94 protein-coding genes, 1 tRNA gene and 21 pseudogenes (2 of these 116 running past the window's edge) are annotated in these 113,132 nt (G+C 68.7%); 66 read left to right on the top strand and 50 right to left on the bottom strand.

The genetic code is table 11. The annotated features are described in order from the left end of the window. Positions 1-605, top strand: the 3' portion of a protein-coding gene (locus H0I39_RS11415; protein WP_257645766.1) for a YheT family hydrolase. Its footprint begins 370 nt before the window's first position; the window shows 605 of its 975 coding nt (coding positions 371-975); the start codon falls outside the window, past its left edge; it ends in the stop codon at positions 603-605. Positions 606-799: 194 nt separating this feature from the next. Then, entirely contained in the window at positions 800-1,342 is a 543-nt protein-coding gene (locus tag H0I39_RS11420) for a DUF2946 family protein (RefSeq protein ID WP_180550555.1), read from the top strand. 277 nt (positions 1,343-1,619) lie between these two features. Here the strand turns inward: H0I39_RS11420 and H0I39_RS11425 are convergent, their stop codons facing one another. The 4 genes and pseudogenes from H0I39_RS11425 to H0I39_RS11440 form a co-directional block, all read right to left on the bottom strand. Continuing rightward, positions 1,620-2,540 carry a c-type cytochrome gene (locus H0I39_RS11425; RefSeq protein ID WP_180550556.1) on the bottom strand — a complete coding sequence of 307 codons (921 nt, stop codon included), beginning with the start codon at positions 2,538-2,540 and terminating at the stop codon, positions 1,620-1,622. Between the two features lie 153 nt (positions 2,541-2,693). Then, positions 2,694-4,214: an efflux transporter outer membrane subunit gene (locus H0I39_RS11430; protein ID WP_180550557.1), complete on the bottom strand. Its 1,521-nt coding sequence runs from the start codon at positions 4,212-4,214 to the stop codon at positions 2,694-2,696. Continuing rightward, positions 4,211-7,404: pseudogene (locus H0I39_RS11435) on the bottom strand (efflux RND transporter permease subunit). Before H0I39_RS11435 ends, H0I39_RS11430 begins: the two are co-directional and overlap by 4 nt. A gap of 18 nt (positions 7,405-7,422) precedes the next feature. Beyond that, positions 7,423-8,734, bottom strand: a pseudogene (locus tag H0I39_RS11440) (efflux RND transporter periplasmic adaptor subunit). A gap of 207 nt (positions 8,735-8,941) precedes the next feature. Between H0I39_RS11440 and H0I39_RS11445 the strand changes: the two are divergent. Together H0I39_RS11445 and H0I39_RS11450 are read left to right on the top strand one after the other, a co-directional pair. Next, positions 8,942-9,601 carry a TetR family transcriptional regulator gene (locus tag H0I39_RS11445; RefSeq protein WP_180550558.1) on the top strand — a complete coding sequence of 220 codons (660 nt, stop codon included), beginning with the start codon at positions 8,942-8,944 and terminating at the stop codon, positions 9,599-9,601. A 19-nt stretch (positions 9,602-9,620) separates the two neighbouring features. Continuing rightward, positions 9,621-9,696: transfer RNA gene (locus H0I39_RS11450), tRNA-Arg, on the top strand. A gap of 48 nt (positions 9,697-9,744) precedes the next feature. Here H0I39_RS11450 and H0I39_RS11455 read toward each other — a convergent pair. From H0I39_RS11455 to H0I39_RS11485, 8 genes and pseudogenes are all read right to left on the bottom strand, one after another. Further along, entirely contained in the window at positions 9,745-10,236 is a 492-nt protein-coding gene (locus H0I39_RS11455; RefSeq protein ID WP_180550559.1) for an HPF/RaiA family ribosome-associated protein, read from the bottom strand. Between the two features lie 131 nt (positions 10,237-10,367). Then, the gene (locus H0I39_RS23335) at positions 10,368-11,456 is read right to left on the bottom strand and encodes a baeRF3 domain-containing protein (protein ID WP_308645837.1); all 1,089 of its coding nucleotides are present in this window, start codon (positions 11,454-11,456) and stop codon (positions 10,368-10,370) included. A gap of 366 nt (positions 11,457-11,822) precedes the next feature. Continuing rightward, positions 11,823-13,361 (bottom strand): catalase, encoded by a 1,539-nt coding sequence (locus H0I39_RS11465; protein WP_180550560.1) that lies wholly within the window; start codon positions 13,359-13,361, stop codon positions 11,823-11,825. Positions 13,362-13,610: 249 nt separating this feature from the next. After that, a pseudogene (gene mrdA / locus H0I39_RS11470) lies at positions 13,611-15,562 on the bottom strand (penicillin-binding protein 2). 337 nt (positions 15,563-15,899) lie between these two features. After that, the gene (gene mreD, locus H0I39_RS11475) at positions 15,900-16,418 is read right to left on the bottom strand and encodes a rod shape-determining protein MreD (RefSeq protein ID WP_180550561.1); all 519 of its coding nucleotides are present in this window, start codon (positions 16,416-16,418) and stop codon (positions 15,900-15,902) included. After that, positions 16,415-16,594 carry a hypothetical protein gene (locus H0I39_RS23340; RefSeq protein WP_307776814.1) on the bottom strand — a complete coding sequence of 60 codons (180 nt, stop codon included), beginning with the start codon at positions 16,592-16,594 and terminating at the stop codon, positions 16,415-16,417. Before H0I39_RS23340 ends, mreD begins: the two co-directional genes overlap by 4 nt. Further along, positions 16,591-17,412, bottom strand: a complete 822-nt coding sequence (gene mreC, locus H0I39_RS11480; protein WP_307776815.1) for a rod shape-determining protein MreC — start codon at positions 17,410-17,412, stop codon at positions 16,591-16,593. Before mreC ends, H0I39_RS23340 begins: the two co-directional genes overlap by 4 nt. 255 nt (positions 17,413-17,667) lie before the next feature. After that, positions 17,668-18,711: a rod shape-determining protein gene (locus H0I39_RS11485; RefSeq protein ID WP_180550562.1), complete on the bottom strand. Its 1,044-nt coding sequence runs from the start codon at positions 18,709-18,711 to the stop codon at positions 17,668-17,670. A gap of 203 nt (positions 18,712-18,914) precedes the next feature. Between H0I39_RS11485 and gatC the strand changes: the two genes are divergently transcribed. From gatC to gatB, 3 genes are read left to right on the top strand one after another with little or no spacing between them, the layout of a single operon-like run. Beyond that, on the top strand, positions 18,915-19,214 hold the full coding sequence (gene gatC / locus H0I39_RS11490) for an Asp-tRNA(Asn)/Glu-tRNA(Gln) amidotransferase subunit GatC (RefSeq protein ID WP_180550563.1): 300 nt from the start codon (positions 18,915-18,917) through the stop codon (positions 19,212-19,214). Positions 19,215-19,216: 2 nt separating this feature from the next. Further along, positions 19,217-20,680: an Asp-tRNA(Asn)/Glu-tRNA(Gln) amidotransferase subunit GatA gene (gene gatA / locus H0I39_RS11495; protein ID WP_180550564.1), complete on the top strand. Its 1,464-nt coding sequence runs from the start codon at positions 19,217-19,219 to the stop codon at positions 20,678-20,680. Between the two features lie 17 nt (positions 20,681-20,697). Then, positions 20,698-22,155: an Asp-tRNA(Asn)/Glu-tRNA(Gln) amidotransferase subunit GatB gene (gatB, locus tag H0I39_RS11500; RefSeq protein ID WP_180550565.1), complete on the top strand. Its 1,458-nt coding sequence runs from the start codon at positions 20,698-20,700 to the stop codon at positions 22,153-22,155. 67 nt (positions 22,156-22,222) lie between these two features. Here gatB and H0I39_RS11505 read toward each other — a convergent pair whose 3' ends face one another. Both H0I39_RS11505 and pyrE read right to left on the bottom strand, forming a co-directional pair. Continuing rightward, positions 22,223-22,894 (bottom strand): DUF4124 domain-containing protein, encoded by a 672-nt coding sequence (locus H0I39_RS11505; RefSeq protein ID WP_308645838.1) that lies wholly within the window; start codon positions 22,892-22,894, stop codon positions 22,223-22,225. Positions 22,895-22,923: 29 nt separating this feature from the next. Then, positions 22,924-23,610, bottom strand: a complete 687-nt coding sequence (pyrE, locus tag H0I39_RS11510; protein ID WP_180550567.1) for an orotate phosphoribosyltransferase — start codon at positions 23,608-23,610, stop codon at positions 22,924-22,926. 13 nt (positions 23,611-23,623) lie between these two features. Here pyrE and H0I39_RS11515 point away from each other — a divergent pair, with 13 nt between their 5' ends. From H0I39_RS11515 to H0I39_RS11535, 5 genes are all read left to right on the top strand, one after another. Then, a complete protein-coding gene (locus H0I39_RS11515) occupies positions 23,624-24,421 on the top strand; it encodes an exodeoxyribonuclease III (RefSeq protein ID WP_180550568.1) in 798 nt (265 codons plus the stop codon). A gap of 265 nt (positions 24,422-24,686) precedes the next feature. After that, positions 24,687-25,163, top strand: coding sequence for a glycine zipper domain-containing protein (locus H0I39_RS11520; protein WP_180550569.1), 477 nt, complete (start codon positions 24,687-24,689; stop codon positions 25,161-25,163). A 286-nt stretch (positions 25,164-25,449) separates the two neighbouring features. Further along, positions 25,450-26,097: an MBL fold metallo-hydrolase gene (locus tag H0I39_RS11525; RefSeq protein WP_308645839.1), complete on the top strand. Its 648-nt coding sequence runs from the start codon at positions 25,450-25,452 to the stop codon at positions 26,095-26,097. 241 nt (positions 26,098-26,338) lie between these two features. Further along, positions 26,339-26,956: a helix-turn-helix transcriptional regulator gene (locus H0I39_RS11530; RefSeq protein WP_180550571.1), complete on the top strand. Its 618-nt coding sequence runs from the start codon at positions 26,339-26,341 to the stop codon at positions 26,954-26,956. A 6-nt stretch (positions 26,957-26,962) separates the two neighbouring features. Further along, positions 26,963-27,634, top strand: coding sequence for a Crp/Fnr family transcriptional regulator (locus tag H0I39_RS11535; RefSeq protein ID WP_180550572.1), 672 nt, complete (start codon positions 26,963-26,965; stop codon positions 27,632-27,634). Positions 27,635-28,254: 620 nt separating this feature from the next. Here H0I39_RS11535 and H0I39_RS11540 read toward each other — a convergent pair. From H0I39_RS11540 to H0I39_RS11565, 6 genes and pseudogenes are all read right to left on the bottom strand, one after another. After that, positions 28,255-29,181 (bottom strand): S8/S53 family peptidase, encoded by a 927-nt coding sequence (locus tag H0I39_RS11540; RefSeq protein ID WP_180550573.1) that lies wholly within the window; start codon positions 29,179-29,181, stop codon positions 28,255-28,257. After that, on the bottom strand, positions 29,154-29,663 hold the full coding sequence (locus H0I39_RS11545; protein WP_180550574.1) for a hypothetical protein: 510 nt from the start codon (positions 29,661-29,663) through the stop codon (positions 29,154-29,156). Before H0I39_RS11545 ends, H0I39_RS11540 begins: the two co-directional genes overlap by 28 nt. After that, positions 29,660-30,688, bottom strand: a complete 1,029-nt coding sequence (locus tag H0I39_RS11550; protein WP_180550575.1) for a phosphatase PAP2 family protein — start codon at positions 30,686-30,688, stop codon at positions 29,660-29,662. The genes H0I39_RS11545 and H0I39_RS11550 overlap by 4 nt, the downstream gene beginning before the upstream one ends. 146 nt (positions 30,689-30,834) lie before the next feature. Then, entirely contained in the window at positions 30,835-32,382 is a 1,548-nt protein-coding gene (locus H0I39_RS11555) for an adenylate/guanylate cyclase domain-containing protein (RefSeq protein WP_180550576.1), read from the bottom strand. Then, the gene (locus H0I39_RS11560; RefSeq protein WP_180550577.1) at positions 32,292-32,657 is read right to left on the bottom strand and encodes a hypothetical protein; all 366 of its coding nucleotides are present in this window, start codon (positions 32,655-32,657) and stop codon (positions 32,292-32,294) included. The genes H0I39_RS11555 and H0I39_RS11560 overlap by 91 nt, the downstream gene beginning before the upstream one ends. Before the next feature lie 126 nt (positions 32,658-32,783). After that, positions 32,784-33,685, bottom strand: a pseudogene (locus H0I39_RS11565) (M48 family metallopeptidase). A gap of 156 nt (positions 33,686-33,841) precedes the next feature. On the opposite strand from H0I39_RS11565, the gene H0I39_RS11570 reads away from it, so the two are divergent. The 4 genes from H0I39_RS11570 (at position 33,842) to H0I39_RS23735 (ending at position 38,977) form a co-directional block, all read left to right on the top strand. Continuing rightward, positions 33,842-35,194 carry an AmpG family muropeptide MFS transporter gene (locus H0I39_RS11570; RefSeq protein ID WP_180550578.1) on the top strand — a complete coding sequence of 451 codons (1,353 nt, stop codon included), beginning with the start codon at positions 33,842-33,844 and terminating at the stop codon, positions 35,192-35,194. Between the two features lie 165 nt (positions 35,195-35,359). Beyond that, positions 35,360-36,067 (top strand): response regulator, encoded by a 708-nt coding sequence (locus tag H0I39_RS11575; RefSeq protein ID WP_180550579.1) that lies wholly within the window; start codon positions 35,360-35,362, stop codon positions 36,065-36,067. A 179-nt stretch (positions 36,068-36,246) separates the two neighbouring features. Further along, positions 36,247-37,587 (top strand): sensor histidine kinase, encoded by a 1,341-nt coding sequence (locus H0I39_RS11580; protein ID WP_180550580.1) that lies wholly within the window; start codon positions 36,247-36,249, stop codon positions 37,585-37,587. 199 nt (positions 37,588-37,786) lie between these two features. Further along, entirely contained in the window at positions 37,787-38,977 is a 1,191-nt protein-coding gene (locus H0I39_RS23735) for an O-antigen ligase family protein (RefSeq protein ID WP_180550581.1), read from the top strand. Between the two features lie 14 nt (positions 38,978-38,991). On the opposite strand, the gene H0I39_RS11590 is transcribed toward H0I39_RS23735, so the two are convergent. The 6 genes and pseudogenes from H0I39_RS11590 to proV all read right to left on the bottom strand — a co-directional run bounded on the left by H0I39_RS11590 (position 38,992) and on the right by proV (position 44,627). Next, the gene (locus H0I39_RS11590; RefSeq protein ID WP_180550582.1) at positions 38,992-39,201 is read right to left on the bottom strand and encodes a zinc-finger domain-containing protein; all 210 of its coding nucleotides are present in this window, start codon (positions 39,199-39,201) and stop codon (positions 38,992-38,994) included. A gap of 11 nt (positions 39,202-39,212) precedes the next feature. Continuing rightward, positions 39,213-40,129: pseudogene (locus H0I39_RS11595) on the bottom strand (branched-chain amino acid transaminase). A 97-nt stretch (positions 40,130-40,226) separates the two neighbouring features. Further along, a complete protein-coding gene (locus H0I39_RS11600) occupies positions 40,227-40,670 on the bottom strand; it encodes a glycerate kinase (RefSeq protein WP_180550583.1) in 444 nt (147 codons plus the stop codon). A 102-nt stretch (positions 40,671-40,772) separates the two neighbouring features. Continuing rightward, positions 40,773-41,818 (bottom strand): annotated as a pseudogene (proX, locus tag H0I39_RS11605) (glycine betaine/L-proline ABC transporter substrate-binding protein ProX). A 173-nt stretch (positions 41,819-41,991) separates the two neighbouring features. Continuing rightward, the gene (gene proW, locus H0I39_RS11610; protein WP_180550584.1) at positions 41,992-43,224 is read right to left on the bottom strand and encodes a glycine betaine/L-proline ABC transporter permease ProW; all 1,233 of its coding nucleotides are present in this window, start codon (positions 43,222-43,224) and stop codon (positions 41,992-41,994) included. Between the two features lie 152 nt (positions 43,225-43,376). Next, positions 43,377-44,627: a glycine betaine/L-proline ABC transporter ATP-binding protein ProV gene (gene proV, locus H0I39_RS11615; protein ID WP_180550585.1), complete on the bottom strand. Its 1,251-nt coding sequence runs from the start codon at positions 44,625-44,627 to the stop codon at positions 43,377-43,379. A gap of 647 nt (positions 44,628-45,274) precedes the next feature. Between proV and H0I39_RS11620 the strand changes: the two are divergent. The 3 genes and pseudogenes from H0I39_RS11620 (at position 45,275) to H0I39_RS11630 (ending at position 48,019) form a co-directional block, all read left to right on the top strand. Further along, a pseudogene (locus H0I39_RS11620) lies at positions 45,275-46,251 on the top strand (ABC transporter substrate-binding protein). Positions 46,252-46,328: 77 nt separating this feature from the next. Further along, positions 46,329-47,176 (top strand): annotated as a pseudogene (locus H0I39_RS11625) (ABC transporter permease); the annotation flags it as partial. Positions 47,177-47,224: 48 nt separating this feature from the next. Further along, positions 47,225-48,019, top strand: coding sequence for an ABC transporter ATP-binding protein (locus tag H0I39_RS11630; protein ID WP_180551794.1), 795 nt, complete (start codon positions 47,225-47,227; stop codon positions 48,017-48,019). Between the two features lie 233 nt (positions 48,020-48,252). On the opposite strand, the pseudogene radA reads toward H0I39_RS11630, so the two are convergent. Beyond that, positions 48,253-49,640 (bottom strand): annotated as a pseudogene (gene radA / locus H0I39_RS11635) (DNA repair protein RadA). A 194-nt stretch (positions 49,641-49,834) separates the two neighbouring features. Between radA and H0I39_RS11640 the strand changes: the two are divergent. Both H0I39_RS11640 and H0I39_RS11645 read left to right on the top strand, forming a co-directional pair. Beyond that, complete coding sequence (locus H0I39_RS11640) at positions 49,835-51,067, top strand: MFS transporter (RefSeq protein WP_180550586.1); 1,233 nt, start codon at positions 49,835-49,837, stop codon at positions 51,065-51,067. 45 nt (positions 51,068-51,112) lie between these two features. Beyond that, positions 51,113-51,616 carry a BLUF domain-containing protein gene (locus H0I39_RS11645; RefSeq protein WP_180550587.1) on the top strand — a complete coding sequence of 168 codons (504 nt, stop codon included), beginning with the start codon at positions 51,113-51,115 and terminating at the stop codon, positions 51,614-51,616. Here H0I39_RS11645 and H0I39_RS11650 read toward each other — a convergent pair. Then, complete coding sequence (locus H0I39_RS11650) at positions 51,579-52,652, bottom strand: NAD(P)H-dependent flavin oxidoreductase (RefSeq protein ID WP_180550588.1); 1,074 nt, start codon at positions 52,650-52,652, stop codon at positions 51,579-51,581. The genes H0I39_RS11645 and H0I39_RS11650 overlap by 38 nt on opposite strands. Positions 52,653-52,717: 65 nt before the next feature. Here H0I39_RS11650 and hpaR point away from each other — a divergent pair, with 65 nt between their 5' ends. The 16 genes and pseudogenes from hpaR (at position 52,718) to H0I39_RS11730 (ending at position 66,516) form a co-directional block, all read left to right on the top strand. After that, positions 52,718-53,227 carry a homoprotocatechuate degradation operon regulator HpaR gene (hpaR, locus tag H0I39_RS11655; protein WP_180550589.1) on the top strand — a complete coding sequence of 170 codons (510 nt, stop codon included), beginning with the start codon at positions 52,718-52,720 and terminating at the stop codon, positions 53,225-53,227. Beyond that, complete coding sequence (locus tag H0I39_RS11660) at positions 53,224-53,913, top strand: fumarylacetoacetate hydrolase family protein (protein WP_180550590.1); 690 nt, start codon at positions 53,224-53,226, stop codon at positions 53,911-53,913. The genes hpaR and H0I39_RS11660 overlap by 4 nt, the downstream gene beginning before the upstream one ends. Continuing rightward, a complete protein-coding gene (locus tag H0I39_RS11665; RefSeq protein WP_180550591.1) occupies positions 53,910-54,686 on the top strand; it encodes a fumarylacetoacetate hydrolase family protein in 777 nt (258 codons plus the stop codon). Before H0I39_RS11660 ends, H0I39_RS11665 begins: the two co-directional genes overlap by 4 nt. A gap of 147 nt (positions 54,687-54,833) precedes the next feature. Continuing rightward, the gene (gene hpaE, locus H0I39_RS11670; protein ID WP_180550592.1) at positions 54,834-56,306 is read left to right on the top strand and encodes a 5-carboxymethyl-2-hydroxymuconate semialdehyde dehydrogenase; all 1,473 of its coding nucleotides are present in this window, start codon (positions 54,834-54,836) and stop codon (positions 56,304-56,306) included. Positions 56,307-56,360: 54 nt separating this feature from the next. Continuing rightward, complete coding sequence (locus H0I39_RS11675) at positions 56,361-56,603, top strand: hypothetical protein (protein ID WP_180550593.1); 243 nt, start codon at positions 56,361-56,363, stop codon at positions 56,601-56,603. Then, a complete protein-coding gene (locus tag H0I39_RS11680; RefSeq protein WP_180550594.1) occupies positions 56,600-56,995 on the top strand; it encodes a type II toxin-antitoxin system VapC family toxin in 396 nt (131 codons plus the stop codon). Before H0I39_RS11675 ends, H0I39_RS11680 begins: the two co-directional genes overlap by 4 nt. Positions 56,996-57,023: 28 nt before the next feature. Then, positions 57,024-57,947 (top strand): 3,4-dihydroxyphenylacetate 2,3-dioxygenase, encoded by a 924-nt coding sequence (gene hpaD, locus H0I39_RS11685; RefSeq protein WP_180550595.1) that lies wholly within the window; start codon positions 57,024-57,026, stop codon positions 57,945-57,947. Between the two features lie 129 nt (positions 57,948-58,076). Continuing rightward, a pseudogene (locus tag H0I39_RS11690) lies at positions 58,077-58,534 on the top strand (5-carboxymethyl-2-hydroxymuconate isomerase). A gap of 9 nt (positions 58,535-58,543) precedes the next feature. Next, complete coding sequence (gene hpaH, locus H0I39_RS11695; RefSeq protein WP_180550596.1) at positions 58,544-59,359, top strand: 2-oxo-hept-4-ene-1,7-dioate hydratase; 816 nt, start codon at positions 58,544-58,546, stop codon at positions 59,357-59,359. Positions 59,360-59,373: 14 nt separating this feature from the next. Further along, the gene (locus H0I39_RS11700) at positions 59,374-60,204 is read left to right on the top strand and encodes an aldolase/citrate lyase family protein (protein WP_180550597.1); all 831 of its coding nucleotides are present in this window, start codon (positions 59,374-59,376) and stop codon (positions 60,202-60,204) included. 76 nt (positions 60,205-60,280) lie between these two features. Continuing rightward, positions 60,281-61,060: a class II aldolase/adducin family protein gene (locus H0I39_RS11705; RefSeq protein ID WP_180550598.1), complete on the top strand. Its 780-nt coding sequence runs from the start codon at positions 60,281-60,283 to the stop codon at positions 61,058-61,060. Positions 61,061-61,098: 38 nt separating this feature from the next. Beyond that, the gene (locus H0I39_RS11710) at positions 61,099-62,091 is read left to right on the top strand and encodes a 2-dehydropantoate 2-reductase (protein WP_180550599.1); all 993 of its coding nucleotides are present in this window, start codon (positions 61,099-61,101) and stop codon (positions 62,089-62,091) included. Positions 62,092-62,298: 207 nt separating this feature from the next. Further along, the gene (locus H0I39_RS11715; protein WP_180550600.1) at positions 62,299-63,225 is read left to right on the top strand and encodes an EamA family transporter; all 927 of its coding nucleotides are present in this window, start codon (positions 62,299-62,301) and stop codon (positions 63,223-63,225) included. Positions 63,226-63,384: 159 nt separating this feature from the next. After that, a complete protein-coding gene (locus H0I39_RS11720) occupies positions 63,385-64,194 on the top strand; it encodes a YecA/YgfB family protein (protein WP_180550601.1) in 810 nt (269 codons plus the stop codon). Positions 64,195-64,277: 83 nt separating this feature from the next. Continuing rightward, on the top strand, positions 64,278-65,198 hold the full coding sequence (locus H0I39_RS11725) for a hypothetical protein (RefSeq protein ID WP_180550602.1): 921 nt from the start codon (positions 64,278-64,280) through the stop codon (positions 65,196-65,198). Positions 65,199-65,268: 70 nt separating this feature from the next. Next, positions 65,269-66,516, top strand: coding sequence for a spore maturation protein (locus H0I39_RS11730; protein ID WP_180550603.1), 1,248 nt, complete (start codon positions 65,269-65,271; stop codon positions 66,514-66,516). A gap of 383 nt (positions 66,517-66,899) precedes the next feature. Here the strand turns inward: H0I39_RS11730 and rsmI are convergent, their stop codons facing one another. Continuing rightward, positions 66,900-67,847 (bottom strand): 16S rRNA (cytidine(1402)-2'-O)-methyltransferase, encoded by a 948-nt coding sequence (gene rsmI / locus H0I39_RS11735; protein ID WP_308645840.1) that lies wholly within the window; start codon positions 67,845-67,847, stop codon positions 66,900-66,902. A gap of 4 nt (positions 67,848-67,851) precedes the next feature. Here rsmI and H0I39_RS11740 point away from each other — a divergent pair. The 3 genes and pseudogenes from H0I39_RS11740 (at position 67,852) to H0I39_RS11750 (ending at position 70,042) form a co-directional block, all read left to right on the top strand. Then, positions 67,852-68,243, top strand: a pseudogene (locus tag H0I39_RS11740) (YraN family protein). A gap of 426 nt (positions 68,244-68,669) precedes the next feature. Next, complete coding sequence (locus tag H0I39_RS23345; protein ID WP_180550604.1) at positions 68,670-69,872, top strand: SIS domain-containing protein; 1,203 nt, start codon at positions 68,670-68,672, stop codon at positions 69,870-69,872. Continuing rightward, positions 69,869-70,042 (top strand): hypothetical protein, encoded by a 174-nt coding sequence (locus tag H0I39_RS11750; RefSeq protein ID WP_180550605.1) that lies wholly within the window; start codon positions 69,869-69,871, stop codon positions 70,040-70,042. The genes H0I39_RS23345 and H0I39_RS11750 overlap by 4 nt, the downstream gene beginning before the upstream one ends. Before the next feature lie 156 nt (positions 70,043-70,198). Here H0I39_RS11750 and H0I39_RS11755 read toward each other — a convergent pair whose 3' ends face one another. The 3 genes from H0I39_RS11755 to H0I39_RS11765 all read right to left on the bottom strand — a co-directional run bounded on the left by H0I39_RS11755 (position 70,199) and on the right by H0I39_RS11765 (position 73,727). Beyond that, positions 70,199-71,116, bottom strand: a complete 918-nt coding sequence (locus H0I39_RS11755) for an NAD(P)-dependent oxidoreductase (protein WP_180550606.1) — start codon at positions 71,114-71,116, stop codon at positions 70,199-70,201. Between the two features lie 236 nt (positions 71,117-71,352). Next, positions 71,353-72,489, bottom strand: coding sequence for a PilT/PilU family type 4a pilus ATPase (locus H0I39_RS11760; protein ID WP_180550607.1), 1,137 nt, complete (start codon positions 72,487-72,489; stop codon positions 71,353-71,355). Positions 72,490-72,683: 194 nt separating this feature from the next. Then, complete coding sequence (locus H0I39_RS11765; protein WP_180550608.1) at positions 72,684-73,727, bottom strand: type IV pilus twitching motility protein PilT; 1,044 nt, start codon at positions 73,725-73,727, stop codon at positions 72,684-72,686. Between the two features lie 60 nt (positions 73,728-73,787). Between H0I39_RS11765 and H0I39_RS11770 the strand changes: the two are divergent. From H0I39_RS11770 to H0I39_RS11785, 4 genes and pseudogenes are all read left to right on the top strand, one after another. Beyond that, a pseudogene (locus tag H0I39_RS11770) lies at positions 73,788-74,477 on the top strand (YggS family pyridoxal phosphate-dependent enzyme). A gap of 179 nt (positions 74,478-74,656) precedes the next feature. Beyond that, complete coding sequence (locus tag H0I39_RS11775; protein ID WP_180550609.1) at positions 74,657-75,586, top strand: hypothetical protein; 930 nt, start codon at positions 74,657-74,659, stop codon at positions 75,584-75,586. Next, complete coding sequence (locus H0I39_RS11780) at positions 75,526-75,963, top strand: hypothetical protein (RefSeq protein WP_180550610.1); 438 nt, start codon at positions 75,526-75,528, stop codon at positions 75,961-75,963. The genes H0I39_RS11775 and H0I39_RS11780 overlap by 61 nt, the downstream gene beginning before the upstream one ends. Next, complete coding sequence (locus H0I39_RS11785) at positions 75,942-76,871, top strand: hypothetical protein (RefSeq protein ID WP_180550611.1); 930 nt, start codon at positions 75,942-75,944, stop codon at positions 76,869-76,871. Before H0I39_RS11780 ends, H0I39_RS11785 begins: the two co-directional genes overlap by 22 nt. A gap of 113 nt (positions 76,872-76,984) precedes the next feature. On the opposite strand, the gene purU is transcribed toward H0I39_RS11785, so the two are convergent. Further along, complete coding sequence (gene purU / locus H0I39_RS11790) at positions 76,985-77,839, bottom strand: formyltetrahydrofolate deformylase (protein WP_180550612.1); 855 nt, start codon at positions 77,837-77,839, stop codon at positions 76,985-76,987. Between the two features lie 127 nt (positions 77,840-77,966). Here purU and H0I39_RS11795 point away from each other — a divergent pair. The 3 genes and pseudogenes from H0I39_RS11795 (at position 77,967) to H0I39_RS11805 (ending at position 83,906) form a co-directional block, all read left to right on the top strand. Next, positions 77,967-79,579: pseudogene (locus tag H0I39_RS11795) on the top strand (AMP-binding protein). A gap of 427 nt (positions 79,580-80,006) precedes the next feature. Continuing rightward, positions 80,007-83,306, top strand: a pseudogene (locus H0I39_RS11800) (carboxyl transferase domain-containing protein). A gap of 105 nt (positions 83,307-83,411) precedes the next feature. Next, on the top strand, positions 83,412-83,906 hold the full coding sequence (locus H0I39_RS11805) for a hypothetical protein (protein WP_257645767.1): 495 nt from the start codon (positions 83,412-83,414) through the stop codon (positions 83,904-83,906). A 499-nt stretch (positions 83,907-84,405) separates the two neighbouring features. On the opposite strand, the gene H0I39_RS11810 is transcribed toward H0I39_RS11805, so the two are convergent. Continuing rightward, positions 84,406-85,242, bottom strand: coding sequence for a ChaN family lipoprotein (locus H0I39_RS11810; RefSeq protein WP_180550613.1), 837 nt, complete (start codon positions 85,240-85,242; stop codon positions 84,406-84,408). 45 nt (positions 85,243-85,287) lie between these two features. On the opposite strand from H0I39_RS11810, the gene H0I39_RS11815 reads away from it, so the two are divergent. Then, entirely contained in the window at positions 85,288-86,397 is a 1,110-nt protein-coding gene (locus H0I39_RS11815; protein WP_180550614.1) for an AbrB family transcriptional regulator, read from the top strand. A gap of 94 nt (positions 86,398-86,491) precedes the next feature. Here the strand turns inward: H0I39_RS11815 and H0I39_RS11820 are convergent, their stop codons facing one another. Together H0I39_RS11820 and H0I39_RS11825 are read right to left on the bottom strand one after the other, a co-directional pair. Beyond that, positions 86,492-86,773, bottom strand: coding sequence for a BTH_I0359 family protein (locus H0I39_RS11820; RefSeq protein ID WP_180550615.1), 282 nt, complete (start codon positions 86,771-86,773; stop codon positions 86,492-86,494). Between the two features lie 151 nt (positions 86,774-86,924). Continuing rightward, positions 86,925-88,013 carry a DUF3108 domain-containing protein gene (locus H0I39_RS11825; protein ID WP_180550616.1) on the bottom strand — a complete coding sequence of 363 codons (1,089 nt, stop codon included), beginning with the start codon at positions 88,011-88,013 and terminating at the stop codon, positions 86,925-86,927. Positions 88,014-88,094: 81 nt separating this feature from the next. Between H0I39_RS11825 and H0I39_RS11830 the strand changes: the two are divergent. Then, a pseudogene (locus H0I39_RS11830) lies at positions 88,095-89,104 on the top strand (fumarylacetoacetate hydrolase family protein). A 57-nt stretch (positions 89,105-89,161) separates the two neighbouring features. On the opposite strand, the gene H0I39_RS11835 reads toward H0I39_RS11830, so the two are convergent. Next, entirely contained in the window at positions 89,162-89,368 is a 207-nt protein-coding gene (locus H0I39_RS11835; protein WP_180550617.1) for a dodecin, read from the bottom strand. A gap of 272 nt (positions 89,369-89,640) precedes the next feature. Here H0I39_RS11835 and H0I39_RS11840 point away from each other — a divergent pair, with 272 nt between their 5' ends. Next, positions 89,641-90,480: a DMT family transporter gene (locus H0I39_RS11840; RefSeq protein WP_180550618.1), complete on the top strand. Its 840-nt coding sequence runs from the start codon at positions 89,641-89,643 to the stop codon at positions 90,478-90,480. Positions 90,481-90,484: 4 nt separating this feature from the next. Here H0I39_RS11840 and H0I39_RS11845 read toward each other — a convergent pair whose 3' ends face one another. The 4 genes from H0I39_RS11845 to H0I39_RS11860 all read right to left on the bottom strand — a co-directional run bounded on the left by H0I39_RS11845 (position 90,485) and on the right by H0I39_RS11860 (position 93,108). Next, positions 90,485-91,087, bottom strand: a complete 603-nt coding sequence (locus tag H0I39_RS11845) for a MarC family protein (protein WP_180550619.1) — start codon at positions 91,085-91,087, stop codon at positions 90,485-90,487. A gap of 142 nt (positions 91,088-91,229) precedes the next feature. Then, positions 91,230-91,643: a VOC family protein gene (locus H0I39_RS11850; RefSeq protein WP_180550620.1), complete on the bottom strand. Its 414-nt coding sequence runs from the start codon at positions 91,641-91,643 to the stop codon at positions 91,230-91,232. Positions 91,644-91,675: 32 nt separating this feature from the next. Next, positions 91,676-92,347, bottom strand: a complete 672-nt coding sequence (locus H0I39_RS11855) for a glutathione S-transferase family protein (RefSeq protein ID WP_180550621.1) — start codon at positions 92,345-92,347, stop codon at positions 91,676-91,678. Beyond that, the gene (locus H0I39_RS11860; RefSeq protein WP_180550622.1) at positions 92,344-93,108 is read right to left on the bottom strand and encodes an enoyl-CoA hydratase/isomerase family protein; all 765 of its coding nucleotides are present in this window, start codon (positions 93,106-93,108) and stop codon (positions 92,344-92,346) included. Before H0I39_RS11860 ends, H0I39_RS11855 begins: the two co-directional genes overlap by 4 nt. A gap of 56 nt (positions 93,109-93,164) precedes the next feature. On the opposite strand from H0I39_RS11860, the pseudogene H0I39_RS11865 reads away from it, so the two are divergent. Further along, a pseudogene (locus H0I39_RS11865) lies at positions 93,165-93,973 on the top strand (enoyl-CoA hydratase/isomerase family protein). Between the two features lie 92 nt (positions 93,974-94,065). Here H0I39_RS11865 and H0I39_RS11870 read toward each other — a convergent pair. Then, a complete protein-coding gene (locus H0I39_RS11870; RefSeq protein ID WP_180550623.1) occupies positions 94,066-94,710 on the bottom strand; it encodes a glutathione S-transferase in 645 nt (214 codons plus the stop codon). A 142-nt stretch (positions 94,711-94,852) separates the two neighbouring features. Between H0I39_RS11870 and H0I39_RS11875 the strand changes: the two genes are divergently transcribed. From H0I39_RS11875 to H0I39_RS11905, 7 genes and pseudogenes are all read left to right on the top strand, one after another. Further along, positions 94,853-95,209 (top strand): hypothetical protein, encoded by a 357-nt coding sequence (locus H0I39_RS11875; RefSeq protein WP_180550624.1) that lies wholly within the window; start codon positions 94,853-94,855, stop codon positions 95,207-95,209. Positions 95,210-95,290: 81 nt separating this feature from the next. Next, positions 95,291-95,935 carry an SCO family protein gene (locus H0I39_RS11880; RefSeq protein ID WP_180550625.1) on the top strand — a complete coding sequence of 215 codons (645 nt, stop codon included), beginning with the start codon at positions 95,291-95,293 and terminating at the stop codon, positions 95,933-95,935. 63 nt (positions 95,936-95,998) lie between these two features. Continuing rightward, positions 95,999-96,472: a copper chaperone PCu(A)C gene (locus H0I39_RS11885; protein WP_180550626.1), complete on the top strand. Its 474-nt coding sequence runs from the start codon at positions 95,999-96,001 to the stop codon at positions 96,470-96,472. A 146-nt stretch (positions 96,473-96,618) separates the two neighbouring features. After that, on the top strand, positions 96,619-97,110 hold the full coding sequence (locus tag H0I39_RS11890; RefSeq protein WP_180550627.1) for a Spy/CpxP family protein refolding chaperone: 492 nt from the start codon (positions 96,619-96,621) through the stop codon (positions 97,108-97,110). A gap of 164 nt (positions 97,111-97,274) precedes the next feature. Beyond that, a complete protein-coding gene (locus H0I39_RS22220; RefSeq protein ID WP_257645768.1) occupies positions 97,275-97,856 on the top strand; it encodes a PhaM family polyhydroxyalkanoate granule multifunctional regulatory protein in 582 nt (193 codons plus the stop codon). 711 nt (positions 97,857-98,567) lie between these two features. Next, a pseudogene (locus H0I39_RS11900) lies at positions 98,568-99,828 on the top strand (FIST signal transduction protein). Between the two features lie 261 nt (positions 99,829-100,089). Beyond that, positions 100,090-100,692 (top strand): CBS domain-containing protein, encoded by a 603-nt coding sequence (locus tag H0I39_RS11905; RefSeq protein ID WP_180550628.1) that lies wholly within the window; start codon positions 100,090-100,092, stop codon positions 100,690-100,692. Positions 100,693-100,999: 307 nt separating this feature from the next. On the opposite strand, the pseudogene H0I39_RS11910 reads toward H0I39_RS11905, so the two are convergent. Beyond that, positions 101,000-101,813, bottom strand: a pseudogene (locus H0I39_RS11910) (crotonase/enoyl-CoA hydratase family protein). Positions 101,814-102,068: 255 nt separating this feature from the next. Continuing rightward, positions 102,069-102,800, bottom strand: a complete 732-nt coding sequence (locus H0I39_RS11915; RefSeq protein WP_180550629.1) for a helix-turn-helix domain-containing protein — start codon at positions 102,798-102,800, stop codon at positions 102,069-102,071. A 138-nt stretch (positions 102,801-102,938) separates the two neighbouring features. On the opposite strand from H0I39_RS11915, the gene H0I39_RS11920 reads away from it, so the two are divergent. Together H0I39_RS11920 and H0I39_RS11925 are read left to right on the top strand one after the other, a co-directional pair. Next, positions 102,939-103,814, top strand: coding sequence for a hypothetical protein (locus tag H0I39_RS11920; protein ID WP_180550630.1), 876 nt, complete (start codon positions 102,939-102,941; stop codon positions 103,812-103,814). Beyond that, complete coding sequence (locus H0I39_RS11925) at positions 103,811-105,781, top strand: MFS transporter (RefSeq protein WP_180550631.1); 1,971 nt, start codon at positions 103,811-103,813, stop codon at positions 105,779-105,781. Before H0I39_RS11920 ends, H0I39_RS11925 begins: the two co-directional genes overlap by 4 nt. Before the next feature lie 21 nt (positions 105,782-105,802). Here H0I39_RS11925 and H0I39_RS24630 read toward each other — a convergent pair whose 3' ends face one another. The 4 genes and pseudogenes from H0I39_RS24630 to H0I39_RS11940 form a co-directional block, all read right to left on the bottom strand. Further along, positions 105,803-105,949, bottom strand: coding sequence for a type II toxin-antitoxin system YafQ family toxin (locus H0I39_RS24630; protein WP_307776904.1), 147 nt, complete (start codon positions 105,947-105,949; stop codon positions 105,803-105,805). Next, entirely contained in the window at positions 105,880-106,131 is a 252-nt protein-coding gene (locus H0I39_RS23350) for a type II toxin-antitoxin system RelE/ParE family toxin (RefSeq protein WP_307776816.1), read from the bottom strand. Before H0I39_RS23350 ends, H0I39_RS24630 begins: the two co-directional genes overlap by 70 nt. Continuing rightward, positions 106,115-106,381 carry a type II toxin-antitoxin system RelB/DinJ family antitoxin gene (locus H0I39_RS11935; protein WP_257645769.1) on the bottom strand — a complete coding sequence of 89 codons (267 nt, stop codon included), beginning with the start codon at positions 106,379-106,381 and terminating at the stop codon, positions 106,115-106,117. Before H0I39_RS11935 ends, H0I39_RS23350 begins: the two co-directional genes overlap by 17 nt. Before the next feature lie 136 nt (positions 106,382-106,517). After that, positions 106,518-106,895, bottom strand: a pseudogene (locus H0I39_RS11940) (PAS domain-containing protein); the annotation flags it as partial. Positions 106,896-107,181: 286 nt separating this feature from the next. Between H0I39_RS11940 and H0I39_RS11945 the strand changes: the two are divergent. The 6 genes and pseudogenes from H0I39_RS11945 to H0I39_RS22230 all read left to right on the top strand — a co-directional run. Further along, positions 107,182-107,933: pseudogene (locus H0I39_RS11945) on the top strand (DODA-type extradiol aromatic ring-opening family dioxygenase). Between the two features lie 68 nt (positions 107,934-108,001). Then, positions 108,002-108,976: an aldo/keto reductase gene (locus H0I39_RS11950; RefSeq protein WP_180550632.1), complete on the top strand. Its 975-nt coding sequence runs from the start codon at positions 108,002-108,004 to the stop codon at positions 108,974-108,976. After that, positions 108,973-109,275 carry a DUF2218 domain-containing protein gene (locus tag H0I39_RS11955; protein ID WP_180550633.1) on the top strand — a complete coding sequence of 101 codons (303 nt, stop codon included), beginning with the start codon at positions 108,973-108,975 and terminating at the stop codon, positions 109,273-109,275. Before H0I39_RS11950 ends, H0I39_RS11955 begins: the two co-directional genes overlap by 4 nt. A 315-nt stretch (positions 109,276-109,590) precedes the next feature. Next, a complete protein-coding gene (locus tag H0I39_RS11960; RefSeq protein ID WP_180550634.1) occupies positions 109,591-110,076 on the top strand; it encodes a YiaA/YiaB family inner membrane protein in 486 nt (161 codons plus the stop codon). A gap of 146 nt (positions 110,077-110,222) precedes the next feature. Then, a complete protein-coding gene (locus H0I39_RS11965) occupies positions 110,223-110,702 on the top strand; it encodes a hypothetical protein (RefSeq protein ID WP_373368341.1) in 480 nt (159 codons plus the stop codon). A gap of 10 nt (positions 110,703-110,712) precedes the next feature. Further along, positions 110,713-111,492 (top strand): annotated as a pseudogene (locus H0I39_RS22230) (DUF2145 domain-containing protein); the annotation flags it as partial. A 105-nt stretch (positions 111,493-111,597) separates the two neighbouring features. Here H0I39_RS22230 and H0I39_RS11970 read toward each other — a convergent pair. Together H0I39_RS11970 and dacB are read right to left on the bottom strand one after the other, a co-directional pair. Then, on the bottom strand, positions 111,598-113,040 hold the full coding sequence (locus H0I39_RS11970; RefSeq protein WP_180550635.1) for a mechanosensitive ion channel family protein: 1,443 nt from the start codon (positions 113,038-113,040) through the stop codon (positions 111,598-111,600). Positions 113,041-113,107: 67 nt separating this feature from the next. Continuing rightward, positions 113,108-113,132, bottom strand: partial view of a D-alanyl-D-alanine carboxypeptidase/D-alanyl-D-alanine endopeptidase gene (gene dacB / locus H0I39_RS11975; protein ID WP_180551799.1) — the 3' portion only. 743 nt of this gene lie beyond the right edge of the window; 25 of the gene's 768 nt are visible here — the last part of the coding sequence; its start codon lies off the right edge, out of view; the stop codon is at positions 113,108-113,110.

The following is a 113,132-nucleotide window of genomic DNA, read 5'->3' on the forward strand; positions in this document are numbered from 1 at the left end:
TGCTGGCCGTGGGCGTGTCGCTGGGCGGCAATGCGCTGCTGCGCTGGGCGGGCGAGGCGGGCGTCAGCGCGGGGACGCTGGTCGCGGCGGTGGCGGCGGTGTGTTCGCCGCTCGACCTGGCGGCGGGCGCGCAGGCCATCGGACGCGGCTTCAACCGGCAGGTCTACACCCGCCTGTTCCTGCGCAGCATGAAGACCAAGGCGCGCGCCAAGCTGGCGCAGCACCCCGGCCTGTTCGACGCCGGGCGCCTGCGCGCCGCACGCGACCTGATCGCCTTCGACGACCTGTTCACCGCGCCGCTGCACGGCTTTGCGGGGGCCGGCGATTACTACCGCCGCGCCTCGGCCAAGCCGGTGCTGGCCGACATCCGCGTGCCCGCGCTGGCGCTGAACGCGCAGAACGACCCGTTCGTGCCCGCTGCCTCGCTGCCGCGCGCGGGCGAGGTCGGCCGCCACGTGACGCTGTGGCAGCCGCCCGAGGGCGGCCACGTCGGCTTCTGCCAGGGCCGGGCGCCGGGCCATGTGTTCTGGCTGCCGCGGGCGGTGGGTGGCTGGCTGCTGGCGCAGGCAGAGGTCCCGGCGCGGGCCGGCCATGCCAGCTCGTGACTGGCATGAAGGGGGGACTTGGGTGAATTTCTTGATGATCACTGAATGGTTCCAGCGCTTTACTGATCGGCGCTGACAGCTCATCAAAAAGAGCGATCAACGGCGTCAAATTGTTGTCGCCGGAATCCTCGCCTCATGGGCCGTTGACAAGGCGCCTGGACACACCTGCCCGCACTGCTGGCCATAATGGCCGCATGGACGACATCGTCAGGCAGGCCATGGCCAAGTGGCCCAATGTGCCCAGCGCCTATGGCTGGCTGGGGCTGGACGCGCGCGGCAACTGGTACCTGCGCGACGAGCAGGCGCAGGCGGCCGGCGCGTTTGCCAGCGGCCGACCGGGCGCCAAGGGCGCGCTGGTGCAGCTGGAGAAGCTGGTCGACTTCATCCAGCGCAATTACGAAGTCGACGAGGCCGGCCGCTGGTTCTTCCAGAACGGGCCGCAGCGCGTGTTCGTCGAACTCGAAGCCACGCCCTGGATCTGGCGCGTGGCGGCCGACGGCAGCGTGACCGCGCACGACGGCCGCCCGGCGCAGGTGCACGCGGTGTTCACCGACGAGCAGGGGCGGGTGTACCTGCGCACTGACCGGGGTTTCGGCCTGGTGCACACGCAAGACGTGGCCGGCGTGGCCGAGGCGGTGGAAGCCGGCCGCTGGACGCCGCAGGCGGTGCAGGCGGCTGAACTGCCGGTGCGGGAAGGCTATGTGCCCAGTCCCCAAGCGCAGGCTGGCGGCCGGTGAGCAACTGATTGCTTCTGTCTGGCTTGATCGTCAAGAAGTCTCGGATGCCGCGCGGATCGCATCCGCCGTGTGGGAGCGGGCTGACCCGCGATCAAGCGGTGGTGGCGACCAGGCGCCTCATCGCGGGCCAGCCCGCTCCCACAACGCTGTCTGACACTGGTTGCCGATCACGCTGTTTTGATAGCGGCCGGCGCTTGATGGGATTGGCCTGGCGGCCAATTTGGCCATAAAAAAGCCGCTCATCAAGCGGCTTTTTGAGTGCTGGCGCAAGGGGCTTTCAGCGCGCGGCGTTCACCATGTAATCCACGGCGGCCTTGATCTCGTCGTCGGTGGCGGTGGAGGCGCCGCGCGGTGGCATGGCGTTCAGGCCGTTGATGGAGGACTTGTAGAGCGCGTCCATGCCTTTGGCGATGCGCGGTGCCCACTCTTCCTTGTTGCCCGACTTGGGCGCGCCCGCCACGCCGGCGGCGTGGCACACGGTGCACGACTTTTCGTACAGCGCCTTGCCCACTGCCGGGTCGGACGTGGTGGCGGCTGCGGCGGCGCCCGGTGCCGCTGCAACAACGGCAGCGGCAGGCGCGGCCGCCGAGGCTTCTGCGGCAGCAGGCGCGGCAGCAGCCGGCTCGGAGGCGGCTGCAGGTGCAGGCGCCGGTGCAGCAGCCGCTGCCGGCTCTGCGGCAGCCGGGGCGCCACTGGCCGCATCGGCCGGAGCCGCCGGCTCGGCGAGCTTGCCGCCAGCGGCGTTGGCCATGTAAACCACGGCGCGGCCGATTTCCAGATCGGAGAAGTTGCCGCCACCTTGCGGTGCCATGGCGCCCTTACCCTTCAGCGCCGAGGTCAGCAGGGCGTCGTAGCCCAGCGCGATGCGCGGCGCCCAGGCCGCGTGGTCACCCGACTTGGGCGCGCCCGACACGCCGGTGGCATGGCAGGCCGTGCACTGGGCCTTGTAGACCGCTTCGCCGGTCTGCAGCGGGCGGTTGGCATCGCGGATCTCGACCGTGCCCACCTTCTGCAGGCGCTCGGCGATGCCGCGCTGCACTTCGCTGACGCCCGGCGCCGGCAGCGTGGCGGAGGTGACGTAATAGACCAGGCCGATGATGATGAACACCGGCAGCACGAAAGCCAGAACGCTGGCCCAGAACAACTGCTTGGGCGTCTTGATGGGGCCGGTGTGTGCTTCGTGCGTGATGTCGCTCATGGCGTCCTCGGGAGGGCTCGGTCGTGGGTTGTGCGGGGTGCGCGGCACGCAGCCAGCCAGCAACCACCGGGGCTCGCGCGCGACGAAGGGCGATTATAGGCCGCGCCCAGGCGGCCATCGGGCGCAGACAGCCGCCGGGCGGCGCGCTGTTCGTCAGCTGGCGGCCGCGACGGGCGGCATCGGCGGCTGGTAGTCGGTCCAGCCGCCACCCAGGGCCTTGTACAGCTGCACTTCGTTGGCGCGCTGTGCCAGCCGCACCTGGGCCAGCGCCTGCTCGATGGCGAACAGCGAGCGCTGCGCGTCCAGCAAGTCCAGGTAGTTGGCGATGCCGTTGCGGTAGCGCAGGTCGGCCAGGCGGAAGCGGTCGCGCTCGGCCGCGGCCTGCGCCTGCAGCGCGCTCAGCTGGTCGGCCAGCGTGGCGCGGCCGGCCAGCGCGTCGGCCACCTCGCGGAAGGCGGTCTGGATCGACTTCTCGTACTGCGCCACGGCGATCTCGCGGCCGGCGCGCGCGGCGTCCAGGTTGGCCTGGTTGCGGCCCATGTCGAAGATCGGCAGCGTGATGCTGGGCCCGAACGACCAGGCCTTGCTGCCGCTCGAGCCGAACAGGCCGTCCAGATCGCCGCTGACGCGGCCCAGCGAGCCGGTGAGCGAAATGCGCGGGAAGAAGTTGGCGCGCGCCGCGCCGATGTTGGCGTTGGCGGCGATCAGCTGCTGCTCGGCGGCGCGGATGTCGGGGCGGCGCAGCAGCAGGTCGGACGGCAGGCCGGGAGGCACCTCGGTGAAGGTGGGCAGTTCGGCCACCGGCTCGACCGCGGCGGTGGGCTGCGACAGGCTGCGCGGCGCCTCGGGCGTGACCACTGCCGGCACGGGCGGGATCAGCCGCTCGGGGATCGGCTGGCCCACCAGAAGCGTCAGCAGGTTGATGTCCTGCGCGCGCAGGCGCTGCTGCTGGGCGCGCGTGGCCTGCGCGTTGGCGGCCAGCGATTCGGCCAGGCGCATGTCGAGCGCGGACGAGGCGCCGTTGTCGAAGCGCAGCCTGGTCAGGCGCAGCGACTGCTCGCGCGTGCCCAGAGTGCGCTCGGTCAGCAGCAGCAGCTCGGTGTCGGTCTTCAGCTGCAGCCAGGTGCTGCTGACGGCGGCGATCAGGCTGATCTGCGCCGCCTTGCGCGCTTCCTCGGTCGCCAGGTAGTTGGCCAGCGCCACATCCTTGAGCGCCGCCACGCGACCGAAGAAATCCAGCTCCCAACCGGCCACGCCGATGCCCACTGTGTAGTTCGACGACACACTGGGCCCGCCCAGCGCCTGCATCGGGTTCGGGGCCGAGCGCGTGCCGCTGGCCGAGGCGCCCACCGTGGGGAACTGGTCGGCGCTGCGGATCTGGTACTGCGCGCGCGCCTGCTCGATGTTCTGCACCGCCACGCGCAGGTCGCGGTTGTTCTCGATCGCCATGGCGATCAGTTCGCGCAGCTGCGCATCGTGCACGAACTGCTGCCACGGCAGGTCGGCGGCGGCGATGCCGCCCACTTCCTGGGCGCCGGCGCTGTCGGGCCAGGTGGCGGTGACGGGCGCGGCCGGGCGCTCGTACTTCGGCACGAAGGAGCAGCCGGCCAGGACGGCGAGGGCCAGGGTGCTGAGGCCGGCACGCAGGCCGGGCAGAGGGGTGCTTGTCGTCATGGAATCATGACCTCCTTGGGGGCTTGGTCGGCCGGGGTGATTTCCTCGCCGGCGGCCAGTTCGCGATCATGCGCGCGTTGCTCGCGGCTGCGGAACATGGTGCGCACCAGCAGGAAGAATACCGGCACCATCATGACCGATAGCGTGGTGCCCACGGTCATGCCCCAGAACACGCCGGTGCCGATTTCGCGCTGGCTGGCCGAGCTGGCGCCCGAGGCGATGTACAGCGGCACCACGCCCATGATGAAGGCCAGCGAGGTCATCAGAATGGGTCGAAAGCGCAGCCGCGCCGCCGCCAGCGAGGCCTGCAGCACGCTCATGCCCTGCGCCTGCAGGTCCTTGGCGAACTCGACGATCAGGATGGCGTTCTTGGCCGACAGGCCGATCACCGTGATCAGGCCGATCTGGAAGTACACGTCGTTGGGCATGGCGCGTATCCACACGCCGAACAGCGTGCCCAGCACGCCCAGCGGCACCACCAGGATCACCGACAGCGGAATGGTCCAGCTCTCGTACAGCGCGGCCAGGCACAGGAACACCGCCAGGATCGAGAACGCGTACAGGATGGCCGATGAGGCGCCCGCCTTCTTCTCGTCCAGCGAGATGCCGGTCCACTCGTAGCCGAAGCCGGCCGGCAGCGTCCCGGCAATGCGCTCCATCTCGGCCATGGCGTCGCCCGTCGAATAGCCGGGCGCCGGCTCGCCGGTGATGGACATGGACGGATAACCGTTGTAGCGCTTGAGCTGCATGGGGCCGCTGACCCACTTGGCGCTGACCATGGTGGACAGCGGCACCAGCTGGCCCTGGTTGTTGGGCACCTTGAGTGCCAGCACGCTCTCGGGTGTCATGCGCTTGTCGGCGTCGGCCTGCACCGTCACACGCTGCATGTAGCCCTGGTTCGGGAAGTCGGTGACGTAGGCCGAACCCAGCGCCGTGCCCAGCGTGTTGGAGATGGCGGCCACGCTGACGTTCTGCGCTGCGGCGGCGTCGCGGTCGATCTCGATTTCCCACTGCGGCGCGTCTTCCACGCCCTCGGGACGTACGCCGACCAGGATCGGGCTTTGTGCCGCCGTGCCCAGCAGCTGACCGCGCGCGGCTACCAGCGCCTCGTGGCCCATGGCGTTGCGGTCGAGCAGGCGGAACACAAAGCCGCTGCCGGTGCCCAGCTCGGGGATGGCCGGCGGCGTGATGACGATCACGAAGGCGTCGCGGATGCTTTGCAGCGCGCCGGTGGCGCGCCCGGCCAGCGACATGGCGCTTTCCTCCGGCTTGGTGCGCACGCCCCAGTCCTTCAGCGTGGCGAAGGCCAGCGCCATGTTCTGCCCGGTGCCGGAGAAGTTGAAGCCGATGATGCTGACGATGTTGTCGACCTCGGGCTGCTCCATCATGTAGGCCTCGACCTCCTTCATCACGTTGAGCGTGCGCTCCTGCGTGGCGCCTGGCGGCAGCTGGACGTTGACGATCACGTTGCCCTGGTCCTCGGTCGGCAGGAAGGCGGTGGGCAGGCGCATGAACAGCAGCGCCACAACGGCGATGATGGCCGCGTACACCGCCATCATGAGCCAGCTGCGGCGCATCACGCGCACCATGCCGCGCTCGTAGCCGCGCGTGGCGCGGCCGAAATGGCGGTTGAACCAGTTGAAGAAGGGGCCGAAGAAGCCCGTCTTCTTGTCGTGCGCATGGCCCTTGGGGATGGGCTTGAGCATGGTCGCGCACAGCGCCGGCGTCAGCGTCAGCGCGAAGAAGCCGGAGAACGCGATCGACACCGCCATCACCAGGGAGAACTGGCGGTAGATGTTGCCGGTGGCGCCCGCGAAGAAGGACAGCGGCAGGAACACCGCCACCAGAATCACCGTGATGCCGATCACCGCGCCCGAGATCTGGCTCATGGCCTTGATGGTGGCCGCCTTGGGCGGCAGCCCTCCTCGGCCATGATGCGTTCGACGTTCTCCACCACCACGATGGCGTCGTCCACCACGATGCCGATCACCAGCACCATGGCGAACATTGCCAGGATGTTGATCGACATGCCCAGGTACAGCAGCACGGCGAAGGTGCCCAGCAGCGCGATGGGCACCACGATGGTCGGGATCAGCGTGTAGCGCCAGTTCTGCAGGAACACGAACATCACGATGACCACCAGCGCGATGGCCTCCAGCAGCGTCATCACCACCTTCTGGATCGAGATCTCGACGAACTTGGAGGTGTCGTAGGGCACCGCCCAGCTCACGCCCTCGGGCAGGAAGGATTCCAGCTCGCTCATCCGCTGCTTGATGGCGGTGGCCGTGGCCATGGCGTTGCCGGTGGAGGTCAGCTGGATGCCGACCGCCACCGAGGGCTGGCCGTTCTGGCGCGAGTTGAAGGTGTAGGTTTCAATGCCCAGTTCGACGCGCGCCACGTCGCGGATGCGCACCGACGAGCCGTCGGCGCGCGCGCGCAGCACCACGTCGCCGAATTCCTCGGGCGTGTCCAGCTGGCCGCTCGGCACGGTGATGGTGGCGTTGATGGTCTGGCCCGGCAGGCTGGGCGTATCGCCCAGCGAGCCGCCGGCAATCTGCATGCTCTGGCTGGTGATGGCGCTGTTGACGTCGGCCGCCGTCAGGCCGTAGCCTTCCAGCTTGGCCGGGTCGATCCAGATGCGCATGGCGCGGCCGGACGCGAACAGCTGGGCATCGCCCACGCCTGGCACCCGTTTGAACTCGGGCAGCAGGTTGCGGTTGACGTAGTCCGCCACGTCGTCACGGGTGGCGTTGCCACTCGAGTTGAAGCTCACCACCATCAGGAAGTTGGTGCTGGCCTTGTCGATCCGCACGCCGGTGCGCTTGACCAGATCGGGCAGGCGGGGTTCGGCGCGCGAGAGGCGGTTCTGCACCTCGACCTGGGCGATGTCCGGGTCGGTGCCGGGCTCGAAGGTCAGCGTCAGCTGCGCGAAGCCGGCGGCCGGCGAAGTGGCCTCCATGTACATCAGGCCCTCGGCGCCGTTCATCTCGCGCTCGATGAGCGAGATCACGGTTTCGTCGATGGTCTTGGCGCTGGCGCCGGGGTAGGTGGTCATCACGCGGATGGTGGGCGGCGCGACCGAGGGGTACTGCGACACCGGCAGCTGCGTGATCGACACGATGCCGGCGATCACCACGAAGATGGCGATCACCCAGGCAAAGATCGGGCGGTGGATGAAGAACTTGGGCATGGTGGGCGCCTCTTCCGATCAGCGCGAGGCCGCCGCTGCGGGGCCCGATGCCGCGGCACTCGCCGCCGCCTGCGCCGGCGCGACGGACGAGGATGCTCCTGATTTAGGAGCTGCCGGCGCTTGCCCTGCCTGCGCTGGAGCCTGATTTGGCTTGTAAGGCACGGGCTTGACCGTCTTCACGCCCGGCATCAGCTTCATGAAGCCGTCCACCATCACCTGCTCGCCGGGCTGCAGGCCGCCCAGGATGATCCACTGGTTGCCCTGGGCCTCGCCCAGCGTCACCGGGCGCCGCGTGAACGAGCCGTCGGCCGCCACCACCGTGGCCACGTCGCCCTGCGGCGTACCGCGCGTGATGGCCTGCTGCGGCAGCAGGATGGCGTTCTCCACCTGCGCCTGCTGCAGGCGCACGCGCACGTACATGCCGGGCAGCAGCAGTTGCTGCGGGTTGGGCACCTCGGCGCGCAGGCTCACCTGGCCGGTGCCGGGGTCCACCGTCAGGTCGGTAAACAGCAGGCGGCCGGCTTCGGCGTAGGGTTGGCCGTTCTCCAGCAGGATCTGCACGCGCGCCGCGTTGGTGCCCGAGCGCGCCAGCTGGCCGCTTTGCAGCGCCTGGCGCAGCTGCAGCACATCGCCCGCCGGCTGGGTGAGGTTCACGTACAGCGGGTTGGTCTGCTGGATCACCGCCAGCTGCGTGCCTTCCTGCGCGCTTACCAGCGCGCCCTCGGTCACCAGCGAGCGGCCGATGCGGCCCGAAATCGGCGCCGTCACCGTGGCATAGCCCAGGTTGATGCTGGCCGTGCGCACGGCCGCGCGCCCCGCGGCCACCTGGGCCTGCGCCGCCTTCTCGGCCGCCACGGCGGCATCGAACTCCTGCTTGCTCACCGCGTTGGCGGCCACCAGCGGCCGAAAGCGTGCCACCAGCGCGCTGGCATTGGCCAGGCTGGCCTGCGCCTGCGCCAGTTGCGCCTGCGCACTCTGCTGCGCCGCCTGGTAGGGGGCCGGGTCGACGTGGTAGAGCACCTGGCCGGCGCGCACGTCACTGCCTTCGGTGAACACGCGCTTGGTCAGAATGCCGGTGGCGCGGGCGCGCACTTGCGCCACGCGCGAGGGCTCCAGCCGCCCGGGCAACTCGGTCGACAGGCTCACGGTGCCGGGCTGCACGGTAACCACGCCCACCTCAGGCGGCGGCATGGCCCCGCCCGGGCCCCGGGCCTGCGGCCTGGTCATTCTTGTTGCCGCAGGCGGCCAGGGCGGCGGCCAGCAGCACGGCGGCCCCCACGGGCAGCAGGCGGCGCGGTGAAAGGCGGCGGATGGCGGGATGGTCGGGCATGGTTGTTCTCTGGTTGAGTGGCGCGCGCCGGGCGGCGAACGGCCACGCCAGGCGCGAAAAAGGCGAAAGGTTACAGCGGGCGGCTCGGCTTTGCGCGAACGCCAGCTCCTGACCCCATGCAGGGGAAACCGGCAATTATACATACATTGTTGAATGTATGTATGTTAAGATCCCGTGAAATGTTGCAGGATTTCGAGGACTGAGCGCATGGCGCGCCGCACCAAGGAAGATGCCCTGGCGACCCGCGAGGCGTTGCTGGACGCTGCCGAACTGGTGTTCGAGCAGCGCGGCGTGTCGCGCACCTCGCTGTCCGACATCGCCAAGGCCGCCGGCGTCACGCGCGGCGCGGTGTACTGGCACTTCAAGGACAAGGCCGACCTGTTCAACGCCATGATGGAGCGCGTGACGCTGCCGCTGGAGTCCGAACTGGCCGGCTTGGCCGAGGCGCCCGGCGATCCCATCGACGTCCTGGTCATGCAGCTGCTGCGCTCGGTCGGGCAGATCGCGAACGACGCGCGCACCCAGCGGGTGCTGAACATCGCCGTGATGATGGTCGAACACGTGGAAGACCTGTGGCCCGTGCGTGACCGCCACGTGCAGATCGACCGCGCCAACGTCGAGCGCGTGTGCCAGGTGTTCACGCGCTCCAGCGCCTTGCGGCACCAGCCGCTGCCGGCCAACGCCGAACAGCTGGCCGAGGGCTTTCACGCCATGGTGCGCGGTCTGGTCTACAGCTGGTTGCTGCAGCGCTCGTTCGACCTGGAAGCCACCGCCAGCATCGCCATCGATGCCTACCTTGCCGGCATCGGCCTGCCGCGCCAGCTGCTGCTGGCACCCCGGCGCCGCTGCTGGCGCAATCAGGGATAATCGCGGGCTGTCCAGACAAGCGGCTGTAGCTCAGTGGATAGAGTATCGGCCTCCGAAGCCGAGGGTCGTGGGTTCGATCCCCGCCAGCCGCGCCACTTAAAAAGTCGTTATAAATCAACGACTTGCATCAATTGATGTCCCCGCTACATCGCCCTGCTGCAAAGGGTGATCGATGAATGGGCTTTTCCGCCGGGTGGCTGTTGAGCCACGCCGGTGGCCGGCGTAAGACCGCTTTCCGTCGTTCGCACCGGACCCGCGCTGCAGCCTCCTGATCGCGAGTGGAACGCGCTTAGTCGACCGGGGAGGCCGCCATCCGCGCCGCGCGCGCTGGCCAGGCGGCCGAAGGTGCTTTCCATGGCGCTGACGAGTTTGCTGCTGGCCCCCGCGATGGCCAGTTCGAGCGTCGGCGCCTGGTGGTCGACGGCGAGCGGCTGGCGGCCCGAGGGGCGGGCTTCGAGCAGGCAGCGCTTGTCGTTGTCGCCGCCACGGGCGCTGTTGACGTCGCTCAGATGCGCCTCGATGCGGGTGAGCCGGGCATCGAAATGGCCCACCGCCTTGGCCAGGTCCTGCTCGAAGCGTTCGCGCTGCTTTTCCGTCAGTGCGATGTGGAGGTCGGTTTGGATGAAAACCTGCATGGACAACTCTCCTCGGTGTGTGGCCGCGTCACGTTTTGGATGCCGCGACGCGGGCACGGGCATTGGACAAATTCAGAACCGGTAGGTGGCCGCCAGGCCGCTGCGGGTGGGCATGCGGTCGGCCGGCACGATCACCACTTCGCCGCCGCTGCGCAGCACCCGCTCGCCCAGGTCGTCCAGCATGTCGTCGATCCGCGGATCGTCCAGCCTGGCCTCGACCAGCGCGCCGGTGTCGGCGTCGATGCGCCCGGGGATGTGGCGGTCGGCCTCCAGCAGCAGGGTGGCGACACGCCCCTCGGTCGCGGCGCGGGCCACGTCGGACAGATCGGCGCTGCCTTGCTGCCTGGCCTGGGCGGCCGCAAAGCGTCGATCAGGCCCGCCAGTCGCTCCAGGTAACGCGGCTGCACCACCGCCCAGGCGCGCTCGCGCAATTCGTCGAGCGAAAGCTGGCTGGCATCGACGTCGAGGCTGGCGTCCATCAGGTGCGGGTTGGTGCTGACCTGGCGCAGCAGGTGGTGGTGCTCCGGCAGGGCCGCCAGCAGCAGCGGCCAGCCGCTCGGCCGCGAGTGGTGCTCCAGCACCGCACGATCGACTTCGCGGAAGAACTTCTCGGTGTCGCCCTCGATGCCATCCTGCTTCACGTCGCTGGCGCCGTGCCGCCCCATCACGCCGGGTTCGACCCGGCCGTGCGTGCGCGAGGCGCGGTCGCGCTGCGCTTCGCGCATGGCCAGGTCGTCCAGGTCGCGAGGCACCTCCGGCGCCAGTGCGATCTCGTCCACGCGGTCGCGGTTGCCCTCGAACAGGCGCGCCGAATGCCGGCTCAGCGCCAGGATCTGATAGCGGTCGGCCGACTGCACGATGCGCATCAGGGGCTTGGTGTGAAAGCTGTCGGCGACGATGGCCAGTTCTTCCACCGGGCGCTGCAGCCGATAGACGCCGAACATGTCCGCGGCACCCAGCACGGCCAGGCCCTCGGCGCCGTGGTTCCAGAACTCGGCATCGTCCGCCAGCGCGTTGAACGGTGCCAGCAGCGGGGCGATGTCGCGGTCCGCGTACTTCTGTTGCAGCGAGGTTTCCAGCTGCTTGACCAGGTTGCGAAAGCGTATCGGGTCCTGCTGCCGGTCGGGAAATTGCCGGTGGGTCGGCTGGTACAGCGACAGGCAGGGGGCTTCGTGTGTGCCCAGAATCCTGGCGGGGTAATCGTTGCTGAGGTTGGCCACGGTTGAATCTCCTGAGGCGTTCGCGATGCGCTGCTCATCCCTTGGATCCGGGGGCGACTCGGGGACGTTCAGCGAGGGCACGGAGAAGGCCGCGCGCTCGCATCGATGATGGGCGGTGATCTCGGCACCGCCATGGACCTTATAGCCCATCTGGGGCCGGGTGCATCGAGGCTGGGGCAACCGCCAGCTTCTCTCCGAGGAGATCACCCCAGGACGTGTTCTTGCCTGAGGGCGCCAGCAGGGCAGGGGCGGGCGGAGAAAAAGCCTTGGCGGGTGCCAAGGCTTTTTCAGGGGTGATTGCTATGAATAATGTAGCTGTCTACGCTTGTGCAGCAAGCGCTCAAGCCCTTTTGACTTAAAAAACACTCATGCCGGCAAGGCCACCAGCGGGTTGCCGAACATCGGGTCGTCCTGCTTCGAGGCCAGCGCCTTGTCCAGATCGATCCCCAGCGCCTTGGCCACGCCGGCGCCGTAGGCCGGGTCGGCCGCGTGGCAGTTGCGGATGTGGCGGAACTTGATGAAGTCGGGCACGGTGCCGTCGGCGTTCATGTCGGCGGCGGTGTTGTCGAACAGCGCCTGCTGCTGCGCGGGTGTCATCAGGCGGAACAGCTTGCCGGGTTGCTCGAAGTAGTTGCTGTCGTTCTCGTGGAAGCTCCAGTGCTGGGCGTTGCCGGTGATCTTGAGCGGCGGCTCGGCAAACTCGGGCTGCGCCTGCCACTGGCCGAAGCTGTTGGGCTCGTAGTGCGGCAGGGCGCCGTAGTTGCCGTCGACGCGGCCAATGCCGTCGCGGTGGTTGCTGTGCACCGGGCAGCGCGCCTTGTTCACCGGAATCTGCTGGTAGTTGGTGCCCAGGCGGTAGCGCTGCGCGTCGGCGTAGTTGAACAGGCGCGATTGCAGCATGCGGTCGGGGCTGGCGCCGATGCCGGGCACCAGGTTGCCGGGCGCGAAGGCGCTTTGCTCGACGTCGGCAAAGAAGTTCTCGGGGTTGCGGTTCAGCTCGAACTCGCCGACTTCGATCAGCGGGTAGTCGCCCTTGTACCAGACCTTGGTCAAATCGAACGGGTGCAGGCGGTACTGCTCGGCCTCGGCCTCGGGCATCACCTGGATGTACATCTTCCACTTGGGGAAGTCGCCGCGCTCGATGGCCTCGAACAGGTCTTTCTGGTTGCTTTCGCGGTCCTGGCCCACCACCTCGGCGGCCTCGGCGTTGGTCAGGTTCTGGATGCCCTGCTGGGTGCGGAAGTGCATCTTGACCCAGAAACGCTCGCCCTGCGCGTTCCAGAAGCTGTAGGTGTGCGAGCTGAAGCCGTGCATGTGGCGGTAGCTTTTCGGGATGCCGCGGTCGCTCATCACGATGGTCACCTGGTGCAGCGCCTCGGGGATCAGCGTCCACCAGTCCCAGTTGTTGCGCTTGCTGCGCAGGTTGGTCTTGGGGTCGCGCTTGACGGCCTTGTTCAGGTCGGGGAACTGGCGCGGGTCGCGGATGAAGAACACGGGCGTGTTGTTGCCCACCATGTCCCAGTTGCCCTCTTCGGTATAGAACTTCAGAGCGAAGCCGCGGATGTCGCGCTCGGCGTCGGCGGCGCCGCGCTCGCCGGCCACGGTGGTGAAGCGGGCGAACATCTCGGTCTTCTTGCCGACTTCGCTGAAGATTTTGGCGCGCGTGTATTTCGTGATGTCGTTCGTCACGGTGAAGGTGCCGAAGGCACCCGAGCCCTTGGCGTGCATGCGACGCTCAGGCACCACCTCGCGCACGAAGCCGGCCAGTTTCTCCTGCAGCCACACGTCCTGCGCCAGCAGCGGGCCGCGCGGGCCGGCGGTCAGGCTGTCGCGATTGGTGGGCACCGGGGCACCGAAGTCGGTGGTCAGGTGGGTCACGGGGCACTTCTTGGCGTTGTCGGTCATCGGGGGTCCTTTCGGGCGGTCGGAGAGGGCTGAAGGCCGGCATCGGCGGCCGGCAGTCAAATGATAAATAGTGTTTATGGCACGTCAAAGTCAATAGTATTTATTGACTTCATAGCCTGAGGGCATGGTGTGGCAAAGCGACGGCCTGGCACAGCTTACGTCAGGGGTGGCCTGCCGTGTGCAGGACAAGGCCGGGTGTGCGCCGGAAGGTGGCGGCCCGCGCCCTGGGCCCGCACGGGCCGGCGCGTGTCAGGGTGCCAGTGCGCCCGCCTGCCCGACCACGTCGGCCACGCGCCGCGGCGTGCCGATGGGGGCGGTGGCCTGGCCGCGCTGCAGGGCGGCGATGTCGGCCTCGCTGGGGTACACGCCGGCCAGCCAGTAGTCCATCACCCGGCGCACCAGCGGCGCGGCGTGGGCGGCGCCAAAGCCGGCGTTCTCGACGATGGCGGCCACGGCGATGCGCGGGTTGTCGGCCGGGGCGAAGGCGATGTAGAGCGAGTGGTCGCGCTGGTGCTCGGCCAGCTTGGCGGCGTTGTAGCGGCTCTTCTGGCCGATGCTGACGGCCTGCGCCGTGCCCGTCTTGCCGCCCGACAGGTAGGGCGCGCCGGCAAACACGCCGCGCGAGGTGCCCTCCAGCGTCACGCCCACCATGCCGCGCTTGACGGCCGCCACGTGATCGGGCTTGTAGCCCATCGACTGGCCGGGCGGCTGCGGCAGCTCCTTCACCTGCAGGCTGATGGCGTCCTGCTGCGCCTTCACCAGGTGCGGCGTGTGGTGCACGCCGCCGGCAGCCACCGTGGCGGTGGCGCTGGCCAGCTGCAGCATGGTGAAGTTGTTGTAGCCCTGCCCGATGCCGAGCGAGATGGTTTCGCCCGCGTACCAGCGCTGCTGCTCGGGCCGCTTGTAGGTGCGGCGCTTCCAGTCGGTGGAGGGCAGCACGCCACGCGTCTCGCCCGGAATGTCGATGCCGGTGACCTGGCCGAAGCCCAGCGGCTTCATGAAGTCGTGGATCAGGTTCACGCCCATGTCGTTGGCCAGCATGTAGTAGTACACGTTGCTCGACTTGACGATGCTGCGGTGCAGGTCGACCGCGCCCAGCGCGTGGCCCGAGCGGAAGGTGTGGCCGGCGAAGGTCCATGAGCCGCCGTCCATGATGGTGGTGCCGGTGGTGCGCTTGCCGGTTTCCAGCGCGGCCAGCGCCATGAAGGGCTTGTAGGTGGAGCCGGGCGGGTAGGTCCGCGCAGCGCGCGGTTCAGCAGCGGCTTGTCGATGGAGTTGTTCAACTCGTCCCAGGTCTCGTGGTCGATGCCTTCGACGAACAGGTTGGGGTCGTAGGTGGGCTTGCTGACGAAGGCCAGGACTTCGCCGTTCTGCGGGTCGATGGCCACCAGCGCGCCGCGGCGCTCGCCGTACATCTGCTCCACCAGCTGCTGCAGGTGGATGTCGATCGACAGCCGCACCGAATCGCCCGGCGTGGCCGGGTGGCTGGCCAGCCGCCGCACCGCGTAGCCGCCGGCCGAGGTCTCCATCTGCTCGACGCCGGTGGTGCCGTGCAGCACCTTCTCGTAGCTGCTCTCCACGCCCAGCTTGCCGATGTAGTCGGTGCCGCGGTAGTTGGCGGCGTCGTCGGAATCCTCGATGCGCTCCTTTTCGCGCTGGTTGATGCGGCCGATGTAGCCCACCACGTGCGCGCCGGTTTCGCCCAGCGGGTAGGTGCGGAACAGGCGCGCCTTGATCTCGACGCCCGGAAAGCGGTAGCGCTGGGCGGCGAAGCGCGCCACCTCCTCGTCCGAGAGGCGCATGCGGATCGGCAGCGACTCGAAGTTGCGCGAATCTTCCAGCAGGCGCTGAAAGCGCCGCCGGTCGCGCGGCGTGACCTCGACCACCTGCGCCACGGCGTCGATCGCCTCGCTGACGGGGCGGCCCAGGCGCGAGGGCGTGATCTCCAGCGTGTAGGCGCGGTAGTTGGTGGCCAGCACCACGCCGTTGCGGTCGAGGATTTCGCCGCGGTGCGGCACGATGGGCACCACCGCCGTGCGGTTGGTCTCGGCGCGCTGCGCCAGCTCGTCGTGGCGCAGCACCTGCAGGTGGTACAGCCGCCAGGCCAGCAGGCCGAAGCCCAGCAGCACCACCAGCGCCACCACGCCCAGCCGCAGGCGAAAGCGCATCAGCTCGGCTTCGAGGTTGCGGATCTCGGTCATCATTGGGTGACACCCCTGAGGCGCTGACGCGCCCCCTCTGCTGCGCGAGGGGGACATCGCCAGTGGCCGGTGTAGATGAGGCCACGGCGATCGCTGGCATGGCCTGCTCCGCGGCCCTTTGATTTGGCGCGGCAATTGCATCGGCTGTGGGAGCGGCCTTGGCCGCGATGCGGCAATGGTGGGGCGTGGCCGGGCCCATCGCCGACAGCTGTCACTGGTCATGGCGGCGCAACTGCCGTCACTGACGCGCTGCGGAATGATCTCGCAGAAACTATTAAAGCAATAGCTGCTTGCGCTTATTGGGTAGGCGATGCAAGAGAGTTTCATTCCGACTCCCTCACAGCGGCCGGTTGGCATCCGGGTTCGGCGCGCGGCGCTGCGGTGCCAGCAGCAGCACGGCAACGATGGGCCACAGCGCGGCCTCCAGCACCGGCCCCAGCAGCACCTGCCAGCCGGGGAACATGGCGCCGCCGATCAGGCGCAGCAAAATGGTAATGGCGTGGGCCAGCGCGAACAAGGGCAGCAGCTGCAGCGCCTGCCCCGGCACCGAGAACCACAGGATGCGCCGGTGGATCATGATGGCGCAGTAGATCAGCACCGTGTAGGCCAGCGCGTGCTGGCCCAGCAGCGAGGCCTGGTGCACGTCCAGCGCCAGCCCGAACAGGAAGGCCGCCAGCAGCCCGACGCGGCGCGGCTGGTGCACGTTCCAGAACACCAGCACCACCGCCAGGAAGTCGGGCATCCACAGCACGCGCCCCAGCGGCAGCAGGTTGAGCATCAGCGCCACCAGCAGGCTGCCCCAGATGAAGGCGGGGCTGGCCGGCAGCAGCAACTGCTGACCGCGCGGCATGATCATCGGCGCGCCCCCTGTGCCGCGGCGCGGCGCGCGGGCGGTGCCGACGCGGGCCGCGCCGGCGAGGCCGCCGAAGCAGGGGCCGATGCCGGCGCCGCAGCCGCCACCTGCTGCGGGTTGCCGTCGGCATCCTGCGGCACCTGGCGGGTCACCGGGGCCAGCACCATCACGTGCGTCACGCCCTGCAGCTTGCCAGCGGCGCGCACTGGATGCGGGTGAACGAGGTGTCGCTGCGCCGGTCGACCGACACCACGCGCGCCACCGGCAGCCCCGGCGGGTAGACGCCGTCGACGCCGCTGGTGGCCAGCAGATCGCCTTCCTTCACGTCCTCGGTCACGGCCATGTAGCGCAACTCCATCATGCCGCCGCGCGGCGACGGATCGCCGTACGCCACGGCGCGCGTGCCGGTGCGCGTGTTCATCACCGGAATCACCTGCTCGCGGTCGATCAGCAGCGTGATCTCGCTGACGAAGGGGTACACGCGCGTCACCTGGCCCAGCACGCCCGATTCGTCCATCACTGGCGAGCCCGGCTCGATGCCCTGCAACTGCCCCTTGCCGATCACCACGCGGCGGCTGTAGGGGTCGGTGGCGTCGTACAGCACCTGCGCCGCCACGCTGGCCACCTGCAGGCGCTCGCGCAGGCCCAGCAGCTGGCGCAGGCGCTCGTTCTCCAGCAGCAGCTGCTCCACCTGGCCGGCGCGCTGCGATTGCTCGGCCAGCTTCACGCGCGCGGCTTCCTCGGTCACGCGGGCGGTCTTCAGGTCGGTCAGGTAGCCCAGGCCGGTCTGCACCATCTGCACCGGCTGCAGCGCCAGCCACTGTGCCGGGTACAGCACCGTGGCGATCACGGCGCGCAGCGGCTGCACGATCTGGAAGCGCGCATCCGCCACCATCAGGAACAGCGCCAGCGCGCTGAAGAACACCAACTGCGACAGCGCCGACGGCCCTTGCTTGAAGAAGGGCGGCGGCGAGCGGTCGAGGGTTTCGAGCGGCATGGGCGTCAACGCGGCGACACGGGAGAATTCACTACCAAAACAAGAGCATTATCCGCTGGTTGCGCCTGCGCCGGGTGACTATTTGTGCCCAAGCCGGCAACCACCTGAAGCCATCAGCCGCGCCTGCCTCGAGGCTGCGCAGCCAGCCCTTTCAGAAGGCCGCGGAGCAGGCCACCATGGAACGCCGTGGCCGGGCTTGTACCGGCCACTGGCGTTGTCCCCTTGAGGGAAGGCGCGCAGCGCCACAGGGTGGGCCTATTCATTCGTGAAGATGTTGCCCAGCCGCTCCATGCGCTCCAGCGCCAGGCCGCAGCCGCGCACCACGCAGGTCAAGGGCTCTTCGGCCACCAGCACGGGCAGGCCGGTTTCTTCGGCCAGCAGGCGCTCCAGGTCGCGCAGCAGGGCGCCGCCGCCGGTCAGCATCATGCCACGCTCGGCGATGTCGGCGCCCAGCTCGGGCGGCGTTTCCTCCAGCGCCTTCTTCACTTCCGAGACGATGTTGTTCAACGGCTCGGTCAGCGCTTCCAGAATCTCGTTGCTGCTGATGGTGAAGCTGCGCGGCACGCCTTCGCTGAGGTTGCGGCCCTTGACCTCCATCTCGCGCACTTCGCTGCCGGGAAAGGCGCTGCCGATTTCCTTCTTGATCAGCTCGGCCGTCGGGTCGCCGATCAGCATGCCGTAGTTGCGGCGAATGTAGTTGATGATGGCGTCGTCGAACTTGTCGCCGCCCACGCGCGCGCTGCCCTTGTAGACCATGCCGCCCAGGCTGATGACGCCCACCTCGGTGGTGCCGCCGCCAATGTCGACCACCATCGAGCCGCTGGCCTCGCTGACGGGCAGGCCGGCGCCGATGGCGGCGGCCATCGGCTCCTCGATCAGGTACACCTCGGATGCACCCGCGCCCAGGGCCGACTCGCGGATGGCGCGGCGCTCGACCTGCGTGGAGCCGCAGGGCACGCAGATGATGATGCGCGGGCTCGGCTTGAACAGGCCGCGCGGGTGCACCATCTTGATGAACTGCTTGAGCATCTGCTCGGTGACGGTGAAGTCGGCGATCACGCCGTCCTTCATCGGGCGGATGGCCTCGATGTTGCCCGGCACCTTGCCCAGCATGGCCTTGGCCTCGCTGCCCACGGCCTGGATGCTCTTCTTGCCCTGCGGGCCGCCCTCGTGGCGGATGGCGACCACCGAGGGCTCGTCCAGCACGATGCCTTTGTCGCGCACGTAGATCAGGGTGTTGGCGGTGCCGAGATCGATGGCCAGGTCGGTGGAGAAATACCGACGAAAAGCTCCAAACATGAAGTGTCCTTTGACGGGCCGCGCGCGCGCACCAGACGCCGCAACCCCGTGATTCGATGCGAATTAAGCGTGATTTCGTGCAAATACGGCCCGTTTCAGGGCCGTTACACCAAAGGCGGGATAATACCGCATCGCTCTCTCACGCCCTTCATCGGCATGAGGTCGAAAGTTCAAATTTACATCTGCTTTCCAGTGTCTTTTTCATGGCTTTGACATCTGACGATATCGGGCGCATCGCGCATCTGGCGCGGCTCGAACTGAGTGCCGACGAAAGTGAGCGAATGCTCACCCGGCTGAACGACTTCTTCGGCATCGTCGAAGCCATGTGCGCGGTGGACACGCAGGGCGTCGAGCCGCTCACGCAGCCCATCGCCGCCATCCAGGACGTGCAGCTGCGCCTGCGCGAAGACGTGGCCAGCGAGCCCGACCAGCGCGAAGCCAACCAGCGCAGCGCCCCGGCGGTCGAGGACGGCCTGTACCTGGTGCCGAAAGTGATCGAATAAGTATGAGCGCCCTGCATGACCTGACGGTGGCCCAGATGGCCGCCAAGCTGAAGTCGCGTGAGTTGTCCGCCGTCGAGGCGGCGCAGCACTTCCTGGCGCGCGCCAAGGCGCACACCCCACTCGGCGCCTACCTGGCGATGAACGACGACGCCACCCTGGCGCAGGCGCGCGCGGTCGATGCGCGGATCGCCGCCGGTGACGCGCCGCCGCTGGCCGGCGTGCCGGTGGCGCACAAGGACGTGTTCGTCACCACCGATTTCCCGACTACCGCCGGCTCGAAGATGCTGGCCGGCTACCGCTCGCCTTTCGAGAGCACGGTCACGCGCAAACTGGCCGAGTCCGGCATGGTGTGCCTGGGCAAGCTCAACTGCGACGAGTTCGCCATGGGTTCGGCCAACGAGACCTCGGCCTATGGCCAGGCGCACAACCCGTGGGACACCAGCCGCACGCCGGGCGGCTCGTCGGGCGGCAGCGCGGCCGCCGTGGCCGCGCGCCTGGCGCCCGCCGCCACCGGCACCGACACCGGCGGCTCGATCCGCCAGCCGTCCGCGTTCTGCAACCTCACCGGCATCAAGCCGACCTACGGCCGCGCCTCGCGCTACGGGATGATTGCCTACGCCTCCAGCCTGGACCAGGCCGGCCCGATGGCACGCACGGCCGAGGACTGCGCGCTGCTGCTGTCCGCCATGTGCGGCCCTGATCCGGACCGCGACTCCACCTCGCTCGACGTGCCGGCCGAAGACTTCACGCGCGCGCTGAACGAGCGCCTGGACGGCCTGCGCATCGGCGTGCCCAAGGAGTTCTTCACAGGCGGTCTGGCCGACGACGTGCGCACTGCCGTGGATGGCGCGCTGGCCGAACTGCAGAAGCTGGGCGCCCAACTGGTCGATATTTCATTACCGCGCACGCAGCTCTCGATCCCGGTCTACTACATCATCAGCCCGGCCGAGGCCAGCTCCAACCTGTCGCGTTTCGACGGCGTGCGCTACGGTCACCGCGCCAGCCACTACACCGACCTGATCGACATGTACTGCAAGACCCGCGCCGAAGGCTTCGGCGACGAGGTCAAGCGCCGCATCATCACCGGCACCTACGTGCTGAGCCACGGCTACTACGACGCCTACTACCTGCAGGCGCAGAAGATCCGCCGCATGATCGCCGACGATCTGCAGCGCGCCTTCCAGCAGTGCGACGTCATCGCCGGCCCGGTGGCGCCCACGGTGGCGCGCGGCATCGGCGCCTGCTGCGACGACCCCTTGGCCGACTACCTGGCCGACATCTACACACTGTCCGCGTCACTCGCCGGCCTGCCGGCCATGAGCGTGCCGGCCGGCTTCGGCGCCGGCGGCATGCCCGTGGGCCTGCAACTCATCGGCAACTACCTGCAGGAGTCCAGGCTGCTGAACGTGGCGCACCGACTGCAGCAGGCGACGGACTGGCACACGAAGAAGCCCCAGGGCATTTGAAGAGGGGCGTGATCGACATGAGCAAACTTATCCAGGGCTACGAAGTCGTGATCGGCTTCGAGACGCACGCCCAGCTGCAAACGCAAAGCAAGATCTTCAGCCGTGCCGCCACCGCCTTCGGTGCGGCACCCAACACGCAGGCCAGCGCGGTCGATCTGGCGCTGCCCGGCGCGCTGCCGGTGATGAACCGCGAAGCGGTGCAGTGTGCTATCAAATTGGGATTGGCCCTCGGCTCCCACATTGCGCCGCGCAGCATTTTTGCCCGCAAGAACTACTTCTACCCCGATCTGCCCAAGGGCTACCAGATCAGCCAGTTCGAGATTCCGGTGGTGCAGGGCGGCGAGGTGTCGTTCTTCGTGGAAGAAGACAAGCAGACGGTGCGCAAAGTCGTCAGGCTCGTGCGAGCCCACCTCGAAGAAGACGCCGGCAAGTCGCTGCACGAGGACTACCACGGCATGAGCGGCATCGACCTGAACCGCGCCGGCACGCCCCTGCTCGAGATCGTGACCGAACCCGACATGCGCAGCAGCGAAGAAGCGGTGGCGTATGCGAAGGAGCTGCACAAGATCGTCACCTGGATCGGCGTGTGCGACGGCAACATGCAGGAGGGCAGCTTCCGCTGCGACGCCAACGTCAGCGTGCGCAAGCCGGGCCAGCCGCTGGGCACGCGGCGCGAGATCAAGAACCTGAACAGCTTCCGGTTCATGCAGCAGGCCATCGACTACGAGATCCGCTGGCAGATCGAGCAGCTGGAAGACGGCCACAAGATCCAGCAGGCCACCGTGCTGTTCGACCCCGACACGGGCGAGACGCGCGCCATGCGCAGCAAGGAAGACAGCGCCGACTACCGCTACTTCCCTGATCCCGATTTGCCGCCGCTCTGCATTTCAGAGCAATGGATCGAGAACACGCGGGCGCAGATGCCCGAATTGCCGCGCAGGATGGCCGAGCGCTTCGTGGCCGACTACGGCCTGCCCGAGTACGACGCCACCACGCTGACGCAGACGCCGGCGATGGGTGCTTACTTTGAAGCCGCCGCCAACGCCAGCGGCCAGCCCAAGCTGGCCAGCAACTGGGTGATGGGCGAAATCTCCAAGCGGCTGAACGCCGAGGAGATCGGCATCGAGGCCGCCAAGGTGTCGACGGCGCAACTGGCCGCGCTGATCGGCCGCATCCAGGACGGCACCATCAGCAACGCCGCCGCGCGCCAGGTGTTCGAGGCGCTGTGGAATGGCGAGGCGAGCGAGGTCGACGCCGTCATCGAGGCCAAGGGCCTCAAGCAGATGAATGACACCGGCGCGCTGGAAAAGATCGTCGACGAGGTCATCGCCGCCAACCCGGACAACGTGGCGCAGTTCAAGGCCGGCAAGGACAAGGCCTTCAATGCGCTGGTCGGCCAGGTCATGAAGGCCAGCAAGGGCAAGGCCAACCCGGCGCAGGTGAATGAGCTGCTGCGCAGCAAGCTGGGCGGCTGAGTTTGCTGCAATAAATATAGCTATCAGCGCCCGGTGGGCGGGCGCTGGAGGCTGATTTGGCTTGAAATCAGCGCTTGGCGCTGCCGGCCGCATGGTCGGCCCGGGCTTGCCACAGCTGCTGCAGGCGCGCGGCTTCCTCGTCGAAGCGCGCGTTGATGCGGTTGCGCTCGTCCTGCTGGCCGGCGATGGCGCGGCGCTGCGCCTCCACGGCCTGGGCGTTGTCCTCGATGCCGCGGCGCACCTTGGCGGGCGCCTTCGACGGGTCCTTCCTGTAGAACTCCATCTCATCGTCCAGCGCCTTGCGTTCCTTGGCCAGCTCGGCAAGGCGCGCCTCGGCGGCGTCGACCACGATCTGCGTCTGCGACAAAGCTTCCGCACGCCCCGCGTCGTGGGCGGCCTTGTCGGGGTAGCGGGTGATCAGCGCCTGATCACGCCGGATGATGTTCTGCGCGCGCTGGCGCTCGATGGCAAGCTCGCGCTCGCGGGCTTCGCGCGCCTCGCGCTCGGCGGCGGTCAGCGTCGGCGGGATGACGCGGCGCGTGGTACCGCTGCTGTTCAGCTCGCGCTGCTCGCGGTCGATGCAGGACAGGATGGGACGGTCCGACGTCAGCCGGCGGCCGTGCGCGTCGATGCAGGTATAGATGCCGCCCGCGGCACCCTGCTTGCCGGCCTGCGCCCACGCCGGCGCCCCACCCAGCACAGCGGCCGCCAGGCCGATGGCCGGCAGCGCATTCACCACGAATCGACGAGCGGAAAAGATCATTGCCTTCAATCAACGCCGTACCGGGCCCGGTAGGCCGACACGGCTTCAAAATGAGTACAAAAATTGTCAGTCTTGGACAGGTGCTGCAATAACTGGGCCAGGTTGGCGATGGCGCACACCTGCAAACCCAGCGTATCGCGGACATATTGCACGGCCGACCAGGAAACATCTTCGCCGTTCTCGGTTGCTTTCTCCTGACGATCCAGCGCGATCGCCACCGCGTGCGGCGTGGCGCCGGCGGCCTGGATCAGCGCGATCGACTCGCGCACCGCGGTGCCGGCCGAGATCACGTCGTCCACGATCAGCACGCGGCCTTTCAGCGGCGCGCCCACCAGCGTGCCGCCTTCGCCGTGGTCCTTGGCCTCCTTGCGGTTGTAGGCAAAGGGCTTGTTCACGCCCAGGCGCGCCAGTTCCACCGCCACCGCCGCGCCCAGCGGAATGCCCTTGTAGGCCGGGCCGAAGAGTACGTCGAACTCGATGCCCGAGGCCAGCAGGGCGCGGGCATAGAATTGCGCCAGCCGGCCCAGCTTGGCCCCGTCGTCGAACAGGCCGGCGTTGAAGAAATAGGGGCTCATGCGCCCCGCCTTGGTCTTGAATTCGCCGAAGCGCAGCACGCCGCTTTCGATGGCGAATTGCACGAAATCCTGCGCCAGCTGGTCGCGCTCGCCGCTGGCCGCCTGTGGTCCGTTCATTGGAGATACCCCTTTGTTCAAGCTCACCAGCCTCAACCTCAATGGCATCCGCTCTGCCGCCACCAAGGGCGTGGAAGCCTGGCTGGAGCAACACGCGCCGGATTGTATTTGCGTGCAGGAGATCAAGGCCCAGATGCCTGACATCGAAGGCCGCTTCGAGATCCTGGCCGGCATGCGCGGCCACTTTCACCTGGCCACGGCCAAGAAGGGCTATTCGGGCGTGGGCATCTACACGCGGCATGAGCCCAGCGAGGTGATCGCCGGCTACGGCTCGCCCGAGTTCGACGAGGAGGGCCGCTACCTGGAGACGCGGTTTGACACGCCCTCGCGCAAGTTCTCCGTCATCAGCTGCTACTTTCCCAGCGGCTCGTCCGGCCCCGAGCGGCAGGAGGCCAAGTACCGCTTCCTGGCCGAGTTCTACCCCGTGCTGCACCGCCTGAAGGCCGAGCGCGAGTTCGTGCTGTGCGGCGACGTGAACGTGGCGCACCAGGAAATCGACCTGAAGAACTGGAAGAGCAACCAGAAGAACAGCGGCTTTCTGCCCGAAGAGCGCGCCTGGGTCACCAAGGTCATCGACGAACTGAACCTGGTCGACGTGTACCGCCGCCTGCACCCAGAGGCGACGGGTGAGTCGTACACGTGGTGGAGCAACCGCGGCCAGGCCTACGCCAAGAACGTGGGCTGGCGGCTGGACTACCACCTGGCCACCCCCGCCATCGCCGAGGCCGCGCGCACGGCGGCGATCTACAAGGACCAGAAGTTCAGCGACCACGCGCCGATCACCATCGACTACGCCATGCGGGTCGTCTGAAGGCTGTTTTGCGGCGCACGGTGGCGTGCCCTGACCTGCTGTGGAGCGGGCTGGCCCGCGATGCCAGCGCATCCGTCGCCGCAAGTGCCGCATCGCGGGCAAGCACGCATCCACAAGCGTGGCCCATCCGGCCGCTATGCACCGCGTTCAAACACATCGGCCGACGTGGGCGGCAACGCCTGTCCTACAGCCTCGGGCCGGCGCGTGCCCTAACCTGATTCCAGCATCTCGTTGGCAGATGCACAGACTTCAAAGGATTCAGACCATGACGAACGACGCAAACCGAGATCCCCTGACCGGCGCACCGGGCGCCCACCCCGTGGGTACCGGCGTGGGCGCTGCCGCGGGCGGCGCCACCGGCGCGGCCATCGGCAGCGTGGTGGGCCCGCTGGGCACGGCGCTGGGGGCCGTGATCGGCGCGGTGGCCGGCGGCCTGGCCGGCAAGGCCACGGCCGAAGCCATCGATCCTACGGTGGAAGACGCCTACTGGCGCGACCGCTACGTGAGCGAGCCCTACTACCGCGACGGCTACACCTACGACGACTACGCGCCGGCCTACGGCGTGGGCATGGGCAGCACGCTGGCCGAGAAGTACCGCGGCCGCCCGTTCGACGAGTACGAGGCCGACCTGGCGCGCGACTGGGATATCTACCGCGGTGAATCGCGCCTGACCTGGCCCGAGGCCAGCCCGGCGGCCCGCGCCGCGTGGGAGCGCGCCCAGCGCGATCGCGGCGCGGTCTGAGGGCGGCCCGTTCGCGGGCATGGCGCAGCGTGCGCCATGTCGTTGATTGTGGGAGTATATGTCTCCGGCGCTTGATTGACGGGCGCTGCAGGCTATCTATATGGGGAGTATATGGTGGCTCTGCCTACGTGCGCCAAGGCGCACGCTGCCATCGCGTGCCATGCCAGCGCCTGCGCATCGGCGTCCAAGGCCGGTCCGTTGCGCCGCGCGCCCGGCAGGGCGAGCGGCAGGGCGCCTGCAGCTTGCGCACAATAGGCGCAGATTGTCAGCTTCCGTTTTCGACCTCGTGACCACTACCTTCCGCTACCACACCATCCCCGTCACCCCGTTCGCGCAGAACTGCTCCATCGTCTGGTGCGATGCCACGAAGCAGGCCGCCGTCATCGACCCCGGTGGCGACTTGCCGCGCATCGAGGCGGCGGTGCAACAGCTGGGCGTCGACCTGAAGCAGATCTGGCTCACCCACGCCCACATCGACCACGCCGGTGGCACGGCCGAGCTGAGCGCGCGGCTGAGCCTGCCCATCATCGGCCCGCACCCGGGCGACCAGTTCTGGATCGACGGCATCGCCGAACAGGGCCGCATGTTCGGCTTTCCGCAGGTGGCCGGCTTCACGCCCACGCGCTGGCTGCAGGATGGCGACACGGTGCAGGTGGGCGATTGCGTGCTGGCCGTGCGCCACTGCCCCGGTCACACGCCGGGCCACGTGGTGTTTCATTCGCCCGAGGCGCAGCGCGCCTTCGTGGGCGACGTGCTGTTCGCCGGCAGCATCGGCCGCACCGACTTTCCGGGCGGCAACCACGCGCAGCTCATCGCCAGCATCCGCGAACGCCTGTGGCCCATGGGCGACGACACGGTGTTCATCCCCGGCCATGGCCCTGAAAGCACCTTCGGCGAAGAGCGCCGGCACAACCCGTTCGTGCGCGGCGGCTGACGTGTCGCGCCGACGCTGCAAGGCAAGGGCGTATCGCACGATCCCCGGCGCGGCAAGCAAAAGGTGAATAGATCACAAACCAGGTGTTAGCCAGTTACTGGCCCTGGCGGCAGCGCGTTCCTAGACTGGCCCTCACGCAAAGCAACGACATGGAGGAACACATGGAAGCTGTCGCCACCATCAGGAGGAGACCCACCAACCCGTCACGACCGAAAAGGCCGACGACCTGCCGCCCGGCTTCTTGCTGCGGCTGCTGGACGAGATCGACTACGGGCTGGTGCTGGTCGATGAGCAAGGCAAGATCCAGCACGCCAACCACCTGGCGCGGCATGAGCTGGCGCGCGGCCGGCTGCTCGACGGCGCCATCGGCGAGACCATCACCGGCCGCACCGCCACCCTCGGCCAGCAACTGATGTCGGCCGTGCACGGTGCGCTGCAGGGGCGCCGGCGCCTGCTGTACCTCACGCACGGCGAGCACACGCTGCCCGTGGCCGTGATCCCGCTGTCGCACGCGGTGGAAGAATCCTGCGGCAGCGTGCTGCTGGTCATGGCGCGCCAGCGCGTGGGCGACAACCTGGCGCTGCAGATGTTCGCCCGCGAGCACAGCCTGACACCCACCGAGGAATCGGTGCTGCGCGCGCTGTGCGATGGCCGCGACGTGGACGAGATTGCCGTGCAGCACGGCGTGGCCGAATCCACCGTGCGCACGCAGGTGCGTTCGCTGCGCGACAAGACCGGCGCCAACGGCATCCGCCAGCTGGTGCAGCGCGTGCTGGCCTTGCCGCCCGTGGTGCCCGCGCTGCGCAGCGAAGGGTGCGCGCCGCGGCGGTCAGCCGCCGCGGGGTTCCAGTTCGTATGATGGGGCATGCCCCCGCGCCTGACGGTCTTCGCTCACCCCCACAGCCTGCCAGCGGCAGACAGCGCCTCGGCCCACGTCGAGGCGCTGGCGCATCGGGGCGCCGAACGCCATTACCGGCGCGGCACGCTCATCATCCAGGAAGGCGACCGTGGCGACACGCTGTACATCGTGCGCTCGGGCCGCCTGCGCGCCTTCGTGGCCGACGCCAGCGGCAAGGAACTGACCCTGGGCCTGTACGGCCCCGGCGAATACGTGGGCGAAATGTCGCTCGACGGCGGCCCGCGCTCGGCCAGCGTCGAGGCGGCCGAGGCCACCGTGTGCGCCGTCATCACGCGCGACGACCTGCTGGCCTACATCGCCGACCACCCCGACTTCGCGCTGGAGTTGATGTCGCGCCTGATCCGCCGCGCCCGCCTGGCCACCGAGAACGCGCGCAGCGTGGCGCTGATCGACGTGTACGGCCGCCTCACCAGCCTGCTGCACCGCCTGGCCGAGCCGCCCGACGCAGAGGGCCACCGCCTGCTGCGCGAGCGTTTGACGCACCAGCAGATCGCCAGCCACCTGGCCTGCTCGCGCGAGATGGTCAGCCGCCTGCTGAAGGACCTGGAGATCGGCGGCTACGTGGCGCTGCGCGAGCGGCGGCTGGTGCTGCTGAAGGCGCTGCCGGCGCGGTGGTAGCCGGTGGTGGGGCGGCCGGGGCTGCGGCGTGGGCTGACAGCCGATTGAACAAGCGCCGCGCGACCTGCGGCGCGGCGGCGCTGGTGCCGCGCAGCCGCACGGTGCTGGCGCTGCGCGTGCCGGCAGCGCTCCAGCCTTCCACCGCGGCGCATTCGTCACTGTACGCCTGCTCATCTGGAATGCTGCTGACGCCGGGCCGCGCGCGCGCGCGGCGTCCGGGTCGGGCCAGCGCGGGCTGTAGCGCGCCCAACTGCCGTCGCGCGCACGTATGCCGCCAACAGACACGGTGCGGCCGCCGGTGGCGATGTCGCTGAAATTGCCACTGCGCCGGATCGGACTTGGGTTGGCCGGATCGTCGACGAACGCCCACGGGTTGCCGCTGGTGTCGTAACTCTCGTCCTCGAAGCGTGACTGGCGCGCACCAGTGCGCGTGCCGATGGTGATGTCGTCGCGCTCCACATAGGCGTCGATCGTGACCGCACCGCCACCCTGCTGCGTGAGGGTGATCTCCCACACCCCGCTGGGCGCCGTCGCGACGGCGGGCTCGAAAGCGGTGGTGGGCTGCAGTGCCAGCAGCGCGCAGGTGCCGTTGGCGCCGCTGGCAGAGCGGCGCGGATAGATCATGGCGCAGCGCAGCAGCTTGTCCTGCAGCCACGCGCCAGATTGGCCTGGCACGAATGGCGGCAGTGGAGGGTGGCCGGGTGGCGTGAGTTGAAGCTGCACCGCAGAGGCGCCCTCGGGAAGCCAGAGCTCAAGAAAGCTTGGTGTCGTGTCATCCGGTGGCACCAGCCAGCGCAGGCTGTGGCTTTCCCCGCCTGCAATGTCAGGTTGGCGTGCGTGCGCGACTGGTAGCTGTTGCCGGCAGCCAGCACGATCTGCAGCCGGCCGGCGCAGCGCTGCACCAGGTCGTCCATGGCCGCTTCCAGCAGCGAACTGCCATCGTGTGGTCCCGCCAGCGCGCCAAAGCTGATGTTGACCACGACCTCGGCGCTTGGCTGACAGCGCGCCAGGATGTACATCAGCGCGTCCAGCACGTGCACGTTCATCGACCCGCCCGACGTGTCCTGCACGGTGCGGTAGTCGAGCTGCACCGCGACGATGGGTGCCTGGCTGGCCGGGTCCTGCAGGCGGTGCCAGTTGGGCGGCGCGTCAAGGTCGGACGGTGGGTTGGACAGGCGGGCGAGCACGTCCCAGGGGCCGGCCGCCAGGTCCATGACATGTGTGCCGTGGCTGATTGCCGTGTCGAGGGCGTGATACGGCACGCGCCCCGCCGGCCACGGCTTGCCCAGCCTGGACAGGCCCAGTGCCGTGTAGACGGCATCCTCATCCACCGCACCGCTGGCATCGCGCACGGCATTCATGGCGTTGTCGATCTGCGCCGCGCCGAGCTCGCGCCCGTAGCCGAGCGCCTTGGGCCGTACGCCCCGGCCCAAGCCATCCTGGCGCCAGAAATAGGCCACGCGGCTGCACTCTGCCGCATCGAGAAAATGCGCATGCGCGAGCGCCAGGCCGTCGTCAATCAGGCCGAATACCCGGTTGGCTGCCACCGGGGCGGCGCCTCGCCAGCGCCAAGTCGACGGCCAGGTGCGAGGACGGCCATGGTTTCGTAGTTGACCGCATCACGCACCGGCAAGCCCAGCTCGACACGCCGAACCAGACCATGCAGGCGCCCGCGCGGGCCCAATTGCCGGAAGAACTCGCGCCGCACGCGTGCGCTGCAGAAGCGCACCGAAGCCGGCACCGCCGTACCGGCCGAGAACGGCCCGCCATGGTAGACGCGCGGTATGCGCAGCCAGGCGGCAGCGCCCGGCACCGCCAGCAGGTCCGCCACACCACGGCCTTCTTCCAACTCCAGCGCCACGGGCAACCAAAGGTGCTGGATGGGGCCACGCTCGTCCACACGGCGCCCGTAGCTCTCGAAGCCTGTCGCTTCGGCCCAGGCCAGGTAGGGGTCGGCCCCGTCGATGGCGCCGTCCCGTGCCCAGTCGATGCCGGTGAACGTGCCCCTGGGCAGCGGCGTCCAGTTCATGCCCACTCTTCCAGCGTCTTGCTCCAGACCAGGTGCAGCATGGGCGAGAAAGCAATGGCGGTGGCACTCGCGGTGTGGCGGTAATAGGGCGCCCCGTTGACCAGGGACACGCGCGGGTCGAAGTCGAGCATCGCGCCGCCCGGCCCGACGAAGGCCGGACCGTCGAAACCCCAATGGTCCACCGTGGCCTGGGCGTCGGTTGCAGTGGGCGTCACGGCGCTGCCGCAGCGCGCGGCGAAGAACCGACCCAGTGCCGTGCCAAGCAGCCGGCCGGCAGCGCTGTCCACCGGGTAATGCACGCCGGCCACCGTGCGGTTGACCGCCACGCGCGCCGCCAGGCGGTCGAGTTGCGCCTGCATCAGCGGTGTCATCAGCCGTGCGGGCAGCAGCATCTTGAGCAGTTCGACCGTGGCGTAAATCTCGGTCGCATGCCCGCTGGGCCAGCTGGCGTGTCCGGGCGTCGGGATCAGTGGTTGCACCTGCGGTGACTGCTCGACGGGGCGTGGGCAGGCGAACGCATGCTTGAGCCGCATCTCCACCGCGTTGACGAGGGTCATGAGCAGGGCCGCCAGTTGCAGCGTCCACTTGTGACGCTCGCCGCTGAGGCCGATGACGCCGCCCCAGAACTCGTTCTGGTTGGGCATCTGGGTCAGGACTTCGGCCTGCCGGTCTCCGCGCAGTTCGGCGTAATTGGCGACCAGACTGGTCTGCTGCTGGAAGATCGCCGGCGTCGGCCGCGTCAGCGACACCAACTCGACCCGCGCGGTGGTGGCAAGGTCGACGAAGGCCACGTGCATGCGCTCGGCATTCGAGGCATCCTTGGCGACATCCATGCCGGACAGCAGGTCGAGCACGCAGGCCTGCAGCCGCGGCGCAGGATCCCAGCGCGTTAGGGCATCGGGTTGATCCAGTGCGGGCAGCATCGGCGGGTTCGGTGGCGGCTGAAACGGCCCCGCCAAGGCCGCTCGGCTGAGATTCTTGGCCGTGGAAAGCAACGGGTTGGCAGGGTCCACCAGCGCGGACACGCTGGCGATGCCACCGATCCCTCCGATTCCGCCAATGCCTCCGATACCCCCAATCCCCCGATGCCACCGATCCCTCCGATACCACCGATTCCGCCAATTCCCCGATCCCGCCCATCTGACTCATGGTGCTGCCTCCATTGCGTTGATCACTCCGACACGCCGACCAGTCGAAAAGCCTGTGCACAGCGCTGTCCGAGTTCGGACATGTTGCTCGCAGACTTGGCCAGGAAACTGCTCACGCTGAAGTCCGGTTCCAGCTGGTGCAGTTGCGCCACCGTCTCACGGGCGGCCACGGTGTCGCCCAACATGGTTTGAGCCACGATCAATGCCCGCAGCGTCGATGTGTGCGTGCGATTGGCGCGCAACGAGCGCAGTGCCAAGGTGTGGGCAAGCTTGTAGTCCTGCGCGGCCAGGGCCGCAGTGGCCGCCAGTGAGTCGTAGAAATACTTCAGCGGGTCCAGCGGCGACAGATTGAGTGCGCGGCCCGTGTCGGCCACCGCCGCAGCACCTTCGTCGCGGAACGCGTGCAGCGTGCCCTTGAGCAGCCACGCCACCGAATCGTTGGGATTGATCTGTAAGGCCTGTTCATAGCTTTGCATGCCGGCGTCCGGATCACGCAGCAGGTTGACGTGAACGAATCCCTCAGCTGTCATGGCGGCCGCGCAGTCGGGTCGGATGTCCAGGGCGCGTCGGGTGCTGTCCAGCGCCAGACGTGCCTGCAATTGGCGGTCCGTGGCCCAGCCTTGCTGCACCTTCAGCACGTGCCACTGCGCCAGCGACGCATGCGGCAGCGGGTGACGCGGCATGCGTTCGGCCAGATGGTCGAGCATGGCCTTGGCGCGCTCGAAGTCCGCACGCGACAGCCGGTGCATCAGCGACACCGCACTCAGCAGCAGGGTGTGGCTTTCCAGTGTGGGCAAGGCCTGCGTGCGGCCACGCTCCAGCTCGGACGACATGACGGACGAGGTAATCCCGGCGACCAGCCGAGCGATCAAGTCGTCGTCGTCCAGAAAGATGCCTTGCACCTGTCCGCGCAATTGCTCGGCCCAGACCACCAAGCCGCTGCGCGTGTCGGTGAGTTCGACAAACAAAGCCACTTGCGTCTGGCTGGACCGGCAGGTGCCCGACAGGACGTAGTTGGCGCCCAAGTGGTGCCGGATGTCGGCGATGGGCTGGGTGCGCTGGCCAAACACAGTGGTTGACAGACGCGAGATCACGTGCAGTTCGGACGTACGCGACAGCGCCGCGATCACCTCGTCGGCGAGCGCCTCGCCCAGCATTTCGTGGCCTGCCTCGCCGCCCTGTGCGGCGAAGGGGATGACGGCGATGGTCGGCCGCAAATCCTGCGGCGTGGCATCACCTTGCTGAATCACGGGCGCGGGCCCGACGGGCCCAACCCGCCACACGCGCACTGGCTGGGCGATGTGCTTGAGGTAGCACTCACCCAAGTCTTCCAGATCGGCGTCCAGCCCAGCGGTCAGCAGATCGTGCACTTCGGCCGTCACGGTGGTCTCGCCCGGCCCGGCCAGGCTGGCGACGCGGGCCGCCAGGTTGACGCCAGAGCCGTAGATGTCGATGGCGTCGACGTAGATCTGCGCCGCGTTCAGGCCGGCGCGCAGGTGGAACTGCTGATCGGGCGGCAGGCTGCGGTTACTGTCGTCGAAGTAATGGTGCAACTCGTGCGCGGCCTGCACCGCCTCGGGCGCCGAATCGAACTCGGCCAGCAGGCCGTCGCCCAGCTCTTGACGTGGCGGCCATGGCGCGCGGGGAGCACCTGGGCACGCGCATGCTGCACGAAGGCGTGCCAGCGCTGCACGACGGCGGCCTCGTTGGCCGCCATCAGGCGCACGGATTCCACCAGGTCCATCACCAGCACCACCTTCTGCCGACGGGGCAAGCCCCATGCCAGCGCCTCGTCGGTCAAAGCGTTGAGATGGACAGTGTCGGAGGGCGGGGGCGGCGGCGTCATACCCTGTAGGGGTGAAAGGGGTGAAGAACCCATTGTGCCGGCTGCGCCTTTCAGTCGCTACTAACGCGGATGGCGTCCTGGCCAAAGAAAGCGGCCCGTGGGCCGCCAGGAATGGTCGGGGCCGGTTCAGCGCGCGTCGATGGCGCGGCCGATGGGTGTGTCGTAGCGCGGCGTGCCCGTGGGCGTGCCGACAGGTTGGCGCGCCAGCGCGGGGCTGGCGGCGGGTTGCGTACGCTGCGCCTGCCGGTACAACCCTTCCACACGCGGGATGTTGGCCTGCAGCTGGCGGATGCGGTCGGGTCCGCTGGGGTGGCTGCTGAGGAAGCTGGTGCCGCCCTGGCGCTTGCTGGCGGCCATCATCTTGTTCCACAGGCTGACGCTGGCATCGGGGTCGTAGGCGCCGCGCGCGGCCACCTCCAGGCCCACCAGGTCGGCCTCGGTCTCGTCGTCGCGGCTGTATTTAAGGCTCAGCAGCTGGGTGCCGATGTTGGCGCCCAGCTCGCCCAGCTGCCCCAGCCCGAACAATGAGGCCGCCACCGACAGCCCCAGCCCGGTGGCCTGTGTCTTGGCGATGCGTTCGCGCGCGTGCTCGCGCAGCGCGTGGGCCATTTCGTGGCCCATGATCATGGCGACTTCATGGTCGCTCAGCTTCAGCTGGTCGAGGATGCCGCTGAAGAAGGCGATCTTGCCGCCGGGCATGCAGTAGGCGTTGATCTGCTGGCTGCCGATGAGGTTCACCTCCCAGCGCCAGCCGCGGGCGCGGTCGTTCCACTGCGCGGTGTGCGGGATCAGCCGGCTGGCAATGCTGCGCAGGCGGCGCACCTGGGGGTGGTTGTCGGGGCCCAGCGCGCGCTGGGCGCGGGCCTGGGCCATCAGCTCGCTGTATTCCTTTGCGAGGCCTGTTCCAAGGCCTCGGCCGGCACCAGGGTGCGCAGCGACGACGAGCGCCCCACGTCCACCTGCCCCAGCACCGGCGCCGCCGCAGCGCTGCCGGCGGCCAGCAGGAAGGCGCGGCGCGGCGACCACATCGAACGGCCCGCGGGCTGGCGGGGGCGGGCGAGAGCGAAGTCTTGGCGTTGCAGATCCAGCACATGGCGGGTGAATAATGAGGCCGATGAGGATGGTCAAGATAACGCAGCCGGGCACCGGCCGGATGGCGCGCGCGGCGCAAACGGGTGCAGGCCTTGTCTGACAGCGCCAATCCCGCCACCACCGCGGCGGCGCCCAAGCCGTCGTGGATCGACACGGTCAAGGTCTACCTGCAGCCGGCCAGCCTGCGCATGCTGGCGCTGGGCTTTTCGGCCGGGCTGCCGCTGCTGCTGGTGCTGGGCACGCTGTCGTTCCGCCTGCGCGAGGCGGGCATCGACCGCAGCACCATCGGCTACCTCAGCTGGGTGGGGCTGGCCTACGGCTTCAAGTGGGCCTGGGCGCCGCTGGTGGACCGTGTGCCGCTGCCGGGGCTGACGCGCCTGCTGGGCCGGCGGCGCAGCTGGCTGCTGCTGGCGCAGCTGGGCGTGGCGGCGGGGCTGGTGGGCATGGCGCTGGCCGATCCGCGCGTGTCGCTCACGGCCGTGGTGTGGTGCGCGCTGGCGGTAGCCTTTGCCTCGGCCACGCAGGACATCGCGCTGGACGCCTACCGCATCGAATCGGCCCCGACCGAGCAGCAGCCCGCGCTGGCGGCCACCTACCAGACGGGTTACCGCCTGGCCATGATCTGGGCCGGCGCCGGCGTGCTGTGGCTGGCCGCGCGGGCACAGGGCGGCGCGGCGGGTTACGACAACCACGCCTGGCAGGTGGCGTACTTCGTGATGGCTGCCAGCATGGCGCTGGGCGTGCTGACGGTGCTGGTCTCGCCCGAGCCGGCGCCGTTGCCGCTGCCGGCGGCGCGCAGCGCGCAGGAGTGGGTGCAGAGCGCGCTGGTGGCGCCGTTTGCCGACTTTTTCCGCCGCTACAAGTGGCAGGCGGCGCTGATCCTGGCGCTGATCGCGGTGTACCGCATCAGCGACGTGGTGATGGGCATCATGGCCAACCCGTTCTATGTGGACATGGGCTACACCAAGGACGAGGTGGCGGCGGTGACCAAGATCTACGGCGTCATCATGACGCTGGTGGGCGCCTTCGTGGGCGGATCGCTGTCGCTGCGCTTCGGCGTGATGCGCATCCTGATGCTGGGCGCGGTGCTGAGCGCGCTGACCAACCTGCTGTTCGCCTGGCTGGCAGGCCATGGTCACAGCGTGTCGGCGCTGATTGCCGTGGTGTCGGCCGACAACCTGGCCAGCGGCATTGCCTCGGCGGCGTTCGTGGGGTATCTGAGCAGCCTGACCAACATCAGCTACTCGGCCACGCAGTACGCGCTGTTCTCGTCGCTGATGCTGATGCTGCCGAAGTTCGTGGCGGGCTTCTCGGGCGACTACGTCAACGCCTTCGGCTACGCGGGCTTCTTCACCAGCACCGCGCTGCTGGGGTTGCCGGTGCTGGTGCTGGTGGCGCTGGCGGCGCGGGCGCAGCGGGTAAGTTCAAAGCCAAAACCGGCCTGAGCGCAAGTGTGCCGGGCGCGGGTAGCTATATTTTGTATAGTTGATTGCTGGGCCGAGCGGCGCGCGGTTTACCTATCTTTACCCCCGGTTCAAGCGCGCACTGCACCGGCGCCCCATCATGATCGGCTGGACGGCGCCAGCGCGCCCGGCCGCTGAAAGGAGCCCATGAGCACCCACCACCTGCTGATGATCGAAGACGACACCCGCCTGGCCGCCATGGTGGGCGAGTACCTGACGCAATCCGGCTTCACGGTGACGCACATGGCCGACGGCGAATCGGGCCTGGCGGCGCTGCAGGACAAGGCGGTCGACCTGGTGATCCTCGACCTCATGCTGCCCGACATCGACGGCCTGGAGGTGTGCCGCCGCATTCGCGCGCTGCCCGGCCCGGTGGCGCGCGTGCCGGTGCTGATGCTGACCGCCAAGGGCGACCCGATGGACCGAATCGTCGGCCTGGAGCTGGGCGCCGACGACTACCTGCCCAAGCCGTTCGAGCCGCGCGAGCTGCTGGCACGCATCCGTGCCGTGCTGCGCCGCCACCAGCCGGGCGCCGCGCCCGAGGCCCAGGTGCTGCGCTTCGGCACGCTGGAGATCGACCGCGATGCGCGCGTCGTCACCGTGGGCGGCCAGCCGGCCGAGCTGACAAGCTACCAGTTCGACCTGCTGGTGACGCTGGCCGAGCGCGCCGGCCGCGTGCTGACGCGCGACCAGATCATGGAGGCCGTGCGCGGGCGCGAGCTGGAGGCCTTCGACCGCTCGATCGACGTGCACATGGGCCGCATCCGCGCCGCCATCGAGGCCGACGTGAAGAACCCCAAGCGCATCCTGACGGTGCGCGGCGTGGGCTACGTCTTCGCCAAGCAGCAGGATTGAGCACGGTGACGGATGTTATTGAATTGATAGTGGATTGCGCTTGATACACAAGGATTCCAAGAGAAAAACCTGAAATCAAGCAATGACGAGCGCAAGCAGCTATGTTTTTGATGTGATGATGCCGCTCAACCCCGCGCCGCCCGGCGCCGCGCGGCTGAGCGCCCGCACAGAGCCCCGCCGTGAAACCCGCCAACCCCATCGCCCGCAAGCTGTACCTGCGCATCTGGCTCGCCGTGGCCGGCAGCGTGGCGCTGCTCAGCCTGCTGGTCGGCTGGGCCTGGCACCAGGCCGAGGAGCAGCGCGACCGCCAGCCGCCCACGCCGCGCGAGGTGGTGGTGCGCAACGCCGCGGGCGACGTCATCGGCAGCGCCGAGGCGCAACCGCGCCGCGTGCCGGGGCAGGGCTTCGAGTTCGTCGTCACCCTCGAAGACGGCGAGGTGCTGACCCTGCAGATGCCGCCGCGCAACCGCACCGCGGCCGGCGGCCGCCCGCGCCGCGGCAGCGATCATCCGCTGGCCTGGCTGCGCCCGCCCTACGGCTTCTGGTGGACGCTGGGGCTGGCGGGGCTGGGCGTGATGATCGGCGTGTTCCCCGTCGCGCGCCGGCTGACGCAGCGGCTGGAAGGCCTGCAGCGCGGCGTGCAGCGCTGGGGCGAGGGCGACCTGTCGGTGCGCCTGCCCGAAGGCGGGCACGACGAGGTGGCCGACCTGTCGCGCCGCTTCAACGCCGCCGCCGAGCGCGTGCAAAGCCTGATGGCGTCGCAGGCCGCACTGCTGCAGTCGCAGAAGTCGCTGCTGGCCAACGCCTCGCACGAGCTGCGCTCGCCGCTGGCGCGCATCCGCATGGCGATCGAGCTGGTGGGCGCGCAGGGCTCGCCCACTGCGCGCGCCGAGATCCAGCGCAACATCGCCGAGCTGGACCAGCTGGTGGACGAAATCCTGCTGGCCAGCCGGCTGGACGCGCGCGAAGCCGACATGGGCACCGTCGAGCCGGTCGACCTGATCGGCCTGGTGGCCGAGGAAAGCGCCCGCGTGGGCGCCGCGCTGGAGGTGCCCGACGGCAGCGGCGACATCATCGTGCCCGGCGTGGCCAAGCTGCTGCGCCGGGCCGTGCGCAACCTGCTGGAGAACGCCGCCCGCCACGGCAGCGCCGGCCAGGTCAGCGCCGGGTTGTCGCTGGCCGATGGCCACGCCGAGCTGCACGTGGACGACCGCGGCCCCGGCGTGCCTGAGGCGCAGCGCGAGCGCATCTTCGAGCCCTTCTACCGCCTGCCCGGCGCCAGCGAGCGCGACGGCGGCGTCGGTCTGGGCCTGGCGCTGGTGCGCTCCATCGCGGTGCGGCACGGCGGCAGCGCCCATTGCGACAACCGCCCGGGCGGCGGCGCGCGCTTCACGTTGCGCTTGCCCGTGGTCAAGAGCACCCCTGAGCAGTCACAAAACGTAAGAAAGAACACTTTGTTCTTGTTTTGTGTCATGGACTCCCGCGAACAGGGGAGTGTCGCAGCGTTGCGTGCTGTGTAGAGTTGTATCTTGAAGCTGTCACGCTGCATATGGGCTCGGCGCGCAAGCGCCGCCAAACACACAACAAGAAACGACTCCGGTCCGGAAACCGCCCTCACGGGCGGTTTTTTGGCCCGCACGCCGCCCTGGGCCCGCGGGCGCGCCACCTACAATTGCCCGCCATGCCGCAGTTCCCCATGGTTCGCTGGGCTGCCCTGTTGTGGGGTTTGCCACTTTCTGGCCCGTGGGCCTGAACTACACCGCCTTTGTCGCCCTGGTGGCGGCCATGCTGTGGCAAGGCGATCTGCGTGCGCGCTTCGAACAGCTGCGCCAGCAGCCCAACTGGTGGCCCAGCCTGCTGTTTCTGGGCTGGGGCGGGCTGATCCTGCTGCTGGGCCCGCGCTACGCAGAAACCGCCTCCAACGCCCTGCACGCGCTGCGCATCGTGCTGATGCTGTGGCTGGTGCTGGCACTCACGGCTGAGGAAGCCGTGTGGGCGGTGCGCGGCTTCGTTCTGGGCCTGGTCGTCAGCCTGCTGCTGGTGGGGCTGCACCTGCTGGTGGGCCTGCCGCCCAGCCTGGTCTGGGACAGCATCGTGCGCTACGGCGGCAACAAGTCGCTGGCCAACGCCGTGCTGATGGCGCTGGCCGCCGTCAGCGGGCTGCTGGTGGCGCCGTGGCTGACGGGCCGTGCGCGGGTGGCGGCGATCGCCCTGTCGCTGGGCGCGCTGGGGGTGCTGCTGACCACGCTGTATTCACGCACCGCCTGGCTGATCGTGCTGGTGGCGGCGGCTGCCGGCGTGCTGCACCAACTGCGCGCGCAACGCCAGCGCCAGCTGTTGGCGCTGGCCGTGGCCGTGGCGCTGACGCTGTCGATCGGGCTGCTGACGCCCGGCGTCAAGGATCGGCTGGTGCTGGGGGTCGACGAGATCGTCAGCGCCCACCAGGGCGAGGCGGTGGGCATCGGCAGCAGCTGGGGCATCCGCTACCGGCTGTACGAGAAGACGCTGGACATGATCCACGAGCGCCCGCTGACGGGCTGGGGCATCGGTGCCTGGAACGACCAGTGGCGCCAGCGCGTGGACGCCACGCTGGCGGTCTCGAACATGCCGCACAACGACTTCCTGTGGATGGGTGCGCAGGCGGGCGTGCCGGGCGCGCTGCTGCTGCTGCTGATGGTGGCGGCCGGCCTGCCGCGCGCCTGGCAGCGGCATGACCTGAGTGGACGGCTGGGCGTGGTGGCGCTGCTCACCCTGCTGGTAGCGCTGGCCACCAATTCGGCGCTGCGCGACGCCTCGATCGGCCTGGCGCTGTGGTTCGTGGTGCTGGTGTGGCAGCGGCTGTCGACCGAGCCTTCGGAGCGGTGGACGCAGGCGCTGGCCGCGCCGCGCCGTGACGCCGCGTTAGCTTAAAAGGTCCGGTCAGCTCAGTGGCCGTGCGCCACCGCCTCGCCCGCCTTGAGGCGGTAGACGGTGCCGCAGTACGGGCACTTGGCTTCGCCGCCGTGCGACAGGTTGAGGAACACGCGCGGGTGCGTGTTCCACAGCGCCATGCCGGCCTTGGGGTTGGGGCAGAAGGTTTCGCCGGCCGGGGTCAGGTCCTTGGCCAGCAGCTCGACGGCTTGGGGCGCAGTCATGGCGTGCTCCTTCAGACCTTGGCCAGCCAGTGCGCGTATGTCGCGTTCTTGCCGTTCACGATGTCGAAGAACGCGTTCTGCACCTTCTCGGTCACCGGGCCGCGCTGGCCGGCGCCGATCTGCACGCGGTCGAGTTCGCGGATGGGCGTCACCTCGGCCGCCGTGCCGGTGAAGAACATCTCGTCGGCGATGTAGCACTCGTCGCGCGTGATGCGTTTCTGCACCACCTCGACACCCAGGTCCTTGGCGATGTGCAGCACCGTGTTGCGGGTGATGCCGTTCAGCGCACCGGCCGACAGGTCGGGCGTGTAGATTACGCCGTCCTTGACGAGGAACACGTTCTCGCCCGCGCCTTCGCTCACGAAGCCGGCCGAGTCGAGCAGCAGGGCCTCGTCGTAGCCGTCGTCCAGTGCCTCCATGTTGGCCAGGATCGAGTTGCTGTAGTTGCTCACCGCCTTGGCCTGCGTCATGGTGATGTTGACGTGGTGGCGGGTGTAGCTGCTGGTCTTGACGCGGATGCCTTTCTTGAGGCCCTCTTCGCCCAGGTAGGCGCCCCAGGCCCAGGCGGCGACCATCACGTGGATGGTGTTGCCCTTGGGGCTGACGCCGAGCTTCTCGGAGCCGATCCACACCAGCGGGCGGATGTAGCAGCTCTCCAGCGTGTTCGCGCGCACCACTTCCTTCTGCGCCTCGTTCACCTGCTCCTGCGAGAACGGCATCGGCATGCGCAGGATCTTGGCGCTGTTGAACAGGCGCTGCGTGTGCTCCTCCAGGCGGAAGATGGCGGTGCCGTTCACCGTGTTGTAGGCGCGTACCCCTCGAAAGCGCCGCAGCCGTAGTGCAGCGTGTGCGTCAGCACGTGGATCTTGGCGTCGCGCCAGTCGACCAGCTGGCCGTCGAGCCAGATCTTGCCGTCGCGGTCGGCCATGGAGAGGGGGCAGTGCTCATGGGAAAGGTCCTGATGTCAGCGGTGAACCGCCGGGCCGGACGTGTGCAGCCTGCCGGCTCGGCGCAAAAGATCAATTCTAAGACTCGGCGCCGGGCGCGGGCAGGGGCGGGGCCGCGTCGGGCTCGCTGGGCACCGGCGGGCGCTGCAGCTGCCAACGCAGCAGGCGGCCGCCCTCAAACTCGGTGGTGACGTGCGAATCACCGGGATCGCGCCAGCGGTACACCTCGGGCTCGGCGCCCTCGGCCGACAGGCGCTCGCCCAGCGAGCGCGTGAGCGCGATCACGTTCAGCAGCGGCATGCGGGGTTTGAGCTTGGCGTTCAGCATCACGGCGCTGCCGACGTAGCCGATGGGCCGGTCGGCGGCGCGCTTCATGATGGTCATGATGCGCGTGTAGTACAGCAGGAACCACAGCAGCAGGCCGCTGAACAGCAGGGCCAGCCCTGCGCCGCCGCCGGCCCGCCAGGCCATCGCGCCCAGTGCGATGGCGGCCATGAAGGTGAGAATGCGTTGCCACGTCATGGGGGCTGATTGTCGCAAACGCTCCACCTGGCCTGGTTCACAAGCCAAATCGGCCTGCAGGCGTCTTGTAGAAAGCGCAGGAAGCTATTATTAAAATAGCATTCAGCGCGCCGCCTGGCGGGCCTGCTGCAGCCAGCTGTCGAACAGCGTCTGGTGCGCTTTGATCCAGCCGTCGGTGTGGCGCTCGATGTCGCGCTCGGTGTTCTGGCCGTCGTTCATGGCGTTGTTCTGCGCCGTGATGTCGCCCACCGGCAGCTTCATCACCTGGAACAGCTTCTTGGCCGCAGGGTTGGCGTCGATGAAGGCGCGGTTGGCCACGATGCGCTGGTTGTTGATGACCGAGCCGTAGTTGCGGCCGTTGGGCAGCGCCGTGTCCTGCCCCGCCTGCGCGCCCGGCATGGCCGAGAACGGCACCTGCAGCCAGGTCACGTCCTGTCCCGGCACCATGACCGAGCTGACCCAGTACGGCGTCCAGGTGAAATAGAACACCGGCTGCCCGGCCTTGAAGCGCTGAATGACGTCGGCGATCAGCGCCGAGTAGTTGCCGCTGACGTGGGTCACGGTGTCGCGCAGCTTGTAGGCCGTCAGTTGCGCCTCGATCTGGGCCTCGCAGCCCCAGCCGGGGTGCAGCCCGTCAGGTCGGCCTTGCCGTCGCCGTCGACGTCGAACAGCCTGGCGATGGCCGGGTCGGCCAGCTGGCTCAGGTTGGTGATGCCGTGCGCGTCGGCGGTTTTCTTGTCGACCAGATAGCCCTGGATGGCGCCGCCGGAGTAGGTGTTGTCGCGCCACAGCCTGGCCTCGCCGCCGGAGTTGTGGAAGTAGTTGTCGTGCAGCGGATCCCAGTGCGTGGCCAGGAAGGTGGCGTCGCCGTTGGCCAGCGCCAGGTGGCCGGTGGCGTATTCCACCTCGCGGATCGGCTTGACGTCGTAGCCCAGCTGCGTCAGCGCCTTCATGACCAGCAGGGTCTGGAAGGTTTCCTCGGCGATCGAGCTCTTGATGGGCTGCACCGTGACGCCCTGGCCGGGCAGTGGCGGGTCGGCGGCCAGGGCGGGCGCGGTCAGCGCCAGCGCGCAGGCGGACAGCGCGGCGGTAGCGAGGCGGCGCAGGATGGCCGCGGGGCGGGAGGGGTTGAGAACAGTGTGGGTCATGGAGTGGTTCCTTGGGTGATGGCTGATGACCGCGCCTGGCGGCGCATGATCTCGGCCTGCGGCCTTCGATGACGGCGCCCATGGCGCCATGAATTCAGTCATGCGCCCGCAGGGCGCGTCATCGAAGGCAAAGCCGAGGTCATGGCGCGCCAGCGCCGGTCATTCGTCATGCTTCAGGCGGCGGCGGTTTGCGGTGTGGGCGAGGTGGCGGGCTGTGGGCGCGCACCACCCAGCAGCCGGCGCAGCAGGCCGATGGGGCCGCGCTGGTGCCAGGCGGCGCCGTGGCGTTCGGTGCGGGTCAGCGCCTGCGTCAGGCGGTCCAGCACGATGGCCAGAATCACGATGCCCAGGCCGCCCACGGTGGCCAGGCCCATGTCGAGCCGGCCGATGCCGCGCAGCACCATCAGGCCCAGGCCGCCGACGGCGATCATCGAGGCGATGACGACCATCGACAGGCTCAGCATCAGCGCCTGGTTGATGCCGGCCATGATCGACGGCATGGCCAGCGGCAGCTGCACGCGCGTCAGCAGTTGCCAGGGCGAGGCGCCGTAGGCCTGCGCGGCCTCGATCAGGTCGGGCCGCACCTGGCGGATGCCCAGGTTGGTGAGGCGCACGAGCGGCGGCAGCGCGAAGATGATGGTGACGATGACGCCCGGCACGTTGCCGATGCCGAACAGCATCACCACCGGCACCAGGTAGACGAAGGCCGGCGTGGTCTGCATGGCGTCCAGCAGCGGGCGCACCAGCTGGTTGGCGCGGTCGCTGCGCGCCAGCCAGATGCCCAGCGGCAGGCCGATCAGCACGCAGAAGAACAGCGCGGTGAGCACCAGCGACAGCGTGGTCATCGATTCGCCCCAGATGCCCAGCAGGCCCAGCCCCAGCAGCGAGGCCAGCGTGGCCACGGCCAGCCGCCCGCCGGCGATCTGCCAGGCCAGCAGCGACAGGATGCCGATCATCACCAGCGTGGGCGGGTACAGCAGCACGGCCTCCACGCCCGACAGCAGCGCATCCACCGGCTGGCGCATCACTTGGAAGGCGGGGCGGAACTGGTCGACGAACCAGCCCAGCGCCTGGTTGATCCAGGCCTGCACCGGCAGCGCGCCGTCGAACCAGCGGGCGATGGCGCTGGTGGCCTCGGCGGCGTCGGCGGCCGCGCCGGGCAGGGCGTCGGAGGCCGAGAGCAGGCCGTCGCCCGTCGCGGTTACGTCGCGAGTCACCGCTTCGGGGCCACCCAGCCATTCGGGGTTGGCGTCGCTGGGCGGGGCCTGGTAGGGGTCCTGAAACTCGGTGGGTGTCTGCGCGGCGGTGACATCGCGCGTCACGGCGGCGGGGCCGCCCAGCCACTCGGGGTTGGCGTCGGTGGGCGGGGCTTGGTAGGGGTCGATGAAGTTCGTTGTAGTGCTCATGAGGTTTCTCTGGCGTCAATGACGTCGCTGTGCTCCATGACTTCGGCTTCGCCTTCGATGACGGCGCTTCGCGCCATGACGGTGTGGTCATGCGCCCGCAGGGCGCGTCATCGATGGCCGCAGGCCGAGGTCATGCGCTCGTCAGGGCGCGGTCATGCGACGGCGGCTTCGGCCGGGGCGGCTTCAGGCAGCGGGTTGCCGTCGGCGTCGGTGTAGGGGTCGAGGAAGGTGAGCAGCCGGTTCTTGCTGACGGTGCCGATGAAGCGCCCGTCCTCGGCCACCACCGGCAGCGGCGCCGGCTGCGCCACCATCAGGCGGTACAGCTCGGTGATCGGCGTGTCGGCCGGCACCGGCTCCACGGCGGGCACAAAGGCGTGCGTCAGCCCCAGCGGGCCGTCATGCCCGTGCAGCGCCTTGCGCAGCGAATCGGCCGACACGGCGCCCAGGTAGCGGTGGCGCGGATCGACCACGTAGGCCCATTCGCGGTCCTGGTCCTGCAGGCGTTTGAGCGCCGGGCGGCAGCCGCGCGTGGGGCTTTCGGAGACTTCCACTTGCGTCTTGCGGGCGATGTCACCGGCCTTGAACACGGCCGCCTGGTCCACGCCGCGCACGAACTGGCGCACGTAGTCGTCGGCCGGCTGGCGCAGGATTTCCTCCGGCGTGCCCACCTGCACCACCTGGCCGTCCTTCATGATGGCCACGCGGTCGCCGATGCGCATGGCCTCGTCCAGGTCGTGCGAGATGAAGACGATGGTGCGGCGCTTGACCTGCTGCAGGCGCAGCAGCTCGTCCTGCATCTCGGTGCGGATGATGGGGTCGAGGGCCGAGAAGGCCTCGTCCATCAGCAGGATCGACGGGTCGGCCGCCAGCGCGCGCGCCAGGCCCACGCGTTGCTGCATGCCGCCCGACAGTTCGTCGGGGTAGCTGGCGGCCCACACGGCCAGGCCCACCTGCTCCAGCGCGGCACGGGCGGCGGCCTCGCGTTCGCCCAGCGGCACGCCGGCCAGCTCCAGCCCGAAGGCGGTGTTCTGCAGCACCGTCAAATGCGGCAGCAGCGCGAACGACTGGAACACCATGCTGATGTGCTTGCGGCGGAAGTCGCGCAGTTGCTTGTCGTTGTATTGCGCGATGTCCTCGCCGTCGACCACGATGCGGCCGACCGTCGGCTCGATCAGGCGGTTGAACATGCGCACCAGGGTCGATTTGCCCGAGCCCGACAGGCCCATGACGACGAAGATTTCGCCCGGCTCGATGGTGAAACTGGCGTCGAACACGCCGATCGACTGCCCGGTCTGGGCCACGATGTCCTGCTTGGCGACGCCCTGGCGTGCCAGGTCCAGCGCGCGTTCGGGTGCGTCGCCAAACACCTTGAACAGGTGCTCGATCACGATTTGCTTGGCCACGGGGTTCCTCCGGTTCTTCAGGGCAACCGGGCCGCGGCAGGAATGCTTCGAGGACGACGCCAATGACGCCGACAACGGGAGGCTGTGCGAATGCCGGGGCCTGGTTGCGGGTAATGGGTGATGTCGCGGGCTCCGCCAGGAACCCGCGCGGTGGGCGATGTGCGGCGTGGCGCGCGCAGCAAGTCCACCTGAGGAAGGGCGATCAAGCCGCCCCAGAAAGCCGGGGTGACAAGGCGGGCGGGCCGCTGCACCGGGGCTTGGAAAGTCGGGCATTATAACTCAATGAGCATGAAGACCGCGCGGCGCTGCGGTGTTCGGTAATGAAGCGCGGTGCCGGCACGCGTGGCCAAGGGCGCGCCCGGCGGTGTGTGGTGCCAGGGTGTGGCGCGGGTTTTGACGGGGGACTTGTTGAATTTCCTTGATTATTAAAATAGCCTTTAGCGCCCGCATGACGGGCGCCAGCAGCTTCTGTATTGATACTGGAACACCGCGCCAAATGGATGTCGCTTGTTTTGGCACCCAAGCCGTGCAAGACAGCTGCTGCGGGCGGCTGGCGCGGGCCCATGCGGATGCGGCGCGGCCGCGGGGTGTGCGAACATCGCTTTTTGTGCCTGTTGGCCCTGCTTACACAGAAAGGTGACTTCCTCATGAAACGCATTGCTTCTCGTCGTCTGGCGGTTGGTGCCCTGGCCGCCGTGGCCGCGCTGGTGGCCGCGCCCTGGGCCCACGCGCAGGTCAAGACCGTTGGCATCACCGCCATCGTCGACCACCCCGCGCTCGATTCGGTGCGCAAGGGCGTGCAGGACGAGCTGAAGGCGCTGGGCTGGGAAGAGAGCAAGAACCTGCGGGTGGCCTACCAGAGCGCGCAGGGCAACACCGCCACCGCGGGCCAGATCGCGCGCAAGTTCGCCGGCGACAAGGTGGACGCCATCGTTGCCATCGCCACGCCCAGCGCCCAGGCCGCCGTGGCCGCCACCAAGAACATCCCGGTCGTCTTCACCGCCGTGACCGACCCGGTGGCCGCCAAGCTGGTGAAGGACTGGCAGCCCTCCGGCACCAACGTGACCGGCGTCTCCGACGCGCTGCCGCTGGCCGCGCAGATGGACCTGCTGCTGAAGGTGAAGCCCGGCGCCAAGCGCGTGGGCTACGTCTACAGCCCGGGCGAGGTCAACTCCACCATCGTGCTGAAGGATCTGAAGGCCGAGCTGCAAAAGCGCGGCATGACCGTGGCCGAGGCCGCCGCGCCGCGCACGGTGGACATCCCCAGCGCCGCCAAGAGCCTGGTGGGCAAGGTGGACGTGATCTACACCACCACCGACAACAACGTGGTGTCGGCCTACGAATCGATGGTGCGCGTGGCGCAGGAGGCCAAGCTGCCGCTGGTGGCCGCCGACACCGACTCGGTCAAGCGCGGCGCCACCGCCGCCCTGGGCATGAACTACTACGACCTGGGCCGCCAGACCGGCAAGATCGTCGACCGCATCCTGAAGGGCACCAAGCCGGGCGAGATCGCCCCGAGGTGGGCGCCAAGATGTCGCTGATGGTGAACCCCGGCGCGGCCGAGAAGCAGGGCATCACGCTGCCGGAGAGCCTGATCAAGGAAGCCGCCGACGTGGTGAAGTGACGCCGGCGAAATAAAATCGCGTGTTTGACACCGGCGCCCGCGTGGCGCCGGTGCTGTTTTCAGGGAGCGCTCTGCCCATGTCCATGCTTTCGCTGATGGGCGCGCTGGAAATCGGTCTCATCTTCGCGCTGGTGGCGCTGGGGGTGTGGATCTCGTTCCGCGTGCTCGACTTTCCCGACCTCACGGCCGACGGCAGCTTTCCGCTGGGCGGCGCGGTGGCGGCCGTGCTCATCGTGGGCGGCTGGAACCCTGGCTGGCCTGCGGCGTGGCGGCGCTGGCCGGCGCGGGCGCGGGCCTGGTCACCGGCTGGCTGAACGTGCGGCTGAACATCCTGCAGCTGCTGGCGTCGATCCTGACCATGATCGCGCTGTACTCGATCAACCTGCGCATCATGGGCGCGCCCAACGTGCCGCTGCTGGGCGAGCCGACGGTGTTCGCGCCCTTCGTGGGCGAAGGCAGCGCCTACTGGGTGCAGCCGCTGGTGCTGGCCGTGATCGTGCTGGCGGTGAAGCTGGCGCTGGACTGGTTCTTCGCCTCGCAGACCGGGCTGGCGCTGCGCGCCACCGGCGCCAACCCGCGCATGGCGCGCGCGCAGGGCATCCCGACCGGGCGGCTGACGATGGGCGGCATGGCGCTGTCGAACGCGCTGATCGCGCTGGGCGGCGCGCTGTACGTGCAGACGCAGGGCGGCTCCGACATCTCGATGGGCCTGGGCACCATCGTCATCGGCCTGGCGGCGGTCATCATCGGCGAGACGCTGATGCCCAGCCGCGCGCTCATCATCATCACCCTGGCCACGGTGGTGGGCGCGGTGCTGTACCGCCTGTTCATCGCGCTGGCGCTGCAGGCCGACTTCATTGGCCTGCAGGCGCAGGATTTGAACCTGATCACTGCCGTGCTGGTGGGTGTGGCGCTGGTGCTGCCCAAGCTGAAGGCCGCTGCGCCGCAAGCCGGTACCGACGGGAGGCCGCCCATGATGGAGCTGCGCGGTCTGCACAAGACCTTCAACCCCGGCACGCCGATCGAGAACCCGGCGCTGCGCGGCGTCAGCCTGAACATCGCGGCGGGCGAGTTCGTCACCGTCATCGGCAGCAACGGCTCGGGCAAGTCGACCACGCTCAACGCCATCAGCGGCGATTTGATGGTGGACGACGGCCAGATCGTCATCGACGGCCGCGACGTGACCAAGCTGAACGCCTGGCAGCGCGCCGGCCTGGTGGCGCGCGTGTTCCAGGACCCGATGGCCGGCACCTGCGAGGCGCTCAGCATCGAGGAGAACCTGGCCCTGGCCTGGCAGCGCGGCCAGCGCCGCGGCCTGGGCCGCGCCGTGCGGCCCGAGCTGCGCACGCTGTTCCGCGAGCGGCTGGCGCACCTGAACCTGGGGCTGGAAAACCGCCTGGGCGACCGCATGGGCCTGCTCTCGGGCGGGCAGCGCCAGGCCGTCAGCCTGCTGATGGCGGCGCTGCGCCCCTCGCGCATGCTGCTGCTGGACGAACACACCGCTGCGCTCGACCCCAAGACGGCGGCCTTTGTGCTGCAGCTGACCGACCAGATCGTGGCCGAGAACCAGCTGACCACGCTGATGGTCACGCACTCGATGCGCCAGGCGCTGGACCACGGCACGCGCACCGTGATGCTGCACCAGGGGCAGGTGGTGCTCGACGTATCGGGCGACGAGCGCGCCCGCATGGACGTGCCCGACCTACTGGCGATGTTCGAGCGCACGCGCGGCGAGAAGGTGAGCGACGACGCGTTGCTGCTGGGGTGAGTGGCGGATACTCCCTGTATGGATGGTCTGTGGCGCTTGTTGGATGGGCGCTGGAAGCCGATACTCCCATATAAAGCAATGCTCTGAGCATGGGTGCCCTGCCTGCCTGCCCCTGTGGGAGCGGGCTTGCCCGCGATAAACCTTGAGTCAGGGCGAAAGGCTGCCATCGCGGGCAAGCCCGCTCCCACAAGGCTTGGAGCCGCTGAGTGGTCAGAGGCTGGATCGGCGCCCGTTCAATCCAGCCCGCGCACCAGCGCCATCGCCTCATCCACGCGCTCCACGGCGTGGATGGTCAGCCCTCGAACGCCTTGTCCGCCTTCTTCGGCGCGTTGGCCTTGGGCACCACGGCCACGCTGAAGCCCAGCTTGGCCGCCTCCTTCAACCGCTCCTGCCCGCGCGGCGCCGGGCGCACCTCGCCGGCCAGGCCGACTTCGCCGAAGGCGATGAAGCCCTTGGGCAGCGCCTTGCCGCGCAGCGACGAGGTGATGGCCAGCATCACCGCCAGGTCGGCCGCCGGCTCGCTGATGCGCACGCCGCCGACGGCGTTGACGAACACGTCCTGATCGCCCGTGGCCACGCCCGCGTGCTGGTGCAACACCGCCAGCAGCATGGCCAGGCGGTCGCGCTCCAGCCCCACCGACAGGCGCCGCGGGCTCACGCCGCCCGAATCGACCAGCGCCTGGATCTCCACCAGCATCGGCCGCGTGCCCTCCAGCGTGACCAGCACGCACGATCCGGGCACCGGCTGCGCGTGCTGGCTCAGGAAGATCGCGCTGGGGTTGCTCACGCCCTTCAGCCCGCGCTCGGTCATGGCGAACACGCCGATCTCGTTGACGGCGCCAAAGCGGTTCTTGATGGCGCGGATCAGGCGGAAGCTGCTGTGCGTGTCGCCCTCGAAGTACAGCACCGTGTCCACCATGTGCTCCAACACGCGCGGGCCGGCCAGCTGGCCGTCCTTGGTCACGTGGCCCACCAGCACGATGGCGCAGCCGCTCGACTTGGCCCAGCGCGTGAGGTGCGCCGCGCACTCGCGCACCTGCGCCACGCTGCCGGGCGCGCTGGTGAGCTGGTCTGAGTAGACGGTCTGGATCGAGTCGATCACCGCCACGGCAGGCTGCTGCGCGGCGAGGGTGGCGATGATCTTCTCCAGCTGGATTTCGGCCAGCACGCTGACCTGCGAGCCGGTGATGCCCAGCCGCCGCGCGCGCAGCGCCACCTGTGCACCGCTTTCCTCGCCGGTGACGTACAGCGCCGGCAAGCCGCTGCGCTGCAAGGCATCCACGGCCTGCAGCAGCAGCGTCGATTTGCCGATGCCCGGATCGCCGCCGATCAGTACCACGCCGCCTTCGACGATGCCGCCGCCCAGCACGCGGTCCAGCTCACCCTGGCCGGTGGGCGTGCGGGCCACGTCCACCGCCTCGATGGCGGCCAGCGGGCGCACTTCGCTCGACGGCGCCAGCGCCGCGAAGGCCGCGCCCATGCGGTTCTTGCCGCTGGCGGGCGTTTCGGCCACCGTCTCCACCAGCGAATTCCACGCCCCGCACGACGGGCACTTGCCCAGCCAGCGCGGCGTGGTGGCGCCGCAGTCGTTGCAGGTGTAGAGGGTCTTGTCTTTCGCCATGGCGGTGATCGTAAGAGGTTTGTGGCTCATCAATTGATAGCTGCCAGCGCTTGTCTTGCCTTGATTTCGGATTGAAATGACTTGAATCTGTTGCATGGCATGCGCAAGGCGCTATCATTTTTGGTGCCAGCGGTGCTGCCGGGCGCCGCCGCAAACCGTTACCATGCGCCACCTTTCGTGAAAGGGCTGCCGCCATGTCCACCACCACCGTCACCGATCCCTCCACCGGCCAGCCGGTGTCCAAGAACCGCCTGCTCGTCACCTCGGGCCTGGGCTGGATGTTCGACGCCATGGACGTCGGCCTGCTGTCCTTCATCCTCGCCGCGCTCAAGCTGGACTGGGGCCTGACGGCCGGGCAGATGGGCTGGCTGGGCGCGGTCAACTCCATCGGCATGGCCGTGGGCGCGGTGATGTTCGGCATGATGGCCGACCGCATCGGCCGCAAGCACGTGTTCGTCATCACGCTGCTGCTGTTCGCCATCGCCAGCGGTCTCTCCGCCTTCGCCACCACGCTGACGGTGCTGTTCGTGCTGCGCTTTTTCATCGGCATGGGGCTGGGCGGCGAGCTGCCGGTGGCCAGCACCTACGTGTCCGAGCGCGTGCCCGCGCATGAGCGCGGCCGCATCGTGGTGCTGCTGGAAAGCTTCTGGGCGCTGGGCTGGATTCTGGCGGCGCTGATTGCCTACTTCGTCATGCCGCGCTTCGCGCCCGACATGGGCTGGCGCGTGGCGCTGATCCTGGGCGCGCTGCCGGCCATCTACGCCCTGTACCTGCGCCGCAAGTTGCCCGACGACAAGCCCACCGCCCCGCCCTCCGCTGGCCTGCCGTGGACGGCGCGCCTGGCCCGCCTGTGGTCGGCCGAGCACAGCCGCAACACGCTGATGCTGTGGATCCTGTGGTTCACCGTGGTGTTCTCGTACTACGGCATGTTCCTGTGGCTGCCCAGCGTGATGATCGGCAAGGGCTTCGCGCTGATCAAGAGCTTCGAATACGTGCTGCTGATGACGCTGGCGCAGTTGCCCGGCTACTTCACCGCCGCCTGGCTGATCGAGCGCATGGGCCGCAAGTTCGTGCTGGTGGTGTACCTGCTGGGCACGGCGGCCAGCGCCTGGGCTTTCGGCAACGCCGAGACGCAGGGTGGGCTGCTGCTGTTCGGCGCGCTGCTGTCGTTCTTCAACCTGGGTGCCTGGGGCGCGCTGTACGCCTATTCGCCCGAGAACTACCCGGCCGAAATCCGCGCCAGCGGCGTGGGCACGGCGGCCGGCGTGGGCCGCGTGGGCGGCATCCTGGGGCCGCTGGCCATCCCCTTCCTGGGCGCGCAGGGCTGGAGCACCGGCGCCATCTTCGCGCTGTTCGCCGTCACCATCGCCATCGGCGCCGCGGCCGTGGCGCTGCTGGGGCGCGAGACCAAGGGGCAGGTGGCCTGACGGCCCGCATAGCCGCGCGGCCCGTGCGTCCCTAGAATGGGCCGCATGCAACATCTGTCCTGGTGCTACGTCAGCACGGCCACGCCGGCCTTCGACCCGGCGCGGCTGGACGACCTGTACGCCCAGGGGCGCGCGTTCAACGCGCCGCGCCGGGTCAGCGGCGTGCTGCTCTTCTGCAATGGCCGCTTCTGCCAGCTCATCGAAGGCCCGGCCGCGAGCATGGAAGAGGTGATCGGGCGCGTGCAGAGCAGCAGCCTGCACACCGACCTGCTCACGCTGCACCGCGAGCCGATCACGCTGCCGGTGTTCCCGTCGTGGTCGCTCGGCACCGCCAGCGACTGGCGCGGCCAGCGCATGCCGCACGATCTCGACAGCGGGCGCTTCGGCTTTCACCCCCACCCAGCGCGCCGCCTGCCGTGTGCTCACGCGCTTCATCGACTGGGAAGAAGCCGGCGCGGCGCAGGACTTCACGCCGACGCGGTATTGAGGCGTTTGCGGCAGGCGCGCGCGGTCAGCCCTTGTCGAAGCCCCGCGCCAGCGCCTGCGTGATCTCCGTCGCCGAGCCGGTGCGGCAGCCACTGGCGTTCTGCCCGCTCCACAGCGGCGTGAAGTCGGTGCGGCCGGCCTGCTCGGCCGCCGCGCGCAGCGGGCCGATGGCGTTGGTGGCCAGCGGAAAGGCCGGCGCCACCGCGCCCAGCCCGGTGCTGAAATGCTCGGCATCGGCGTTGCCCAACTCGCGCATCAGGCGGTTGACGATGCCGCGCGCCGGCCGGCCGGTGAACAGGTTGGTCAGCGCCGTGTGGCGCGCTGCGGCGCTTTGCAGCGCGGCGCGGTGCAGCGGGCTGGTGAGCGCCTCGTCGCTGCACAGGTAGGCTGTGCCCACCTGCACACCCGCCGCGCCCAGCGCCATGGCGGCGCGCACGCCCGCCGCGTCGGCGATGCCACCGGCGGCGATCACCGGCACGGTCACGGCATTCATGATCTGCGGCAGCAGGGCGAAGGTGCCCATCTGCTCGCTCAGATCCATGCTCAGGAAGTGCCCGCGGTGTCCGCCGGCCTCCAGGCCCTGGGCGATCACGGCATCGGCGCCATGCTCCTGAAGCCATAGCGCCTCGCGCACGGTGGTGGCCGACGACATCACGAAAGCGCCCCAGGCCTTGACGCGCGCCAGCAGCTCGGGCGCGGGCAGGCCGAAGTGGAAGCTCACCACGGTGGGCTTGAACTCTTCCAGCAGATCGGCCGCCTCGGCGCTGAAGGGCAGGCGCCCCGGCCCGCTCGGGATCGTCGCCATGTCCAGCCCCAACTCGTCGTAATAGGGCTTCAGCGCCGCGCGCCAGGCCGCGTCGCGCGCCGCATCGGGCGCGGGCGGCTGGTGGCAGAAGAAATTCACGTTGTACGGCCGCCCGCTGGCGCGCAGCTTTTCCAGCTCGGCGCGCAGCGCATCGGGCGCCAGCATGGCGCAGGGCAGCGAGCCCAGCCCGCCGGCCGCGCCCACGGCCAGCGCCATGGCGCTGCCTTGCGCGCCCGCCATGGGGGCCTGGATGAGGGGCAGTCGAATCTTCAGTCGGTCGGCAAAGGTGTTCATGGACGGATTGTGGGCTGGGATCAAAGGGGCTTGCAACCCTTCGATTTATTTAATACATTAAATAAATGCCCAAGCCCGCCCGCTTCCGCCACCGCAACCTGCCGCTGCTGCTGCTGAAGGCGCGCGAGGCCGTGATGCAGCACCGCCGCCCCATGCTGCGCGCGCATGGGCTGTCGGACCAGCAGTGGCGCGTGTTGCGCGTGCTGGCCGAGCCGGCGCACGCCGAGGGGCTGGACACCGGCCGCCTGGCGCGCGAGTCGCACCTGCTCGGCCCCAGCCTGACCGGCATGCTGGCGCGCATGGAAGCCGCCGGCCTGGTGCAGCGCGCGCGCAGCGCCGAGGACGCGCGCCGCAGCGTGGTCAGCGCCACCGACGAGGGGCTGGCGCTGGCCGCCGCGCTGCGCGCCGATATCGAGGCGCAGTACCAGGACCTCGAAACCCACATGAGCCAGCCCAAGCTGGCGCAGCTCTACGCCCTGCTGGACGAGTTGATCGCCCTGCACCCGACCGAAGAAGAGGAGACAGAAGCCATGCAAGACCACGCAGGCATGCGCCTGACGGAGACCGCGGCATGAGCGCCGCCCCTGCACGCTGGCTACCCGCCGGCACCGTGTACGGCACGCTGCTGAACTTCCGCCGCGAGTGGGATCTGTGGGCGCCGAAGATGACCGAGGCGCCGTACAAGGCCGCGCCCAAGGCGCCCGTGCTGTACGTGAAGACTGCCAACACCTTCACGCCCTGCGGCGCCGACATCGCCGTGCCGGGCGAGGTGGAGGTGGGGGCGGCGCTTGGTCTGGTGATCGGTGATTTTGAGCCAAATTTGCCCCCAGCGCTTGATGGACAAGCGCAAGCAGCTATCAATAAAAGAGTGACGGGCTGCGTGCTGCTGGCCGACCTGAGCCTGCCGCATCCCAGCTACTACCGCCCGCCGATCAAGTTTCGCAACCGCGACGGCTTCCTGGGCTGCGGCCCGGCAAGCGTGCCGCTGGCGCTGGCCGATATCGCTGCGCTGAAGCTGGAAGTGCGCGTGAATGGCCAAGCGATGCAGACCGTCGACCTCTCGACCTTGGTGCGCGACGCCGCCACGCTGCTGGCCGACGTGGGCGAGTTCATGACGCTGCAACCCGGCGACGTGCTGATGCTCGGCACCGACTGCCTGCCCGATGGCGCGCGCCCGCGCGCCAGGGCCGGCGACCGCATCGAGATCAGCGCGCCGGGCTTCGCGCCGCTTCACCACACTTTGATCGCGGAGGCCACATGAAACACGCCCGCATCGCCTGGGCCGGCGCGGTCCACCATGCCATCGAGCGCGATGGAAAACTCGAACTGCAGACACCCGCCTTCAAGGGCCGCCTGCTGAACTTCGATGCAGTCGGGTGGCTGCCGCCGCTGGCCGACATGCCGCTGCACCGCCCGCGCACCGTGCTGGCGCTGGCCATCAACTACGCCGACCATGCGCGCGAGCTGGCCTTCAAACCGCCCGAGGAGCCGCTGGCCTTCGCCAAGGGCGCGGCCTCGTTGATCGGCCACCAGGCTTTCACCGTGCGGCCCGACAGCGTGCAGAACATGCACTACGAGTGCGAGCTGGCCGTGGTGATCGGCCGCGAGGCGAAGCACGTGAGGAAGGGCGACGCCTACGACTTCGTGCGCGGCTACACCGTGGCGAACGACTACGCCATCCGCGACTACCTCGAGAACTGGTACCGCCCCAACCTGCGCGTGAAGAACCGCGACACCTGCACGCCCATCGGCCCCTGGCTGGTGGATGCGGCCGACGTGGCCGACCCGATGAATCTGAAGCTGCGCACCACCGTCAACGGCCAGGTCACGCAGCAGGGCAGCACGGCCGACATGGTGTTCGACGTGCCCACGCTGATCGAGTACTTCAGCAGCTTCATGACGCTGTACCCCGGCGATTTGATCCTGACCGGCACGCCCGATGGCGTGGTTGATTGCCCGGTGGGCTCGGCCGTCGTGACCGAGGTCGAGGGCATCGGCGCACTCACGAACACCATCGTCGCCCCCGCGCGATGAAGCCAGAAATACCGGACGCAGAGGACGCAAAGTTACGCAGAGGACGCAGAAGATTCAAAACTCTTGTTCGGATTCTTCTGCGTCCTCTGCGAAATCTCTGCGTCCTCTGCGTACTTGACTCCTTTTCCTTGATCCCTGGAGCCCCCAATGCAAAAGATTGACCACCTCATCGACGGCAAGGCCGTCCCCGGCACCGACTACTTCGAGACAGTGAACCCCGCCACGCAAGGCGTGCTGGCCGAAGTGGCCGCCGGTGGCGCGGATGAAGTCAACGCCGCCGTCGCCGCCGCCAAAGCCGCCTTCCCGGCCTGGGCCGGCCTGCCCGCCACCGAGCGCGCGAAGAAGATGCGCGCCTTGGGCGAACTGATTGCGAAGCATGTGCCCGAGCTCTCGAAGACCGAGACCGACGACACCGGCCAGACCATCAGCCAGACCGGCAAGCAGCTGGTGCCGCGCGCGGCCGACAACTTCCATTACTTCGCCGAGATGTGCACGCGCGTGGACGGCCACACCTACCCCACGCCCACGCACCTGAACTACACGCTGTTCCACCCGGTCGGCGTGTGCGCGCTCATCAGCCCGTGGAACGTGCCCTTCATGACCGCGACGTGGAAGGTCGCGCCGTGCCTCGCCTTCGGCAACACCGCGGTGCTGAAGATGAGCGAGCTGTCGCCCATGACCGCCGCGCGCCTGGGCGAGCTGGCGCTGGAAGCCGGCATCCCCGCCGGCGTGCTGAACGTGGTGCACGGCTTCGGAAAGGAGACCGGCGAGCCGCTGTGTGCGCACCCCGACGTGCGCGCCATTTCGTTTACCGGCTCCACCGCCACCGGCAACCGCATCGTCAAGACCGCGGGCCTGAAGAAGTTCAGCATGGAGCTGGGCGGCAAGAGCCCATTCGTGATCTTCGACGACGCCGACCTGGACCGCGCGCTCGACGCCGCGATCTTCATGATCTTCAGCAACAACGGCGAGCGCTGCACCGCCGGCAGCCGCATCCTGGTGCAGCAAAGCATCTACGCCGACTTCGCCGCCAAGTTTGCCGAGCGTGCCAAGAAAATCACCGTAGGCGACCCGCAGGATGAGAAGACCATCATCGGCCCGATGATCAGCCAGGGCCACCTGGCCAAGGTGCGCAGCTACATCGAACTGGGGCCGAAGGAGGGCGCCACCATGCTCTGCGGCGGCATCGAGCGCCCGAGCTACGCCGCCGAACTGCCGGAGCACGTGGCAGGCGGCAACTACGTCTGGCCCACGGTGTTCGCCGACGTCGACAACCGCATGAAGATCGCGCAGGAAGAGATCTTCGGCCCCGTGGCCTGCCTGATCCCGTTCAAGGACGAGGCGGATGCCATCGCCAAGGCCAACGACATCGAATACGGCCTGTCGAGCTACGTGTGGAGCGAAAACATCGGCCGCGCGCACCGCGTGGCCGCCGCCATCGAGGCCGGCATGTGCTTCGTCAACAGCCAGAACGTGCGCGACCTGCGCCAGCCTTTCGGCGGCACCAAGGCATCGGGCACGGGCCGCGAAGGCGGCACCTGGAGCTACGAGGTGTTTCTGGAGCCGAAGAACGTGGCGGTGTCGATGGGCAGCCACCACATCCCGCATTGGGGCGTATGACACAAACATAGTAACGCCATACAATTTCCGATATCCGTCATTCAGGAGGCCGTCATGCTGACACTTCGCTTGCCCAAGGCCCTGGAGGCCGAATTTCTGGACTACTGCGAGCGCCACGGCGTGAGCAAGACCGAGGCCGGCCTGACTGCCCTGCGGAAACTGTTGGTGGCTGAAAGGGCGCCGCTGCCGATCCCGGAAGATGACCCGCTGGTCAAGTGGATCGGCGTGATGGAAGATGGCCCGAGTACCGACGAATGGCTGCGCGCCACGCGCGGTGACGACTGGAACCGCCCGTGATCCTGGTCGACACCAATGTGCTGCTGGACGTGTTCAAGCGCGACCCAGTGTGGATGCCGTGGTCCGCGCAGCATCTGCGCCGGGGCCGCGCGCAGGGGCTGGCCATCAACATCGTGGTGTACGCGGAACTGGTGGGGCACCCCGGTTTCGACTTCGATCTGGATGCCTTTCTTGATGACCTGCAGATCTCGCTGCCCGAGATCAGCCGCACGGCTGCGCGCGATGCGGCGCTGGCCTTCCGCCGCTACCGCGAGCGGGGCGGCGCCCGAACCGGCGTGCTGCCCGACTTCTTCATCGGCGCGCAGGCGCAGACCGAAAACTGGCGCCTGCTGACCCGCGACGCCGCGCGCTACAGAACCTATTTCCCCGAACTGCAACTGATCTGCCCTTGAGGGGCACTCTGACCTGAGGAGACAAACCATGGGCCAATTAGCACTCGCCGCCAAGATCACGCACGTGCCGTCGCTTTACCTGAGCGAACTGCCGGGCGACCGCCAGGGCACGCGCCAGGACGCGATCGACGGCCACCACGAGATCGGCCGCCGCTGTCGCGAACTGGGCGTGGACACCATCGTTGTGTTCGACACGCACTGGCTGGTGAACGCCAACTACCACCTCAACTGCGCGCCGCATTGGGAGGGCGTGTACACCAGCAACGAGCTGCCGCACTTCATCAGCAACATGCCGTTCGCCTTCTCGGGCAACCCCGAACTGGGGCGCATCCTGGCCCAGGCGTGCAACGAGCAGGGCGTTGAAACGCTGGCGCATGACGCCACCACGCTGGCACCCGAATACGGCACGCTGGTGCCCATGCGCTACATGAACGAGGACCAGCACTTCAAGGTGGTGTCGGTGTCGGCCATGTGCACCAGCCATTACCTGAACGACAGTGCGCGCCTGGGCTGGGCGATGCGCGAGGCGGTGGAGAAGCATTACGACGGCACCGTGGCTTTCCTGGCCAGTGGCTCGCTGTCGCACCGCTTCGCGCAGAACGGGCTGGCGCCGGAGTTCGCGTTCAAGATCTGGAGTCCCTTCCTCGGCAAGCTGGATGCCGAGGTGGTCGAGATGTGGAAGAACGGCGAGTGGGCGGACTTCTGCGCCATGCTGCCCGAGTACGCGGCCAAGGGCCACGGCGAGGGTTTCATGCACGACACGGCGATGCTGCTGGGCGCGCTGGGCTGGTCGGCCTACGACGGCAAGGTGGAGGTGGTCACGCCGTACTTCGCCGCCTCGGGCACGGGGCAGATCAACGCCATCTTCCCGGTGACGAAGCAGGATGGTCATGCGGTGCCGCAGCCTGAAGCGTCGCGCGCGACGTCGTACAAGTCCTTCCCTCGTCTGTGACTTCTCCCTCCCCGCTGGGGAGGGCGGGGTGGGGCCAGCCGCGTGCCGTACGCCAGCGCTGTCGGCCCCCATCCCCGCCTTCCCCAGCGGGGAAGGAGCAAACCTTGATCTGATCTCGCGCAAACGCTCATGCCCCACTTGGTCATCCTCTACACCGGCAACCTCGATACCGTGGTCGACATGCCCGCGCTGTGCCGCGAGCTGGCCGACGCCATGCTCACGGTGCGCGACGAAGCCGGCGCGCAGGTCTTCCCCACCGGCGGCACGCGCGTGCTGGCCTACCCGACGCCGCACTTCGCCGTGGCCGATGGCGGCGCGGCGGGGCGCGCGGCGGGTGCGGGCAAGACCGGCGTGTCGACCAGCGACCCGGGTGAGTACGGTTTCATGTACCTGAACCTGCGCATGGGCCGAGGACGCACGGCTGCTACAGAGCAGATAGCTGGTCGCGCACTGTTGGCGGCGACCAGGGCTCGATTGATGCCGTGATGGCGACCCGCCACATCGGCCTCACGATCCAGATCGACGAAGGCCCCGAGGTGTTCGACGCCAAGCACAGCACGCTACATCCCCTCTTCAAGAAGAACTGAGTCAATGACATGCTGACTTCCGAACAAATCGACCAACTCGCCGACGAACTGCACCAGAGCGAAACCACGCGCACGCCCGTCGAGCATTTCTCCAAGCGCTTTCCCGTCATGACCATCGAGGACGGCTACCGCATCAGCCGTGCGTGGGTCGCGCGGCAAATCGCCGAGGGCCGACAGGTGATCGGCCACAAGATCGGCCTGACCTCGCGCGCCATGCAGCAGGCCAGCCAGATCGACGAGCCAGACTACGGCACGCTGCTCGATTCGATGCTGTTCACCTGCCAACCGGGCGAGGTGCTGGAGATTCCGGCACAGCGCTTCATTGCCCCGCGTGTCGAGGTGGAGCTGGCCTTCATCCTCAACAAGGACCTGCAAGGCCCCGATGTCGACGTCGAGCAGGTGCTGGCCGCGACGGAGTACGTCACGCCCGCCATCGAGATCATCGACGCCCGCATCGAGCAGTTCGACCGCCACACCAAGGCGATGCGCAAGGTGTTCGACACCATCAGCGACAACGCGGCCAACGCCGGCATCGTGGTCGGGGCCGGCCGCGCCGACGCGCGCGCCATCGACCGGCCCTGGGTCGGCGCCATCCTGCGCCAGAACGGCGTCGTGGAAGAGACGGGCCTGGCCGCCGGCGTGCAGGGTGATCCGGCCATCGGCATCGCCTGGCTGGCCAACAAGCTGGCGCCCTGGGGCGAATCGCTGAAGGCCGGGCAGATCGTGCTGGCCGGCTCCTTCACCCGCCCCGTGGCGGCTAAAGTGGGCGACCTGTTCGAGGCGGACTACGGCCCGCTCGGCAAGATGGCATTCAAGTTCGTCTGAGGAATACCAACAACATGCAGACCCCGCTGAACCCCTTCAAGCAAGCTCTTGAACAAGGCCGCGCCCAGATCGGCCTGTGGGTGGCGCTGGCCAGCCCCTACAGCACCGAGCTGATCGCCGGTGTCGGCTACGACTGGCTGCTGCTGGATGGCGAGCACGCCCCCAACGACGTGCGCAGCACGCTTACCCAGCTGCAGGCCGTGGCCAGCGCGCAGCAGGCCTTTGGCGACGGGCGCTCGCACCCCGTGGTGCGCGTGCCGCTGGGCACGGGCGAGGCGGGCACGGCGATCATCAAGCAGTTTCTCGACATCGGCGCGCAGACGCTGCTGGTGCCGATGTTCGATACCGCCGAGCAGGCCGCCCAGGTGGCCGCCGCCGCGCGCTACGCGCCCACCGGCGTGCGCGGCATGGGCAGCGCGCTGGCGCGGGCCTCGCGCTGGCAAGCGCACCCGCAATACGTGCACGAGGCCAACGACCGCGTGTGCGTGCTGGTGCAGGCCGAGACGGTGGAGGCGATGAAGAACCTGGACGCCATCGCCGCCACGCCTGGTGTGGATGGCGTATTCATCGGCCCGGCCGACCTGAGCGCCAGCATGGGCCACCCCGGCAACGCCGCGCACCCCGAGGTGCAGAAGGTCATTGAGGACGGCATCGCCCGCATCCTGAAAGCAGGCAAGGCACCGGGCATCCTGGCCACCAGCGAGCCGCAGGCACGCAAGTGGTTGGCGGCCGGTGCGCGCTTCGTCGCCGTGGGCGCCGACACCATGCTGCTGGACAGCGGCGCGCGCGCCCTGTTGGCGAAGTACAAGGATGGCGCAGGGGCGGCGGGGCCGTCGAGTTACTGAAACAGGTTTGGGGTCAAATCGGGCTCCAGCGCCCGTCTGACAAGCGCGAGCAGCTATTGAACAAGGAGCAAACGGCATGTTGCAAACCCGTCCAACCAGCACTGCAGCGCAGATGCACCCCGACGAACGCGCCGCGCGTGTCCAGCTCGCCGCCTGCTACCGCATCTTCGCGCTCCTCGGCTGGACGGAGATGATCTACAACCACATCACGCTGCGCCTGCCGGGCAGCGTGAGCGGGGAAGAGAAGCACTTCCTCATCAACCCCTTCGGCCTGCACTACAACGAGGTCACCGCCAGCAACCTGGTCAAGGTGAACCTGGCGGGCGACATCCTCGATGGCTCGCCGCACCCGATCAACCCTGCCGGCTACGTGCTGCACAGCACCATCCACGGCGGCATCGATGGCGCGCACTGCGTGATGCACACGCACACGACGGCGGGCGTGGCGGTGGCTTCACTGGCCAGCGGCCTGTCGCAGAGCAACTTCTACAGCGCGCAGCTGCACGACATGGTGGCCACGCACGACTTCGAGGGCATCACCATCCACGCCGAGGAAGGCCCGCGCGTGCTGGCCAGCATCGGCAACAAGCAGGCCGTGATCCTGCGCAACCACGGCCTGCTGAGCTGGGGCCAGACGCTGCCGCAGGCCTTTGCCGTGCTGTGGACGCTGCAGCGTGCCTGCGAGATTCAACTGGCCACGCAGAGCATGGGCGCGCCGCTGCCGGTGCCCGAGGCCATCGCCGCCAAGTGCACGCGCGATGCGCTGCAGTTCGACCCAAAGCACGGCGCTGGGCAGGATGTGTTCAACGCCTTGGTGCGGCAGATCGAGCGCATCGACGCAAGCTATAAAAATTGAAGCTGCTTGCGCAGAGCAGGCAAGCGCTGGAGGCCAAAATGATACAGAAAATCGCCATCTACGGCGCAGGCGCCATCGGCGGCTGGATGGGCGTCAGGCTGGCCGCCAGCGGCTGCGACGTGAGCGTGGTGGCGCGCGGCGACACGCTGGCGGCGGTGCGTGCGCACGGCCTGCGCCTGCGCGAAGGCGAGGCCGAGCGCGCGCAAGCCGTCACCGCCAGCGACAACACCGCCGCGCTCGGCGTGCAGGACCTGGTCATCGTCTCCGTCAAGGCGCCCGGCATGGCCGACGTGGCGCGGCGCATCCAGCCGTTGATCGGGCCCAACACCATCGTGCTGACCGCCATGAACGGCGTGCCCTGGTGGTTCCTGCAGGGCTTCGGCGGGCCGGTGGCCGGGCTCACGCTGCAGTCGGTCGATCCGGGCGGCGCCATCGCCCAGGCCATTCCGGCGCAGCACGTCATCGGCTGCGTGGTGCACGCCAGCTGCTCGGTTGATGCGCCGGGCGTCATCCGCCACCGTGCAGGCCAGGGCCTGATCGTGGGTGAGCCGGCCGGCGGTGAAACGCCGCGCGTGCGGGCGCTCGCCGAGCTGCTGACCAAGGCCAGCTTCGACGTCACGCTTTCGCCGCAGATCCAGAAGGACGTCTGGTACAAGCTGTGGGGCAACATGACCATCAACCCGGTCTGCGCCATGACCGGCGCCAGCGCCGACCGCGTGCTCGACGACGAACTGGTGCGAGGCTTCCTCAGCGCCGTGATGCTGGAGGCCCGCGAGATCGGCGCGCGCATCGGCATCCCCATCGCCGAGCAGCCCGAAGACCGCCACGCCGTCACGCGCAAGCTGGGCGCCATGCGCCCCTCGATGCTGCAGGACGTGGAAGCCGGCAAGCCGGTGGAGCTGGATGCGCTGGTCTCCTCGGTGCGCGAGCTGGGCCAGCTCACGCAGGTGCCCACGCCGTACACCGATGCGCTGCTGGGCCTGAGCCGGCTGCATGCGCGCGTGCGGGGTTTGTATCCTGCGGCGGCATGACCGCATCACCTTGCCCGGCCTTGCTCCCTCTCCCGCCAGCGGGAGAGGGCGGGGTGAGGGCTGCTTCCCCCTCCGCTGGGGAGGGCCGGGTAGGGGCCCGGCGGCCGCACCGCCCCCACGCGGCCCGCCCTCACCCCAGCCCTCTCCCCAGAGGGGCGAGGGAGCAAGACCCTTGGGGCGTGCGGTGCCGAGCGAGGGCGCCCGCCCATGACCCCGCCCACCCGCGCCCTCAGCACCCTGGCCTTCCTCACGCTGCTGTTCATCGCCTTCGTGATGGGTGCCAACCACGTCGCCGCGCGCCTGGCCTTCAACCACGGCGTGGACGTGCCCACGGCCGTCACCTTCCGCAGCATCGCCACGGCGCTGGTGGTGGGCGCGCTGCTGGCGATCTACCGGGTACCGCTCACCCTCACGCCGCGTCAGCGCAAGGCCCTGCCGCTCATCGGCGTGCTGATCGCGGTACAAAGCCTGTGCCTGTATTCCGCCGTCGCGCGGCTGCCGGTGGCGCTGGCGCTGCTGGTGTTCAACAGCTTTCCGCTGATGACGGCGCTGTGGGCACGCCTGCTGTACCGCCACCAGCCTGAGCGCGCATTGCTCATCGCCATGCCGGTGATCCTGCTCGGCCTGGTGCTGGCGCTGGACGTGCTGGGCGCCGCTTCGGGTCTGGGCGCGGCCGGGCAGTGGCGCGAGATCGGCGCCGGCGTGGGCTATGCGCTGGCGGCCTCTGCCACCTTCGGGCTGGCGCTGGTGCTGACGCAGCATGAGGCCGGCGGGCTGGATGGCCGCCTGCGCACCTTCGCCACCATGGCCATCGTCGGCCTGCTGGCCGGCGTGGCCGTGGCCTGGCGCGGCGGCTTCGCGCTGCCCACCGCCACGGCGGGCTGGTGGGGCCTGGCGCTGCTCACGCTGCTGTACGGCACCGGCATCACCATTTTGTTCACCGTGCTGCCGCGCCTGGGTGTGGTCGGCAACTCGGCGGTGATGAACGTCGAGCCGGTGTTCGCGCTGGTGCTGGCGTGGCTGATCCTCGGCCAAGCCATCGCGCCGGTGCAGGTGGCGGGGGCGTTTATCGTGGTGGGCGCCGTCATCTGGCTCGGGATGCGGAAAAATAGGGAACATCCCCTGAGCGCCTGACGGCGCTTCCCCTTCTCTCGCTTCGCGGGAAGGGGGACACCGCCGGTCGCCGGGGAACCCCGGCTCGGGCGGTCGCTGGCATGGCCTGCTCCGCGGCCATTGGATGATTGATCGAACTGGCGCCGCTACCATCCGCGCATCGCCCTCAGAAATTGCGCCATGACCGACCCCACCCACGCACCCTCCGACGACGCTCGCAGCGACGAATTCGACGACGCCACCAGCGCCACGCTCGACGCGCTGGAAGACGTGCTCGACGTCGTGCGCGAGCGCCACCCCGACACGCCGCAGTGGGAGTTCTGCGAAGGCGTGCTCACCGCGCTGCTGTGCACGCGCCGCGCCATCGGCGAGGACGAATGGCTGCCCTTCATCTTCGGCCGCGACGGCGCCGACGTGTTCGCCAGCCCGGCCGAGCGCACGCAGTTCAGCATGGGCTGGCTGGAGCGCGAATCGCAGCTGCGCGCCGCGCTGAACGCCAAGGTCGATTCGCTGGAGGACGAGCGCGCCCTCAGCCCCGCCGTGATGGACTGGCGCGGCCTGCTGGCCTGCCTGCCCGAAGCCGACCGCGCCGAGGCCACCCAGGGGCAAGACGGCCCGCCGCCAGCGCTGGCGCAGGTGTGGGCGGTTGGCTTTCTGGCGGCGGTCGATCACTGGGCCGACGACTGGGCGCCGCCGCGCGACAAGGAAATCGCCGACATGCTGGCCGACGCACTGGCCTGCATTGAGGACCTGACCGACGACGACACGGACACGCCGGTGTTGAACCTGTACGAGGACGACGGCCCGCCCAGCGTCAGCCAGGCCCGCTTCGACGCCTTCGGCGAGGCGCTGTGGGCCGTGTACGACCTGTACGACATCGCCAAGAGCCTGGGCCCGCGCGTGGCGCCGGCGCAGAGCAGCAAGGTGGGGCGCAACGATGCGTGTCCTTGCGGGAGCGGGAAGAAGTACAAGAAGTGTTGTGGGGCGTGAGGCTCAGGCCGCTAGGAAGCCTGCGCACCGCGCTCAACATCCCGCCTAAATGACTCGACAAACAACGACCAGACTTTTATGTCATGACTAAGCGACTCACGCCAGCAGCAGTTCCCGCGCTCAAGGAAGCATTGTGCGCGGTCTATTGGTACAAGGCTGACCTGAAGAGCTTTCTCCAGCAGTGTCTTTCGAATCCGTCAGTCCTCGCTACGCTGAACTGGGACAGCTACAAGAGGCAAGTGGTATCCGACTTGGTTGACTACCTCGTCCGAGACCAAGACAAGCACCTCGGGGATTTGACTCGTCTTTGCAATGAAGTTTGCAGTATCACTACGTTTGAGCATTTGCAGCAACTCGATGGAGGCGCTCAGAAGGCTGAACGCGCACGGATAGCGGTTACTCAACTCAAGGCTTTGGTAACACCCCACCAAGAAGCTCGCAAAGAGGCTGATGAGCTTGCTGATCGGCAGCGTCGTGCTGCAGAGAAGCTGCGAACGAATGCGGCGGTCAGACAAAGATTGGAGGACATCAAGAATCGGTACATGGCACTCGTAATGTCCTGGAATATGCAGAGTCGGGGGTTCGAGCTGGAGCGCGTCATGTACGACTTGTTCGAGCTGTTTGATCTCGATCCCAAGGCCTCGTTTCGCAACACTGGTGAGCAGATTGATGGCGCCTTCTCTTTCGATGGTACCGACTACCTTTTTGAGGCCAAGTGGCAACAGGAACTGGTCAACGCTGCTGCACTGGACTCGTTTTCTGGCAAGGTTCGTCGGAAGCTCGAAAACACACTTGGCGTCTTTCTGTCGATCAATGGCTTTTCTCCGGACGGGGTAGCTGCTCACGCCGCTGGAGGTGCCGTCGTTTTGCTCATGGATGGTGCGGACCTTATGGCCGTCTTTAAGGAACGCATTGACTTCGTAAGCCTTCTGCTTAGGAAGAAGCGGTATGCCGCTCAAACGGGACACATCTACTTGCCCTTTCATCAGATCGCAGCGTCGTAAAAGGGAATGGCTTCTATTGCTTCAGTATTTGTAGTGTTCCGCGAGAATTGGAATCTAGGGAAAGTCTGATTTGGTCCTGAATTTCGTCTGGCTCTCCTTCTTCCTCAGCGCCATCGCCGTCGCGCTGGTGCAGACCTTTCAGGGTGATTTCACGGTCTTTCCGCGCCTGATGACGGCGATGTTCGATGCCGCCAAGACCGGCTTCGACATCTCGCTTGGCCTGGTCGGCATCATGGCGCTGTGGCTGGGCTTCATGAAGATCGGCGAGCGCGCGGGCATGGTGGATGCCTTTGCGCGCGGGGTGAACCCGGTGTTCCGCCACCTGTTTCCGGGCGTGCCGGCGGGGCACCCGGCGCAGGGCGCGGTGACGATGAACATCAGCGCCAACCTGCTGGGGCTGGACAACGCCGCCACGCCGCTGGGGCTGAAGGCGATGCAGGAGCTGCAGTCGCTCAACACACGGCCCGGCACCGCCACCAACGCGCAGATCATGTTCCTGGTGCTGAACACGGCGGGGCTGACGCTGATCCCCACCTCGGTCATCGCCATCCGGCAGACGATGGCCGTCAAGCAGGGGCTGGTGGGCTTCAACGCGGCCGACATCTTCTTGCCCACGCTCATCGTCACCGCCTGCGGGCTGTTGTCGGCGCTGGTGCTGGTAGCGGCGGTGCAGCGCATCTCGCTGTGGCGCGCCAGCCTGCTGGGGCCGCTGGCGGGCTTCGGGGCGGCGGTGGGGGCGCTGGTGTGGTGGCTGTCGCGCCTGCCGCCCGAGCAGGCGGCGCAGTGGATGGGGCTGATCGGCGCCGGCTTCATCCTGGCCGTGGTGGCGCTGTTTCTGGTGGCCGGCGCGCTGCGGCGGGTGGATGTGTACGAGGCGTTCGTCGATGGCGCGAAGGAGGGCTTTGGCGTGGCCGTGGGCATCATCCCCTACTTGGTGGCGATGCTGGTGGCGATTGCCGTGTTCCGCGCGGCGGGGCTGATGGATTTGGCTGTGGGCGCCATCGGCGCGGCGGTGGCGGCGCTGGGGCTGCCGACCGACTTTCTGCCCGCCGTGCCGGTGGGGCTGATGAAGGTGCTGAGCGGCTCGGGCGCGCGCGGGTTGATGGTGGACGTGATGCAGGCGCACGGCGTCGATTCGTTCGCGGGCAAGCTGGCCGCCATCATCCAGGGCTCGACCGAGACCACCTTCTACGTGCTGGCGGTGTATTTCGGCAGCGTGGGCATCAAGAACACGCGCCACGCGTTGCCCTGCGCCCTGTTTGCCGACGCCGTGGGGCTGGTGGCGGCCATCGTTGTGGCCTACGCGTTCTTTGCCTGATACCAATGCGCTGTCAAAAATGACGAATGACAAATGACAAATGACTTCGCTGCGCTTCAATGACAAAAAGGCATTCGTCATTTGTCATGCGGCGCCAGACGCAGTCATTTGTCATCGTTCTGAACGCAAGACGGTATGCGGGCTTCTCCCGCGCCGGCCCTGCATCCATGGGGGGACCTGTCAGATTTTTGCATCAAGAAAAACGGCTTCAGTGCCCGTTCATCGGGCGCAAGCAGCTCCTGTTTTCATATTGCAATACCGCGCCAAATAGCTATCGCTTGATTTCGAGCCTTGCGCGCTCTTGCGTGTGCCAGAACGGCGGCCAATGGCTTCGCTGCGCTTCCGCGGCCAGGGCTTGTTCGTCATGCCGGCGCCAGCCGGCGTCATTCGTCATCCGTCATCTGCTTGAGCGCCAGCGCCCGCTCATACAGCGCATTGCGCGGCGCGCCGGTGATCTCGGCGGCCAGCTTGACGGCGGTCTTGGTCGGCAACGCTGCCAGCAGCAGGCGCAGCACGCGCGCCTCGTCGCCCGGCGCGGCGGCGGCATCGGCCGGGTGCAGCACCAGGGCGAACTCGCCGCGCTGGCGTTGCGCGTCGGCGGCCAGCCAGGCGGGCAGCTCGGCGCAGGGCAGGGTGGCGATCTGCTCGAACTGCTTGGTCAGCTCGCGCCCCACCGTCACCGGCCGCGCGCCCAGGGCGGCCAGCGCATGGGCCAGCGCGGCGATGCGGTGCGGCGCCTCCAGCAGCACCACGGCGCGCGGTTCGGCCGCCAGCGCATCGACGGCGCTGGCGCGTTCGCCAGGCTTGGTGGGCAGAAAGCCGGCGAACACGAACTGCCCGTCGCCCGCCAGCCCGGCGGCGCTGATGGCCGTCGTCACGCTGCTGGCGCCCGGCAGCGGCACCACGCGCAGGCCGGCGGCGGCGCACGCGGCGGCCAGGCGCGCGCCGGGGTCGCTGACGGCGGGCGTGCCGGCGTCGCTGACGCAGGCCACGCGCTGGCCCGCCTGCAGCCGCGCGATCACGCCCTGCGCCGCCTCGGCCTCGTTGTGTTCGTGCAGGGCGATCAGCGGCTTGCCGTCCAGCCCGTAGGCGCGCAGCAGCGGCGCGGTGTGGCGCGTGTCCTCGCAGGCGATGGCGTCGGCCAGCGCCAGCACGTGCAGCGCGCGCAGCGTGATGTCGGCCAGGTTGCCGATGGGCGTGGCGACGACGTACAGCGCGCCGGCCGGATAATGCTGCGGCCCCGCGGCCTGCAGCGCGGCTTGCAGCGCGAGGTCGAACGAGGGTTTGCCGATGGGGGCGAAGTGGACATGGGATCGCTCAGCTAGCGCCACGACGATGGCACTGTGGAATTTCAATCGCGCCGCCGCCGGCGCCACCACCCGCGTGCGCGGCACCGCGGCCGAGGACGCCGCGCTGGCGCACCTGCTGCGCGCCGGCCTGACGCTGCTCGAGCGCAATTATCGAACCCCGGCCGCGGCGGCGGCGAGATCGACCTGGTGATGCGCGCGCCCGGCGGCACGCTGGTGTTCGTGGAGGTGCGCGCACGCGGCAGCGCCACGCACGGCGGCGCGGCCGCCAGCGTGGGCGCCAACAAGCAGCGCCGCATCGTGCTGGCCGCGCGCCACTACCTGTTGCGCCACCGCCAGCCGCCGCCGTGCCGCTTCGACGTGGTGGCCATCGAGGGTGATCGCATCGAGTGGATCAAGGGCGCTTTCGACGCTGGTTGAGTACCGACTCGTACCGTTTTGCGTTCCAAGCGTTGGTTTTTGCGGATGACGCAATGACTTCGCCGCTGCGCGGCGTGATGACGAAATGACGCCCGTGATGCGCAAAATGCCTCGCACGCGGCTGGCGTCATGGCGGCGCAGCCGCCGTCATGGAAGCGCAGCGAGGTCATTTCGTCATCGCCTCGCGCGCGAGAAGCTGTCTTCTTTGAGCGCGCAAAAGTATCAGACGCGCATCACCGCGGGGGCCGCCCAGCAGGCCCGCCAAGCACGGGCGGCCGCGGAGCAGGCCACTCGGGAACGCCGCGGTCGGACCTGCGCCGACCGCCAGCGTTGTCCCCTCCGGGGAAGGCGCCGAAGGCGACTCAGGGGAGCCTGTTGCTCCTAAATTTGCACCGAACGCGCGCTGCCGCGTTATGATCGGCGCCGATGCCCGAGCAACGCGTTCACCAGCAGTTCATCGACAGTGCCGACCTGAAGTACCAGTGGGCGCAGACCTTGGCACGCCCCATCGACGAAGCCGCGCAGGCGCTGCTGGCCTGCGTCACCGGCGGCGGCAAGGTGCTGATCTGCGGCAACGGCGCCTCCGGCGCGCTGGCGCAGTACATGGCGGCGCTGATGGTGGGCGGGCTGGAGCGCGTGCGGCCCGAGCTGCCGGCGTTGGCGCTGGGCACCGACGCGGCCACGCTCACCGCCGTGGCGCGCCGCGGTGAATACGCCGATGCCTTTGCCGCCCAGGTGCGCGCGCTGGGCAGCGCGGGCGATGCGCTGCTGGTGCTGTCGTCCAACGGCCAGGCCGTGAACCTGGTGCGGGCCGCGCAGGCCGCGCACGAGCGCGACATGAGCGTGATCGCCCTCACGGGCCGCGGCGGCGGCGAGCTGGGCCACATGCTGCGCGACACCGACGTCCACGTGTGCGTGCCGCACGAGCGCACGCCGCGCATCCACGAGGCGCACCAGCTGGTGCTGCACTGCCTGTGCGACGGCCTCGATCTGCAACTGCTTGGTGACGAGGAGAGCCGAATGAAACGTTTGAGTCTGCGCGCCGCGGCCTGTGCCACGCTGGTGCTGGCGGCCGGGCTGGCCGGCTGCGTGCCGGCCGCGCTGGTGGGTGGCGCCGTGGGGGCCGGCGCGCTGCTGATGACGGCCGACCGCCGCAGCGGCGAAACGCAGGAGGCCGACCGCACCATCGAGGCCGCCGCGGGCGACGCCGTGGTGCGTGCCCTGCCGGGCCGCGGCCACGTCAACATCACCAGCTATTACCGCAAGGTGCTGATCACCGGCGAAGTGCCGAGCGCGCAGGATAGCCAGCTGGTGGCCGCGCAGGTGCGCGCCGTGCCCGGCGTGGCGGGCGTGGTGAACGAGCTGGCGGTGATGCCCGAATCCAGCACGCTGCAGCGCTCCAACGACGGCCTGATCACCAGCAAGGTGCGCACCCGCCTGATGAACCAGAACGGCGTGCCCGCCGGCAGCATCCGCGTGACCACCGAACGCGGCACGACCTACCTGATGGGCCGCCTGACGGCCACCGAAACCGCGCTGGCCACCGAGGTGGCGCGCCAGACCGATGGCGTGCAGCGCGTGGTGCGCGTGATCGACCTGATTGCCGATCCGGCGGGGGCAGCAGCGTGACGACCAGCGCCGCGCCGGTGGCCGACCCGGCGGTGAGCGGCACGGCGGCGCCCACGCTGCCCGCCGCGGGCGACCAGGCCACGGGCGTGGTCGTCAGCCCGGTCACGCAGCCGGTGATCGAGCAGCCGCGCCCGCCGGTGCAGGTGCAGACGCTGCCGCCGATGAAATAGCTCCCCCTGTGCCGCTGGCGCGACTTCCCCGGAGGGGGACAACGCTGGTGGCCGGCGCAGGTCCGGCCACGGCGTTCCCGAGCGGCCTGCTCCGCGGCCATTCGACTTGGGCGGGCTTGCTGCGCAGCCCGCTTGTCTCGGCTTCGTCGCTGCGGCTTATTTCAACCGCTTGATGAGGCTGGAGGTGTCCCAGCGGCCGCCGCCCATCTGCTGCACGTCGGCGTAGAACTGATCCACCAGCGCGGTGACGGGCAGGCGGGCGCCGTTGCGCTTGGCTTCGTCGAGCACCAGGCCGAGGTCCTTGCGCATCCAGTCGACGGCAAAGCCGAAGTCGAATTGGTCCTGCACCATGGTGGGGCCGCGGTTGTCGAGCTGCCAGCTCTGCGCCGCGCCCTTGCCGATGACGCCGAGCACCTGCGCCATGTCAAGCCCCGCGCGCTGGCCGAAGGCGATGGCCTCCGACAGGCCCTGCACCAGCCCGGCGATGCAGATCTGGTTGACCATCTTGGTCAATTGGCCGGCGCCGCTGGGGCCCATCAGCGTGAAGGCGCGCGAGAAGGCCATGGCCACGGGCTTCACGACATCGAACGCCGACGGATCGCCGCCGCACATCACCGTCAGCAGGCCGTTCTGCGCGCCAGCCTGGCCGCCGGAAACCGGCGCGTCGATGAACTGCAGGCCGCGTGCGCGCGCTGCTTCGTCCAGCTCGCGCGCGACGTTGGCCGAGGCCGTGGTGTGGTCGACGAAGATGGCGCCGGGCTCCATGCCGGCCAGCGCGCCGGTGTCGGCCAGCACCACCTGACGCAGGTCGTCGTCGTTGCCGACGCAGCAGAACACGATGTCGGCACCCGCCGCAGCCAGCTTCGGCGTTTCGGCACTTTTCACCCTGCCGGTGCTCGCCAGCTGGGCGCAGAGCGCTTCGGATTTGGTAGCAGTGCGGTTGTAGACCGTTACCGTGTGACCCGCCATCGCCAGGTGTCCGGCCATGGGGTAGCCCATCACGCCCAGGCCCAGAAAGGCGACCTGGCGCGGCGCGGTGGATTCGTAGGTCTTGGCGTTGATGGTGGTGTTCATGCGGGGACTCCGGAAGCGAATGACGAATGACTTGGCAGGTGGCGCGACATCGAAGATCGGTGCGGCGCGTCGCCGACGTGCGGCGATTCATTGTGTCATCGACCGGCTGACTCGCCCGATTCCAAGGGCCGCGGAGCAGGCCGCGCCAGCGAACGCCGTGGCCGGGGTCTCCCCGGCCACTGGCGTTGTCCCCCTCCCGCAGGAGAGGGGAAGCGGCGTCAGCCGCTCAGGGGGTGTCACACGATCTGCAGGTGCTCGGTGCCGGCGGCCAGGTCGAGCGACTTGGCGCGCTTGCTGGTCAGCTTGATCTGCAGGCGCAGGTCGTTGGCCGAGTCGGCGTTGCGCAGCGCGTCCTCGTAGCTGATCAGGTTGGCCTCGAAGGCGTCGAACAGGGCCTGGTCGAAGGTCTGCATGCCCAGTTCGCGGCTCTTCTTCATGATCTCCTTGATCTCGCCCACCTCGCCCTTGAAGATCAGGTCGCTGATCAAAGGCGAGTTGAGCATGATCTCGACCACGGCGGTGCGGCCCTTGCCCTCCTGCTTGGCGATCAGGCGCTGCGAGATCAGTGCGCGCAGGTTCAGCGACAAGTCCATCAGCAGCTGCTGGCGGCGCTCTTCGGGGAAGAAGTTGATGATGCGGTCGAGCGCCTGGTTGGCGCTGTTGGCGTGCAGCGTGGCCAGGCACAGGTGGCCGGTTTCGGCGAAGGCGACGGCGTGCTCCATCGTTTCGCGGTCGCGGATCTCGCCCATCAGGATGACATCGGGCGCCTGGCGCAGCGTGTTCTTCAGCGCCGCTTCCCAGTCTTCGGTGTCCAGCCCCACCTCGCGCTGGGTGACGATGCAGTTCTTGTGCGGGTGCACGAATTCGACCGGGTCCTCGATCGTGATGATGTGGCCCTGGCTGTTGACGTTGCGCCAGTCCACCATGGCCGCCAGCGTGGTCGACTTGCCCGAGCCGGTGGCGCCGACCAGGATGGTCAGGCCGCGCTTGGACATGGCCACGTCCTTCAGGATCTGCGGCATGCCCAGGGTGTCGATGGTGGGCAGTTCCTGCGGAATCACCCGCATCACCATGCCCATGTGCCCCTGCTGCACGAAGGCGTTGCAGCGAAAGCGCCCGATGCCCGCGGGCGAGATGGCGAAGTTGCACTCCTTGGTGCGTTCGAACTCGGCCGCCTGCTTGTCGTTCATCACGCTGCGCACCAGCGCCAGCGTGTGGCCGGCGGTCAGGTTCTGCGACGACACCTTGGTGACCTTGCCGTCGACCTTGATGGCGGGCGGAAAGTCGGCCGTGATGAACAGGTCGCTGCCCTTGCGCTGCAGCATCAGCTTGAGCAGGTCGTTGATGAATTTACTGGCCTGATCGCGTTCCATGGTTTCTTTCCTTAGTGGGCGCCTTGGGGGCGCTCCGGCTGAGTTCTACGGGCATCGGCGGACGAAGACGTCCAGCGGCCGCGGAGCAGGCCATGCCAGTGCGCCCGTGGAAGGGCTTGGCCCGCCCGCTGGGCGCGCCCCCGGACGGGGGTGGCGGAACAGTGCGAAGCATGTGGAGCCTGGGGGCGATTTGATTACCCTGGGAAGTTTTCCGGAATCTTCGCCTTCGACCGCGCCTCGGCCGGGCTGATCACGTTGCGGCGCACCAGCTCGGTCAGGTTCTGGTCCAGCGTCTGCATGCCCATGGCGTTGCCGGTCTGGATGGATGAGTACATCTGCGCCACCTTGGCCTCGCGGATCAGGTTGCGGATGGCGGGGGTGCCCAGCATGATCTCGTGCGCCGCCACACGGCCGTTGCCGTCCTTGGTCTTGCACAGCGTCTGCGAGATCACCGCCACCAGCGATTCCGAGAGCATGGCGCGCACCATCTCCTTTTCTTCGGCGGGGAACACGTCGATGATGCGGTCCACCGTCTTGGCGGCCGACGAGGTGTGCAGCGTGCCGAACACCAGGTGGCCGGTTTCGGCTGCCGTCATGGCCAGGCGGATGGTTTCCAGGTCGCGCATCTCGCCCACCAGAATGCAGTCCGGGTCCTCGCGCAGGGCCGAGCGCAGGGCGTTGGCGAAGCTGTGCGTCATCGGCCCCACTTCGCGCTGGTTGATCAGGCACTTCTTGGATTCGTGCACGAATTCGATCGGGTCTTCCACCGTCAGCACGTGGCCGTATTCGGACTCGTTCAGGTGGTTGATCATGGCCGCCAGCGTGGTGGACTTGCCGGAACCCGTGGGCCCGGTCACCAGCACCATGCCGCGGGGCTTGAGCGACAGGTCGCCGAAAATCTTGGGTGCGTTGAGCTGCTCCAGCGTCAGGATCTTGCTGGGAATCGTCCGCAGCACGCCGGCGGCGCCGCGGTTCTGGTTGAAGGCGTTGACGCGAAAGCGCGCCAGGCCCTCGATCTCGAACGAGAAATCCACCTCCAGGTTTTCTTCGTACACCTTGCGCTGGGTGTCGTTCATGATGTCGTACAGCATCGCGAACACCTGCTTGTGGTCGAGCGGGTCCACGTTCAGGCGGCGCACGTCGCCGTGCACGCGGATCATGGGCGGCAGCCCGGCCGACAGGTGCAGGTCGGAAGCCTTGTTCTTGACGCTGAAAGCCAGCAACTGGGTAATGTCCACGGCGAAGCCCCAATAGGAAACAGTGAAACCAAGGTTTCAGTTTGATACGCTGCGGGCATTATGACGACCATCGCCCGCAACCTCCAAGACGTGCGTGCACGGATCGCCACAGCCTGCCAGCTCGCCGGGCGCAACGTGGAAGATGTCACATTGCTGGCGGTCTCCAAGACCTTCGGCGCCGAGGCGGTGCGCCGCCGCCGGCGCCGGGCAGCGCGCCTTCGGCGAAAACTACGTGCAGGAGGGCATCGACAAGATCGCACAGCTGCGCGACCTGGCGCTGGCGTGGCATTGCATCGGCCCGCTGCAGAGCAACAAGACGCGCCTGGTGGCCGAGCACTTCGACTGGGTGCACACGGTGGACCGGCTGAAAATTGCCGAGCGCCTGTCGGCCCAGCGGCCCGAGGGCTGGCGCCGCTGAACGTGTGCATCCAGGTCAACATCGACGGCGGTCCGACCAAGTCCGGCGTGGCACCCGCCGAGGCGCTGGCGCTGGCCCGCGCCGTGGCTGCCCTGCCGCGCCTTGCGCTGCGCGGGCTGATGACGATCCCCGAGCCTGCTCCTGATTTCGAAGCTGCTTGCGCTGTCCACGCAAGGGCCAGGGCGCTTTTTGATCAGTTGAATGCCGAAGGGCTGGGGCTCGACACCCTGTCGATGGGCATGAGCGCCGACCTGGAAGCCGCGGTGGCGGCCGGCAGCACGATGGTGCGTATCGGCACGGCCATCTTCGGCGTGCGGGCCAGAAGCGCCTGATGGCCGTGCCTGGCCACTGCTCCTCAATGCCTGTCCTCGGCACGTCGTGGCCAGTCTGCCGAAGGTTTGTCCGGTGGGCTGGCTGAGCGCATGGCGATTGTTTACATTAAATGCTGGGTGGCCGACTGCGAAAAAGCGTCGCCTCCGAGGGCATCACATTGCATGAGAAGGGAGTGAGAATGACTGCAACTGCAGAACTTTCGGGCCTGCGTGCCGCAGCACGTATCAGCGTTCTCGGCGCTGCGCTGGCCTTCATGGGGACGTCGGTCTGGGCGAGCCCCGCCAGCGAAGCGATCCAGGCGTTGACGACCCATGGGTCGTACACGCGCGAGGTTCGACTGTCGGCACTGGGTGTGGTGGAGCCGGTGGCCTTGCTCAAGGAGTCCGCCAGCCGCGATTTCTACTTCCCGATGCCGCGCTCGAACGTGACTGATGCGCGGATCCATTTCTCCGGCCGCACCCACAAGACGGAGGAAGGACGCACCGGCGTCATCCTCTCGGTCAACGGCATTCCCCAGTACACGCAGACGGTGGCGGAAGGTGATGCGGCCCTGGCGGTCGATCTGTCTGTGGCGCCACGGGCCCAGCCCGACGGCTTTGCGCGCCTGGGCGTGCAGTGGCAGACGCTGACCACGGTCAACTACTGCCAGCTGGAGCGGGACACGGGCAACGTACTCACCATCTCGCCGGATTCCCGGCTGGTGTTCAGGCACGGCCTGTCGAACCTGAGTGTGGACGAAGCCTGGCGGTTGCTGCCGCCGCAGCCCGTGTTGCTGGTGGGCAGCACGAAACTGGCCCAGGACGCGTACGACACGGCCTGGCGCCTGGGTACGGCGCTGACCCGCGCCGGCAAGGCGCCGCGCGTGGCGGCGCTGCCCGACGTGGGAAGCAACGTCACGCTGGGCGAAGTGTCGGTGCCGGCTGCGCTCGCAGGTGTGCCGGCATTTGCTGGGCTCCGGTCGGGTTCGGGCTTGAAGATCGAAGACGCCGCGCAGTTGGCTGCGCTCATGCTGTCGGGGGCGGCGCCATCCGCGGGGATGTGCTGGTGGTGGACGCTGAACTGCGCAAGCGCGTGGGCGATGCCATCGCGGCGTTGTCCCAGCAGATGAGTGGCGACACGCAGGCGCAAGCCGCGTTGGCGGCGTGGGGTGATCAGTTGTTGGCAACCGCTGGCGCCGATGGCGTCAAGGGTGCTGCCGGCGTTCGCACCGCTGCGCTGGGCGGGCAACCGACGCTGGCCGTATCGACGGGTGGTGCGGGTGTGGTCGGCGCGCTGGACAGTGTCTGGCGCCAGGTGTTGCAGGGTCCGACCGCGCAGGTCCAGTCGGCCAAGACGGTCGATCCCCAACGCCAGAACACCTTCAGCCTGGCATCCCTGGGCGCCGGCGGTAGCAGCATCGACGTGGTCGCCAAGGGCGAATGGAGCGGCAGCTTTCCGCTGGCGGCCGTGCTGGGGGTGGGCGCGTGCCCAAGCAACTCGTGCTGAATGTGGTGGCCGCGCCCTCGCCATCCACCACACCGCCGATCCTGTCGGTGTACTGGAACGACACCATGCTGGGGTCGACCCAGTTGAAGGCCGAGGGCGCGCCGGAATCGCTCACGCTGCAAGTGCCATCCCACGTGCTGGGCATGCGCAACGTGTTGCGGGCGGTGTTCCAGCGTCAGCCCCTGTCACACAACTGCGACGAGATTCCCCAGGGCTTTCCGGTGCAGGTGCTGCCGACGAGCCACATCGTGACGGGACCGGGCCGGGCCGATGCGAGCTTCGTCGGTCTGTTGCCGGACATGACGGACCGCGCCACGCTGGTGGTGCCGCAACGCTATCTGGAAGATGCGGTGGGTTCCTTGCCGGTCGTGATCCGCACGGCCTTTGCTTCGGGCATGTCGCCGGGCAGTGCGGAGCTGATGGTGGCGGCTGGTGATGCACCGGTACAGCCGAACCAGGCATTCCTGAGCATGGAGGTACCGGTGCAAGGCGCCAGTTCGTCGACCAGCGTGGGGCCGAACGGCCACCTGCGGGTTCGCAACAAGGAGATCGACTGGGTCGACATGAGCGGTCTCGACCGGCTGTCGGTTGCTGAGGTGGTGGGCGCCCAAGGTGGACGCCAGGGCATTCTGTGGCAGCGACTCGGGGAGGCCAGCGATGCCGCCGACGCCCGTCCCTACTTGCTGAGCCGCGGCGACGTCGCGCTGGTGGGACGAGAAGGTGTGCTGGCATGGCTGGATACCCGCGGAACCGCGCCCAATGCTTCTGAGGGTGCGGCTGAGAGTGGCACGGCCGGTTCGGTTGCTGCCTGGTGGCACAGCCAGCCCGATGCCGTGCGCTACACGCTGCTGGCAGTGCTGGGGCTGATCGTGCTGCTGTTGCTGGCGCGCCTGCTGCGCCGCCGATGACGGACGCCGTCAAAGCCCGCCGGCAGGGTGGTCAGGTGGTGTCTGAGAGCGCCGCCCGACTGCCTCGCGGCACTCGTTCAGTCAAGGGCTGAAATCCTGCCCGCGGCGCGGGGTCAGCGGAACACCACCGTCCGCTGCCCGTTCACCAGCACCCGGTGTTCGCCATGCCACTTCACCGCGCGCGCCAGCACCTGGCTTTCGGTGTCGCGGCCGATGGCCGTGAGGTCTTCCACCGTCAGGCTGTGGTCCACGCGCGCCACGTCCTGCTCGATGATCGGGCCCTCGTCCAAGTCGGCCGTCACGTAGTGCGCGGTGGCGCCGATCAGCTTCACGCCGCGGTCGTGCGCCTGGTAGTACGGCTTGGCGCCCTTGAAGCTGGGCAGGAAGCTGTGGTGGATGTTGATGGCGCGCCCGGCCAGCCGCTGGCACATGGCGTCGGACAGCACCTGCATGTACCGCGCCAGCACCACCAGCTCGGCACCTTCGCCGTCGATGATCTCCAGCTGCCGCTCCTCCGCCTGCGCCTTGTTCGCCTTGTTGACGGCGATGTGGTGGAAAGGCACGTTGTAGCTGGCCGCCAGTTGGTAGAAGTCGCGGTGGTTGCTGACGATGGCGCGGATGTCGAGCGGAAGCAGGCCCGACTTCCAGCGGAACAGCAGGTCGTTCAGGCAGTGGCCTTCCTTGCTGACGAAGATGACAGCGCGCATGGGCTGCGCCGCAGCGTGCAGCTGCCAGCGCATGTCGAAGCGCGCGGCCAGCGTGCCGATCTGCTCGCGCAGCGCCTCGGCGCCTGCGTCGGCGCAGGCGAACTGCACGCGCATGAAGAACAGGCCGGTGTCGTGGTCGTTGTACTGCGCGGCTTCCTCGATGTTGCCGCCGCGCTCCAGCAGAAAGCCCGACACGGCGTGCACGATGCCGCGCTGGTCGGGGCAGGAAAGCGTCAGGATGTAGGTGGTGGTGTCTTGCATCGGGCGCCGATTGTCGCAGGGCTGTCGCGTGCGCGATGGCGTGGCGCTGTGGTGCGCGGTCGAATCGCTATATTGAGTTGCCAAAGTCTTGCACCAGCCCGGCAGCGCGACCCGAGGAACCCAGAAGATGACACCGCCCACCCAGAGCCAGCCCCTGCACGCACACCTGCGCCGCCACGCACGCGAGAAGCCCGACGCGGCGGCGCTCGTCTGGTACGGCCGCGCCATCAGCTGGCGCGATTTGGATGACTGGAGCGACGCACTGGGTGCGCACCTGCAGTCGCTCGGCGTGGGCAAGGGTGCGCCGGTGGCGCTGTTCATGAACAACTGCCCGCAGTACCTGGTGGCGCACTACGCGATCCAGAAGATCGGTGCCATCGTCTGCCCCTGCGGGCCGCTGAACAAGGCGCACGAGCTGGAATACCAGCTGGGCGACCTGCAGGCGCGCGTCATCATCGCGGCCGACAACCTGTTGCCCATCGTCGATCAGGTGCGCGCGCAGACGGCGCTGCAGCATGTGCTGGCGGTGCGCTACGGCGATCTGCTGCCGACCGAGCCGACGCTGCCCGTGCCATCCGAGCTGCAGGCCGCGTCGGCGCCGCTGCCGGCCGGCGTCGCTGATATGCTTCAGATTTCGCAGCAGGGTGCGCAGAGTGGACGGCGACCAACGCCAGGTTCCATTGGGATGGATGACATCGCCCTGATGACTTACACCAGCGGCACCACCGGCCTGCCCAAGGGGGCCATGCTGAGCTTCGGCAATGCGCTGTTCAAGACGGAGGTGACGGCCGCATCGGCCGGCATCGGCGCGCAGCACGTGGCGCTGTCGGTGGCGCCGCTGTACCACATCGCCGGCATGCTGATGGGTGTGAACGTGCCGGTGCTGGCGGGCGCCACGCAGGTGCTGCTGTTCCGTTTCGATCCCGTCGCCGTGCTGCAGGCGATTCATGCCTACAAGGTCACGCACTGGTACTCGATCGCGCCGATGAACGTGGCCTGCATGCAGGTGCCGGATGCGCAGCGCTTCGACCTGGCGAGCTGCTGCGCAACCCGGTCACGAGTTTCGGCATCACCTTCACCGAGCCGCTGGCGCAGCAGTGGCAGGCGTTCACGCGCGGGCCGTGCATCAGCTATGAAGCTGCCTATGGCCTGAGCGAAACGCACACCATGGATACCGGCATGCCGCACGACGCCATCCGCTGGGGCACGCACGGCCGGCCGATGCCGGGCGTCACGATCCGCATCGTCGATGCCGAGACCGGCGCCGAGAAGACGGTCGGTGAGGTGGGCGAGATCACCGTGAAGTCGCCCGGCAACTTCAAGGGCTACTGGAACAAGCCCGAGGCCACCGCGAAGACGCTGAGAGATGGCTGGGTGTGGACGGGCGACCAGGGCCGCATGGACGCCGATGGCTATCTCACCTTCATCGGCCGCACCAAGGAGATGATCAAGGTCTCGGGCTACAGCGTGTTCCCGGAAGAGGTGGAGACGATTTTGATCAAGCACCCGGCGGTGGCGCAGGCGGCCGTGCTGGGCGAGCCGGATGCGGAGAAGGGCGAGGTGGTGAAGGCGTTTGTGGTTCGCAAGCCCGGCGCTGAGGTGTCGGCTGAGGAGCTGATGGCGTGGAGTCGGGAAAACATGGCGACTTACAAGGCGCCGCGATACGTGGCCTTCATCGACGCGTTGCCGGCGACGGGGTCGGGGAAGGTGTTGCGGCGGTTGTTGAAGGATGTGGCTTGATGGTGACGGTGTGGGGCCTGCGAGCGCGGCTGGCCGGGCGTTCGCCCCGGCGGGCGACCTACTTTTCTTTGTCTCGCCAAAGAAAAGTAGGCAAAAAAGGCGACCCCACCGGCCGTGTCCCTTCGCTTCGCTGCGGGCGACCTGCGATGCTCGGGCGCGGGGCGGCGCTGCGGAACTCGCTGCGCGCTTGCGCGCTTCGCTCAGACAACCGCAGCGAGTCAGAGCACGAAGCGCGGCATGCTGCGCTGCCGCGCCCGCCCCACGCCCTGCGCTTCTCGGCACGGCCAGAGGGGAGGTTGAAATGCGACACGGGCCATCGCTGCGCTCGGCCTTGGTCTTGTCAGGCCGCTGCTTCGCGCGGCGTGCTGTTTTACTCCCTCTCCCTCTGGGAGAGGGTTGGGGTGAGGGCCGCGCCCGTGGCCTGTGAGTGATCTCTTATGCTGAAAAAATCCTGATCGCCAACCGCGGCGAGATCGCCGTCCGCATCGCTCGTGCGTTGCATGACTTGGGCTGCGCCAGCGTGGCCGTGTTCGCGCAGGACGACGCGGGTGCGCTGCACACGCAGCTGGCCGACCACGCCGTCGCGCTGCAGGCCACCGGCCCGGCGGCGTATCTGGATGGTGCTGCGCTGATCGTCGCCGCCCGCGCGCAGGGCTGCGACGCGGTGCATCCGGGCTACGGCTTCCTGAGCGAGAGCGCGGCGTTCGCCCAGGCCTGCACCGATGCGGGCCTGACCTTCATCGGCCCCACGCCGGAGCAACTGGCGCTGTTCGGCGACAAGGCGCGCGCCCGCGCGCTGGCGGCCGAATGCGGCGTGCCGCTGATGCCGGGCCTGAACCACGCGACGACGCTGTCCGAGGCCGAAGCCTTCTTCGCCGAGCAGATGGCGCAGGGCGCGGGCGGCATCGTCATCAAGGCGGTGGCGGGTGGCGGCGGGCGCGGCATGCGGGTGGTGGAGCGCGCCGAAGACGTGGCGCCGCTGTGGCAGCGCTGCACCTCGGAGGCGCAGGCCGCGTTCGGCGAAGGCGGCGTGTACGTCGAGCGCCTGATGCCGCGTGCACGCCACATCGAGGTGCAGGTGATGGGCGACGGCGCGCAGGTGGTGAGCCTGGGCGTGCGCGAATGCACGCTGCAGCGGCGCTTCCAGAAGCTGGTGGAGATCGCCCCCAGCCCCACGCTGGCGGCCGGGTTGCGCGCGCGCATCGAGCAGGCCGCGCTGGCGATGGCGCGGCGCGCGGGCTACCGCGGGCTGGGAACGTTCGAATTCCTGGTGGACGAGGCATCGGCCGACCTGCCCTTCGTCTTCATCGAGGCCAATCCGCGCCTGCAGGTCGAGCACACGGTGACCGAGGCCGTGACGGGGATCGACCTGGTGGCGCTGCAAGTGCAGGTGGCGGCGGGGCGAACGCTGGCGGAGCTTGGCCTGGCGGAAGACACGCCGGTGCCCGAGCGTGGCTTCGCCATCCAGTGGCGCATCAACGCCGAAACGCTGGATGCGCAGGGCCATGCGCTGCCCGCCAGCGGCCGCATCGCGCATCTGGCCTGGCCCAGCGGCCCCGGTGTGCGCGTGGACACACATGCGCAGGCGAGGGTGGTGCCATCGCCGCATTACGACAGCCTGCTGGCCAAGCTGATCGTGCACGGCCCGGACTTCGCGGCGGCGCTGCGCCGCTCGCAGCGCGCGCTGGCCGAATGTCATGTGGATGGCCTGACGGTCAACCTGCCCTTGTTGAGCGCGCTGGCAGAACGCCCCGAGATGGCGAGCCAGCAGGTGCACACGCGGTGGTTGGAAGCCGCTTTGCCAGAACTGCTGGATGCTTCAAAAATATAGCTGTTCGCGCCCGTCGGACGGGCGCAGAAGGCCAATTTCATTCAAATCAAACCTCTGCGCTGTCTGCCGCCGAAGCGCCCGAAGGCTCCATCCTCGCACCCATGCCGGCGCGCCTGGTGCAGCTGTCGGTGCAGGTGGGCGACGCCGTGCCCGCCGGCGCCGAATTGGCCGTGCTGGAAGCGATGAAGATGCAGCACGTGCTGAGCGCGCCGCACGCCGGCGTGGTGCGTGCCCTGTTCGCCGAAGCGGATGCCTACGTGGCGCAGGGCGATGTAATCTTGGTGCTGGAGGAGGCCGAACACGCGGCAGAGCAAGCGGCGGCTGACCAGGCGGCGCAAGACCCCGACCACATCCGCGCCGACCTGCAGCGCGTGCTGGATCGCCACGCCCTCACGCTGGACGACGCGCGGCCCGAGGCCATCGCCAGGCGCCACGCGCGCGGCGGGCGCACGGCGCGCGAGAACATCGCCGACCTGTGCGACGAAGGCAGCTTCATCGAATACGGTGCGCTGGCGATTGCCGCGCAGACGCGCCGCCGCAGCATGGAAGACCTGATCGCCAACACGCCGGCCGACGGCATGGTGACGGGGGTGGGTGGTGTCAACGGCCTCATCTTCGGCGCCGAGCGTGCGCGCACGGCGGTGATGGCTTACGACTTCACCGTGCTGGCCGGCACGCAGGGCATGCGCAACCACGCCAAGACCGACCGCATCCTGGGCCTGGCCTTGCAGGAGAAGCTGCCCGTGGTGCTCTTCGCCGAAGGCGGCGGTGGCCGGCCGGGCGATGTGGATTCGAATGTGCTGGCGGGGCTGGACATCGGCACCTTCTCGGCCTATGCGTCGCTCTCGGGCCAGGTGCCGGTGGTCGGCATCGTCGCCGGGCGCTGCTTTGCCGGCAACGCGGCGCTGGTGGGTTGCAGCGACGTGATCATCGCGACGAAGAACAGCAACCTCGGCATGGGCGGGCCGGCCATGATCGAAGGCGGTGGCCTGGGCGTGTTCGCGCCCGAGGATATCGGCCCGGCCGACGTGCAGCACGCCAACGGCGTGATCGACGTGCTGGTGGCCGATGAGCGCGAGGCGGTGGCCACCGCGCGGCATTACCTGAGCTTCTTCCAGGGCCGCGTGAAGGACTGGATCACGCCCGACCAGCGCGGCCTGCGCGCCGTGGTGCCCGAGAACCGCCTGCGCGTGTACGACACCCGCGCGGCGATGCGCGGCCTGGTGGACGAGGGCAGCCTGCTGCCGCTGCGCACGGGCTTCGGCGCCGGTATCCACACCGCGCTGGCGCGCATCGAGGGGCGGCCCGTCGGCCTGATGGCCAACAACCCTTTGCACCTGGGTGGCGCCATCGATGCCGATGCCGCCGACAAGGGCGCGCGCTTCATGCAGCTGTGCAACGCGCACGGCCTACCCATCGTCAGCCTGATCGACACACCCGGCTTCATGGTGGGGCCGGAGGTGGAAAAGACCGCGCAGGTGCGCCACGTCAGCCGCCTGTTCGTGGCGGCGGGCGCTGCGCGTGCCGTTCTTCAGCGTGGTGCTGCGCAAGGGCTACGGGCTGGGGGCGATGGGCATGGCGGCGGGCGGCTTTCACCAGCCCTTCTTCACCATCGCGTGGCCGACGGGCGAGTTCGGCGGCATGGGGCTGGAAGGCGCGGTGCGCCTGGGCTTTCGCAAGGAGCTGGAGGCGGTGCCCGCGGGCGCCGAGCGCGACGCGCTGTTCGCCCAACTGGTGGCGCAGCAGTACCAGCATGGCGAGGCGATGAACATGGCCACCGCGCTGGAGATCGACGCCGTGATCGACCCGGCCGACACGCGCGCCTGGCTGGCGCGCGGGCTGGCCTCAAGCAGCGGGCCGCGCGGTGCGGCGCGCGGCTTCGTCGACGCGTGGTGAGCGCGGATACCAGCCCACCGCACTACTTTGCCGCCGCTTTGCACGCGCTTGACATGCGCGGGCCACCATGGACGCATCGCCATTCATGACGAAAGGAAGCGATCCATGAAAGCCGTCTCGATCAAATCCCTGCTGCTGGCCGCCACCGTGGCGGCCGGCGGCCTCGCTGGTCTGGCGCTGCCCACGGCCGCGCAGGCGCAGGCTTACATCAACGTGCAGATCGGCACGCCCCCGCCCCCGCCGCGCTACGAGGTGGTGCCCGCCCCGCGCCCCGGTTGGGTGTGGGCACCGGGGCATTACGAGTGGGCGCATAACAACTACATCTGGCGCCGCGGCCACTGGCTGCAGGCGCGGCCGGGCCATGCCTACGTGCCGGCCGCCTGGCGCGCCCAAGGCAACCGCTGGGTCTACCAGCCGCCGCGCTGGGATGCCCGCCCGGTGCGCGTGGTCAGCCCCGGCCCGCGCCATTGGGACAACCGCGGCCCGCGCGGCTACCAGGACCACCGAGGCCGCCCCGGTGCGCGCCCGGGCGCGGACCGTGACCGCGACGGCGTGCCCAACCGCTACGACCGCCGGCCGAACGACCCGCGCCGGTACTGAGCCTGTTGACGTTTTTCAAGAGCATGACAGCGCGTGCCGCGCCAAGGAAAGCCCCTCTCCCTCCGGGAGAGCGCCTGCCCCGGAATTGATCCGGGGCTGGCGTGAGGGCCGCCAGCGTGTCATGCATGACGCGGAGTCATCAATAGACTGGCCCCAGGTTGCCGTTCACGGCTACCCGCCGACCGGGCGATGGGTTTCGTGCTGCGGGCCCGTCCGCTGTTGGCGTTATGGGGAGTATGCGTGTCCAGCGCCCTTTATTCGGGCGCTAGCGAAGTGTATATGGGGAGTATTTGTTCTCCTGGCCAACTCGTCGGCGCGGCGCCGACTTCGATTGCAGCGTGCTTTGTGGGAGCGGCCTTGGCCGCGATGCGGCGCACCCACCCCAGGCAGCGCCTCATCGCGGCCAAGGCCGCTCCCACAGCATGGACGGTGGCGCCGCCCTGCCTGCACATCGATGGCCCGCGCCCGCACGGCCCGTGGCGAGATCGCAGACAGGCCCTCAGGGCTGGCGCGTGGCGCGCCTGAGTTCGGCGCAGTAGTCGCGCGGCGGCACGGGCGGCGTGGGCCACAGCAGGTCGGCGCCGCTGGTGTGTGCCGGCAGGGTGTCGGTTACTTCTGAATCAATAGCTGCCTGCGCTTGCCCAGACTGCGCTGACAGCACTTTGGTCGTCAAATCCGGCGGCAGGTGCAGCGGCACGCCCAGCGCGCGGTGCACGTGCCCGTTGCCGGCCACCAGCAGTACCGTGCGGCCGGGTTGCCGCGCGGCGCGCACGGTGTCGGCCATGGCGATGTCGCGCGCGATCTGCACCCGCGTCATGGGCCCGATCTGCGATTCGGGCAGCAGGCCGCAGTGGCCGTCGCGCATGCGCTGCTGCTGCTCGGCCAGCGCGGCGGGCGGCAGGCGGGCGTCCAGCGCGGCGTCGCGCATCGCCTCGCGCTGGCGCGCGGCGGGCAGGTTGGCGCCCAGCACCGGCACGCCGGCGCGTACCGCGGCCATCACCACCGGGCGGTAGGTCTGCCACGGCCAGCCGGCATCGCGCCAGGCCAGGGCGCGCTGCACCTGCGACTCGCTGGCGTGGCGCGGCAGGCCGGCGGTGCTGCGGCCCTGCTCGGCCATCTCCAGCGCCAGCGCGGCCAGTGCGCCGCGCGCGGCCAGCCATTGCACCGTCTGGCGCTGCAACTGCTGGTGCGCGGGCGCGTCGTGCTGCTCGCCCAGCAGCAGCACATCGGCCGGCAGCAGGGTGGCCAGGCGCGCCTGCCCGTCGGCGCCCAGCGGGGCGGGCGTGGCACAGCCGGCCGCGCCCAGCAGGGCCAGGCTCAGTGCGGCGGCGGGCAAAGGGGGCGGCGCATCGCGCCATACTACGCGCTCGCCCAACGCCCCATGCCCGCAGTTTCCGCTTCCGTTCACCTGTTGTGGCGCACCGCGCTGACGCTGCTGCTGGCCTGGCTGGCCGCGCGGGCGTGCGTCGCGCTGGGCACGCCCATCCCGTGGATGATCGGCCCGCTGCTGGCCACCGCCGGGGCCAGCATGGCCGGCCTGCCCACCTACAGCGCCAACGCCTTGCGCAATGCCGGTCAGTGGACCATCGGCGCTGCGCTGGGCCTGTATTTCACGCCAGAGGTGACGCGGCTGGTGGCCAGCCTGTGGTGGGCCGTGGCGCTGGGCGTGGCCTGGGCGCTGGCGCTGGGGCTGGGTTTCGGCACCTGGCTGGACCGGGCGCTGCGCGGCCAGCTGGCCCATCTGGCGCCGGCCGAGCGGCGGGCGACCACTTACTTCGCCGGCGCCATCGGCGGTGCGTCGGAGATGACGCTGCTGGCCGAGCGCGCCGGCGCCCGCACCGATCTGGTGGCCGCCGCGCACAGCGTGCGCATGGCGGTGGTGGTGCTCAGCATTCCTTTTGCCATGCAGTGGGCCAAGCAGCACTGGGGCCTGCAGGCGCTGGACATGACCCCGCCCACGGCGCGCGCGGCCGAATGGCCTGGCCTGCTGTGGCTGCTGCTGGTCACCGGCCTGGGCGCCATGGCGATGCGCCTGACGGGGCGCGCCAACCCGTGGTTCATCGGCGCGCTGCTGGCCGCCATGGCGCCGACGATGGCGGGGCTGCACCTGTCGGCCGTGCCGACGGCGCTGACCAACGCGGCGCAGCTGGTCATCGGCATCAGTCTGGGCGTGCGCTTTTCGCGCCAGTTCCTGCGCGCGGCGCCGCGCTGGCTGGGGGCGGCGGCGCTGGGCACCGTGGGCATGATCGTGGCCTGCGCGCTGTTCGCATGGGCGCTGGCCTGGGCCACCGGCATCCACCCGGTCACGCTGATGCTGGCCACCTCGCCCGGCGGCATCACCGAGATGGCGATCACCGCCAAGGTGCTGCAGCTGGGCGTGCCGGTGGTGACGGCGTTTCAGGTCTGCCGGCTGGTGGCGGTGCTGCTGCTGGCCGAGCCGGTGTTCCGGTGCTGGGAACGGCGGCTGGATTCAGTGCCGAATCGGGCTTGAGCGCCCGTCCCATCTGCGCCAGCAGCTATCAATAAAGAAGCAAAGAAAAGGCCCGGCGTGCAGCGCGGGCCTTTTTCGTCGGGTGCAGGGCGGGTCAGTGCACCACCACCGGGTTCTGTGCCAGTTCGGCGTAGCCTTCCAGCGTGTCTTCCACTTCTTCCTGGGTGGGCGTGTTCTCTTGCCAGGCGGCGATGCGCTGCTGGAACAGTTCGGCCCACAGGCCGTCCAGGTAGACCTCTTTGCCCGAGCGCTTGTCCACGATCTCGAATCCGTGGCGCGCCAGCACGGGCTGGCCTTCTGCCATGTCGGTCCCCACATGGGAATCCGGCAGCAGGTGGACCACCGCGAAGGTGTCGGAGTCGTAGAGCGTATTCATCAGTGCATTGAGCCTTTCAGGGGGTAAGAAATTGGTTCCACCCTGTATATGAGAACGCATGGGGGCTTTCAAGGTGTACGTGTTGTCCCTGACAACCCGTCAGCCTGAGGCTGACGTGCAAAAGCCCGTTTCCGGGGCGTTGCAGCCTGCCTCAGCGCCCTTCGGGCAGCGATTTCAGTTGCTGATCGGCCACATCGCCGTTGGCCTGCGTGATGCGCAGGCGCGCCGGCAGGTAATCGAGCGTGCGCGCCAGCCACAGTTCCACGCGGGTGTCGTAGTCCTTGCGCGGGTGGCGCACCAGCCGCGCGGTGGGCAGCGCGTGGCCGTCGATGTGCAGGGTCTCGTCGGCCTGCACGTCCCAGGTCCAGGGTTCGGCATCGCGCACGCCGGCTGTGTGCAGCGTGATGCTGCTGCCGGGCGGGTAGCGTTTGGGCGCCGCAGCCAGCAGGCCGCCGAGTTGCAGCGACACGCTCAGCCGGTCCTGCGCGCCGGCCTGCCAGGCGGCGTCGGGCGTGTTGGCCGAAAAGCGGATGCGCCCGCCGGCCGGGTCGAAATGCGCGGCGCGCTCGCTGCGGGCGCGCTCGGCATAGCGCTCGGGCGCCAGGCCGGCGTCGCTCACCGCGCCTTCGCTGCGCTGCGTGCGCTGGCCCAGCAGGGGCATGCGCACTGTCCATTCGGCCTGGTAGCGGCTGGCGCTGCGCTGCCAGACAAGCTGGGCTTCGGCCTGGAAGGCGATGCCGCGCGCGGTGCCGCTCACCTGGTAATCCAGCGTGGCCGAAGGCGGCAACTGTGCGGGGGCGCTGGGGCTGGGCGCGGACGCAGGTGGTGCGGCGCTGGCGGTGCGCGCTGGTGCCTCGGCCGCCGCGACCAGCGTGGGCGTGGCGGGCAGTTCATCGGCCGCGGGGCTGGGCGGGGCGGTCTGCGCTGCCGCCACGGTCTGGGCCGCGCGCGGCGTGGTGGTCGGGCGCGGCGCCGGCTTCAGGGCACGCACCGGGCGAACGGCTTTCGGTGGAACGACCACCGGCGGCGGTGCAGTGGCTTCGACCAGCGCGGGCGCCGGGGCTGTCGCCGGGGGTGCGTGCACCGTGCGCACCAGCACCGGCGCGGGTTTTGCGGCCTGGGCCACGGCCGGCGCAAACGTTGGGGGTGGTGTTGGGCGCAGCAGCAGCGCATGCCCCAGTGCCACCGCACCGACCAGCATCAGCGGCGGTCGGCGCCAGGCGGGCGGGCGCCGGCTCATGGCACGGCGCGCCGGGGGCGCTGGCCTAGAATGGCCCGCTCCCCGCGCGGGCCAGCGCAACGAATCTCAGCCTCTGCATCCATGAAACTGGCAACCTACAAAGACGGCTCGCGCGACGGGCAACTGGTGGTCGTCTCGCGCGACCTGACGACGGCCCATTATGCGACCGGCATCGCCAACCGCCTGCAGCAGGCGCTGGACGACTGGAACTTCATCTCGCCCCAGCTGCAGGACCTGTACGACACACTGAATCACGGCAAGGCGCGCCACGCCTTCCCGTTCGACCCCACGCTGTGCATGGCGCCGCTGCCGCGCGCCTACCAGTGGGCCGATGGCTCGGCCTACCTGAACCACGTCGAGCTGGTGCGCGCCGCGCGCGGTGCCGAGTTGCCCGAGAGCTACTTCACCGATCCGCTGATGTACCAGGGGGAAGCGACGATTTCCTGGGTGCGCACGACGCCATCCGCGTCGCCAGCGAGGACTTCGGCATCGACTTCGAGGCCGAACTGGCCGTGATCACCGGCGACGTGCCCATGGCCGCCACACCCGAGCAGGGGCTGGACGCCATCCGCCTTCTCATGCTGGTCAACGACGTCAGCCTGCGCCACCTGATCCCGGACGAACTCGCCAAGGGCTTCGGCTTCTTCCACGGCAAGCCGTCCACCGCGTTCGGGCCCGTGGCCGTCACGCCCGACGAGCTGGGCGAGGCCTGGATCGAGGGCCGCGTGCACCTGACGATGCAGATCGACTGGAACGGCCGCAAGGTCGGCCGCTGCGATGCCGGGCCCGACATGCGCTTTCACTTCGGCCAGCTCATCGCCCACGCCGCGCGCACGCGGCGCCTGCGCGCCGGCAGCATCATCGGCAGCGGCACCGTCAGCAACCCGGGCGTCGAGAAGGATGGCCGCCGCGAATGGCCCAAGGGCTACGGCTGCATCGCCGAAAAGCGCGCCATGGAGACGATCCAGGACGGCGCGCCCAAGACCGACTACATGCGCTTCGGCGACACCGTGCGCATCGAGATGAAGGGCAAGGACGGCGAATCGGTGTTCGGCGCCATCGAGCAGAATGTGAGTCAATTCGGGCGCTAGCGCCCGTCCACCAAGCGCGAGCAGCTATATAAAAATAGCTTTTTGGTAGGCGTCGACTCAGTCGAGCCTGAACCCCACCTCGATCGTCACTTGCCAGTGGCCGACCTCGCCGTCGACCACGTGGCCGCGCGTCTCGATCACCTTGAACCAGTTGATGTTGCGCACCGAATCCTTGGCCTTGGCCAGCGCGGCGCGAACGGCCTGCTCCATGCTTTCGGTCGATGAGCCGGTGAGGTGGATGTGCTTGTAGATGTGGTCGTCCATGGCTTGTCTCCTGTGTGGGTGAGGAACCATCGTAGTGCGCGGCCGGCAGGCTGCGTCGGCAGGGGTTATCGACGCGCTGGCGCGGCGCTTTGATGATGCGGCGCATGTCCTTCCATCACCTGAGCCCGCCTGCCGTGGCCGCCCCTCCGCCGGGCGCACGGGCGAACGGCTGACGTCCTTCGCCCGATCCTTTCACGGTCGGCACTGCGCTGCTGCGCGCGGTGCTTTTCTTCGGGTTTTTCAGAGGCGGATAGCCTCCAAGGTGATCTCTCATGAACGCATGGCCGACGGCGCTGTTCGTGCTGCTGTGGAGCAGCGGCGCCATCTTCTCCCGCTGGGGCCTGGACCACGCCTCGCCCTTCGTCCTGCTGGCGCTGCGCTTCGGCGTGGCGCTGGCGTTTCTGTCGCTGCTCGGCTGGCGCGAGCGCGCGTGGCTGCCCGCGCCGGGCACGCGCGCGCAGGTGGCGGGCACCGGCCTGCTGCTGGTTGGCGGCTACTCATGTACCTACTTCCTGGCGCTGGACCAGGGCCTGACGCCCGGTGCGCTGGCCACCATCCTGGGCGTGCAGCCGATCGCCACGCTATTGCTTCAGGAGCGGCGCGCGCCCGCGCTGCGCTGGCTGGGGCTCGCCTTGGCGCTGATCGGCCTGGTGCTGGTGGTGCTCGACAGCCTGCTGCGCGCCCGCGTGTCGGTGGCCGGCGTGGCCTGGGCGCTGGCGGCGCTGGGCTGCATCACGCTCGGCACCATGGCGCAGAAGCGCATCGCCCAGCCGCCCACGCGCGTGCTGCCGCTGCAGTGCGCCGTGGCGCTGGCGCTGTGCGTGGCGCTGCTGCCCACGCAGGCGCCGCGCTTCGATCCGCACCCGATGCTCGCGCTGTCGGTGCTGTGGCTGGGCGCGGTGATCTCGGTCGGCGCCACGGTGCTGCTGTACCGCCTGCTGCGCGCCGGCAACCTGGTCAACGTCACCAGCCTGTTCTACCTGGTGCCGGGCGGCACGGCGCTGCTCGACTGGTGGCTGCTGGGCAACCGCATGGCGCCGCTGGCGCTGCTGGGCCTGGGGCTGGTGGTGGCGGGGCTGGTGCTGGTGTTCCACGCGCGGCCGGCGCGGTGAAGGCTCAGGCCGAGGCCAGTTGCCGCGCCAGCTCGCGCACCGCGCGCAGCAGCATCTCGACCGACAGCGCCACCAGGATCAGGCCCATCAGCCGCTCGAAGGCCAGCAGCACGCGCAGGCCCACCACGCGCTGCAGGCGCTCGGCCAGCAGCAGCACCACGGCGCACACGGCCATGGTCACGCAGAGCGCCGCCACCCATTCCCAGCGGCGCTCGGGTGCCTGGCTGACCAGCAGCATCACCGTGGCCAGCGCCGAAGGCCCGGCCAGCGCGGGCACGGCCAGCGGCACGATCAGCGGTTCGCTCACCGGCGCGTCGGCCGGCAATGGCGGCGGCGGAAACACCATGCGCAGCGCGATCAGGAACAGCACCACGCCGCCCGCCATCTGCAGCGACAGCGGCGACAGGTTCATCAGGCGCAGAAAGCCGTCGCCCAGGAACATGAAGGCCAGCAGCAGTGCAAAGGCGATGAGCACCTCGCGCAGGATCACGCGCCAGCGCCGCTGCACCGGCACCGGCTTCAGCGCGTTGGCGAAGATGGGGATGTTGCCCAGCGGGTCGGTGATGAGCAGCAGCAGGATGGTGGCGGAGCCGAAGGTGGTGATCATGGTTCAAGAGCCGGCGACCGGGCTGGCAGCGGCCATTGTGCGGCCGCGGCCTGCCACTGCGCCTGTGGGAGCGGGCTTGCCCGCGATGCGGCGTCAACTGGGGTGAGGCGTCCTGTCGCGGGCAAGCCCGCTCCCACAGGGCTCAGGCGGCGTAGACCGAGGCCAGATCTTCGAAGCCCTTGATCTCGATCGGGTTGCCGAACGGGTCGCGGAAGAACATCGTCCACTGCTCGCCCGGCTGGCCGGCAAAGCGCAGCTGCGGCTCGATCACGAAGGCCGTGCCGGCCGCCTGCAGCCGGTCGGCCATGGCCTGCCAGTCGGCACGCTGCAGGATCAGGCCCAGGTGCGGCATCGGCACCAGGTGCTCGCCGACATGGCCGGTGTCGGTGGTCTTGAACGGCTCACCGAGATGCAGCGAAATCTGGTGGCCGAAGAAGTCGAAATCGACCCAGGTGTCGGTGCTGCGCCCCTCGCGGCAGCCCAGCACGCCGCCGTAGAAGGCGCGCGCGGCGTCGAGATCGGTGACGTGGTAGGCGAGGTGGAACAGGGCTTTCATGGCGGCAGGATAGCGCGGCTGGGGCGCGCGGCTCAGCCCAGCGGCGAGGGCCGGGGCGACACGCCCTGCGCCAGCGCCGCCGCGTGCTGCGCCGCCTGTGCGCGGGCATAGGCGGGGCGCTGCGTCAGCTGCTGCCAGTAGGCCGCCACGCTGCCCGGCAGCGGCTGCGGCAGGTCGATGAAGCTGGCCAGCATCACCGCATAGCCCACCGCCACGTCGGCGGCGGTGAAGCGACCGGCGCACAGGTGGGGGCGCCCATCGGCCAGCGCGGCCTCCAGCGCACGCAGGCGGCCGAGGAACCAGCGCGCGTAGTCGTGCGCCACCTGTGGTTGCTGGCGCTCGGGCGGCTCGAAGCGCGCGTAGCGCAGCACCAGCGTCTGCGGAAAGGTCAGCGTGGCGTCGCTCATGTGCAGCCAGTTCAGGTAGGCGGCGTGATCGGGTTCGTGCGCGGCCACGTCCAGCCCGCCGGGGCTGTGGCGCGCGGCCAGGTACTGGCAGGTGGCGGCCGATTCGGTCAGGCGCACGCCGTCATCTGCCGTCAGCAGCGGCACGGTGCCCAGCGGGTTCAGCGCCAGGTAATCCTTGGCCAGCGCGCGCGGCGGAAACGGCAGCATGCGCAGCTCATAGCGAAGGCCCAGCTCCTCCAGCATCCACAGCGTGCGGAACGAGCGCGCATCGACGCAGTGGTGCAGCGTGTAGCTCATGACGCGGCGCCTGGCTTCGACAGGGCGGCAATGCGCTGCGCCGTGTCGGGATCGTCGAAACAGCGCGTGGCCGCTGCCTGCTCGGCTTGCAGCGCCGCGGCCAGCGCGGCCGAACCGCCGATGAGCGCCTGCTTGAGCAGGCCCGTGGCCAGCGGCGAGCGCTCGGCCACGCTGCGCGCCAGCGCCATCGCGGTGTCCAGCATCTCATCGCGCGGCAGCACGCGGTTCACCAGGCCCAGCGCGTGCAGGCGCTCGGCCGACAACCGTTCGCCCAGCACCAGCAGTTCCATGGTGCGCTGGTGGCCCAGCGCCTGCGGCAGCAGGTGCGTCACGCCGCCGGTCACGAAGTGGCCCAGCTGCATCTCGGGGAAGAAGGCGACGAGGTCGTCGGCCGCCACCACCAGGTCGCAGTTCAACAGCCATTCCAGCCCGCCGCCCACCGCATAGCCGTGCACCGCGCCGACGACCAGCTTGGGCCCGCCCACGATGGCGCGGGTGATGCGCTGGAACGCATCGGCCATGCGCGCGCCCAGGTCGGCGGCGGTGCCTTCGCCGGCGCCGTCCTTCAGGTCGGCCCCGACGCAGAAGGCGCGGCCGGCACCGGTGAGCACGATGGCGCGCGTGTCGACATCCTGCTGCGCCGCCTGCAGCGCGGCGTGCAGGTCGGTCAGCAGCGGCAGGCCGATGGCGTTCAGCCGCTCGGGGCGGTTCAGCGTGACGACGCTGACCGCGCCGTCGCGGTGCAGGATGGCAAGGGGCATGGCGGGCGTGGCAGGGCTTACGATCAGATCATCTTGACACACGAGGAGACGCTTCCATGACCGCACCCGCCGTCGACTACAGCCGCTATCAGACGTTCAACATCACCCGCCGCGGTGCCAACAACGCCGTGCTCGATCTGCAGATGAAGGCCAAGAACGGCAAGCTGCCCACCGCCGCGCACGACGGCCACTGGGAACTGTCCGAAATCTGGCGCGACATCGACAAGGACGACACCGTGCGCGCCGTGGTGCTGCGCGGCGAGGGCATGGGCTTCTCGGGCGGGGGCGACCTGGCGCTGGTGCAGGACATGGCGGCCGACTTCGAAGTGCGCACGCGCGTGTGGAAGGAAGCGCGCGACCTGGTCTACAACGTCATCAACTGCGACAAGCCGATCGTCAGCGCCATGCACGGCCCGGCCGTGGGTGCGGGGTTGGTGGCGGGCCTGCTGGCCGACATCTCCATCGCGGCCAAGAGCGCGAAGATCGTCGACGGCCACACGCGCCTGGGCGTGGCCGCGGGCGACCACGCCGCCATCTGCTGGCCGCTGCTGTGCGGCATGGCCAAGGCCAAGTACTACCTGATGCTGTGCGAGACCGTGACCGGCGAAGAGGCCGAGCGCATCGGCCTGGTGTCGCTGGCGGTCGAAGACGACCAGTTGCTCGACAAAGCCTACGAAGTGGCCGACAAGCTGGCCGCCGGCAGCACCACCGCCATCCGCTGGACCAAGTACTCGCTCAACAACTGGTACCGCCAGGCGGGGCCGAGTTCGACACCTCGCTGGCGCTCGAATTCATGGGCTTCGCCGGGCCGGATGTGCAGGAAGGCGTGGCCAGCCTGCGCGAGCGGCGGGCGCCGAAGTATTGAAGCGTGGCATCATGGATACTCCCATGATAGACTGCCTCTAGCGCCCGATAGACGGGCGCTGACAACACATACTCCCTTGTATCGGATGAAGGTCAGCCCTTCGTCCGCGCCATCAGCGCCTCTGTATTGGCCTTGCGATCGGCGTTCACCTGCTGCACGCTGGGCCGCTCGCCCAGGCGCTTCAGGTAGTCCTTTGCCGGCAGGTCGGCCAGCAGGTCCTGGCCGTAGATGATCCTGGTGGCGCTGCTGACCAGCGGCAGGTGCACGGCGGCGGCACAGTCGGCCAGGGTGAAGTCGCTGCCGGCGATGTAGGGGCTGAACTTGGCCAGTTGGCCGAAGGCGGCGATGTTCTTTTCCAGCTGCGGGCGAATCTTCTCCTTGGCCGCGTCGCTCACCTTGCCGCCGAAGAAGGCCTCGGGGTACAGGTTGCGCGCCACCAGCTCCAGGTGCAGCTCGATGTAGCGCAGCAGCTCGCGCACCTTGGCGGCCTGGTAGGGGCTGGCGGGCATCAGCGGCTTTTCGGGGTAGCGGTCTTCCACGTATTCGAGGATCACGGTCGACTCGCTCATCGGCCCCTCGTCGGTGATGGCGTAGGGCACCTTGCCCAGCGGGCTGGCGGCCAGGTCGGTTTCGCCCACCCAGGCCGTCACTTCCTCGAAGGGCACGCCTTTTTCCAGCAGCGCGAGCTTGACCTTGTTGTAGTAGTTGCTGGCCGAGAAGCCGCAGAGCTTGAGCATGGGTGTCTCCGAAAAATGATGAGGGTGGGTGTGGGGCCTGCGTGCCGCCAGGGCGATCGCGCGCCGCGCAGCTTAGCGCGCACGCAGTCCGCTTGATGTCGCGCAACCGACCGCGCGCCGCCTGCCCCATAATCAACCGCCGATGGAAGCCCTGCGCCGCGCCCCTTACCTCGCCCGCCTCGTGCTGGCGTGGTTCGCGCTTGCCCTGGGTGTGGCGGCGGCATCGCCGCTGGTGAATCCGCAGACCATCGAACTCGTCTGCGGCGCCGCCGGCCAGATCAAGGCCGTGGTGCACACTGACGACGGCGCGGTGGAACTGGGTAGCGCCCACCTCGACTGCGCGCTGTGCCTCGTCGCCTCGGCCCCGCCGCCGGCGCCGTTCGTGGCGCCGCAGCCGCCGCAGGTGCCGGCGCTGGCCTGGGCCACCGTCGATCTTCGCCCGCTGCCGCTGGCCGCGGCCCTGCCGTGGCAGGCGCGCGCGCCACCGCTGCCCTCCTGATCGCTATTGTTTTTGTAGCTGTCCGCGCTTGATGAACAAGCGCTGGCGCCTCATTTCATTCAGCATTTGCAGGAGGGCAGCATGCCCCCATCCAAGGTTCTCAACCCGCCGCGCCGTACCGCGCTGGCGCGCCTTTCGGGTGTGGCGCTGGCCGCACTCGGCGGCGCGGCGCTCTCGGCCTGCGACCAACTGGGCCAGGCCACCGGCCAGCAGCCCAGCTTTCGCGGCATCGACATCACCGGCGCCCCCTACGGCCGCGACTTCCGCCTGACCGACGTGGACGGCCAGGAGCGCACGCTGGCCGACTACCGCGGCAAGCTGGTGCTGCTGTACTTCGGCTTCGTGCAGTGCCCCGACGTGTGCCCCACCGCGCTGACCCGCGCGGTGGAAACGAAGCGCCTGCTCGGCCCCGACGGCGACCAGCTGCAGGTGATCTTCGTCACCGTCGATCCTGAGCGCGACACGCCCGAGATCCTGCGCGAGTACATGGCCGCCTTCGACCCCAGCTTCGTCGCCCTGCGCGGCGATGCCGAACGGCTGAAGCAGACCGCCGCCGAGTTCAAGGTGTACTACAAGCAGGTGCCCACCGGCAGCAGCTACACCATGGACCACACCGCGCTGTCCTACATCTTCGATGTGCAGGGCCGCCTGCGCCTGGCGCTGCGGCACGAGCAGACCGCGCAGGACTACGCGCACGACATCGCCCTGCTGCTGCCGCACGACTGAAGCGGCGCGGCACCTCGTTCCCCTTTCTCTTTCTTCGCTCGATTCTTTTCAAGGAGTTCAATCATGAAACGCATGGCTTTCACCCTCGCCGCCCTCGCCCTGGCCGCCGCCGCGCACGCGCAGGTCACCGTCTCCGACCCGTGGGTGCGCGCCACCGTGCCGCAGCAGAAGGCCACCGGCCTGTTCATGCACATCGACGCCGCGCAGGACGTCAAGCTCGTCGCCGGCCAGTCGCCCGTGGCCGGCGTGGTCGAGATCCACGAGATGGTGATGGAGGGCGACGTGATGAAGATGCGCGAAATCCCCGGCGGGCTGGAGATCGCCAAGGGCCGCACCATGAGCCTCAAGCCCGGCGGCTACCACGTGATGCTGATGGACCTGAAGCAGCAGATCAAGGGCGGCGAGACCGTGCCCGTGACGCTGACCTTCGAGGAAATCGCCAGCAAGAAGCGCTTCACGCACGAGGTGAAGGCCCCCGTCACCGCGCTGGGCGCCGGCAACGCCGCCCCTGCGGCCATGCAGCACGGCAAGCATTGATGCCTCCAAGCCATGACAAATGACCGCGGCTACCGCCGCATGACAGATGACGAACAACCCCTTTGTCATCGAAGCGCAGCGAAGTCATTCGTCATTTGTCATTCTTGAAAGCGAGTTCGTATGAACCCCGGACGGAGCTCAACACCATGAAAACCATGCACCCACTTTCTCTTTCTGCCGTGGTCGCGGCCCTGCTGCTGGCCGGCTGCGCGCAGACCGCGCCCCCGGCCAAATCCGCGGCGCCCGCCGCAGCTGCCGTGCCAGCGCTGCCGGCCGCGGCCCTGGGCAAGTCCGTGCCGGGCGATGCGGCACTGCCCATCGCCGAGCTGATGCCGCTGACCATGCGCTACGAGGCCGACCTGAAGCTCACGCCCGAGCAGATCAAGGCCATCACCGCCTACCGCGAGGCCAACATGCCCAAGCGCATCGCCGGGCAGAAGAACATCCTGGCGCTGCGCGGCCAGCTGCGCGCGGCCATGCTGTCGGGCCAGCCCACGGGTGATCTGATGCGCCAGGTGTCGCAGGCCGAGCTGGACCACATGCAGGCGCGCGAGCGCTGCGTGGTGTTCATGCGCACTACGCTGACGCCCGAGCAGTACACGCAGCTCATCCAGCGCTACCTGGACGGCCTGCGCTGACCCACGCGCCCCGCTCGGGGCGCAGGCCATGAAGCACAGGCGGGCGGCGCGCCGGGCCGTGGCCTGGCACGCCGCCCGTGCGCATGGGCTGCGCCGCCCAGGCATCGCGCGTCGCCTGCTTGCGGTAAGCTGGCGCCACGTCCGGCCAACCCAGGAGCCTTCTCATGAGCGACTCTTCCGCGTTCGACTTCGGCAAGTTCATCCCCGGCTTCGACTTTCTGCAGAACCTGGCCGCCAGCGGCAAGGGCGCGGCCGGCCCGGTGGGCGGGCTGCACAACTGGGTGGCACCCACCGTCAGCACCGACGAACTCGACAAGCGCATCCAGGAGCTGAAGGCCGTGCTGTTCTGGCTGGAGCAGAACGGCACCGCGCTCAAGGCCACCATCCAGGCGCTCGAAGTGCAGAAGATGACCCTGGCCACGCTGGCCGGCATGAACCTCAGCATGGCCGAGGTCGCCAAGGCCTTCACCCTGCCCACGCAGGGCACGCGCGCCGCCGCACCGCAGGCTGCCGCTGCCGCCGCCACGGCCGAACACTGGCCCTTCACCGCTGCGCCCGCGCCGCAGGCCGCCGCGGCCCCCGCGCCGATGGCCGAGCCCGAACCGGAGTCCGAGGCCACGCCCGAGCCCGAACCCCGGCCCCCGCCCCCAAGACCGCGCCCACCCGCAAGCGCCCGCCGCCCGCCGCCGCGCCCGCGCCAGCCACCGCCGGCCTGGCCGACCCCATGCAGTGGTGGGGCGCGCTGACGCAGCAGTTCCAGCAGATCGCCGCCAATGCCATGCGCGACGCCACGCCCCCGCCACCACGGCGCAGAGCGCTTCAAATTCAATGGCTGACAGCGCAGAAGGGGCGGGCGCTACAGCCCGAAAAGGCACTCAAAGAAAGCCGCCGCCAAGCGCCCGGCGAAGAAGGCCGCCAAGAAGGCCAGCGCCCCCGCCGCACGCAAGGCCCCGGCCAAGAAAGCTGCCGCCAAGAAAACCGCGGCACGCAAGAAGCCCGCCGCCAAGCCCGCGCCCGCCAAGCCCGCCGCCGCCGGCTGGCCGCTGCCCCCGCCCTTCAAGTTCGGGCGCTGACCGCGCGCTGCCTTGCCCCGCCGCGATCACCTCTCAGAATTGTGGGAGCGGGCTTGCCCGCGATGCAGCGCACCCACCCGCACGGCCGCCCCATCGCGGGCAAGCCCGCTCCCACAGCGCCGTGCTGTGTGCGCCGTATCACGCTTGGGTCGATGGCTCGCCAATCATGACGGCGCCGACCATCGCAAAGAAAACCCCTCTCCCTCTGGGAGAGGGCAGGGTGAGGGCCGACAGCGTGACTCGCCCCACGGAAACCCCCATCACCCACACGCCCGATGGCAACGGCCTTGGCCGCGATGCAGCGCCTCCTTTCGCACCACCGCCCCATCGCGGGCCAGCCCGCTCCCCCAACGCCGCGCGGCAACCGTTGACGATCGACCTGTCATGACCCTCTTCCCCACCGGCCACGCCACCCACCCGCAATGGCCCATGGCCTGCGGGCTGGTGCTGGCGCAACTGCGCGCGCAGATGGCGCTGCCGGACCACGCCAGCGCGCCCACGCTCGGCCTGCTCTACATCACCGACCACTACGCAGCCGAAGCACGCGCCATCCTCGACCACCTGCAGGCCGAGCTGCCCCAGGTGGCCGACTGGGCTGGCACCGTCGGCATCGGCGTGTGCGCCAACAACGCCGAATACATCGACGAACCCGCCCTCAGCGTGATGCTGTGCGAGCTGCCGGTGGACCAGTACCGCGTGTTCTCCGGCGTCGCGCCACTCAGCAGCGGCACCGGCTTCACCCCCACACCGCCCTCATCCACGCCGACGCGCAGACGCCCGACGTGGCCGAGCTGATCGCCGAGATGGCCCAGCGCACCACCACCGGCTACCTGTTCGGCGGTCTGGCCGCCAGCCGCGGCGACGTGGTGCAGTTCGCCGCCAGCGGCCGGGGCAACGCGCCGGGGCAGGGCGCGGCGGGCGGCGTGTTCAGCGGCGGGCTGTCGGGCGTGGCCTTCGGCGAGGGCGTGGCGCTGGTGTCGCGCGTCACCCAGGGCGCGCAGCCCATCGCGCCCGAGCGCGCCGTCACCGCCGCCGACGGCAACGTGCTGCTCACGCTCGATGGCGAGCCGGCGCTCGATTTGATGCTCGACGACCTGCAGGTCAGCCTGCAAGAGCCGCGCGCCGCGCTCGACGTGGTGCGCCGCACGCTGGTGGGCCTCTCCAGCCCCGGCGACCAGGGCGTGAGGCGCACTGGCAACTTCGGCGCCGACGTGCTCGTGCGCCACATCATCGGCGTCGACCCCGGCCGGCGCGGCGTGGCCATTGCCGAGCACCCGCGGGTCGGCCAGCGCGCCGCCTTCTGCCAGCGCGACCGCCAAGCCGCGCGGGCCGACCTGATGCGCATCTGCGCCGAAATCCGCGAAGAGCTGGAGCCCGAGGAAGTCACCCAAACCACGGCCGCCGCGCTGGCCGCGCCGCACGAAGCATCAGCCCCCACCCCGCGCGCCGCATCCGTGGCGCGATCTACATCAGCTGCGCCGGCCGCGGCGGCGCGCACTTCGGCGGCCCCAACGCCGAGCTGCAAACCGTGCGCCACGCGCTGGGCGACGTGCCCCTGGTCGGCTTCTTCGCCGGCGGCGAGATCGCGCGGCATCAGTTGTATGGGTATACGGGGGTGTTGACGGTGTTTGTGGGTGCGCAATGAAGCCAACCGTCGATACGATAGAAGATGCACGATGCTTCTATCTTTGAAAGTCAAATTATTTTAGATTCGAATGTTTTTCTATGACTAATCAGGCAACTCCCAATAACCCTTCTGACCGTCTTGCGATAATTTCGGAGCAATTAAAAAAGGTGTCGCAGGCCCGACAGAGACTGTGCGAACCCTGCTTTCTTGGTTTAATTCAGAGCGCAGGGGTATCGTGTGGTTACGACAATTAATAAGGCGCTGAGCGAATATGATTTATTGACCGAGCCCAACTTCGAATCCACTTGGATCGATGGCGCTGTCACATTTAAGAGGAGATCTAATAGCAGCCCTGATGAGGTAGTGCTGGATCCAACTTTTCGACTTGGAAGGCTCGATGCGGCTAACAAAGAGGTTGTTTTTGTTAAGCCTACTGATAATCTCGATCGGGCTATTACATTAATGCTTACCAACGATTTTTCCCAATTGCCGGTGATGACTAGTCAGCGCGAAGTAAAAGGGGTTGTCAGCTGGAAAACTATAGGATCAAAGTTGGCATTGGGAAAGCCGTGCGTCCAGTGCAAAGATTTCATGGAAAATGCGCAGATCGTGTCTGATGATGTTTCGTTGCTAGATGCTGTGCAGGTGATTTCTAATTACGATTATGTTCTTATTCAGAGATTCGATAAGACAATTGGCGGCGTCCTTACTGCCTCCGATCTGAGTGCTCAATTTAAGGCTATGGCGGAGCCATTTTTGTTGGTCGGAGAGATTGAAAATGGTGTTCGACATCTAATTCATGGAAAATTCACCAACAAGGATTTGCAGGCTGTTCGAGATGAAAATGATTCCACAAGAAAATCAATACTCCAAGTGATTTGACTTTTGGTGAGTACGTGAGGCTCCTGGGATTCGAGGAAAATTGGAAAAAATTGAATGTCCAGATTGATCGCGTCGAGTTCATAAGAAAACTGGATCGTGTAAGAGAAATCAGGAATGACGTCATGCATTTCGACCCCGAAGGATTGAGTTCTGATGACAAGCGTTTTCTCTCCGAATTTGCTCAGTTTCTCAAACGTTTGAGGGATATCTGTCGGTAGGAGCTCGGCGGGTTAAAGGGCGAAGCCATCATCCGACGGTGACGACACAGCTTTCAGGGTTTCGCTTTGCCGGAGCCCGTCGGTCCAGCTTATCGCCCAGTGAACTTCCCCGCCCGCTTCTCCACAAACGACCGCACCCCTCCGCCGCATCGTCCGAATTCGCCAGCCGCTTTTGCGTTGCCTCGAATTCCCGCATCGCCGCCATCGGGCCTTCTTCCAGCGCCTTCAGCACGTTCAGCCGCGTGGCGACGACGGCCAGCGGCGCCTGGGCGGCGATTTGCTCGGCTATTTGTAGCGCCTCGCGCAGCACCTGCACCGGCTCCACCACTTTTTGCACGTAGTTCAGGCGCAGCGCCTCGGCAGCGCCAAATTCGTCGCCGGTCAGCAGGTGCAGCATGGCGTTGCCCAGGCCCGAGCGCTCGGCCATGCGCAGGGTGGCGCCGCCGGTGGCCATGATGCCGCGCTTGACTTCCAGTTGCGAAAAGCGGCAGTCGGTGGCGGCCACCACGATGTCGGCGGCCAGCATCAGCTCGATGCCGACGGTGAAGGTGATGCCTTTCACCGCCGCCACCATCGGCTTGCTGCGGCGGCGGTAGCGCGGCATTCCGAGATCGTTGGGGTCGACCAGGCCGTCGGGCACGGCGCGTTCGCCGCGTTGCATCAGCGGCGCGACCGAGGGCAGATCGAGCCCGGCGGTGAAGTGGTCACCCGCCGCGTGCAGCACGCCCACGCGCAGCGCGGGTCGTCGTCGAGCCGGGTGTAGGCCTCGGCCAGTTCGCGGAACATCCTGGCGGTGAAGCCATTGCGCTTGGCAGGGCGGTTGATGCAGATCAGCAGCACATGGCCGCGCACTTCGCAGTCGATGCGGCCTTCGGTGTCGGGGGTGGGGTGGGGCGTGTTCATGCGCCCATGCTAGGGCGGGCGCCGCGCGGCAGGTGTCACGCAGGTGCGGGGTGGGTTTTAAGCCAGATTGGCTTTTAGCGCTCGTCCAGAAAGCGCGAGCAGCTATGAATTTTGTAGGAGCGGGCTTGCCCGCGATAGGGCGACAGCATGGCCGGATGCGCCCTATCGCGGGCAACCCCGCTCCTACAAGGTTTCAAGCAAAATTGGCCTCTAGCGCTTACCAGATAAGCGCGAACAGCTATAAAAACAGAAGCGTCAGCGCCGCAGCCGCGTGAACGCTTCGAATTCCCAGCTGCGCATGCCCAGCAGCAGCGTGTAGCCCTCGCGGTCGGCATCTTTCAGCTTCTGGTCCATCTGGTGCTGCTGCGCAAAGTCCTGCGCCACGCGTTGCAGGCGCTCCAGAAACGAGGGCGCGAGCGCACGGCTGACGCTGCCGTGCACCAGCAGCAGGCCTTCGGCCGGCCCGTCGAAGCCGCCGCTGAAGTAGTCCAGCACCACGTGTTCGCGCACGTACTGCATCACCGGGCCGTGCGGGCGCCACCGGAAGGTCTTGGCGACCTTCAGGCGGTAGCGGTTGAGCGGTTTCAGCTCGATCACGCCGATGCGGTCCAGCTGCGCCAGGTACTTGATGACCTCGGCCTCGCTCAGGCGGTAGGCGGCGGTCATCTGCTCCAGCGTCCACTGGCTCAACACGTTGGTGGCCACCAGCAGCAGCTTTTCGTCGGCCACCACGGCGCGCTCCTGCTCGGCCGTCAGCTCTTTCAGCAGCGGCTGCGCGTCGGCCACGCGCTGGGCGACTTCGGCAAAGTCGAGCTTCAGCGCGCGGCAAATCGCATCGATGCGCGACAGCGGCATGTCGCCCTTGGCCAGCATGCGCTTGACGCTGCTTTCGGCCATGCTCAGCTCCCGCGCCAGATCGGCGTAGGTCATCTGGGCGGCTTTCAGCTCTTTCTTCAGGACGGTGACGAGGTCGGCGGTGGTGCTCATGTGGAGGCATTAGAGCATCGAAATGCGATACCAATGGTCGAATGTGCTGTATTGAGGCGCAATATTCGGGGCTGAGATCGCCGAACCCGCAGACAGTGGCGTACCGATCCACTCCACGCCCCACGGGGCCTGTTCACCATGCGTCTGCACACCGCCTCCCACCGCTGGCTGGGCCATCAGGTCGATACCACCGGCGCGTCACGCCCAGCCGAGCTCGCCTTGCTGCTGGCCGTGGCCGCCCTCGCGGTGCTGGCCGCGCTGCTGCCGGCCACCGGGCTGCCCGCCGGCTACCACCACTTTGCCGACCAGCGCACGCTGCTGAGCCTGCCGCACGCGCTGGACGTGCTGAGCAACTTGCCCTTCGCGGCCATGGGCGCATGGGGGTTGTGGTGGCTGCGCCGCGTGCCCGTGGGGTGCATCGACAAGGCGCAGCGCGGGCTGGCGGTCCTGTTCTTCGTCGGCCTGATGGCCACCGCATTCTGTTCGTCCGGCTATCACCTCGACCCGCACGACGCCGGCCTGTGCATCGACCGCGTGGGCATGAGCCTGGCCTTTGCCGGGCTGCTGGGGCTGGCGGCGGCCGACCGCATCGGCACGCGCGCCGGCGTGGCGCTGGCCGCGCTGGTGGCCGTGGCGGCACCGGCCACGGCACTGGTTGCCTGGCTGGGCGGCAACATGACGCCCTGGGCCGTGCTGCAAGGCGGCGGCCTGGTGCTGCTGGCGGCGCTGGCCATGCGCCGGCCACAGTCGCGCGCGCTGGGCTTTTCGATCATCGGCGTGATCGCGTTCTATGCCGTGGCCAAGGCGCTGGAGCTGGCTGACGCGCCGGTCTTTGCGCTGACGCAGCAGCTCATCAGCGGCCACAGCGCCAAGCACCTGGTGGCGGCGCTGGCGGGCTGGCCTGTGGTGCGGGCGCTGCAATCTCTCGCGCAGGGGCGCCAGCCGGCGCGCCAGCCCGCACAATCCGCTGACAACAAGAACCAAAGCATTCTTTCGAGGAAGTTCTTCCCATGAGCCAGACCACCACCGGCGCCCTGGCGCCCGATGCGGCCGTGCCCGCGCCTTCCACACCGGTCGCCCCTGCGCCCGAGGCGCCCAACCAGTTCGCCCTGCTGCGCCAGCGCCGCTTCGCGCCCTTCTTCTGGACGCAGTTCTCGGGCGCAGCCAACGACAACCTGTTCAAGTTCGCCGTCACCGTGATGGTGACCTACCAGCTCAGCGTGGGCTGGCTGCCGCCGGCCATGGCGGGGCTGGTGATCGGGGCGCTGTTCATCCTGCCGTTTCTGCTGTTCTCGGCCACCAGCGGGCAGCTGACGGACAAGCTGGAGAAGTCGTGGCTGATCCGCCGCCTGAAGGATTTCGAGATCGCCATTGCGCTGCTGGCCGCCTGGGGGCTGATGGCGCAGAACGTGCCGGTGATGCTGGGCTGCATCTTCCTGCTGGGCTTTCAGTCGACGGTGTTCGGGCCGGTGAAGTTCGCCTACCTGCCGCAGGCGCTGAACGAGCGCGAACTGACCGGAGGCAACGGCATGGTGGAGATGGGCACCTTCGTCGCCATCCTGATGGGCAACGTGGTGGGTGGGCTGCTGGTGGCGCTGCCCGGCATCGGCCACGCCACGGTGGCCGTGGCCTGCGTGGTGCTGGCGGTGCTGGGGCGCATGACGGCGCAGTTCATTCCCCACGCGCCGGCCACCGACCCGGGCCTGCGCATCAACTGGAACCCGGTCAGCGAAACCTGGCGCAACCTGAAGCTGGCGCACGGCAACATCGTGGTGTTCCGCTCCATGCTGGGCATCTCCTGGATGTGGTTTTTCGGCGCGGTGTTCCTGGCCAACTTCCCGGCCTTCGCCAAGGAACTGCTGCACGGCAACGAGCACGTGGCCTCGCTGCTGCTGGTGGTGTTCTCCATCGGCATCGGCGTCGGCTCGCTGCTGTGCGAGCGGCTGTCGCACCGGCATGTCGAGATCGGCCTGGTGCCGCTGGGCGCCATCGGCATGACGGTGTTCGCGGTCGATTTGTACTTTGCGTCACGCGGCTTGGCCTCGGGCATGGAGCACACGCTGGGCAGCTTCTTGGCCCAGCCCGCGCACTGGCGCGTGATGGCCGACCTGCTGCTGCTCAGCCTGTTCGCGGGCCTGTACAGCGTGCCGATGTACGCGCTGATCCAGCTGCGCAGCGCGCCCACGCACCGCGCGCGCATCATCGCCGCCAACAACATCCTGAACGCGCTGTTCATGATCGCCAGCAGCGTCATCGCCGGGCTGTTGCTGAAGGCCGGCTTCAGCATTCCGCAGATCTTCCTCGTCGTCGGCCTGGCCAACGCCGTGGTGGCGTTCTACATCTTCATGCTGGTGCCTGAATACCTGCTGCGCTTCGTGGCCTGGGTGGCTTCGCGACTGGTGTACCGCTACCGGGTAACGGGCGACGAGCACATCCCCGCCGACGGGCCCGCCGTGCTGGTGGCCAACCACGTGAGCTTTGTCGACGCCGTGCTGCTGATGGCCGCCAGCCCGCGCCCCGTCCGCTTCATCATGGACCACCGCATCTTCAAGGTGCCGGTGCTGGGCTGGATTTTCCGCCTGGCCAAGTGCATCCCCATCGCGCCGCAGAAGGACGACCCGGCCACCTACCAGCGCGCCTTCGACACCGCCGCGCAGGTGCTGCGCGAGGGCGACCTGCTGGGCATCTTCCCCGAAGGCGGCATCACCCGCGACGGCGCACTGCAGCCCTTCAAGGGCGGCGTGATGAAGATCCTGGAGCGCGCCGAGGCCGATGGCGTAAAGGTGCCCGTGGTGCCGATGGCGCTGACCAACCTGTGGGGCTCGTACTTCAGCCGCATCGAAAACGGCGGCGCCATGGCGCGCCCGTTCCGGCGCGGCATTTTTAACCGCGTGGGGTTGAATGTGGGCGAAGCGGTACCGGCGGCGCAGGTGACGCCGCAGGGGTTGCAGGCGCGGGTGGCGGATTTGCTGGCGGCGTAGCGGTGCCTGCCGTGGCGCGCATCAGCACTGAAACAGCTCCGCGTGCGTGCCGGCGCGCACGAAGACGATGTGGCTGTCTGCTTCGCTCAGGCGATAGATCAGCAGGAAGTCGCCACCGATGTGGCATTCGCGGTGGTCCGACCACTCGCCCTTGAGCGCGTGGTCCAGCCATTCGGGCCCAGCGGCGCGTCGGCGGCGATGAGCGGCAGCATGGCCTCCTTCAGCCGCCGCATGTCGTAGCGGCCGGAATGCGTCAGGCGCTGCCAGTCCTTCCGGAAGGCACGGGTGTAGTCGCTGGCGCGTGGCGGCTTGGCGCGCTTGCGCGCCTTGGCGTCAGTCGTCTTGGTCAAGATCGGCCAGCAGGGCGTCGGCGGAGGCGAAGCGGGCGCGCCGCAGGGCGCGCGCCTCCTGCATGGCGGCCACGGTGTCGGCATTGGGCACCTTCAGTTCGAGCGGCAGCGCCTGCTCGGCTACCACGCGGTGCAGCAGCAGGCGCACGGCGTCGGATACCGTGAGGCCCATGGCGCCCAAGGCCTCGGTGGCCTGGGTCTTGAGGGTGTCGTCCACGCGGACGTGCAGCATCGAGGTGGTGGCGGACATGAGGGCTGACTCCTTGGGTGAATCGTATCTCATTTGAGAGACAAAGACCATCGAAGTTCCAAGGCTGGCCGAGGACGACTGGCTGCTTCTCAACTGCCGGTCTTGGGGGCTGTGCAGCCACGGCGGCCAGATGCCGCTCGGTCACATCCCGCGCCATCGCCACCGAGCCCAGCACGGCGTCGGCGTCGTCCTTCACCACGCCAAAGCTCATGTCCACATACAGCTTGCGGCCGTCCTTGTGCACGCCGCGCGTGGTGCGCACTTCTGCGCCGTGGCTGGTGGTGCCGCGCGCTATGGCGCGGTGAAAGCCCTTCCAGTGCGCGGGGCGCAGGCGCTCGGGGATGATGAGGTCCAGGCTCTGGCCCAGCGCCTCGGCGGCGCTGAAGCCGAACACGGCCTCGGCGCCGGGGTTCCACACGCGGATGACACCTTGCGGGTCGGCAAAGATCAGCGCGTCGGGCGTGTGGGCCAGGATGTGCCGGTAGGGTGCGGCATCGGGGGCGCTGGTGTGCATGGGGTTCTCCTCAGCCGCCGGGGGCCATCGCCCGGGATGATGCGCCGCCCCTGCACGGCGTGCAAGGCGCGCCCTACGGCGGGCAAGGTTATCGCGCCTGGCCGGCGCGGTACGGCGCAGGGGCCTGCTAAGTTCAAGTTTTTGAATGCCGTCGTGAAAATCCCCGGCTTGCGCGGGGCGGGCGCAGGCGCAAACTGACCTTCATCATGAGCTCGACCACCCCCATCCCGCCGCCGCCCGCCAACCCGCGCTGTTCATCCCCCATGGCGCCGGCCCGTGTTTCTTCATGGACTGGAACCCGAAGGACGCGTGGGACCGCACCGCCGCCTTCCTGCGCGGCATTCCGGCCAGCCTGCCGGCGGCGCCGAAGGCGATTCTGTTGATATCGGGCCACTGGCTGGCGCCGCGGGCCACGCTGGGCGCGACCGAGCGGCCAGGCCTGATCTACGACTACGGAGGCTTTCCGCCGCACACTTACGAGCTGGCGTACCCGGCGCCCGGCGCGCCCGCCGTAGCGGCGCGCGTGCGGCAGCTGTTGACGGCCGCCGGCCTGCCCGTGGCGCAGGACGACGCGCGCGGCTGGGACCACGGCGTGTTCATCCCGCTGAAGGTGGCTTTCCCCGACGCCGACGTGCCGGTGCTGCAGCTGTCGCTGCTGCAAAGCTGGATGCGGCCGCGCACGTCGAACTCGGCCGCGCGCTGGCGCCGTTGCGCGATGAAGGCGTGCTGATCGTCGGCAGCGGCATGAGCTACCACAACATGCGCGGCTACGGCGATGCGCGCTCGACGCCGGTGGCCGCCGCCTTCGACCGCTGGCTGGGCGAGACGGTCGCGCTGCCGCCCGACGAACGCAACGCGCGCCTGGCCGCGTGGGACACCGCCGCCGGCCCCGCCGGCCGCCTGAGCCACCCGCCGCGCGCCGAAGAGCACCTGCTGCCGCTGCACGTGGTGGCCGGCGCGGCGGGCGAGGGGCGGGGCGCCAAGGTGTTCACCGACCGCGTGATGGCGGTCGACATCTCGGCCTTCCGCTTCGATTGAAAATTTATGCCAAACTGGCCTGCAGCGCCCGACAGATAAGCGCAAAAAGCTATTGAAACAGGAGTATCTTGCATGCACCCCACCGCCCCCGCACGATCGGCCAGACCGGCATCACCCTGTCGCCGCTCGTCTTCGGCGGCAACGTGTTCGGCTGGACGTCCGACAAGGCGGCCTCGCTCGCCATGCTCGACCGCCTGCTCGACGCCGGCCTGACCAGCATCGACACGGCCGACGTGTATTCGCGCTGGGTGCCGGGCAACCAGGGCGGCGAGTCGGAGACGATCCTCGGCGAGTGGATGCAGTCGCGCGGCGCGCGTGATCGCATCCAGCTCATCACCAAGGTCGGGCTGGACATGGGCGAGGCCGGCCAGGGCCTGTCGGCCGCGCACATCGAGCGCGCGGTGGAGGCCTCTTTGAAGCGCCTGCGCACCGACCGCATCGACGTCTACTTCTCGCACCGCTTCGACGACGGTGTGCCGCAGGCCGAGACGCTGGGCGCCTACGACCGGCTGGTGCGCGCCGGCAAGGTGCGCGCCATCGGCGCCAGCAACTTCACCGCGGCACAGGTGCGCGCCGCGCTGGACGTGGCCGCCGCGCAGGGCCTGCCGCGCTATGCCGTGCTGCAGCCCGAATACAACCTGCACGACCGCGCCGGCTTCGACGGCCCGCTGCGCGATCTGGCGCTGGCCGAGGGGCTGGCCGTGATCTGCTACTACAGCCTGGCCAGCGGTTTCTTGACCGGCAAGTACCGCAGCGCGGCCGATCTGGCGCAAAGCCCGCGCGGCGCCGGCATCGGCCAGAAGTACCTGAACCCGCGCGGCCTGCGCATTCTGGCCGCGCTGGACGCCGTGGCCGCGCGCCACGCCGCGCAGCCGGGCGAGGTGGCGCTGGCCTGGCTGATGGCGCGGCCGGGCGTGACGGCGCCCATCGCCAGCGCGTCGAACGTGGCGCAGGTGGAGGGCCTGGTGCGCGCCACGCAACTGCGGCTGTCGGCCGACGATGTGGAAGCGCTCGACGCCGCCAGCGCGCCGGAGGCGGCATGAGCAGCGCCGCCCTGACCTCCACCGCCACCATCGCCACCGCCGAGCCTGCGCGCATCATCCTGCGGCTGTGCAAGCACTGGGGCCACAAGTGGCCGGTGCAGTACGACGAGCAGCACGGCCGCATCGAGCTGCCCATGGGCACGGTGCACCTGCAGGCCGGCGAAGGGCGGCTGACCGCCCGGCTCGACGCCGCGCCCGACGCCGATCTGGACCGCTTCGAGCAGGTGGTGGCCGAGCACGCGCAGCGCATGGCGCGCGGCGAAACCTACGTGTGGGACTGGCGGCGCCAGGCGGCGTGAGCCATGGGGTGAGGCTGCGGCGTGGGTGATGCTGCCATTTTGACGGGGAGTATTATCATTTCGCGCTTATTGCACGGGCGCTGATGGCTTGCATATAGGGAGTATGCAACTGCCGTGCCCGGACTGAGGGGCCGCGAAGCCGCCTCTGCGCCGCCGCCGCGCGGTCGCCCTCCTATGCGCGCAGCAGCGGCGAAAAAGTATCGTCATCAGATACCGTTGGGGTGTGAAAGTGCCACCGGCACGCATTTCTCGCTGCTTTTCAGCGTGCCGCGCCCACACTCCGGTTCCATGTTCAACCCCACTCATGGAACCCACATGCAAACCCCCATCCGTCGCGACTCCAAGCCCTGGCAACTGCAAGTCTGGGCGTCGTTCGGCATCGCCCTCACGCTGTGCGCCATCGGCCTGGCCTGGCTGCCGGGGCAGGACCTGGACCGCGCCTTCATGTTCATGGGCTACCTGTTCTGCCTGAGCACCGCCTTCGTGCTGTCGAAGTTCGTGCGTGACGGCGAGATGGCGCGCGACGCCGGCACGCGCCGCGTGGCCGACACGCCCATGTTCAAGCTGGTGGTGTGGGGCGGCTTCGGCTTCGCCATGGCGCTCACCGCCTGGGGCCTGCTGCGCATGGACATCAACGAGACCTACAAGGTCTTTCTGGGCGTGAGCTGGCTGTACCTGATCACCTGCGCCTTCACGCTGGCCAAGATGCTGCGTGACCGGCAGGAAGCCGATCTGCTGGAAGCCGAATACCGCGGCCGCCGGGCAGCGCGCGCTGAAGCCGCCCAGGACGCCGCCGCCTGACACCCACCCTGTGGGAGCGGGCTTGCCCGCGATGGGGCGTGGCCGGAGTGCGATGCGCCGCCATAGCGGGCAAGCCCGCTCCCACATGTCCCTTCGCGCTCTAGCGCTCACCCATTGGGCGCTGGCAGCTACTCATTCAGGAGCAAATCATGTCTCAAGATAACGTGATGCAACATCTGCGCCGCGCCACCGCCGCCGTGCTGTGCGCCAGCGCCCTGCTGCTGGCATCCACCCAGGCCGCCCAGGCACAGAGCGAAGTCTCGGTCGGCCTGTCGATGCTGCCGGTGGCCTCGGTCGTCGGCGCCGCGTCGGTCGCCGGCGCGGCGGCCAGCACGGTGGTCGCCATCCCGGTGGCACTGGCCGTCAGCGGCGCGGTGCTGACGGTGAAGGCCATCGAAGTGTCGGCGCGCGGCACCGTCATCGTGCTGGAGCGCGCCAGCGACGCGGCCACGGCCAGCGTGGAACTGGGCGCGGCGGCGGCCGGCGGCGTGGCGCTGAGCGTGGGTGCCAGCGTGGTCACCACGGTGATCGCCAGCGGCGTCATCCTGTCGGCCGCGGGCGAGGTGCTGTGCTTCATCCCCAACGCCATCGGCCGGGCGCTGCTCTACAACGAGCGGATTCTTTGAGGTGTCGATCATGAAACTGCGATTCGCTACGTTATTGATAGCTGCCGGCGCCCTGCTGCTGGGCGCCACGGCCGCACAGGCCGGTCGCCGCTGCGAGGCCGCCAAGCCCACGCCGCAGGTCATCGAGCGCGGCCTGAACCTGGCGCAACGCACTGCCGCCGCGCTGGACGCCGCGCACGCCCGCGACGGCACGCGCGTGGTGCTGCTGGCGCGCGCCGGGCAGGACCTGACCCGGTACAGCCAGCACTGGTCGCACGTGGCCTGGGCCTACCGCACGCCCGAGGGGCCGTGGCGCGTGGTGCACAAGCTCAACGAATGCGGCACAGACCAGTCCATCATCACGCGCCAGGGCCTGGGCGAGTTCTTCCTGGACGACCTGTGGCGCTACGAAGCCGCCTGGGTGGCGCCTTCGCCCGAGTTGCAGGGCGCGCTGTGGCCGCTGCTGCAGGACAACCGCCGCGCCGGCACGCTGCACCAGCGGCGCTACAGCATGGTCAGCTACGCCTGGGGCACGCGCTACCAGCAGAGCAACCAGTGGGCCATCGAGACGCTGGCGCTGGCGGCCGAGCCGCACGCGCTGCGGCGCGAGCAGGCGCAGGCCTGGCTGCGGCTGAAGGACTATCGCCCCACCACGCTGCGCATCGGCGCGCTCACGCGCCTGGGCGGGCGCATGACGGCGGGCAACGTGGCTTTCGACGACCACCCGCCGACGCAGCGCTTTGCCGACCGCATCGAGACGGTGACGGCCGATTCGGTGCTCGACTGGCTGCAGCGCGCGCCGCTGGGCGGCGGGTGCAGCGGCTGGGCGGGTGATGGGGGTTGGCTTATTTGCTATGTTAAAAATAGCTTCTGGCGCTTGCTGGACGGGCGCTTGAGGGCGATTTGGCTCTTAAGCTCAACCCGGCTTGCCGCCCGGTGCCTGCAACATGTCCTCGCTGGCCTTGCGCGCGCGTTCCTCGGCAATCTGGTCGTCCAGCTCGGTCTCGGGCGACACATCGCCCTGGTCACGCGCGACGGCGCGCGGGTCCACGCTGGTGATGGGCGGCGTCTGGGCCGGTGCGGTATCGGCGTGCGCGGCGGGCTGCACCAGTTGCACGCGGTAGGTGGGCTCGGGCAGGTCCATGCCGGCGTCTTCCAGTGCCTTCTTCACCAGGCGGATGGCCTCGCTGCGGGCCTTGAAGAAGCCGGTCTCGCGCTGGTTGACCCAGGCGTAGTAGCTGATGGTGACCGATGAATCGCCCACCAGATCGACGGTGGCGCTGGGCGCCGGGTCGTCCAGCACGCCCTGCATGGCGGCCAGCGTGGCCACGCCCAGGTCCTGCGCGCGCTGCAGGTCCTCGCCATAGCTCACGCCCAGCGTGAAGCTGAAGCGCCGCCTGGGATTGTGGGTGAAGTTGAGCAGCACCGCCTTGAACACCGTGGCGTTGGGCAGGCGCAGCTCGTTGCCGTCCATCGTCATCAGCACCGTGTTGCGGGTCGACAGCGACACCACGCGCCCCTCGTGGCTGTCGACGCGCACATGGTCGCCCGGCTCGAACGGGCGCTTGAGGCTGAGCAGGATGCCCGAGAGGTAGTTCTCGGCCATGTCGCGGAAGGCAAAGCCCAGCACGATGCCCACCACGCCCGCCGAGCCCAGCACGGCGGTGACCAGCGCAGTGGCGCCCAGCAGATCGAGCGCGATCAGGATGCCGACGATCAGGAACGCCGCGCGCACGCCGCGCCGGATGACGGTACCCAGGAACGGGTTGCGGCTGTCGAGCCGCACGATGTGCAGGTGCCGGGCCAGCCAGCCGCCCAGCCAGCGCATCACCATCACCACGACGATGGCGGTGATCAGCAGCGGGATGGCGGCCACGGCGCGGGCGGCGCGGTCCTTCAGCAGCTCCCAGGTCTCGTGCAGGCGGGCGCCGAAGTCGGCCGCCAGGGTGAGCTGGTTCTCGACCGCCACCACGCCGTCGACGGCGGCCACCACCTTGGTGGCGAGCTGGCGCGCCTCGTTGTCGGGCACGCTGCCGTGCAGCGTGGCCACGCCGGCCTGCACCGCCGGCGTGATGGCGCGGAAGGTGACGTTGCGCGACAGGCGCGCGGTCACCTCGGCCAGGATGCGCTCGTCGTCCTGCTGCGTTGCGCGCGCGGCCTGTTGCACCAGTTTGGGGTTGGCGGCGGCCGGCGCCTCGGACGCGGTGGAGGCGGCGGCGCGCGCCTTGAGCGCGCCCAGCAGCGCGGCGGGCTCTTGCGCGCGGGCCGGCGCGGCCCCCATCAAGGCGGCCAGCAGCAGGGCGAACAGCGTGGCCAGGCGGCTTGGGCCAGACGAAAAACGGAAGGCTGAAAAAGGCATCGCGCGATCATGCCGCAAGCTGTGGCCAGCGCACGTGGGACGGCGTCGCGTGACAGGCGCCAGAAGCTCAATGGCCGAAGGCCGCGGAGCAG

This window comes from Ottowia beijingensis (genome assembly GCF_013423955.1).
Taxonomy (GTDB): Bacteria; Pseudomonadota; Gammaproteobacteria; order Burkholderiales; family Burkholderiaceae_C; genus Ottowia; species Ottowia beijingensis.

What these genes read in the sequence shown, in the direction of transcription:
- H0I39_RS11420 (WP_180550555.1), top strand. Translation starts at nt 800, where the DNA reads ATGGACGACATCGTCAGGCAGGCCATGGCCAAGTGGCCCAATGTGCCC.
- H0I39_RS11425 (WP_180550556.1), bottom strand. Translation starts at nt 2,540, where the DNA reads ATGAGCGACATCACGCACGAAGCACACACCGGCCCCATCAAGACGCCC.
- H0I39_RS11430 (WP_180550557.1), bottom strand. Translation starts at nt 4,214, where the DNA reads ATGACGACAAGCACCCCTCTGCCCGGCCTGCGTGCCGGCCTCAGCACC.
- H0I39_RS11445 (WP_180550558.1), top strand. Translation starts at nt 8,942, where the DNA reads ATGGCGCGCCGCACCAAGGAAGATGCCCTGGCGACCCGCGAGGCGTTG.
- H0I39_RS11455 (WP_180550559.1), bottom strand. Translation starts at nt 10,236, where the DNA reads ATGCAGGTTTTCATCCAAACCGACCTCCACATCGCACTGACGGAAAAG.
- H0I39_RS11465 (WP_180550560.1), bottom strand. Translation starts at nt 13,361, where the DNA reads ATGACCGACAACGCCAAGAAGTGCCCCGTGACCCACCTGACCACCGAC.
- mreD (WP_180550561.1), bottom strand. Translation starts at nt 16,418, where the DNA reads ATGATCATGCCGCGCGGTCAGCAGTTGCTGCTGCCGGCCAGCCCCGCC.
- mreC (WP_307776815.1), bottom strand. Translation starts at nt 17,412, where the DNA reads ATGCCGCTCGAAACCCTCGACCGCTCGCCGCCGCCCTTCTTCAAGCAA.
- H0I39_RS11485 (WP_180550562.1), bottom strand. Translation starts at nt 18,711, where the DNA reads ATGTTTGGAGCTTTTCGTCGGTATTTCTCCACCGACCTGGCCATCGAT.
- gatC (WP_180550563.1), top strand. Translation starts at nt 18,915, where the DNA reads ATGGCTTTGACATCTGACGATATCGGGCGCATCGCGCATCTGGCGCGG.
- gatA (WP_180550564.1), top strand. Translation starts at nt 19,217, where the DNA reads ATGAGCGCCCTGCATGACCTGACGGTGGCCCAGATGGCCGCCAAGCTG.
- gatB (WP_180550565.1), top strand. Translation starts at nt 20,698, where the DNA reads ATGAGCAAACTTATCCAGGGCTACGAAGTCGTGATCGGCTTCGAGACG.
- pyrE (WP_180550567.1), bottom strand. Translation starts at nt 23,610, where the DNA reads ATGAACGGACCACAGGCGGCCAGCGGCGAGCGCGACCAGCTGGCGCAG.
- H0I39_RS11520 (WP_180550569.1), top strand. Translation starts at nt 24,687, where the DNA reads ATGACGAACGACGCAAACCGAGATCCCCTGACCGGCGCACCGGGCGCC.
- H0I39_RS11535 (WP_180550572.1), top strand. Translation starts at nt 26,963, where the DNA reads ATGCCCCCGCGCCTGACGGTCTTCGCTCACCCCCACAGCCTGCCAGCG.
- H0I39_RS11545 (WP_180550574.1), bottom strand. Translation starts at nt 29,663, where the DNA reads ATGAACTGGACGCCGCTGCCCAGGGGCACGTTCACCGGCATCGACTGG.
- H0I39_RS11560 (WP_180550577.1), bottom strand. Translation starts at nt 32,657, where the DNA reads ATGACGCCGCCGCCCCCGCCCTCCGACACTGTCCATCTCAACGCTTTG.
- H0I39_RS11575 (WP_180550579.1), top strand. Translation starts at nt 35,360, where the DNA reads ATGAGCACCCACCACCTGCTGATGATCGAAGACGACACCCGCCTGGCC.
- H0I39_RS11590 (WP_180550582.1), bottom strand. Translation starts at nt 39,201, where the DNA reads ATGACTGCGCCCCAAGCCGTCGAGCTGCTGGCCAAGGACCTGACCCCG.
- H0I39_RS11600 (WP_180550583.1), bottom strand. Translation starts at nt 40,670, where the DNA reads ATGACGTGGCAACGCATTCTCACCTTCATGGCCGCCATCGCACTGGGC.
- proW (WP_180550584.1), bottom strand. Translation starts at nt 43,224, where the DNA reads ATGAGCACTACAACGAACTTCATCGACCCCTACCAAGCCCCGCCCACC.
- H0I39_RS11630 (WP_180551794.1), top strand. Translation starts at nt 47,225, where the DNA reads ATGATGGAGCTGCGCGGTCTGCACAAGACCTTCAACCCCGGCACGCCG.
- H0I39_RS11640 (WP_180550586.1), top strand. Translation starts at nt 49,835, where the DNA reads ATGTCCACCACCACCGTCACCGATCCCTCCACCGGCCAGCCGGTGTCC.
- H0I39_RS11645 (WP_180550587.1), top strand. Translation starts at nt 51,113, where the DNA reads ATGCAACATCTGTCCTGGTGCTACGTCAGCACGGCCACGCCGGCCTTC.
- H0I39_RS11650 (WP_180550588.1), bottom strand. Translation starts at nt 52,652, where the DNA reads ATGAACACCTTTGCCGACCGACTGAAGATTCGACTGCCCCTCATCCAG.
- hpaR (WP_180550589.1), top strand. Translation starts at nt 52,718, where the DNA reads ATGCCCAAGCCCGCCCGCTTCCGCCACCGCAACCTGCCGCTGCTGCTG.
- H0I39_RS11660 (WP_180550590.1), top strand. Translation starts at nt 53,224, where the DNA reads ATGAGCGCCGCCCCTGCACGCTGGCTACCCGCCGGCACCGTGTACGGC.
- H0I39_RS11665 (WP_180550591.1), top strand. Translation starts at nt 53,910, where the DNA reads ATGAAACACGCCCGCATCGCCTGGGCCGGCGCGGTCCACCATGCCATC.
- hpaE (WP_180550592.1), top strand. Translation starts at nt 54,834, where the DNA reads ATGCAAAAGATTGACCACCTCATCGACGGCAAGGCCGTCCCCGGCACC.
- H0I39_RS11675 (WP_180550593.1), top strand. Translation starts at nt 56,361, where the DNA reads ATGCTGACACTTCGCTTGCCCAAGGCCCTGGAGGCCGAATTTCTGGAC.
- hpaD (WP_180550595.1), top strand. Translation starts at nt 57,024, where the DNA reads ATGGGCCAATTAGCACTCGCCGCCAAGATCACGCACGTGCCGTCGCTT.
- hpaH (WP_180550596.1), top strand. Translation starts at nt 58,544, where the DNA reads ATGCTGACTTCCGAACAAATCGACCAACTCGCCGACGAACTGCACCAG.
- H0I39_RS11700 (WP_180550597.1), top strand. Translation starts at nt 59,374, where the DNA reads ATGCAGACCCCGCTGAACCCCTTCAAGCAAGCTCTTGAACAAGGCCGC.
- H0I39_RS11705 (WP_180550598.1), top strand. Translation starts at nt 60,281, where the DNA reads ATGTTGCAAACCCGTCCAACCAGCACTGCAGCGCAGATGCACCCCGAC.
- H0I39_RS11710 (WP_180550599.1), top strand. Translation starts at nt 61,099, where the DNA reads ATGATACAGAAAATCGCCATCTACGGCGCAGGCGCCATCGGCGGCTGG.
- H0I39_RS11715 (WP_180550600.1), top strand. Translation starts at nt 62,299, where the DNA reads ATGACCCCGCCCACCCGCGCCCTCAGCACCCTGGCCTTCCTCACGCTG.
- H0I39_RS11720 (WP_180550601.1), top strand. Translation starts at nt 63,385, where the DNA reads ATGACCGACCCCACCCACGCACCCTCCGACGACGCTCGCAGCGACGAA.
- H0I39_RS11725 (WP_180550602.1), top strand. Translation starts at nt 64,278, where the DNA reads ATGACTAAGCGACTCACGCCAGCAGCAGTTCCCGCGCTCAAGGAAGCA.
- H0I39_RS23345 (WP_180550604.1), top strand. Translation starts at nt 68,670, where the DNA reads ATGCCCGAGCAACGCGTTCACCAGCAGTTCATCGACAGTGCCGACCTG.
- H0I39_RS11755 (WP_180550606.1), bottom strand. Translation starts at nt 71,116, where the DNA reads ATGAACACCACCATCAACGCCAAGACCTACGAATCCACCGCGCCGCGC.
- H0I39_RS11760 (WP_180550607.1), bottom strand. Translation starts at nt 72,489, where the DNA reads ATGGAACGCGATCAGGCCAGTAAATTCATCAACGACCTGCTCAAGCTG.
- H0I39_RS11775 (WP_180550609.1), top strand. Translation starts at nt 74,657, where the DNA reads ATGACTGCAACTGCAGAACTTTCGGGCCTGCGTGCCGCAGCACGTATC.
- purU (WP_180550612.1), bottom strand. Translation starts at nt 77,839, where the DNA reads ATGCAAGACACCACCACCTACATCCTGACGCTTTCCTGCCCCGACCAG.
- H0I39_RS11805 (WP_257645767.1), top strand. Translation starts at nt 83,412, where the DNA reads ATGAAAGCCGTCTCGATCAAATCCCTGCTGCTGGCCGCCACCGTGGCG.
- H0I39_RS11815 (WP_180550614.1), top strand. Translation starts at nt 85,288, where the DNA reads ATGCCCGCAGTTTCCGCTTCCGTTCACCTGTTGTGGCGCACCGCGCTG.
- H0I39_RS11820 (WP_180550615.1), bottom strand. Translation starts at nt 86,773, where the DNA reads ATGAATACGCTCTACGACTCCGACACCTTCGCGGTGGTCCACCTGCTG.
- H0I39_RS11825 (WP_180550616.1), bottom strand. Translation starts at nt 88,013, where the DNA reads ATGAGCCGGCGCCCGCCCGCCTGGCGCCGACCGCCGCTGATGCTGGTC.
- H0I39_RS11835 (WP_180550617.1), bottom strand. Translation starts at nt 89,368, where the DNA reads ATGGACGACCACATCTACAAGCACATCCACCTCACCGGCTCATCGACC.
- H0I39_RS11840 (WP_180550618.1), top strand. Translation starts at nt 89,641, where the DNA reads ATGAACGCATGGCCGACGGCGCTGTTCGTGCTGCTGTGGAGCAGCGGC.
- H0I39_RS11845 (WP_180550619.1), bottom strand. Translation starts at nt 91,087, where the DNA reads ATGATCACCACCTTCGGCTCCGCCACCATCCTGCTGCTGCTCATCACC.
- H0I39_RS11850 (WP_180550620.1), bottom strand. Translation starts at nt 91,643, where the DNA reads ATGAAAGCCCTGTTCCACCTCGCCTACCACGTCACCGATCTCGACGCC.
- H0I39_RS11855 (WP_180550621.1), bottom strand. Translation starts at nt 92,347, where the DNA reads ATGAGCTACACGCTGCACCACTGCGTCGATGCGCGCTCGTTCCGCACG.
- H0I39_RS11860 (WP_180550622.1), bottom strand. Translation starts at nt 93,108, where the DNA reads ATGCCCCTTGCCATCCTGCACCGCGACGGCGCGGTCAGCGTCGTCACG.
- H0I39_RS11870 (WP_180550623.1), bottom strand. Translation starts at nt 94,710, where the DNA reads ATGCTCAAGCTCTGCGGCTTCTCGGCCAGCAACTACTACAACAAGGTC.
- H0I39_RS11875 (WP_180550624.1), top strand. Translation starts at nt 94,853, where the DNA reads ATGGAAGCCCTGCGCCGCGCCCCTTACCTCGCCCGCCTCGTGCTGGCG.
- H0I39_RS11880 (WP_180550625.1), top strand. Translation starts at nt 95,291, where the DNA reads ATGCCCCCATCCAAGGTTCTCAACCCGCCGCGCCGTACCGCGCTGGCG.
- H0I39_RS11885 (WP_180550626.1), top strand. Translation starts at nt 95,999, where the DNA reads ATGAAACGCATGGCTTTCACCCTCGCCGCCCTCGCCCTGGCCGCCGCC.
- H0I39_RS11890 (WP_180550627.1), top strand. Translation starts at nt 96,619, where the DNA reads ATGAAAACCATGCACCCACTTTCTCTTTCTGCCGTGGTCGCGGCCCTG.
- H0I39_RS22220 (WP_257645768.1), top strand. Translation starts at nt 97,275, where the DNA reads ATGAGCGACTCTTCCGCGTTCGACTTCGGCAAGTTCATCCCCGGCTTC.
- H0I39_RS11915 (WP_180550629.1), bottom strand. Translation starts at nt 102,800, where the DNA reads ATGAGCACCACCGCCGACCTCGTCACCGTCCTGAAGAAAGAGCTGAAA.
- H0I39_RS11920 (WP_180550630.1), top strand. Translation starts at nt 102,939, where the DNA reads ATGCGTCTGCACACCGCCTCCCACCGCTGGCTGGGCCATCAGGTCGAT.
- H0I39_RS11925 (WP_180550631.1), top strand. Translation starts at nt 103,811, where the DNA reads ATGAGCCAGACCACCACCGGCGCCCTGGCGCCCGATGCGGCCGTGCCC.
- H0I39_RS11935 (WP_257645769.1), bottom strand. Translation starts at nt 106,381, where the DNA reads ATGTCCGCCACCACCTCGATGCTGCACGTCCGCGTGGACGACACCCTC.
- H0I39_RS11955 (WP_180550633.1), top strand. Translation starts at nt 108,973, where the DNA reads ATGAGCAGCGCCGCCCTGACCTCCACCGCCACCATCGCCACCGCCGAG.
- H0I39_RS11960 (WP_180550634.1), top strand. Translation starts at nt 109,591, where the DNA reads ATGCAAACCCCCATCCGTCGCGACTCCAAGCCCTGGCAACTGCAAGTC.
- H0I39_RS11970 (WP_180550635.1), bottom strand. Translation starts at nt 113,040, where the DNA reads ATGCCTTTTTCAGCCTTCCGTTTTTCGTCTGGCCCAAGCCGCCTGGCC.